General features: G+C 37.4%; 103 protein-coding genes, 4 pseudogenes, 3 riboswitches and 1 other annotated feature (1 of these 111 only partly in view). Of the genes and pseudogenes, 41 read left to right on the top strand and 66 right to left on the bottom strand.

Annotation, left to right across the window (positions count from 1 at the left end):
- Positions 1-111 precede the first annotated feature (111 nt).
- Positions 112-1,098, bottom strand: coding sequence for a copper amine oxidase N-terminal domain-containing protein (locus tag LBYS11_RS11455; protein WP_082148194.1), 987 nt, complete (start codon positions 1,096-1,098; stop codon positions 112-114).
- Between the two features lie 609 nt (positions 1,099-1,707).
- On the opposite strand from LBYS11_RS11455, the gene LBYS11_RS11450 reads away from it, so the two are divergent.
- From LBYS11_RS11450 to LBYS11_RS11400, 11 genes are all read left to right on the top strand, one after another.
- On the top strand, positions 1,708-2,034 hold the full coding sequence (locus tag LBYS11_RS11450) for an ArsR/SmtB family transcription factor (protein ID WP_048395856.1): 327 nt from the start codon (positions 1,708-1,710) through the stop codon (positions 2,032-2,034).
- Positions 2,027-3,085, top strand: coding sequence for an ACR3 family arsenite efflux transporter (gene arsB, locus LBYS11_RS11445; protein ID WP_103118160.1), 1,059 nt, complete (start codon positions 2,027-2,029; stop codon positions 3,083-3,085). The genes LBYS11_RS11450 and arsB overlap by 8 nt, the downstream gene beginning before the upstream one ends.
- 12 nt (positions 3,086-3,097) lie before the next feature.
- A complete protein-coding gene (gene arsC / locus LBYS11_RS11440) occupies positions 3,098-3,517 on the top strand; it encodes an arsenate reductase (thioredoxin) (RefSeq protein WP_103118159.1) in 420 nt (139 codons plus the stop codon).
- Between the two features lies 1 nt (position 3,518).
- The gene (gene arsD, locus LBYS11_RS11435; protein WP_103118158.1) at positions 3,519-3,878 is read left to right on the top strand and encodes an arsenite efflux transporter metallochaperone ArsD; all 360 of its coding nucleotides are present in this window, start codon (positions 3,519-3,521) and stop codon (positions 3,876-3,878) included.
- A gap of 1 nt (position 3,879) precedes the next feature.
- Entirely contained in the window at positions 3,880-5,649 is a 1,770-nt protein-coding gene (arsA, locus tag LBYS11_RS11430; RefSeq protein ID WP_103118157.1) for an arsenical pump-driving ATPase, read from the top strand.
- Positions 5,646-5,927 (top strand): Fe-S cluster assembly protein HesB, encoded by a 282-nt coding sequence (locus tag LBYS11_RS11425; protein WP_103118156.1) that lies wholly within the window; start codon positions 5,646-5,648, stop codon positions 5,925-5,927. The genes arsA and LBYS11_RS11425 overlap by 4 nt, the downstream gene beginning before the upstream one ends.
- 64 nt (positions 5,928-5,991) lie before the next feature.
- A complete protein-coding gene (locus LBYS11_RS11420) occupies positions 5,992-6,216 on the top strand; it encodes a hypothetical protein (RefSeq protein ID WP_103118155.1) in 225 nt (74 codons plus the stop codon).
- Between the two features lie 104 nt (positions 6,217-6,320).
- Complete coding sequence (locus tag LBYS11_RS11415) at positions 6,321-7,676, top strand: FAD-dependent oxidoreductase (RefSeq protein ID WP_103118154.1); 1,356 nt, start codon at positions 6,321-6,323, stop codon at positions 7,674-7,676.
- Positions 7,677-7,733: 57 nt separating this feature from the next.
- Positions 7,734-8,216: a GNAT family N-acetyltransferase gene (locus LBYS11_RS11410; RefSeq protein WP_103118153.1), complete on the top strand. Its 483-nt coding sequence runs from the start codon at positions 7,734-7,736 to the stop codon at positions 8,214-8,216.
- Positions 8,217-8,473: 257 nt separating this feature from the next.
- Positions 8,474-8,947 (top strand): DinB family protein, encoded by a 474-nt coding sequence (locus LBYS11_RS11405; RefSeq protein ID WP_103118152.1) that lies wholly within the window; start codon positions 8,474-8,476, stop codon positions 8,945-8,947.
- A gap of 157 nt (positions 8,948-9,104) precedes the next feature.
- Complete coding sequence (locus LBYS11_RS11400) at positions 9,105-9,308, top strand: hypothetical protein (protein ID WP_103118151.1); 204 nt, start codon at positions 9,105-9,107, stop codon at positions 9,306-9,308.
- A gap of 476 nt (positions 9,309-9,784) precedes the next feature.
- Here the strand turns inward: LBYS11_RS11400 and LBYS11_RS11395 are convergent, their stop codons facing one another.
- The gene (locus LBYS11_RS11395) at positions 9,785-10,654 is read right to left on the bottom strand and encodes a LysR family transcriptional regulator (RefSeq protein WP_066036726.1); all 870 of its coding nucleotides are present in this window, start codon (positions 10,652-10,654) and stop codon (positions 9,785-9,787) included.
- A 91-nt stretch (positions 10,655-10,745) separates the two neighbouring features.
- Between LBYS11_RS11395 and LBYS11_RS11390 the strand changes: the two genes are divergently transcribed.
- The 5 genes from LBYS11_RS11390 to LBYS11_RS11375 all read left to right on the top strand — a co-directional run bounded on the left by LBYS11_RS11390 (position 10,746) and on the right by LBYS11_RS11375 (position 15,425).
- On the top strand, positions 10,746-11,939 hold the full coding sequence (locus LBYS11_RS11390; RefSeq protein WP_103118150.1) for an MFS transporter: 1,194 nt from the start codon (positions 10,746-10,748) through the stop codon (positions 11,937-11,939).
- A gap of 302 nt (positions 11,940-12,241) precedes the next feature.
- A complete protein-coding gene (locus LBYS11_RS24130) occupies positions 12,242-12,379 on the top strand; it encodes an SH3 domain-containing protein (RefSeq protein ID WP_158651977.1) in 138 nt (45 codons plus the stop codon).
- A gap of 588 nt (positions 12,380-12,967) precedes the next feature.
- Positions 12,968-13,186, top strand: a complete 219-nt coding sequence (locus tag LBYS11_RS24125) for a FadR/GntR family transcriptional regulator (RefSeq protein ID WP_369700631.1) — start codon at positions 12,968-12,970, stop codon at positions 13,184-13,186.
- Positions 13,187-13,627: 441 nt separating this feature from the next.
- Positions 13,628-14,476, top strand: coding sequence for an acetyl-CoA carboxylase, carboxyltransferase subunit beta (accD, locus tag LBYS11_RS11380; protein WP_103118149.1), 849 nt, complete (start codon positions 13,628-13,630; stop codon positions 14,474-14,476).
- Positions 14,469-15,425, top strand: a complete 957-nt coding sequence (locus LBYS11_RS11375) for an acetyl-CoA carboxylase carboxyltransferase subunit alpha (RefSeq protein ID WP_103118148.1) — start codon at positions 14,469-14,471, stop codon at positions 15,423-15,425. Before accD ends, LBYS11_RS11375 begins: the two co-directional genes overlap by 8 nt.
- Positions 15,426-16,114: 689 nt before the next feature.
- Here LBYS11_RS11375 and LBYS11_RS23635 read toward each other — a convergent pair.
- Both LBYS11_RS23635 and LBYS11_RS11365 read right to left on the bottom strand, forming a co-directional pair.
- Positions 16,115-16,255, bottom strand: coding sequence for a hypothetical protein (locus tag LBYS11_RS23635; protein ID WP_233731932.1), 141 nt, complete (start codon positions 16,253-16,255; stop codon positions 16,115-16,117).
- Positions 16,256-16,473: 218 nt separating this feature from the next.
- Positions 16,474-17,871 (bottom strand): MFS transporter, encoded by a 1,398-nt coding sequence (locus tag LBYS11_RS11365; RefSeq protein WP_103118147.1) that lies wholly within the window; start codon positions 17,869-17,871, stop codon positions 16,474-16,476.
- 117 nt (positions 17,872-17,988) lie between these two features.
- Between LBYS11_RS11365 and LBYS11_RS11360 the strand changes: the two genes are divergently transcribed.
- The gene (locus LBYS11_RS11360; RefSeq protein ID WP_103118146.1) at positions 17,989-18,876 is read left to right on the top strand and encodes a LysR family transcriptional regulator; all 888 of its coding nucleotides are present in this window, start codon (positions 17,989-17,991) and stop codon (positions 18,874-18,876) included.
- A 660-nt stretch (positions 18,877-19,536) separates the two neighbouring features.
- On the opposite strand, the gene LBYS11_RS11355 is transcribed toward LBYS11_RS11360, so the two are convergent.
- The 6 genes from LBYS11_RS11355 to LBYS11_RS11330 form a co-directional block, all read right to left on the bottom strand.
- Complete coding sequence (locus LBYS11_RS11355) at positions 19,537-21,417, bottom strand: alpha/beta fold hydrolase (protein WP_103118145.1); 1,881 nt, start codon at positions 21,415-21,417, stop codon at positions 19,537-19,539.
- Between the two features lie 57 nt (positions 21,418-21,474).
- Positions 21,475-22,041, bottom strand: a complete 567-nt coding sequence (locus tag LBYS11_RS11350) for a TetR/AcrR family transcriptional regulator (RefSeq protein WP_054550174.1) — start codon at positions 22,039-22,041, stop codon at positions 21,475-21,477.
- A 323-nt stretch (positions 22,042-22,364) separates the two neighbouring features.
- Positions 22,365-23,312 (bottom strand): serine hydrolase domain-containing protein, encoded by a 948-nt coding sequence (locus LBYS11_RS11345; protein ID WP_233731928.1) that lies wholly within the window; start codon positions 23,310-23,312, stop codon positions 22,365-22,367.
- 190 nt (positions 23,313-23,502) lie between these two features.
- Complete coding sequence (locus tag LBYS11_RS11340) at positions 23,503-24,264, bottom strand: glycosyltransferase (protein ID WP_103118142.1); 762 nt, start codon at positions 24,262-24,264, stop codon at positions 23,503-23,505.
- A gap of 14 nt (positions 24,265-24,278) precedes the next feature.
- Positions 24,279-24,833, bottom strand: a complete 555-nt coding sequence (locus tag LBYS11_RS11335; RefSeq protein WP_016991743.1) for a GNAT family N-acetyltransferase — start codon at positions 24,831-24,833, stop codon at positions 24,279-24,281.
- A gap of 47 nt (positions 24,834-24,880) precedes the next feature.
- Positions 24,881-25,375 carry a DinB family protein gene (locus LBYS11_RS11330; protein ID WP_103118141.1) on the bottom strand — a complete coding sequence of 165 codons (495 nt, stop codon included), beginning with the start codon at positions 25,373-25,375 and terminating at the stop codon, positions 24,881-24,883.
- Positions 25,376-25,567: 192 nt separating this feature from the next.
- Between LBYS11_RS11330 and LBYS11_RS11325 the strand changes: the two genes are divergently transcribed.
- Positions 25,568-25,954 (top strand): hypothetical protein, encoded by a 387-nt coding sequence (locus tag LBYS11_RS11325; RefSeq protein ID WP_054550170.1) that lies wholly within the window; start codon positions 25,568-25,570, stop codon positions 25,952-25,954.
- Positions 25,955-26,065: 111 nt separating this feature from the next.
- On the opposite strand, the gene LBYS11_RS11320 is transcribed toward LBYS11_RS11325, so the two are convergent.
- Entirely contained in the window at positions 26,066-26,695 is a 630-nt protein-coding gene (locus LBYS11_RS11320; protein WP_233731926.1) for a hypothetical protein, read from the bottom strand.
- Positions 26,696-26,962: 267 nt separating this feature from the next.
- Between LBYS11_RS11320 and LBYS11_RS11315 the strand changes: the two genes are divergently transcribed.
- A complete protein-coding gene (locus LBYS11_RS11315; protein WP_048392750.1) occupies positions 26,963-27,454 on the top strand; it encodes a PaaI family thioesterase in 492 nt (163 codons plus the stop codon).
- A gap of 83 nt (positions 27,455-27,537) precedes the next feature.
- Here LBYS11_RS11315 and LBYS11_RS11310 read toward each other — a convergent pair whose 3' ends face one another.
- From LBYS11_RS11310 to metE, 15 genes are all read right to left on the bottom strand, one after another.
- The gene (locus LBYS11_RS11310; RefSeq protein WP_103118140.1) at positions 27,538-28,386 is read right to left on the bottom strand and encodes a copper amine oxidase N-terminal domain-containing protein; all 849 of its coding nucleotides are present in this window, start codon (positions 28,384-28,386) and stop codon (positions 27,538-27,540) included.
- 145 nt (positions 28,387-28,531) lie between these two features.
- Positions 28,532-28,969 carry a dUTP diphosphatase gene (gene dut / locus LBYS11_RS11305; protein WP_048392753.1) on the bottom strand — a complete coding sequence of 146 codons (438 nt, stop codon included), beginning with the start codon at positions 28,967-28,969 and terminating at the stop codon, positions 28,532-28,534.
- A gap of 12 nt (positions 28,970-28,981) precedes the next feature.
- A complete protein-coding gene (gene nrdF, locus LBYS11_RS11300) occupies positions 28,982-29,950 on the bottom strand; it encodes a class 1b ribonucleoside-diphosphate reductase subunit beta (RefSeq protein WP_004229921.1) in 969 nt (322 codons plus the stop codon).
- Complete coding sequence (gene nrdE, locus LBYS11_RS11295; RefSeq protein WP_054550167.1) at positions 29,938-32,031, bottom strand: class 1b ribonucleoside-diphosphate reductase subunit alpha; 2,094 nt, start codon at positions 32,029-32,031, stop codon at positions 29,938-29,940. Before nrdE ends, nrdF begins: the two co-directional genes overlap by 13 nt.
- A complete protein-coding gene (gene nrdI, locus LBYS11_RS11290) occupies positions 32,028-32,387 on the bottom strand; it encodes a class Ib ribonucleoside-diphosphate reductase assembly flavoprotein NrdI (RefSeq protein WP_048392755.1) in 360 nt (119 codons plus the stop codon). Before nrdI ends, nrdE begins: the two co-directional genes overlap by 4 nt.
- A complete protein-coding gene (locus tag LBYS11_RS11285; RefSeq protein WP_004229925.1) occupies positions 32,384-32,608 on the bottom strand; it encodes a glutaredoxin family protein in 225 nt (74 codons plus the stop codon). The genes nrdI and LBYS11_RS11285 overlap by 4 nt, the downstream gene beginning before the upstream one ends.
- A gap of 117 nt (positions 32,609-32,725) precedes the next feature.
- A riboswitch (cobalamin riboswitch) is annotated at positions 32,726-32,904 on the bottom strand.
- A gap of 370 nt (positions 32,905-33,274) precedes the next feature.
- A complete protein-coding gene (locus LBYS11_RS11280; RefSeq protein ID WP_048392756.1) occupies positions 33,275-33,556 on the bottom strand; it encodes a hypothetical protein in 282 nt (93 codons plus the stop codon).
- A gap of 9 nt (positions 33,557-33,565) precedes the next feature.
- On the bottom strand, positions 33,566-33,952 hold the full coding sequence (locus tag LBYS11_RS11275; RefSeq protein WP_016991732.1) for an SHOCT-like domain-containing protein: 387 nt from the start codon (positions 33,950-33,952) through the stop codon (positions 33,566-33,568).
- Positions 33,953-33,964: 12 nt separating this feature from the next.
- Positions 33,965-34,330 (bottom strand): DUF2089 domain-containing protein, encoded by a 366-nt coding sequence (locus tag LBYS11_RS11270; RefSeq protein WP_004229931.1) that lies wholly within the window; start codon positions 34,328-34,330, stop codon positions 33,965-33,967.
- Positions 34,331-34,520: 190 nt separating this feature from the next.
- The gene (locus LBYS11_RS11265; protein ID WP_054550166.1) at positions 34,521-35,327 is read right to left on the bottom strand and encodes an ABC transporter ATP-binding protein; all 807 of its coding nucleotides are present in this window, start codon (positions 35,325-35,327) and stop codon (positions 34,521-34,523) included.
- Between the two features lie 9 nt (positions 35,328-35,336).
- Complete coding sequence (locus LBYS11_RS11260) at positions 35,337-36,107, bottom strand: ABC transporter ATP-binding protein (protein WP_054550165.1); 771 nt, start codon at positions 36,105-36,107, stop codon at positions 35,337-35,339.
- 13 nt (positions 36,108-36,120) lie between these two features.
- Complete coding sequence (locus LBYS11_RS11255; RefSeq protein ID WP_054550164.1) at positions 36,121-36,930, bottom strand: ABC transporter permease subunit; 810 nt, start codon at positions 36,928-36,930, stop codon at positions 36,121-36,123.
- Positions 36,931-36,932: 2 nt separating this feature from the next.
- Entirely contained in the window at positions 36,933-37,886 is a 954-nt protein-coding gene (nikB, locus tag LBYS11_RS11250) for a nickel ABC transporter permease (protein WP_081011018.1), read from the bottom strand.
- A 71-nt stretch (positions 37,887-37,957) separates the two neighbouring features.
- Complete coding sequence (gene nikA / locus LBYS11_RS11245; protein WP_233732737.1) at positions 37,958-39,574, bottom strand: nickel ABC transporter substrate-binding protein; 1,617 nt, start codon at positions 39,572-39,574, stop codon at positions 37,958-37,960.
- A 148-nt stretch (positions 39,575-39,722) separates the two neighbouring features.
- Positions 39,723-39,916: riboswitch (cobalamin riboswitch) on the bottom strand.
- A 147-nt stretch (positions 39,917-40,063) separates the two neighbouring features.
- Positions 40,064-42,361: a 5-methyltetrahydropteroyltriglutamate--homocysteine S-methyltransferase gene (metE, locus tag LBYS11_RS11240; protein WP_054550163.1), complete on the bottom strand. Its 2,298-nt coding sequence runs from the start codon at positions 42,359-42,361 to the stop codon at positions 40,064-40,066.
- Between the two features lie 173 nt (positions 42,362-42,534).
- A riboswitch (cobalamin riboswitch) is annotated at positions 42,535-42,715 on the bottom strand.
- Positions 42,716-43,279: 564 nt separating this feature from the next.
- Here metE and LBYS11_RS11235 point away from each other — a divergent pair.
- Entirely contained in the window at positions 43,280-44,761 is a 1,482-nt protein-coding gene (locus tag LBYS11_RS11235) for an Lsa family ABC-F type ribosomal protection protein (protein ID WP_054550161.1), read from the top strand.
- A gap of 31 nt (positions 44,762-44,792) precedes the next feature.
- Here LBYS11_RS11235 and LBYS11_RS11230 read toward each other — a convergent pair whose 3' ends face one another.
- The gene (locus LBYS11_RS11230) at positions 44,793-45,182 is read right to left on the bottom strand and encodes a hypothetical protein (RefSeq protein ID WP_233732734.1); all 390 of its coding nucleotides are present in this window, start codon (positions 45,180-45,182) and stop codon (positions 44,793-44,795) included.
- Between the two features lie 120 nt (positions 45,183-45,302).
- Here LBYS11_RS11230 and LBYS11_RS11225 point away from each other — a divergent pair, with 120 nt between their 5' ends.
- Complete coding sequence (locus tag LBYS11_RS11225; RefSeq protein ID WP_004229938.1) at positions 45,303-46,043, top strand: DUF3888 domain-containing protein; 741 nt, start codon at positions 45,303-45,305, stop codon at positions 46,041-46,043.
- Between the two features lie 27 nt (positions 46,044-46,070).
- Here the strand turns inward: LBYS11_RS11225 and LBYS11_RS11220 are convergent, their stop codons facing one another.
- The 4 genes from LBYS11_RS11220 to LBYS11_RS11205 all read right to left on the bottom strand — a co-directional run bounded on the left by LBYS11_RS11220 (position 46,071) and on the right by LBYS11_RS11205 (position 51,309).
- Positions 46,071-46,538 (bottom strand): DinB family protein, encoded by a 468-nt coding sequence (locus tag LBYS11_RS11220; protein ID WP_103118138.1) that lies wholly within the window; start codon positions 46,536-46,538, stop codon positions 46,071-46,073.
- Between the two features lie 45 nt (positions 46,539-46,583).
- Entirely contained in the window at positions 46,584-47,087 is a 504-nt protein-coding gene (locus LBYS11_RS11215) for a GNAT family N-acetyltransferase (RefSeq protein WP_066036749.1), read from the bottom strand.
- Between the two features lie 71 nt (positions 47,088-47,158).
- The gene (locus tag LBYS11_RS11210) at positions 47,159-48,265 is read right to left on the bottom strand and encodes a response regulator (protein WP_103118137.1); all 1,107 of its coding nucleotides are present in this window, start codon (positions 48,263-48,265) and stop codon (positions 47,159-47,161) included.
- Complete coding sequence (locus LBYS11_RS11205) at positions 48,262-51,309, bottom strand: sensor histidine kinase (protein ID WP_103118136.1); 3,048 nt, start codon at positions 51,307-51,309, stop codon at positions 48,262-48,264. The genes LBYS11_RS11210 and LBYS11_RS11205 overlap by 4 nt, the downstream gene beginning before the upstream one ends.
- 347 nt (positions 51,310-51,656) lie before the next feature.
- Here LBYS11_RS11205 and LBYS11_RS11200 point away from each other — a divergent pair, with 347 nt between their 5' ends.
- Complete coding sequence (locus tag LBYS11_RS11200; RefSeq protein WP_066036752.1) at positions 51,657-52,022, top strand: hypothetical protein; 366 nt, start codon at positions 51,657-51,659, stop codon at positions 52,020-52,022.
- 79 nt (positions 52,023-52,101) lie between these two features.
- Here LBYS11_RS11200 and LBYS11_RS11195 read toward each other — a convergent pair.
- A pseudogene (locus tag LBYS11_RS11195) lies at positions 52,102-52,533 on the bottom strand (DUF2935 domain-containing protein).
- 69 nt (positions 52,534-52,602) lie between these two features.
- On the bottom strand, positions 52,603-54,018 hold the full coding sequence (locus LBYS11_RS11190; protein WP_103118135.1) for a MocR-like pyridoxine biosynthesis transcription factor PdxR: 1,416 nt from the start codon (positions 54,016-54,018) through the stop codon (positions 52,603-52,605).
- Positions 54,019-54,184: 166 nt separating this feature from the next.
- Here LBYS11_RS11190 and LBYS11_RS11185 point away from each other — a divergent pair, with 166 nt between their 5' ends.
- Positions 54,185-54,802, top strand: a complete 618-nt coding sequence (locus tag LBYS11_RS11185; protein WP_103118134.1) for an FMN-binding negative transcriptional regulator — start codon at positions 54,185-54,187, stop codon at positions 54,800-54,802.
- A gap of 45 nt (positions 54,803-54,847) precedes the next feature.
- Here the strand turns inward: LBYS11_RS11185 and LBYS11_RS11180 are convergent, their stop codons facing one another.
- Complete coding sequence (locus LBYS11_RS11180; protein ID WP_066036756.1) at positions 54,848-55,366, bottom strand: spermidine/spermine N(1)-acetyltransferase; 519 nt, start codon at positions 55,364-55,366, stop codon at positions 54,848-54,850.
- 127 nt (positions 55,367-55,493) lie between these two features.
- Between LBYS11_RS11180 and LBYS11_RS11175 the strand changes: the two genes are divergently transcribed.
- Positions 55,494-56,096, top strand: coding sequence for a YczE/YyaS/YitT family protein (locus tag LBYS11_RS11175; RefSeq protein ID WP_048392780.1), 603 nt, complete (start codon positions 55,494-55,496; stop codon positions 56,094-56,096).
- A gap of 47 nt (positions 56,097-56,143) precedes the next feature.
- Here LBYS11_RS11175 and LBYS11_RS11170 read toward each other — a convergent pair whose 3' ends face one another.
- The gene (locus tag LBYS11_RS11170; protein WP_103118133.1) at positions 56,144-56,752 is read right to left on the bottom strand and encodes a DUF4304 domain-containing protein; all 609 of its coding nucleotides are present in this window, start codon (positions 56,750-56,752) and stop codon (positions 56,144-56,146) included.
- Between the two features lie 540 nt (positions 56,753-57,292).
- Here LBYS11_RS11170 and LBYS11_RS11165 point away from each other — a divergent pair.
- Positions 57,293-58,201: a C40 family peptidase gene (locus tag LBYS11_RS11165; protein ID WP_048392783.1), complete on the top strand. Its 909-nt coding sequence runs from the start codon at positions 57,293-57,295 to the stop codon at positions 58,199-58,201.
- Between the two features lie 128 nt (positions 58,202-58,329).
- On the opposite strand, the gene LBYS11_RS11160 is transcribed toward LBYS11_RS11165, so the two are convergent.
- Both LBYS11_RS11160 and LBYS11_RS11155 read right to left on the bottom strand, forming a co-directional pair.
- Entirely contained in the window at positions 58,330-59,859 is a 1,530-nt protein-coding gene (locus LBYS11_RS11160; RefSeq protein WP_048392785.1) for a DHA2 family efflux MFS transporter permease subunit, read from the bottom strand.
- A 1,021-nt stretch (positions 59,860-60,880) separates the two neighbouring features.
- Entirely contained in the window at positions 60,881-62,311 is a 1,431-nt protein-coding gene (locus LBYS11_RS11155) for a MocR-like pyridoxine biosynthesis transcription factor PdxR (RefSeq protein ID WP_103118132.1), read from the bottom strand.
- A 352-nt stretch (positions 62,312-62,663) separates the two neighbouring features.
- On the opposite strand from LBYS11_RS11155, the gene qoxA reads away from it, so the two are divergent.
- The 4 genes from qoxA to qoxD are packed head-to-tail and all read left to right on the top strand — an operon-like array spanning position 62,664 to position 66,403.
- Complete coding sequence (gene qoxA, locus LBYS11_RS11150) at positions 62,664-63,554, top strand: cytochrome aa3 quinol oxidase subunit II (protein ID WP_054550145.1); 891 nt, start codon at positions 62,664-62,666, stop codon at positions 63,552-63,554.
- 20 nt (positions 63,555-63,574) lie between these two features.
- Positions 63,575-65,524: a cytochrome aa3 quinol oxidase subunit I gene (qoxB, locus tag LBYS11_RS11145; RefSeq protein WP_103118131.1), complete on the top strand. Its 1,950-nt coding sequence runs from the start codon at positions 63,575-63,577 to the stop codon at positions 65,522-65,524.
- On the top strand, positions 65,521-66,117 hold the full coding sequence (qoxC, locus tag LBYS11_RS11140) for a cytochrome aa3 quinol oxidase subunit III (RefSeq protein WP_048392792.1): 597 nt from the start codon (positions 65,521-65,523) through the stop codon (positions 66,115-66,117). Before qoxB ends, qoxC begins: the two co-directional genes overlap by 4 nt.
- Position 66,118: 1 nt before the next feature.
- A complete protein-coding gene (qoxD, locus tag LBYS11_RS11135) occupies positions 66,119-66,403 on the top strand; it encodes a cytochrome aa3 quinol oxidase subunit IV (RefSeq protein WP_036079092.1) in 285 nt (94 codons plus the stop codon).
- Between the two features lie 385 nt (positions 66,404-66,788).
- Here qoxD and LBYS11_RS11130 read toward each other — a convergent pair whose 3' ends face one another.
- Positions 66,789-67,343 carry a helix-turn-helix domain-containing protein gene (locus tag LBYS11_RS11130; protein WP_103118130.1) on the bottom strand — a complete coding sequence of 185 codons (555 nt, stop codon included), beginning with the start codon at positions 67,341-67,343 and terminating at the stop codon, positions 66,789-66,791.
- 133 nt (positions 67,344-67,476) lie between these two features.
- Between LBYS11_RS11130 and LBYS11_RS11125 the strand changes: the two genes are divergently transcribed.
- Together LBYS11_RS11125 and LBYS11_RS11120 are read left to right on the top strand one after the other, a co-directional pair.
- Positions 67,477-68,685, top strand: coding sequence for an MFS transporter (locus LBYS11_RS11125; protein WP_103118129.1), 1,209 nt, complete (start codon positions 67,477-67,479; stop codon positions 68,683-68,685).
- Between the two features lie 166 nt (positions 68,686-68,851).
- Positions 68,852-69,704, top strand: a pseudogene (locus LBYS11_RS11120) (PhzF family phenazine biosynthesis protein).
- Between the two features lie 246 nt (positions 69,705-69,950).
- Here LBYS11_RS11120 and argH read toward each other — a convergent pair.
- From argH to LBYS11_RS11100, 4 genes are all read right to left on the bottom strand, one after another.
- Positions 69,951-71,273, bottom strand: coding sequence for an argininosuccinate lyase (gene argH / locus LBYS11_RS11115; RefSeq protein WP_199768317.1), 1,323 nt, complete (start codon positions 71,271-71,273; stop codon positions 69,951-69,953).
- Positions 71,274-71,302: 29 nt separating this feature from the next.
- Positions 71,303-72,874 carry an APC family permease gene (locus LBYS11_RS11110; protein WP_103118127.1) on the bottom strand — a complete coding sequence of 524 codons (1,572 nt, stop codon included), beginning with the start codon at positions 72,872-72,874 and terminating at the stop codon, positions 71,303-71,305.
- Between the two features lie 293 nt (positions 72,875-73,167).
- A complete protein-coding gene (locus tag LBYS11_RS11105; protein WP_048392800.1) occupies positions 73,168-74,463 on the bottom strand; it encodes a helix-turn-helix domain-containing protein in 1,296 nt (431 codons plus the stop codon).
- A 184-nt stretch (positions 74,464-74,647) separates the two neighbouring features.
- Positions 74,648-75,529 carry a GNAT family N-acetyltransferase gene (locus LBYS11_RS11100; RefSeq protein WP_103118126.1) on the bottom strand — a complete coding sequence of 294 codons (882 nt, stop codon included), beginning with the start codon at positions 75,527-75,529 and terminating at the stop codon, positions 74,648-74,650.
- Between the two features lie 416 nt (positions 75,530-75,945).
- On the opposite strand from LBYS11_RS11100, the gene LBYS11_RS11095 reads away from it, so the two are divergent.
- From LBYS11_RS11095 to LBYS11_RS11085, 3 genes and pseudogenes are all read left to right on the top strand, one after another.
- Complete coding sequence (locus LBYS11_RS11095; protein WP_103118125.1) at positions 75,946-77,466, top strand: spore germination protein; 1,521 nt, start codon at positions 75,946-75,948, stop codon at positions 77,464-77,466.
- Positions 77,467-77,482: 16 nt separating this feature from the next.
- Positions 77,483-78,603 (top strand): annotated as a pseudogene (locus LBYS11_RS24120) (GerAB/ArcD/ProY family transporter).
- On the top strand, positions 78,590-79,714 hold the full coding sequence (locus LBYS11_RS11085) for a Ger(x)C family spore germination protein (protein WP_048392808.1): 1,125 nt from the start codon (positions 78,590-78,592) through the stop codon (positions 79,712-79,714). Before LBYS11_RS24120 ends, LBYS11_RS11085 begins: the two are co-directional and overlap by 14 nt.
- Here the strand turns inward: LBYS11_RS11085 and LBYS11_RS11080 are convergent, their stop codons facing one another.
- The 13 genes from LBYS11_RS11080 to LBYS11_RS11020 all read right to left on the bottom strand — a co-directional run bounded on the left by LBYS11_RS11080 (position 79,715) and on the right by LBYS11_RS11020 (position 94,031).
- Positions 79,715-80,665: a nucleoside hydrolase gene (locus LBYS11_RS11080; RefSeq protein WP_048392810.1), complete on the bottom strand. Its 951-nt coding sequence runs from the start codon at positions 80,663-80,665 to the stop codon at positions 79,715-79,717.
- A gap of 143 nt (positions 80,666-80,808) precedes the next feature.
- Positions 80,809-83,979 carry an ATP-binding cassette domain-containing protein gene (locus LBYS11_RS11075; RefSeq protein WP_103118124.1) on the bottom strand — a complete coding sequence of 1,057 codons (3,171 nt, stop codon included), beginning with the start codon at positions 83,977-83,979 and terminating at the stop codon, positions 80,809-80,811.
- A gap of 103 nt (positions 83,980-84,082) precedes the next feature.
- Positions 84,083-84,493 (bottom strand): SRPBCC family protein, encoded by a 411-nt coding sequence (locus LBYS11_RS11070; protein ID WP_048392814.1) that lies wholly within the window; start codon positions 84,491-84,493, stop codon positions 84,083-84,085.
- On the bottom strand, positions 84,490-84,816 hold the full coding sequence (locus tag LBYS11_RS11065) for an ArsR/SmtB family transcription factor (RefSeq protein ID WP_048392816.1): 327 nt from the start codon (positions 84,814-84,816) through the stop codon (positions 84,490-84,492). The genes LBYS11_RS11070 and LBYS11_RS11065 overlap by 4 nt, the downstream gene beginning before the upstream one ends.
- Positions 84,817-85,103: 287 nt before the next feature.
- Positions 85,104-85,790 carry a Dph6-related ATP pyrophosphatase gene (locus tag LBYS11_RS11060; protein ID WP_054550131.1) on the bottom strand — a complete coding sequence of 229 codons (687 nt, stop codon included), beginning with the start codon at positions 85,788-85,790 and terminating at the stop codon, positions 85,104-85,106.
- A gap of 14 nt (positions 85,791-85,804) precedes the next feature.
- Positions 85,805-86,878 (bottom strand): hypothetical protein, encoded by a 1,074-nt coding sequence (locus LBYS11_RS11055; protein ID WP_103118123.1) that lies wholly within the window; start codon positions 86,876-86,878, stop codon positions 85,805-85,807.
- Between the two features lie 301 nt (positions 86,879-87,179).
- Positions 87,180-88,616: a proline--tRNA ligase gene (gene proS / locus LBYS11_RS11050; RefSeq protein ID WP_048392823.1), complete on the bottom strand. Its 1,437-nt coding sequence runs from the start codon at positions 88,614-88,616 to the stop codon at positions 87,180-87,182.
- Between the two features lie 368 nt (positions 88,617-88,984).
- Positions 88,985-90,703, bottom strand: coding sequence for a putative bifunctional diguanylate cyclase/phosphodiesterase (locus LBYS11_RS11045; RefSeq protein ID WP_103118122.1), 1,719 nt, complete (start codon positions 90,701-90,703; stop codon positions 88,985-88,987).
- A 391-nt stretch (positions 90,704-91,094) separates the two neighbouring features.
- The gene (locus tag LBYS11_RS11040; RefSeq protein ID WP_048392829.1) at positions 91,095-91,265 is read right to left on the bottom strand and encodes a hypothetical protein; all 171 of its coding nucleotides are present in this window, start codon (positions 91,263-91,265) and stop codon (positions 91,095-91,097) included.
- A gap of 214 nt (positions 91,266-91,479) precedes the next feature.
- Positions 91,480-91,629 carry a hypothetical protein gene (locus LBYS11_RS11035; protein ID WP_004230023.1) on the bottom strand — a complete coding sequence of 50 codons (150 nt, stop codon included), beginning with the start codon at positions 91,627-91,629 and terminating at the stop codon, positions 91,480-91,482.
- Between the two features lie 161 nt (positions 91,630-91,790).
- A complete protein-coding gene (locus LBYS11_RS11030; RefSeq protein WP_103118121.1) occupies positions 91,791-92,285 on the bottom strand; it encodes a DinB family protein in 495 nt (164 codons plus the stop codon).
- Between the two features lie 57 nt (positions 92,286-92,342).
- A complete protein-coding gene (locus tag LBYS11_RS11025; RefSeq protein ID WP_054550128.1) occupies positions 92,343-93,305 on the bottom strand; it encodes a tyrosine recombinase XerC in 963 nt (320 codons plus the stop codon).
- Positions 93,306-93,617: 312 nt separating this feature from the next.
- Complete coding sequence (locus LBYS11_RS11020; RefSeq protein WP_103118120.1) at positions 93,618-94,031, bottom strand: hypothetical protein; 414 nt, start codon at positions 94,029-94,031, stop codon at positions 93,618-93,620.
- A gap of 76 nt (positions 94,032-94,107) precedes the next feature.
- On the opposite strand from LBYS11_RS11020, the pseudogene LBYS11_RS11015 reads away from it, so the two are divergent.
- The 3 genes and pseudogenes from LBYS11_RS11015 (at position 94,108) to LBYS11_RS11005 (ending at position 97,432) form a co-directional block, all read left to right on the top strand.
- Positions 94,108-95,597, top strand: a pseudogene (locus LBYS11_RS11015) (circularly permuted type 2 ATP-grasp protein).
- Positions 95,551-96,516 carry an alpha-E domain-containing protein gene (locus LBYS11_RS11010; RefSeq protein WP_083225270.1) on the top strand — a complete coding sequence of 322 codons (966 nt, stop codon included), beginning with the start codon at positions 95,551-95,553 and terminating at the stop codon, positions 96,514-96,516. The pseudogene LBYS11_RS11015 and the gene LBYS11_RS11010 overlap by 47 nt, the downstream one beginning before the upstream one ends.
- A gap of 61 nt (positions 96,517-96,577) precedes the next feature.
- On the top strand, positions 96,578-97,432 hold the full coding sequence (locus LBYS11_RS11005; RefSeq protein ID WP_048392841.1) for a transglutaminase family protein: 855 nt from the start codon (positions 96,578-96,580) through the stop codon (positions 97,430-97,432).
- 43 nt (positions 97,433-97,475) lie between these two features.
- On the opposite strand, the gene LBYS11_RS11000 is transcribed toward LBYS11_RS11005, so the two are convergent.
- Positions 97,476-98,351 (bottom strand): tyrosine-type recombinase/integrase, encoded by an 876-nt coding sequence (locus LBYS11_RS11000; protein WP_103118119.1) that lies wholly within the window; start codon positions 98,349-98,351, stop codon positions 97,476-97,478.
- Between the two features lie 367 nt (positions 98,352-98,718).
- On the opposite strand from LBYS11_RS11000, the gene LBYS11_RS10995 reads away from it, so the two are divergent.
- A complete protein-coding gene (locus LBYS11_RS10995; protein WP_048392847.1) occupies positions 98,719-99,513 on the top strand; it encodes an enoyl-CoA hydratase/isomerase family protein in 795 nt (264 codons plus the stop codon).
- 46 nt (positions 99,514-99,559) lie between these two features.
- Here LBYS11_RS10995 and LBYS11_RS10990 read toward each other — a convergent pair whose 3' ends face one another.
- Both LBYS11_RS10990 and LBYS11_RS10985 read right to left on the bottom strand, forming a co-directional pair.
- A complete protein-coding gene (locus tag LBYS11_RS10990; protein WP_103118118.1) occupies positions 99,560-100,375 on the bottom strand; it encodes an ATP-binding protein in 816 nt (271 codons plus the stop codon).
- A 14-nt stretch (positions 100,376-100,389) separates the two neighbouring features.
- Entirely contained in the window at positions 100,390-101,271 is an 882-nt protein-coding gene (locus LBYS11_RS10985; protein ID WP_066036780.1) for an aminoglycoside 6-adenylyltransferase, read from the bottom strand.
- Positions 101,272-101,503: 232 nt separating this feature from the next.
- Here LBYS11_RS10985 and LBYS11_RS10980 point away from each other — a divergent pair, with 232 nt between their 5' ends.
- Entirely contained in the window at positions 101,504-102,679 is a 1,176-nt protein-coding gene (locus LBYS11_RS10980) for an aminotransferase class I/II-fold pyridoxal phosphate-dependent enzyme (protein ID WP_016992684.1), read from the top strand.
- Between the two features lie 55 nt (positions 102,680-102,734).
- Here LBYS11_RS10980 and LBYS11_RS10975 read toward each other — a convergent pair whose 3' ends face one another.
- The 3 genes from LBYS11_RS10975 to LBYS11_RS10965 all read right to left on the bottom strand — a co-directional run bounded on the left by LBYS11_RS10975 (position 102,735) and on the right by LBYS11_RS10965 (position 105,416).
- A complete protein-coding gene (locus LBYS11_RS10975; RefSeq protein WP_103118117.1) occupies positions 102,735-103,100 on the bottom strand; it encodes a cupin domain-containing protein in 366 nt (121 codons plus the stop codon).
- A 101-nt stretch (positions 103,101-103,201) separates the two neighbouring features.
- Positions 103,202-104,401: an AI-2E family transporter gene (locus tag LBYS11_RS10970; protein ID WP_048392857.1), complete on the bottom strand. Its 1,200-nt coding sequence runs from the start codon at positions 104,399-104,401 to the stop codon at positions 103,202-103,204.
- 64 nt (positions 104,402-104,465) lie between these two features.
- Positions 104,466-105,416 carry an LCP family protein gene (locus LBYS11_RS10965; protein ID WP_048392859.1) on the bottom strand — a complete coding sequence of 317 codons (951 nt, stop codon included), beginning with the start codon at positions 105,414-105,416 and terminating at the stop codon, positions 104,466-104,468.
- A 174-nt stretch (positions 105,417-105,590) separates the two neighbouring features.
- Between LBYS11_RS10965 and msrA the strand changes: the two genes are divergently transcribed.
- A complete protein-coding gene (gene msrA / locus LBYS11_RS10960; RefSeq protein ID WP_083225272.1) occupies positions 105,591-106,112 on the top strand; it encodes a peptide-methionine (S)-S-oxide reductase MsrA in 522 nt (173 codons plus the stop codon).
- Between the two features lie 61 nt (positions 106,113-106,173).
- Here the strand turns inward: msrA and recQ are convergent, their stop codons facing one another.
- From recQ to LBYS11_RS10935, 5 genes are all read right to left on the bottom strand, one after another.
- Complete coding sequence (gene recQ, locus LBYS11_RS10955) at positions 106,174-107,946, bottom strand: DNA helicase RecQ (protein WP_066036782.1); 1,773 nt, start codon at positions 107,944-107,946, stop codon at positions 106,174-106,176.
- Between the two features lie 7 nt (positions 107,947-107,953).
- Positions 107,954-109,057, bottom strand: coding sequence for a TcaA NTF2-like domain-containing protein (locus LBYS11_RS10950; RefSeq protein ID WP_199768313.1), 1,104 nt, complete (start codon positions 109,055-109,057; stop codon positions 107,954-107,956).
- Between the two features lie 254 nt (positions 109,058-109,311).
- Positions 109,312-110,487 (bottom strand): MFS transporter, encoded by a 1,176-nt coding sequence (locus LBYS11_RS10945; RefSeq protein WP_103118115.1) that lies wholly within the window; start codon positions 110,485-110,487, stop codon positions 109,312-109,314.
- 131 nt (positions 110,488-110,618) lie between these two features.
- The gene (gene argS / locus LBYS11_RS10940) at positions 110,619-112,292 is read right to left on the bottom strand and encodes an arginine--tRNA ligase (protein WP_103118114.1); all 1,674 of its coding nucleotides are present in this window, start codon (positions 112,290-112,292) and stop codon (positions 110,619-110,621) included.
- A 44-nt stretch (positions 112,293-112,336) separates the two neighbouring features.
- Positions 112,337-112,556, bottom strand: a binding site (T-box leader).
- 80 nt (positions 112,557-112,636) lie between these two features.
- The gene (locus LBYS11_RS10935) at positions 112,637-114,523 is read right to left on the bottom strand and encodes an FAD-dependent oxidoreductase (protein ID WP_103118113.1); all 1,887 of its coding nucleotides are present in this window, start codon (positions 114,521-114,523) and stop codon (positions 112,637-112,639) included.
- A gap of 598 nt (positions 114,524-115,121) precedes the next feature.
- On the opposite strand from LBYS11_RS10935, the gene LBYS11_RS10930 reads away from it, so the two are divergent.
- Positions 115,122-115,343 carry the start of an ABC-F family ATP-binding cassette domain-containing protein gene (locus LBYS11_RS10930; RefSeq protein WP_004230062.1) on the top strand. Its footprint extends 1,383 nt past the window's final position, so the window shows 222 of its 1,605 coding nt (coding positions 1-222); it begins with the start codon at positions 115,122-115,124; its stop codon lies beyond the right edge, outside the window.

The raw sequence follows: 115,343 nt of genomic DNA, 5'->3' as shown, positions 1-115,343 counted from the left end.
ATAAAATACGGAAATATAATATCTAAAATATGGTCATATTATCCAAACTAATTCAATAAAAAAGATGTAGCCTTAGGAGCTACACCTTCCTTCGTTGCAAAAATTTTAATGCTATTTGTAATTCGAAAAAACAACATTATACGTTATTAATGTATTATCTGGCATTTTTAAGATAAGGGTTGCATTTTGATTAGTATCTATTTTATTAGTTGGAAAAAAGGAGGTATGATTCTCATTATATGATGGATCATTTGGCCAACTTGTTGTTCTTTGAACACCCAAAGATATAGTGCTTGATGGATAAATATAGTTATCTCCTTGTTTTAAAACAATATTTATTGGGTTAAATATTACATCAATTGAATTACCATATGTCTCAATTGTAAAATCAATACTTTTTGATTGCTTATATATATCAACCCATTTTTTAGCTTCTGAAAAAGACAAAGTTTCATTTTTATTAGTTTTTAATGCGGCTACAGATAGAACAGTTAAATATGGAGTATTAATATTAACAATAGGTTGATAATACTTTAGTCCAAATCCATCTGATGCTACAGGAACTATATATTTTTTTCTTATATCGTGGAGGTGATATACACCTTTATTCCCTTCTTGAATTGCTTCTTTAATCTCTGCGTCTGTAATGTTCAAAAAATTCCTATTTCCCTCTTGTTTGGGAATTTCTACCTTTACTGAGATAGTCTTATCATTTTGCTCGATTGTAGCGGTTAAAGTTTTATTATCCCATTTAACGTTAGCACCTAGAGCTTCACTAATAAATCTTAAAGGTACTAAAGTTGTGCCATTTCTAATTTGAGCAGGAACATCGATAGAAACTGCTTGTCCGTTTATTACAGCTGTTTTCGTTCCTAGTTTTAATGAAATGTTAGTTGTATCTTTAGTTGCAGAAATGGTTTTTGTATTTTGATTCCATATTACAGTTGCTCCTAATTCTTCAAAGATTGAACGTAATGGGACTAACGTACGATTGTCAATCATTTTCCCACCAGTGATAGTAACGACACTTTGTGCACTAACCGTATTTGTAGAAATTAAAATGAGTGCAAATAAAATATATGAAACTATTTTTTTCATTTAGAATTTTCCCCCTTTAAATATGATTATAAGGGATATTAATGGAGATTTACCATTTTTAAATTATTTTTGAAAATTTTATGTTCGTCTTAACTTTTAATGTTTACTTTTTAATTTTCATAATTAAAAAGATGCAGCAATTATTCTAAAAGCAGTTGGAAAATAAGCGTATTATCATAACTTAATAATATTGGTTTTAAACTTAATTTGGAATTTCAATTGTTCAACCTGGCGTATCGATTCTGGAGATCTCAAATTCAATGAAACAAATTATCCTGGCAACTGATGCTGATTTAAAGGATACGTATGGCTTACGCTTAACATATTATTTTAGCAATTAAGTGGATAGTCTACTCTCTTTGTTCTAATCTATATGAATTTCTATTATTTCTCTCTTTAGCGAATTAAAAAAGGGACTCTCCAATTGTTAATGGAAACTCCCGTTAAGAGCAGCACTTAGCTCAAATTGGGTAAAAATCTGTTGCAATTCAAAACATTAAATCATAATATAAGAATATAGTTATATATGGATTAATTCACCTTTCTTTAACGAGGTGATTTTATTTAAAATAATATATAAGCAAATAATTATATAAGGAGTGCAGATAAATGGAAAATACACTAATTGAAAAACAACTAAAAGCAGCTGCAGATTTAAACCGCATTAAATTACTTGCATGCATGAAGAATGGGGAGGTATGTGTATGTGATTTTGTAGATGTTCTCGGAATATCGCAACCAGCTGTTAGTCAACATTTACGAAAATTAAAGGAGGCAGGCATTATTACGGAACGAAAAGTAGGGACTTGGAAACATTACCGTTTAGTAGAGGATCAAACGCCATTGATGAAGGGCATCTTAGAACAAATTCAGCCTTTAAAGGGTTGCAACTGTGGCACAGATTGTTGCCATGTAGGGGGAAATATAAATGAGTAATGATTCTTTAACCAAGCAGCTATCTTTTCTAGATCGTTACCTTACCTTATGGATATTTGTTGCTATGGGAATAGGTGTTTTATTAAGTTTGACAATGCCTAATATTGGAGAAGCATTAGAGGCCATGTCTATTGGCACAACATCCATACCGATTGCTATCGGGTTAATTGTCATGATGTACCCACCATTAGCGAAAGTAAAGTATGAAGAAATGTGGCGTGTGTTTAAGGATTGGAAAGTGCTTTTACTTTCTCTTTTTCAAAACTGGTTACTCGGACCGTTCTTAATGTTCTTTTTAGCCATCATTTTCCTGCACGATTATCCAGAGTATATGGCTGGACTGATTATGATTGGTTTAGCTCGTTGTATTGCAATGGTCATTGTATGGAACGATTTAGCACGTGGAGACCGTGAATATGTAGCTGGTTTAGTTGCGTTTAACTCCATCTTTCAAATCGTGACTTATTCAATTTTTGCTTACTTTTTCTTAAATGTATTACCTGGTTGGTTTGGTTTAGAGAATTTCCATGTATCCATTTCTATGTGGGAGATTACTAAGAGCGTACTTATATACTTAGGTATCCCGTTTGCTGCAGGGTTCCTCACACGTTGGATAGGGATTAAAACAAAAGGGAAACATTGGTATGAGGAAAAGTTCTTACCGAAGATTTCACCACTGACTCTAATTGCACTGTTGTTCACGATTGTGATGATGTTTGCTTTAAAGGGTGAGCAATTAGTAGAACTGCCACTTGATGTAGTGCGAATTGCTATTCCATTATTTATTTACTTTGTGATTATGTTTGCTGTGTCATTCTTCTCTTCCCGTAAAGTTGGGGCATCTTATCCTGTCACAGCAGCTCTTTCTTTTACAGCTGCAAGTAACAATTTTGAGCTAGCGATTGCGGTTGCAGTGGGTGTGTTTGGCCTGCATAGTGGCGTGGCATTTGCTGCTGTTATTGGTCCACTTGTAGAAGTACCTGTTCTCATAGGACTTGTATGGGTTGCCCTACGTTGGCAGAAAAAATACTTTAAAACCATTAAATTATAAGGAGCAATTACTATGACAAATATACTTTATTTCTTATGTACAGGAAACTCATGTCGAAGTCAGATGGCTGAAGGATGGGCAAAGAAATTACTACCTACCAATTGGACAGTTAAAAGTGCGGGTATTGAAGCACATGGTGTAAACCCGAATGCTATAAAAGCGATGGCCGAGGTAGGGGTTGATATTTCAAATCATACATCCGATTTAATTGATAGGGAGACATTAAACAACGCCAGGTTAGTTGTCACGTTATGTGGGGATGCAGCAGATAAATGCCCGATGACGCCTCCTCACGTTCGTCGTGAGCATTGGGGATTTGAAGATCCTGCGAAAGCGACAGGTACAGATGAAGAAAAATGGATTGTATTCCAAACTGTACGTGATGCAATTGGAAAACGGATTGAGCAATTTGTAGCTGAGGAGCTGAATTAAATTGAAAAAAATTCATATCTATGAGCCAGCAATGTGCTGTTCTACAGGCTTATGTGGACCCTCTATTGACCCAGAATTATTGCGTATGTCATTTATTATGAATAATTTAAAGAAAACAAACATTGAAGCTGAAAGGTTTAATCTTACAAACGAGCCAAATGCTTTTGTAGAAAACGAAGCTATCAATCAACTATTAATGTCAGAAGGAATGGATGCCTTGCCTGCAACGTTTGTGGATGGAGAATTACTTTGTAAAGGGATCTACCCAACAAATGAACAATTTTCACTGTGGTCAGGACTTTCAGAAGACGAATTACTACAAAAGCCAAAAGTACGCTTGTCACTAAAAGGAGAAGCCTAAGATGGAACGCTTTACAAGAAGTCATTTCCCTGACACCCCATTCCTATTTTTCACGGGGAAAGGGGGCGTTGGGAAAACATCGGTTGCTTGTAGCCTATCAATAGCCATTGCAAATGAAGGGAAAAAGGTACTTTTAATTAGTACAGACCCCGCATCCAACTTACAAGATATTTTTGGCCAAACGTTTTCTAATAGTCCAACAAAAATTGAAGGCATAGATAATTTATTTGCGATAAATTTGAATCCTGAACAGGCGGCACAGCATTACAAAGAACAAATGGTTGGTCCGTATCGTGGAAAGCTACCTGAAGTGGTATTAAAAAATATGGAAGAGCAACTTTCTGGTGCTTGCACAGTAGAAATTGCTGCTTTTAATGAATTTGCAACACTATTGACTGATACTTCAGTCATTGGGAATTTTGACACTGTCGTGTTTGATACAGCGCCAACAGGGCATACGTTACGATTATTACAATTGCCTTCTGCATGGTCTACGTTTCTAGATGATAACACGACTGGTACCTCATGTTTAGGTCCTTTAAAAGGGCTAGAGCCACAACGTGAAATCTATAAAGAAGCAGTTGAACGTTTAAAGAATGCCAAACAAACGACGTTAATGTTAGTGACGCGTCCTGAAGAAAACCCTTTAAAAGAAACTGCACGTGCTTCTCACGAATTGTTTGAAATAGGCATTCAAAATCAGACTCTACTAATTAATGGATATATGAGCAATACCGATTCTACTGATGATATCGAAGAGGCTTTCATTGCGTGTCAAGCTAATGCATTAGCAAGAATTCCTGAAGAACTAAATCGATTTGAACATTTCTACTTACCATTTGTACCGTACTCATTATCAAGTATTGAGCGTATGCAAGCATGGATGACTGACCAAGAAGTTATACAAGAAGATGAATCAAATGAAGAAACTAAGATTCCAGAGATAGAAGAAATGATTGCAGATTATTTAGAACGTAAGCCGAAACTCATTTTTACGATGGGTAAAGGTGGGGTTGGCAAAACAACTGTGGCTTCTTATATTGCATTACGATTAGCAGAAGAGGGTACTCATGTACATTTAACTACAACCGATCCTGCCGCACACCTCGATTGGACATTTGGTGATGACAACGTTAAAAATTTAACGATCAGTCGTATTGATCCAAAAGTAGAAGTGGAAAACTATGAAGCAGAAGTGCTTGCAAAGGCAAGTGAAACGATGAATGAGGAAGGTTTAGCATTTGTGAAAGAGGATTTGGCTTCTCCTTGTACAGAGGAAATAGCTGTATTCCGAGCATTTGCTAACGTTGTAGAAAATCATCAAGATGAAGTCATTATTATTGATACTGCACCAACAGGGCATACGCTGCTGTTATTAGATGCAACAGAAGCTTATCATCGTGAAATAAGCCGTTCACAAGGGGATATTCCTCCAGCTGTTTCAAACCTGTTACCAAGGTTGCGTGATGCCTCTTATACGAGTGTCGCCATTGTAACTCTCCCTGAAGCAACACCTGTCTATGAAGCTTCGCGCTTACAAGAAGATTTACATCGTGCTGGATTATCTGTTGATTGGTGGGTTGTTAATCAGGCATTTTCATCTATCTATACAACAAGTCCAACATTAATTCAAAAACAACAAGCAGAATCGAAATGGCTAAAAGAAGTTAGATCCATCAGCAATAATCAATTTGTGGCCATTCCATGGGTAAAAACGCCACTGGTTGGAGCACAAGGCTTACATGAATTAAAAGGAGAGAAAATCAAATGAAAATGAGTCCAGAAGGTAAAAATTATTTAGAACAGGTATTAGCTGATTCCGAGGTTAAAACACTTCGTTTCTTTGGTATTACAGGCTGCTGTGGGGTTAATTTAGGTGTAGGCTTAGAAGCACCAGCAGCAGAAGATGCGATTCAAACAATTGAAGGTATCGAAATCGCAATTCATCCTGATATTGCACCGCAATTAACAGATGTTACGATCCATGCAGAAGAAGAGAATGGTGAACTAGGTTTAGTATTAGTTGGATACTCTCCGACATCTTGCTAAAGAGTAATTCTAAATATACTGTCTGTCTTAGCAATTATTCTATCTGTGAATGGAGGATACAATAATGACAGTAAATCATGCTAGCGTATTAACAAAAGATTATTTTATCGCTTATTTAAAGTTAATTATGAATAGTAGAGAATACACATTGATACAGGCTAAAGAATTTGCTTTTGATTTCTTCTTTAAAGGAGATATGGAGCGATACGGCCCTTCTACATGGTTGCAATTTGAAAAAGCTATAAAAGAAATTGATAAAATCATGTGTGAAATTGAAGTGTGTTCATAACTATTACAAAAGCTTAAATAAATTACGTCTAGCTAACTGCTAGACGTAAAAAAATATATTTTATATAAGAAAATGCTTATATAGAGAAAAGAGGAGAAATTTATATGAAAACACTAAAAGTAATCAACCAAAATCAATCTTGTTGTACTACAACTAAGGATATTGAAGTACAGGAGAGTGTTAATATCCCAAATAAGAATTTACCGATTGTCATAATTGGTGCAGGTCCTATAGGGTTAGCTACTGCTGCTCATCTAGTAGAGCAGAACCAGTCATTTATTTTACTTGAAGCTGGCAATGAAATAGCACACAATATTCGTACTTGGGGTCATGTCACATTATTTTCTCCATGGCGTTATAACATCAATAAAGCTGCTAAATCATTATTAGAGGGGGCTGATTGGATAGAACCTAACTTAGAAACAATACCTACGGGGCATGAATTAATAGATCTTTATTTAAAACCTTTGGCAGAGTTAACACAAATAAAACCAAGTATCCGATTGAACTCAAAAGTAGTAGGTATATCAAGACAATTTAATGATAAAATGAAATCAAAAAATCGATTCAATCAGTCCTTTAATATATATGTTGAAAAAGAGGATGATATCGATATTATTGAGGCAAAAGCAGTTATTGATGCAACAGGAACATGGGGGAATCCAAACCCAGCAAATTCTACAGGTGTTTGGCTAAAAAATGAAAAAGCAATAGCAGATCACATTGAGTATGGTATTCCAGATATAAATACGAACCCTAAGAGATATGCAAATAAGAAGGTTGCTGTCATTGGTGGTGGTCATTCAGCGATCAATACTTTATTAGCTTTGGCTGAATTACAAAAAGATAATCCTGCAACAAAGCTTGTGTGGATTATGCGTAAAAAATCTGTAGAAGAGGCCTATGGCGGGGAGGAAAAAGATGCGTTGGCAGCACGTGGCGCACTGGGTATTCGCATCCATGAGTTAGTAGATACAGGTAAGGTTGAAGTAATAACTCCTTTCTATATCTCACAGGTGAAGAAAGAAGAGAACATCCATATTGTTGGTACTATAAACGGAGAACAAAAAGTATTAACAGGATTTGAAGAGCTTATTGTCAATACAGGAAATCGACCAGACCTATCAATTAACAGCGAATTACGCCTTTCGATTGATTCAGCAACAGAAAGTGTGCAAGCATTAGCGCCCTTAATTGATCCTAATGAGCATAGTTGTGGCACAGTAAGGGCGCATGGAGAAGAAACACTACGACAACCAGAAAAGAACTTCTACATTGTCGGTGCAAAAAGTTATGGACGCGCACCTACATTCTTAATGGCCACAGGCTACGAACAGGTTCGTTCCATAACAGCTTATTTATCAGGAGATGAAGAAGCGTCGAAACGTGTGGAATTAGACTTACCAGAAACAGGCGTATGTAGTATTAATCTTGTTAATCAATCCAATACATGTTGTTAAAAATTTGACTGTTAGCGCAAGCTAGCAGTCCTTTTAAAATACCAAGGGGGAAATGGGATGGACACACTTATTATTCGTAAAATGGAAAATAAGGATTTACAAGAGGTATTAAAGATTTATAAAGAGGGAATCGAAACAGGAATGGCAACTTTTGAAACAATAGTGCCAAGTGAACAGGTATGGGATGAAAGACACCATGCGACCTTGCGTTTTGTTGCAGAAGAACACAATAGAGTGGTTGGTTGGATTGGCATTTCACCCGTCTCTACACGCTCCGTCTATTCTGGAGTTGGAGAAGTTAGTGTTTATATATCGAGTGAAAGTAAAGGGAAAGGTATTGCCTCTAAGCTATTTAAAGTACTAATTGAAGAGAGTGAAAAGGAGGCGTTTTGGACACTCCAATCATCCATCTTTGCGATCAATTCATCAAGTATCCAATTACATAAAAAGATGGGCTTTCGAATTGTTGGTACAAGAGAAAAAATTGCTCAATTAGATGGGATATGGCATGATACAGTTTTAATGGAAAGAAGAATGTAACTTCGAAATAAAGTTACGTGTGCAAGATTCACAAATTAGAATAAAGTAAATTCATGGGTAGCCATTTATAAGCGATCTTAGACATATTTTAGGTATTCCGTTAAAGTGTACGATTGTTCAATAGAACAGTCGCTTTTTACTAACGGAGCAGGTTAGTTTAATAAATTTTCGTAAAATTCAAGGATTCTTACCCAATAAAAAAGAATATATATTTATTAAAATTTTAAAAAGCGTTACTTGAGAAAGGAGATACTGAATTGGAGGATTTAATAAAGGAGTACAGCTTAGGATACACAATGATTTGGGATGCCATCGAAGGATTAACAGAGGAGGAGCTTCGATACAAACCCGCACCAAACAAATGGAGCATTCATCAAATTCTCATACATGTAACGGATTCCGAGATCTCAGCCACACCTAGGCTAAAAAAAGTATTGGCAGAGGATGAGCCAATACTGGTCTCATTTGACCAAGATGCATGGGCGAATACCTTGAGTTATGACTTATTGGACCGTGAACAGTATTTGCATCTTTTCAAATTGTTACGTACTAGTATGCAGCCTATTTTGGACAATCTAACGAGTGAACAAAGCAGGCGAGTGGGGATGTACATAGATCAGGAACGATTCACATTTAAGCAATTACTTGAATTTCGCGTACAACATGTTCGCGACCACCTTGATCAAATTGAACGGATAAAGAATTCATATCGAGAGAAACAACCAAATTAAACCTATTTAAACCACAGCAAAAAGGGAACGACATGTGCTTTTTATAACGGGTTAAATTAAAGAGTATTCCTCGAAGATATGTAATGAACCAACATAGAAAACTGGCTTGAATGGTAATCGCTATGAACTAAGGGGGACGGAAAAAGGGTTTTTAATAATGAAATTTCTTACATGGGGTGTAATTGGAGCTGCTATCTTGGGTAATAACAAGAGGTTGCAAAGTGGAAATCTTCAGCAATTCACAAAAAATATATCGAACAAATTAAATTTACAGAACACACAACAAATGATGCAACCTCTACAACAAATGGCACAACCAATGCAGCAAATGACTCAGCCTTTACAACAGATGAACCAATAACAACAGCAAACAACTCAATCGTCGCAACAGATGAAACAACCTTTACCCTGTCATCTAAGTTCTTCAGAGTCTTGAGTTAGTTCGGAAGATGAATCAGCTGCTGATTGAAAAGAAGTAATAAAAACAAGTGTGAGTACAAAAGTGATTAACATTTTTTATTTTTCTTTAATCCTCCTCTTATACCTTTATCAAAATTTATTGTATTTTTTCCTATACTGAATAAAGTATGTCTTATTGAACAATCGGGCCCTTTTCTGAAAAAAGAAAGCGTCTTTCTTCATGAAAAGGGCCCAATTATTGAAAAACATTTTTTAACGAAAGGCTCCAAAACGGCGCTTGGGGACGTTCCACTACACTTGTTAGGTGTTTTTAATAAATCTAAAAGGCCTATACATAAAAATTCCTTTTTCTTTCCTTTTATCATGAGTTACATGAATAAAGGAAGTTCTATTTTGAAACGAAATCGCTCCAAATGTTCACTTAAAAACATGTTTTGCCACATGGAGAAATTCCTTAACTGCAGGAGAAGCATTTGCAATAGAATGACAGGCAAGTGCTACTTCACGGCTGTTTTCAATATTTAGTTTGCTGATTTTTATGTTTTGCTGTGTCTTTAAGTATAATTCTGGACCTATCGTAACGCCAAGTCCTTCCTGTACCATATTAGCGATGGTTGTACAGTCGTGTACTTCAAAAAGAATAGATGGTTTAATTTGCGCTTCTGCAAATAATTCCTCAACATGTGATTGGTACATCCCTGTTGGCATAATAAAGGATTCATCCATTAAATCATTCATTTCTACAATTTCTTTAGAGCGGAAATGATGAGCAGAGTGATAAGCGACTACCATCTTGTCTTTAATCAAAGGAACCAAATCGAAATTTGGGCTTGATTTTCCTTTTACTACAAATCCAATGTCAATAATGCCTGAATCCAACCATTCCGTAATTTCCTCATAGGTTCCTTCATAAAATTTAAATTCTATTTTAGGATGCTTTTTCCGGAATTTTGCAAGTAATTTAGGCAATAGGCAGGAAGAAGCACTTGCAAAAGTGCCGATACGAATAATACCTGTTTCCAAGCTTGTCATAAGTGCAATTTCTTGATTAATGACTTCCACTCTTTTCAATATTTCTCTGATATGCGGCAGAATTTTTTGTCCCATTTCTGTAAGTGTTATTCCTTTTTTTCGATCACGAATTAATAAAGAAACTCCCCATTCAGATTCTAAACTCGCAACTGCATGGCTCACGGCAGATTGAGTCATATTTAATGTTTCAGCAGTTTCTGTAAAGCTTCCTAGCTCGACTACTTTTGCAATGATTTCGTAGCGCACGATAGTCATGAGTAATTACTCATCTCCCTTATCAAAAACATCAATTTTACTTATGTTAACATGGAACTTAAAATAAAAACAGCAGTTCAAATATAAGGAGATGTACAAATTGAAAAATAATATAAATCAACTAATCATCATACTTTTAGCTTTAGGAGCTTTTGTAACAGGAACAGCAGAGTTTGTTGTTTCTGGAATTTTAGAACTGATTTCTTTTGAATTAAATGTTTCAATTTCAATAGCTGGCCAGTTGATTACGATTTATTCTTTATCTTATGCTATTGGAGCATTGGTATTGGTCATGCTAACGTCTAAATTTGACCGTAAAAAAGTGCTTTTAAGTGCCATCTCTATATTTATTCTAGGAAATCTAGTTGCATTTTTCAGTTATAATTTCGTCATTCTTATGTTATCCCGAGTCATTATGGCAATGAGTGGAGGGCTGTATATTGTTGTTGCCACCAATTATGCCGCTCAAATTGCAGTTCCAGAAAAAAGAGGTAGTGCAATGGCAACAGTCATTACAGGTTTCACTGTTTCATTAGTACTTGGAGTGCCTATTGGAACATTTTTAGCTGGACATTTTGATTGGCACTATATTTTCTTGATCATTGTGCTTGGTACAGTTTTTTTAATGATAGGTCTTTATAAATTATTACCAGCTATAAAAGGAAACCAACCGTTGCCATTTACACAACAGCTACAAATAATGAATGATAAACGAGTCCTAACTGGTTTAATGACAACGATTTTTTGGATTTTAGGTTATACGATGGTGTTTGCCTACATTGCTCCATTATTAAGTCATACTGCTGGTTTTTCTATAGAAATGACAAGTATCGCATTATTTGTTTTAGGCACATTTGCTTTTATTGGCTCACGCTTTGGAGGATATGCGGTAGATAGATGGGGACCTAATCGAACAATAACATTAAGTTTATGTGTTCATATCATCTCTTTGTTTGTACTAGCATTTACACAGTATAGGGCAGTGGGTGTATTTGTCACACTAGCTTTTTGGGGAGTAGCAACTTGGACAACGACACCAGCAAAGCAGTTTTATCTGATTTCACTAAAACCACAATCCTCCGAAACAGTACTCAGTTTTAATACCGCCTTAATGAATGTGGGAATGATGCTGGGCTCTGCATTAGGAGGAATCATTATTCAATATACTAATATAGAAAATTTAAGCTGGATTGGTGGAATATTCGTAATACTCTCACTTATTTTTATCAGATGTTCTTTCTACCTAAATAAAAAAGTTATGAAGCACCATCGACTTAATTTCTAAACTCAACTGCCTTGATATTCAGGGAATATTAGGTATTGTTTATATTGAATGAAATAACTGATTTTACTAAGGAGACTATTTCAGTAATTGGAGATGAAGTTTTGTTAATGGTTTTTTCGATGTTTTTAAACACTTATAGTATTGAGACAATTAATAAGATTCAATCTAGTATAACTGAACATTCAACAGTTCAAGAAATACAAAAATTATCGTAAATCTAAATCAGATTATTTACCTTATGATTTAGGGATATTACGTAATGGAAGTTATATAAGATTTGGGAAAAGCCGACAATCTAGACTATTCAAGAAACAAAAATTCCTAAAAATACAATAGTTGAGGTAATAGAAAGAAAAAATAATTGGGTAAGAGTGCAAATAGAAGAAAATAATAGCTGTTTAAATGGATGGATAGAGGAGTTAAAAATTAAAAATTGTTGATTGATATTAAAAATTTAAATAGAATACTTAAAAATCAGAACTGTCCTTTAAAGTTCCAAACTTTCTAAGGGCAGTTTCTTGTTTCAAAAGCTCTTTTTTAGAATTTAATCATTACTCATTTTTAATAAACAACAAAGCAGCAAGGAACGGTTTCTGTAACCTTATTCCCGCAAGTTTTTCCTCTTGTTCAGGAGCTTTTACTAGAAGCTGAATTGCTTTACATTGAGAGAACGCTTGAAAAGCGCTTTGGTAGACCTCAAGTGAAAATAAAATATGCACAAACGACGAAAAGAATATGAAATTGAAGGGAGTTTTAGAAACTGCATAAATTTTTATGCAGTTTTTTCTTTACTTTCAAATAATTATTTTGTAAGATAAAGCCAACTTCAAAAGTGGCCAGACCACTTTTGAATTCATTCAGTAAGAGACGCCATCATCTGAAGGTGGTGGATTTTGTTTCTTTTTAGTAGGTATCCAAACACCTACTGAATGAAGATGAAGCCTTTGGATGCATTGTTTATCTGCGCGAAAGGAAAGCGACAGCAATAATTATTCCAAGGCGAATAGATTGACCGAGGAGTTGATCGTATGGATAAAAAAACCGAACAAAAGAAAGTGTTTTTAGATATCGTCCAACAATTACGACAACTTATTAAAATAGAAAAAATACAGGCTGGTGAAAAGTCACCTTCCGAAAGAGTCCTTTCAGAACGTCTAGGTGTCGGGCGATCCTCTGTGAGAGAGGCATTGCGAAGTTTAGAGTTATTAGGTCTTATTGAAACGAGACATGGGGAAGGACGTTTCTAGCTTCTACAAAAGCATCAGCTCGTAGAAATATTGTCGATGTTTATATTAGAAGATGAAAAATCAAAAAGGATGCGAATTAACGCGACAAATTCATGATAAGGAAGCCATTCGCTTTATAAAGTTGTACAGAGACTCTGCGAATACTACCAGTGTGGGGCAGTTTTTTTTGTAAAGCTAGAGATAGAAAGTACGATTAATTGTCAGGATGTTTAACGAGAAATAATCATCACGTCAGGAAATCGTCTTTCACTAAAAGTTTGGTTTCAGTTAGCAGTTTATGCTGGTGACCGTTTAAATCGAAACTCAACAGAAGAAGAAAAATTAATCATTCAAACTATGTTGAAATCGATACAGTTTGGCTATGAAAAAGAAGCATTAAAAGCTTACCAACAGTGGATGAATGCTGAACAAGGCATTTAGACAACAAAGGGGGAGTAAAACATGGTAGTACGTAGCTTATTTAGTAAAAAGAAAGAGGACAGACAGGAAATGGGATTTCCAGAAGGACTTATGACAAAATGTCCAGAATGCCGTCACATTCAGTTAACAAAGGAATTAGAAAAAAATCATAAAGTGTGTACAAAATGCGACCATCATTTCAAAATGACTGCACAGGAGCGCGTAGCATATCTCTTAGATGAAGGTTCATTTGTTTCAATGGATGATCATTTACAAACAAGTAATCCACTTAATTTCCCTGATTATGTAGAAAAAATTTCAGTGGCTAAACAACAAACGGGATTAAGCGAAGCTGTACTGACTGGGTTAGGTACTCTTGATGGAGAAGAAATTGTTGTAGCCATTATGGATTCTCATTTCCGTATGGGCTCAATGGGCTCCGTTGTAGGAGAAAAAATCACACGTGCCGTTGAAAAAGCTATTGAATTACGTGTACCGGTTATTATTTTTACTGCTAGTGGTGGAGCGCGCATGCAAGAAGGTATTCTATCATTAATGCAAATGGTAAAAACGAGTGTGGCATTAAAACGTCATAGTGAAGAAGGACTATTATTTATTTCGATCATGACGCACCCTACATACGGTGGCGTTTCAGCAAGCTTTGCTTCTGTTGGAGATATTAATATTGCAGAACCGCAAGCATTGATTGACTTTGCTGGTCGCCGTGTAATCGAAGAAACATTAAGAGAAAAATTACCAAATGATTTCCAAAAGTCGGAGTTTTTACTAGCGCATGGTCAGCTTGATGCAATTTTCCATCGGAAGGATTTACGAAACCAAGTAGCAATACTTGTAAAAATGCATACAAAAGGCGGTGTGCAATATGTCTAAAAATTTAGCTTTTGAAGAACCAGTCGTACAATTACGAGAAAAAATTGATGAATTAAAAACGATTACTACAGAGGCAAATGTAGACATGACAGGCGAAATCGAAAAGCTTGAAACACGTCTAACACAGCTAGAACAATCTATTTATGCCAATATGAAGCCATGGGATCGTGTACAGGTTGCTAGACATCCAGAACGACCAACTACTTTACAATATATAGAAGCGATGTGTGAAAACTTTATTGAGTTACATGGAGATCGTACATTTGGTGACGATGCAGCTATTCTTGGAGGAATTGCTCTCTTTGAAGGACAGCCCGTAACCATTGTTGGACATCAGCGCGGAAAATCAACTAAAGAAAATATTCGACGAAATTTTGGTATGCCACACCCTGAAGGATATCGTAAGGCATTACGCTTAATGAAGCAAGCTGAGAAATTTAAGCGCCCAATTATTTGTTTTATTGATACAAAAGGAGCCTATCCGGGTAAGGCAGCCGAGGAACGCGGCCAAAGTGAAGCCATTGCTAGAACTCTCTCTGAAATGGCGATTCTAACAGTACCAGTTATTAGTATTATTATAGGGGAAGGCGGAAGTGGTGGTGCCATTGCATTAGGGGTAGCTAATCGCGTCTTTATGTTAGAGAACTCAACGTATTCGGTTATCTCGCCTGAAGGGGCTGCATCGATCTTATGGCGAGATGGTAGCCTAGGGAAGCAAGCTGCAGAAGCAATGCGGATAACAGCACCTGACTTAAAAGAGCTTGACGTTATTGATGGAATAATCCCTGAAATAACGGGTGGAGCACACCGCAATGTTGTGAAGCAAGCATCTTATATAAAAGAATGTATAAGCGTCACACTAAAAGCATTGAATTCTCTAAATGGCGAACAATTAATTGAAGATCGCTATGAGAAATTCAGAAAGATTGGACAATATACAGAAGTTTAAATTCATTTTTAGGTTATTGGACATGTGAATTTGTTCATAAAGAGATAAAAAATGTTTCCTAAATAAATTAATATCCTAATGAATTAATATCCTAATGATGGAAGGAAAAAGAATTGTAGTTGGTAAAAAAGATTGAGCATTTATAATAAAGTTCGATTATTCGATTATTTGTAATATAGTTTGATAAAATAACTTCGTATTTAAATAAAACCCACGCATTTTGATCAAATTTTTTTCAAAATGCGTGGGTTTCTTCTATTATAATATATAATATAAAATCAACGATTGCAACAAACTTTTAATCAAACTTTATTCCAGACCAACACTTTTGTGTCTTATTAATTTGCTTTAAGTGACCATTTACACAGAGTAATTTAAACTTTATGAGTTTTCATCTGTCCATAAAAATAAAATGTCTAAAAGTTCTTGTCCAAAGAATCAAAATGCTTTAAAATCCTCGTGCAAAGAAAGAAGGTAGGTTTGTGGCAGTGTCTAAAAGTTCTTGTCCATATACAAGTACAGATATTATGGGTAGTTGATGAATCAAGGACCTCCTCCACGCCAAATAATTTTAGTTTACATAATATAAATTATAGGAAGTTACGTTTCAATGAAAAGTATACTAATAATAGTGAGACAAAATGGATTTAAAATGTAAAACTAAAGCCACCATCATTTCAACTGCTCTTTTAATCCAAGATAGTCATTGATGGCAAATAATAAAGAATCCAGCTCTCTTGGTGCAACGTTAATTCACCTAGCAAATTAACAGTCAATTGGTCTTCTATTATTGCATCTGTATGAACCAATTCTTTTGTCGTAATCCTCATTCTATTGAACCATTGAATAACTTGCTCCATCCGTTTTTGACCTGCATTTCCAAGGGTATTCGCGGCGAAAGTTTGCGCTCTCGCATTCAACTTCTAAATGACTTTCTCATCTTGGGGTTGTTTATCCTTTGCATTTCCTTCCAAGCTTGATCTCATGAGGACCATTCCTTGATACTAACAGTTGTCATAACATTCAACTCCTATTTTTATTTTTTGTTTTAATTGCTTGTACGCGGTTCATCCAATTGCTTCGAATCTCTGAATCGCAGACTTATAAATACTAAGACCAATGCAATAACCGTTAGGAAAACTCCCAGCAATCGGAATCCTGTCAAGTTGAACGCACCTCCCATAATGATACCTGTCAACAGTGAAGATAAAATTGTTCCCAAGTATCTCGATGTATTAAATAGACCAGATGCTACACCAGCAATTTCTTTTGGAGAGCTTTTAAACAAAGCTGCCTGCATACTAACAGCGTTTAGCCCGTTGCTAAAACCGAATGCGGCTAACGCCAGGCACACACTGATGACTGGTGAACTTTGCGTCCATGTCACAATCCACACTGCCCCCACTACCATCAGTAATGAGGATACAATCAATGCAGGTCTTGGTCCCGATTTACCGACCCATTTCCCTGCTATTGGCGAAGCTACAATCGAGCTCAAGCCCAAGGTTAACATAAGAATCCCTGTCTGAAATTCACTGACATGACGCACCATTTGCAGGTATGATGGAATCCCAAAAAAGAGTGAATAATAAAGTAAGTTAACTAGCAAGTATTGTATATTGACCCAAGTCATCCCTGGATATTTGGCGAAGGTGCGTAAAGGAATAAATGGCGACATTGTTTTTAACTCATGTTGTACGAATATTCCCAACGCAATGAGCCCGATTAGCACAACAACGATATTCCACATAGAGAAATGCCCAGATGACTTCGCTGATAGCAAGCCAACTAGAAGGGCAATCAGACCCACCGCAAAGAGCAGAATTCCTGGCACATCAATCACACCCAGTAATTTTCGAAACGACATGTCACGTGAAACCGTTGCTGCCGATCCATCATTAGGAATCATTTTCCAAGCTAATATAAAGCTCGCCACAACAAACGGGATATTGACGATGAAGATCGCTGGCCAGTCCCACCATTGAATAAGTACTCCTCCAGCAAAAGGTCCTATAGCTGCCGCACCGGATAGGAAAATCGATAAACCTGCTAAAGCATCTGCTTGCTTTTCTGTAATATGAATGCGTACGATAGCTGTTCCAACTGCAATCAGCATACTAGTTCCGATTGATTGTACAATTCTGGACACTATAAGCCATCCGAAATTTGGAGAAAATGGTGCCAGAATAGAAGAAATTAAGGATACAACAAGACCAGCCAGAAATATCTTTCTCCGACCGAATAAATCACTAGCCTTCCCCATTACAGGTTGGGCGATAGCACTAGCGATATAAAATGAAAACACAATCCAGGAAACAGCAGTAAAATCAATGCTATACACATGTTGCAACCTAGCAATAGCAACAGAAATCATTGATGAATTTAAAGGGTTTAATAATATTCCTAGTCCAACGGATATCATTAACCACCTGCTACGAGAATTCATAGTTTACCCCCCTTTATATTTGTTACATTGATATCTTACTTGAAATTTTACATTCATTCCAACGCATTTAAAGTTATGATATCATTGACCAAAAGGAATGATTGGAGAGAAAAAGAAATGGAACTTCTTCAACTACAATATTTTCTAGAGGTAGCTCGATTAGAGCATGTAACCGAAGCTGCCCGAAGTCTCCACGTTACGCAATCGTCGCTAAGCAAAACGATTCAGCGTCTGGAAGAAGATTTAGGGGTACCTTTATTTGATCGCACAGGCAGGAAACTGCGATTAAATGAATTTGGCAACAAATTCATTCGTCGCGCGGAAAGGGCTTTGTTTGAGTTGGAACAGGGGAAGCAGGAGATTAGCGATTTGTCCAGAGCGGAATCTGGCACACTTAAGCTTGCAGTAACCACAGCAAGTACTTTACCCCAGATTATGCGAGAGTTTCGTAAAAAACGTCCTAATATCCAATTTCATGTGCAAATGCTGACCACACTGGAAATGGTCACGCTTTTACATCGAGGTGAAGTCGATTTTTGCTTGTCGTCCTCTCCTTTTCAAGGGCAAGACATCGAATGTCAAGTTGTCTTTGTTGATCCCATTCTTGTTGCAGTTCCTAATGGGCATCGGCTGGCAGACCGAAGTAGCGTATGTTTAACAGAACTTAAGGATGAAAGCTTTGTCGGTGTGAAAAGAGGATACGGCACTCGTGATTTAGTAGACGCTGTATGTAAATCGGCTGGAATTGACCTTAAATATGTGTATGAGGGCGATGAACCTACACGTTTGATCACTCTTGTAGAAGCTGAAATTGGACTTGCCTTCATACCAAGCACAGCAAAAATATCATGGGAAAAGATTAAATATTTGCAAGTTGAGGATCATGAACTTGTACGTGATATCGCTTTATTATGGCATAAAAGTCGATACATGACGCAAGCTTCATTGGAATTCCGCAATGTAGTTCTAGACTATTTTGAGGCAATATCAAGCCAGTCCAATTAATCTTATTGCATGACTCGTACCGATTCGATGAGGTTATGGAACAACCTACAATTAAATTGAGTATTATAACTTCTAACGAATAACGTACATAGTATATTTATTAGTTAGAAGTTATGTCCTGTAGTTACTCTACAATCTGGCCCAATTGTTGAATGAAAGTTTAATATATGTTAAAAAACTTAATACATTGGTGCCTAAGATAGTATTACTTTAAAATAGTTTCCCCATTTCATATAATAAAAAAGTTGTTTTCAGCTGCCATATCCAATAAGAGGACAAATGAACATAAGGGATTATTTACGAATGCTCATTGAAAAAGATATTAATCCTCAATCACCTCGATATCTATTAAATCGTTTTATAAAAGATCTTGAATTATCTTCAAATAATTCTTTTAATGTCTCTGTTGGAATATGAATAATTTCGTAGTCCCTTTCGTCTTCCCCATACTCTAAAAAAGAATTTTCTTTAAATAAAACAATATACTGCATCGAGTTTCCTTTTATTAAATCGTTCTTCTTGATTCCTTAATTCTGAAGAATAATACTAAATAACCAGTCGTCAAATAAATTTCGACAACTGGTTAGGTATATACTTTTTCGGCTGTAATATATCAGTAATTTTCACTGCTACCTGTAGAAAGGACACTAAATAGTAGTTTTACCGAAGCAAGATCTCAGCTTCTTTTGCAAATTCATTACTGTTTTTTATGACCAAATTAGCCGTTTCACTCGGATGGCTAAGAGGAAAATGATGACCATATGGAACAAAATCAACCTTACCCAGATGTGAAGGAGCAGAATAGCCTCTGTCAGAATCCCCCCAAATAATGTGAAGATTATACGTTGTTACTTCATTGAAATCACCTTGAACGTTTTTCGTTAGTAAACTGTTAAGCTGAACCGTAGTATTTAAAATTCTAGGAGAAGTAAAACTTTTACTTAGTTTTTCAATATAATGTTCAGGGATGCTCTCTATACTTTCAAATAAACCATTACTTAATAAATATCGCTCTATCAAATTAGTAGTTGCCAATTTCAATGTCCATTTGTTCATAAATTGAGGAACATATATCGATTTAGCATTTTTTTTAGCAATAGGTGGCTGAAGTAAAGTAATTGTATACTTCTTATCTATGTACTTTTGTACTAATGCTTCCAAAAGAATATACGCACCAAATGAATGGCCAATTAGATGGGCGCCGTTAGTAGCTTTCTCCAATAACTTTTTTACTACATTCAAATAGATATTTAAAAGATTTTTCTCGCGTTTAAAAGGAGAACGTCCCAAACCTGGAAGATCCAAGATCCATACAGGTTGACCCGTTTTTTCATGAAGCTCTAGCGCTAAAGGAAATAAATCCTCCCCATCACTCAATAAACCATGTAATAAAATAAACGGTTTTCCCTCTCCGTGTAATTGGTAAAGGGTATTGTTATCGCATAATGTTCGCTCAAATAAATGATGATGCTCCCCATTTTGATACATCAATCGATAATCCAGATCAGCTACTACGGCAGGGAAAAAGTTCATGACACTCATCTTCTTAAACCAATCTCCCCCCCTCATGGTTTTCACCGAACCATTTGAAAATGTTCGTTTTGTGATAAAATTCAGTCCATCAGAAGGAATGTTTGTTATTTTACTTACTCCACTTTTCATTATTGTTTTCATAAGCGGCATTGGAACAGAGATTTTTGGTGCCCTCATATTCATACTTTCCGACATAACACTTAATAATTCAGCAATGTTCGGATCGTTCTCTTTGTCATCAACAAGTGTATATGTTTGAATAGCCGGCTGCTCCAATTTGAAAACCTGCACAATAAACTTCGCAAACTCATCGTTTGAAATCAGTGGCAACCTATATCCCTTACCTCCCGGAATCACTGGCATGAGCCCTCTTCGCATACTTGTCACAAGCAAACCTAATCCTGCTATCTGCTCTGTACTCCCTGTTTTACTACTACCAACCACAGTTGGCGGATTAATGACAGACAGCGGATAACCTACTGCTGATGCCTGTTGACGGATATAAAGATCAGCTAAAAATTTTGTTTTCTCATATGGATTTTTTATTTTTAAAAATTTGTTTCCTTCTTTAAATACATCTATCGCAACCTTGCTATTATTATCATCAAAGGGACTCATGTAACCTACAACATGAATAAATTGCTGTAAGCCCTTCAATTGATGAATACTTTTAGCGAATTCACTAATATGTTTGGCGCCATTCAAAAATACAGAAGTTGCCTCTTTGTTTGTCGCTTGAATATCCATAGAGCCTCCTGCGTGAATAATCACATCCGTTTTCAATACCAACTCCTTATCTTCAGCACTTAGACCTAAGTCTATTTTCGTTAAATCACCTTCAATAAAGTGCATATTTTCCTCTTTTAAGATGCCTCTTTCCTGAAAAATGTGTGTTGCTTTACTTTTCGACCTCACTAAAAGAAGAATGTTCACATCCTCTTTGGCTAATTCCTTCACTAATTGCTTTCCAATAAAACCTGTTCCACCCGTTAAAAATACTGTCCTCATAAAAATCCTCCTAGTAGTACTGCGTAGTACTAATTTGATGTAAAAAAAATGCTTCTTTTACCGAAGCAAGTTAAACAAATGATCTGCTGTTTTCATGATTACAGTTGCATCCTCCAGTGTTTCTGAAATAAATAGCGCTCCTTCAAGATTTGTAATAAAAAGAGATGCAACCTCGTCAATATTTATTGTCTTTCTAAATTCACCATTCTCTACCCCTTGTTTAAGGAATAGAGAAACTTTCGTTTGTAAGCCTTTAAAAAAAAGACCTATTTTTTCTTTTACTTTTGTGGCATTTGTAGGACTTTGAATATAAAGCGTAATAAATGGACAGCTCCCCTTATATTCTCTCGTCTGAACTCCTTGTGTTATTTGCTTTAAAAATAGTTTGATACGATCTTCAACTAATAAATGGTTTTGAGATAGTAAGTCATCTATTGCAGATTGATACATTTCAATCCAATAATCAACGACCCCTTCCAACAATTCTTCCTTATTAGAGAAGTGATAATACACATTAGACTTTGAAACTTTGCTTACACGAACTAATTCATCCATGCTTGTATAAGCAAACCCTTTTTCTAAAAATAATGTTGCAGCTACTTCAATTACACGTTTTTGATTCATTAATTTTACCTTTGTCATAATTAGTACTATACGGTACTACAATGTGTGTTGCAAGTATTTTTGTTAGTTTAAAAAAATTTTGATTAAAAATGCGGAACTTTAATTGATTTTAAAAATGTCATTTTGAACAAAATTGAACGGATCCCCAAAACTGTTTTGGATGGCTTGTAATTATTCACTTGTGTTATTTTGCTTTTATGCCCGTTAAGGATGATTGACAAAATTGATTCATTAATACCCTTCATTCAATATAAAAACTCCATTTTGATTGATGATGATCAAAATGGAGTGTATTTACCATAATTTTTTATTATCCCTAGCTGTTATTCAAACAATGGCATCATATGCTTTCTAATAAATTCAACACGATCCTTGGCACGTGGCATAAAGCGCGAAGCAATCGAAATGACCATCTTCTTTTGAGGATTTATGAATATTACATTTCCCCCATCCCCCAAAGCTGCATAGCAATCATCAAGTATCCACCACAAATAACCATAGGTCAGCTTTCCTGATCGACTTTGTACTTTAGTGCTGTCCTCTATCCATTGAGAAGAAAGAATTTGGCGACCGTTCCATACACCCTCATTTAAATAGAGCTGACCTATTTTGGCCATATCCCGGGTTGTTAACGTAAGTCCCCAACCAGCGGTATTTACTTCCTTAGGATCTACTATCCAGCCAGTGACATATTTATCCTTCAGAAAAGCGAAATAGTCTTCTTTATTTTGTATAGTTGTATTTGTGGGAGCTTTGATTGCAAGAGGTTTAAACAAGTTTTCTGTAGCGAAATCAAGAACAGATTGACCAGTGGCAGTTGTAAGAACACCTGATAAAATATGTGTGCCAACGGTAGAATAGTTAAACACCCCAATACTACCTTTGCCCCCTAGCAAATCCAATGCAGCTTTTACCCAGTCATCACTTGAATATACTTTCGTATAAGGCTCTGACTTGTATTTATAGGGTGCAGTCATTGACAACAAATTTGCTATGGTGATGTTTTGAATGGTTTTTTCGCCACGTTTCACTGTATAATTTGGAAAAAAATCTAACACATGCTGTTCTATATTTTTCATATATCCTTTATCAATTGCCATTCCAATAAGAATGGAGATGATACTTTTAGTGACAGATGCTATATGCAAAGCATCATCTGGGGTGTACCCATCAAAATATTTTTCGTAAATTAAATGATTATCTTTTCTAATAGCGATGCCTGCTATATTGGAATACTCTTTTTCTATTAAATCTTCAAAGTTATTCATCATTCTGATTGTTAGGGTTTGACACATTGACGTCAGCTATATCAATCCCCATCCTTTCGCTAAAATGAATCATCAATATTGATGTAATAAAGAATAATTTATTATAAAAAATTATTCAATTCTTTTCTTTTTTCCAGCTAGTGTGATAACAAAAAAACGTTAATCCTTGTTCGATTAACGTTACGGTTTCTTTTTATCTATCTTCATTTTCATAATATGCTTCATTCGCATGTTTCTGATCTGTACCTTTAAGGTATGCTAGGATCATTTTAGGACGTTTAAGTAAAACCCAGTCTCCATGCTTATCAAATTTTCTGCTTGAAGTGATCATTCCATTTTGAATTGTTCCGTATTTTTTTCCGTTCTTTTTTCCCCAATCTTTTAATCGTTTAGCAAAATCGGCATCTTCTGCCATGAGCATATTTTCATTAAATCCATTAATTGCTTGAAAATCTTTTTTGTAGCACCAAAAGATGCCTACAGAAATTGCACCATATTTTAAAAATATTGGTCCGATTAACAACAAAGCTGAAACAAAAATTCCTAAGGACATTCTTTCAAACTTTCCTGTAACGCCCCCGCCAATGTACTTACCTGTGATTAAGTTCTCCACTGCCTTCGATAACACATGTTCGTTCATCTGTGTATCGGCATCAATTGTGACGATGATTTCCCCTCTTGCTATATCAACGCCAGCGTTCCTAATCTTCGAAAGGTTCTTATCGCTATTTTTTAGTAGGATACAATTATACGATTTTGCAATTTCCTCTGTTCTATCTGTACAGCGATTTAAAACAACAATAATCTCTACTTGATTTTCAAAGGATTTGGAAGCCTTTAAAATAGATTCTAAGCATTTTCCAATGTATTTTTCTTCATTATGGGCTGGTATGACTATTGAAATTTTTATATCCTCTTTCTTTTGCACTTCTAAAGAGTTCTCCATGTCGTACATACAGCTCCTCCCTTTTAAATGTCTTCTGCATTTATAAAATAAACCAGCTGATCAGTCCACTTGTTGTCCTCGTATATGAATCCTTTCCTCGTGCATTCATAAAGCATCCCAACATTTTCTGCTAATTTTATAGATGCCGTATTGTCGAGGTTTATATGAGCTTCTATTCGATGATAATTTAATTTTTCAAATGCTAGATCAATCGCTGCCTTTACAGCCTCTTTACCATAACCTTTTCTCCAAAAATGGTTATGAATGGTATACCCGAACCTAGCCCATTGAAATTCTTCCCTCATAATTGTGGAAAAGTCTACAAAACCAATATGCGTATTATCTGTTTTTCTAAATACTCCAAATACATACACCTTATCATCCTCAGCCATCTGATGATGCTTAGTAACTAAATCACGAAACCATTCTTTCGTACAGATGCTCATATCTAATTTACCTTCATCGTATTTATGCTGGGAAGGTAAACGATTTTCATATTGCGTAAGCCAAGAAGAGTAATCTCCCTCTTCCATTAATCGAATAATTAATCGTTCTGTTTTCGTCATTATCTTAGTCAATCGAACACCTCATACCTTTCTAAATAGCGATTCATGGAAGTAGTTTACTAGGCTTCTTCGTCTGCAGAGGGGCCGTAGATGCCTGGTACTGGAATATCGAGAAGTCGCAAGTATACCCCAAGTTGCGCCCGATGATGGACCATGTGGCTTAATCCGAAGGTGCGGAACGCAATTGCTCGAGGCTCTTGGAGAATAATATGGTCACCATGACGTAGTGTCCATTCCTCTCCGAGCGTTTTCTCATCACATTCAGTAAGCATCATTTCCAGTTTTCTTACGTTTGTATCGAACTCATCCAGAATGTCAGCTCGCTTTTCTAATGCCTCTCGTCGTAACGGAACGGTGGAAAGATCAAAGTCTAAGTACTGTAAAATAGCCATTTGCCAGTTTAGCAGATTGATTAGGTGCGTGGCCAGACCTCCTAGTGTCATTGATTTCTCATGTGGCCTCCATGTCATATGCTCGTCGGGCAAGCGTTCCAGCATGCGACGAGTAGAAGCCAATTCCTGTGTTGTATCCCCAACAATCAATTGTTTAACCATAAAATCCCTCTCCTCCCTTTTAATCAGCATACTATAAATTCCATTCAAGGGGAAAGCTCTCAGATAAGTTTTTATGCTATGGTTAAACCTTTTTTAGACTGTTAGAATATGTAAATACTTCGAGGGTTTTGCAGTTTGAAGAAATGTTCATAAGGGAATATACTAGATTGAACAAAAAGGGGTGAAGACAAGGTGAAAATAAGAACATTTTTGTTGTTAATGATTTGTTCCTTAGCGTTAGTTGCTTGTAACGATCAGAAAGAAGCATCGGAGGTGATAGAAATTCAAGAATTAATTAATTTCGATGAAGTGCAACCCGATACTTTACAACAAATCTCCGATGCGAAAGATATTAAAATTATAGAAAAAACATTTAAAAAAGCTAGAGAATTCGGTGAGGTCGATAACGAAATTGCTCCGCAGTATAAGATCAAACTAAACGATGATGAATACTATCTATGGATTGATAATACAATCACTGGGACAATAGCAAACGTAAACAGTAAAAATATGTTCTACAATATCCTAGCTACCGATGAATTTAAAGAGGCCATTAATTATCGAGAGCAGAATAAATGATTTTTAAATAATTGTAGCAACGATCTGTAAGAAACATAGATTGTTGCTATTTTTTTAGGGTATGTTTCATATTATCTAGCTTCATGTTGCTGGGAATGTTCTCTCACTTTTTCAACGGATATAGAGCCCCTCCGTATTAGCGATCTTTTCTAATAACTCAAGATTATGTTGGCTGAAAATTAAAAAGGCTAAGCCATTCCCACTAAATACAATATTCTCCTCAGGTAAAATAAAATGTAAATGGAGATGGTCCGAAACAGCTAATTTTATTAGTGAAATTAATATTGTGTACTCATCAATGTTTAATAAAATGCCTTCTGTAAGATCTTTAGGTATAATTTTATTCCACTCATTCTCGTAGACTTTATAATACAATTGATCCTTATATAAAGGATCTGGTAAATAATAAAATGCATAAAATTCAGATGATTTTAACCACATCAATTCAAAAAATCTCTCAAATTTTTCTAGGCTTTTCTGGTACGAATGATAATCCTGCGTTTTTTGTTGGAAATCGACCATCTCTAATTTATCGAAGAATACTTCAACTTGACTATATTTTTCATTACTTTTTATCTGATAAGGGTAAATATCAAGTATTTTAGCACTTTCATAATCATACAATTGCTCTAGTAATTCTTCTAATTTTTTACTGTCTTTATTAGTTGCTTCCTTGCAAATACAATCGATTATATTTTCTAATGACATACCTTTTGACTCCTTTAATTCCTTCTTCAGCACAGCAATGCAACGATCATAGTATACCATCTTTCTATTGTTGCACCATGCCAGCGTTTTACAAGCTATGCAGCTTTTCCTACTTTCTGATACCAGCCCTCCCCATCTGTCACTAATAAAATTTGTCCAACTTTATGGTAGTGCTTTTTTACACAGTTTAAATAGATGGAATATTTAGATTTTTATTGATGGAATGGAAATGATTAATTATACTTAAATGATTAACGTTCGATTAGAAACAAATAATACTAGAGTATTGGGGAGAGAAGAATGGAAGAATTAAAAGTAGAAAAAGCAATTCAAGATATTTATCCAGATGATATCGCTTGGTGTTATGGGTGTGGCCGTTTGAATGATGATGGTCATCATCTTCGCACGGGGTGGCATGGTGATAAGACGATTACAATCTATACACCTGAATCAAAATATATGGGTATTCCAGGATTTATCTATGGTGGTTTAATTGCTTCATTAATTGATTGCCATGGAACAGGGTCGGCAGCGCTTGCCTTGCATCGTAAAAATGGACATGAAATTGGTGATGGAGCGGAGCCACCTCGATTTGTAACGGCTAACCTTAATGTAGATTTCCTAAAGCCAACACCCCAACATGTTCCATTAAAGGCAATTGGCACTGTTGAAGAAATTCATCCGAAAAAATGGAAAGTAGAAACTGAAGTTTACGCGCAGGATACGCTCTGTGCTCGTGGAACAGTAGTTCTTGTAGTCATGCCTAGTACTTTTCTAAATAAAAATGATTAGCATTTTTTATCCTCACTAAAATAAAGAAGAGCACATCTTATTCATAGATGTGCTCTTCTATTGCGTTTTTAATGGATTCATAATCAAGGAACTGTATTACTAATAACTGTCACAAAGCCATTTCTCGTGGCAGTTTCCATTAACGAATAAATAGAGTCACTGGCAGTTTTGTTAAACTCATACCATTGGTCAACAGCTGCGTCATAAATCAACACGTCTGGCTGTCCAGTCAAAGGTTTATCTGAAGATTGCACCAACGAATAGAGATCATAACGTGCTATGCTACTACCTTCCTTGTTCAGGAAATCATATTGGCCCATTTTATAATAGCCCCCAATTACGGTGCTATGGACAGACCATGTGTAGTCGTTAGGCTGTTTTATCTTCTTGCCCATATTTTTAGTAAATATACGGTGCATTTCTTGCATATAGGCATTGCCATTGATTTGCTCGACTACTCCCCCCATTGTCATGTGGTATTCATGAAGTAATGCTTTCACTTCAACACCCTTAATCATCAATGGCTCTGTATCGATTGAGATCGTTAAATGATCGTATTGAACTTTACAGCCAAAGGTTTCTGCTAGAAAACGTAATGGTACAATGGTGCGTCCATTCTTTAAGTATGGCTTCGCATCCAATAATACCGTTTTTCCATTTACTGTGGCTTTACTACTGTTCAACTTTAAACTGACTTTCATCTCACTTTGGGTCAGTATTACTTGCCCATCCGACCAATGCACCTTAGCCCCTAAATTTTCACTAATCACGCGTAAAGGTACCATTGTTCGATTGTTTTTTATTTCGGGCTTCACATCCGTTTGTACTGTCATACCGTCCACTTTTAGTTGACTACTAGCTGCTGTAGCAGTTGTGATCGATGTAAGAATGACAATCAACATAAGGAAAATACCTGAACATATTTTTTTCATGATTATTAGCTCCTTTACTTCGCTATCATTACTTCATTCCATATGAACCCTATTATTTCCTTCTGCTATGAGCTACGATAACAAAAAAATCCTGCATTTTCGCAGGATTTTTAAGTAAACTTTATGCGGTTTATATATAGGTACGCTATTTCGTACCACTTGCACCAAATCCAGATTCTCCACGGACCGTTTGAGATAATTCATCTACTTCCACTAATTGAATAGAAGGAACAAATTGTATAACCATTTGAGCAATGCGCATTGATTTTTCTACGATAAACGGTTCTTGACCATGGTTGATTAAAATAACACCGATTTCGCCTCTATAGCCTTCATCTATAGTGCCTGGGCTATTCAGTACGGTTACACTATGCTTTAATGCTAGTCCACTTCTTGGTCGAATTTGGGCTTCCGTTCCCTTAGGTAACTCAATCTGAATACCTGTCTTAATGAGTTTGGCTACGCCTGCTGGGATTTCTACTGCTTCTATGGAATAGAGGTCCATGCCTGCATCACCAGGGTTGGCTTGTATCGGTAGCATGGCATCAGCGTGAACTTTTTTAATTTTTACTTCTAGATTCATTGTTCTTCATCCTTAACGATTAAAATTGAATGTGTCATCTGTGATTGGCGCAACTTTTGCCTTGGCATAGGTAGCACCCTTTTGTGAAAAGAAATCATATGTGGAGCCTTCATTACGAATACCATTCATCACAATTGGATTGACTTCCTCTTCTGGGAACATGGCTTCAAAGCCGACATTCATTAAAGCTTTATTAGCATTATAACGTACATATGCTCGCACTTCAGGTGATAATCCTGTTTCCGCATAAATATCATCTGTATACTTCATTTCATTTTGATATAAATCTAATAATAGCTCATAGCCCCATAAATGTAGCTCTTCTTGCTTTTCCTTTGAAAATTGCTTGAATAAATTTTGAGCAAAAAATCCAACTGCTACCCCATGGATAGATTCATCGCGCAAGATGAGTGAAATAATCTCGGCACTGTTTCGTAGGAAGCCTTGTCCTCCTAAGTATAATGGATAGAAAAAGCCAGAATAAAACAGGAAAGATTCAAGCATAACGGATGAAAACATCGCTTTCCATAAGCTCTCTGGATTGCCTTCTTCAATACTATTATAAATGTCTGCTATTTTATTGGCCTTATATTGTAGAAATTCATTTTTCTTGACCCATTCAAATAGCTCGTCGATTTCTTCGTTTGTACAAAGCGTTGTGAAAATATAAGAATAGGACTTGGCATGTATCGCCTCGAATGCATCAAAAACGGTTAGGACAGCCTTTTCCTGTAAATCGTCTGTATAAGCAGCAACACGATTCATCCCGATATTTGTTTGTACAGTATCCAGTAAGGTTAATCCTGCAAATACTTTTTTATATGTGTCCTGATGCTCAAAGCTTTTCCATTGTTTAATATCTTTACTGACCGCAATTTCTTCTGGAAACCAAATTTGCTTCCATTGCTGGTCCCAAAATATTTGGGCAAGCTCACTTGTTGCCTTATTCCAATTGACTGCCTCATAAATTATATTTGACATGCTACACACTCCTCTAAGCTTTGTAATCGTTGACGAACATAGTAAACAGACTTAATGCCCTTTATCCACGCATAAATGTATACTTTAGCCAATTGTTCGGTTGTCCAATTGTCCGTTACATAAAGCGTCATGGAAATACCTTGGTCAACGTGCTTTTGAGAAGCTGCATATAAATCAATTAAATCATACGGATTTACATCATACGCCTCCACATATAAATGACTATTGTCATTTGTTAAATGAGGCATTGGATAAATGGTTCTACTATCGGCGTAATCACGAACCTCTACGCGCTCTGTACATGGTGCGATTGAAGCCGTACAGCTACGAATATATGAAATACTACCAGTTGGGGCAATAGCCAAACGATAGGAATGGAATAGACCGTACTGCATTACATCCTGCTTTAACGTTTCCCACATCTTGTTTGTGATGATTGGAATATTGCCAAGCGCCTTCAACACAGCAGGCGATAGTTCTTCTTCAGTTTTATTGATATATTGGTCAAAATAGCTACCTGATGCATAATCACTGTCCTCAAATCGGTAGAAGGTTGCAGCTTTTTCTTTCGCCATTTCCATCGAAGATTTCAGAGAATAATAGTTCATCGCTTCCATAAAGTGATCCATGAAATCAATGGAATCTTTTGAGCCGTACAGGATGCCTTCTGTCACGAGATGCCCATGGAGGTTCATACAGCCAAGCCCTACAGAATGCATTAATTGATTGGCTTTTGCAACAGACGGTACATTCTTAATGTGCGTCATTTGCGATACATTCGTTAATAGGTGCATGGCTGTATCGACTAATGCGCCGAAATCATTGACTTTACTTGCTGCATGGATATCGATGGAACCTAAGTTACACGATACATCTAATCCATAGTCATTTGGTTGATCCTGGTCCGTAATGATACTTGTCTCTTGTACTTGTAAGATTTCTGTACATAAATTGGACATTTTGACACGTCCAATATTTTTTAAAGGATGTACCTTATTGACATTATCATCAAAGATTTCAAACGGATAGCCTGATTCAAATTGTGCTTTTTTCACCTCTGTGTAAAGCTTACGTGCATTTAAACGTTTAATTTTACGAATTTTAGGGTTATCAAGTAGCTCGTAGTACATGTCTGAAATGGAAATTTCAGACATACGTTTGCCATATTCTTTAAAAATATCATATGGGCTAAACAAAACGATATCCTTATCACGTTTCATCAGTTCGAAGAAAATACTAGGTATAATAATCCCTGTTGAAAGGGTAGCGAGGCGAATTTTATCATCAGCATTTGGTTTTTTTGATGAAATGAAATTTTCTATGTCTGCATGGAAAATATTTAGATAGACAACACCTGAGCCATTTCGTTGCCCTAGCTGATTAGAATAACTGAAAGAATTTTCTAACAGTTTCGCTACTGGGATGACACCACTTGCACGATTTAATATCTCTTTAATTGGATCACCTAATGGACGTAAATCTGTTAAGTTGACCCCAACTCCACCACCAAGGCGTGATAGCTCTAAACAATAGCCAATATTTTCAGCAATACTATTCATGGAGTCATCCATTGATAATTTAAAGCAGCTGACTAATTCACCACGTGCTTTCTTACCACTATTTAAAGCAGTTGGTGTTGCAGGCTGATAGGCTTCCATCATTGCTTCGACAGAGCGTTCTGCTAGAGCCGTGTTGCCTTGAGCTAAATACAAAGCAATAATGACAATACGATCCTCATACTTTTCTAAGATCTCTTCCCCATCACGACTTTTCATAGCATAGCTATCGTAAAATTTGCTTGCGCTCATAAAGGATGGAAAGCGGAAATTATAATCATAGGCTTTCTTGTACAGCTTCTTAATAAATTCCATTTCGTACATGTCGATAAATGCTTTCTCATAGTAGCCCTCATCAACTAAATAGCGTATTTTTTCCTCAATATCTATAAAATAACGCAAACGTACGTTAACATACTCTAAAAAGTAGCGGCGCGTAGCTTCGCGGTCCTTTTCTAACTCAAGTAATCCAGTTGTACTATAACGATTCAGTACGTCATTATTAAGCTTTAAATAGGTTTTCATCTCATTACCCTCGTTTCATAAAACGTTTGTATTGCTTCGTAATCCGTTTGATTACCTCGTAAATCTAATTTCCTTACTAAGGGTACATGATAGGTAGCAGCGATTTTCTCACCAGCAGCACCAAATACATGATGACCGAAGTTACTATTACCACTGGCAACTACTCCTTTACAAAAATCCCTGTTTTTTTCTAAGAAACGTTGTACCTTTGCTGGAATGTCACCTAAACCATCTGTGTAGGTAATTAAGAGATATGGCTTGTTCAATCGCAATTCTTCCGAGAGCTCGATACATTCTGCCTTTAATTTGGATACAACATTTCGGACATTACCTGTACGACTCGCGTAAACAATCATAGGGCAATCAACTCAATTTGAGAAACAATTTCCTGAACATCTCCTATGAAAGTTTCATTCATCTCTAAAACAGGCACACTTAAAAAACCTGCGTCAATAATCGTTTGCTTTGCTTGTTCATCGTGATCGATGTTAACAATTTCAGCTTCAAGTCCTGCACGTTGTAGTTCAGATTTTACCCATAGGCATTTTGGACAAATTGTTTTCGTATAAAGTTTCATAGAAATCCCTCTTTTCATAAAATAAAAAAGCCTATCTCCTCTAAAGAGATAGGCTAAATGGAAACGTTAACATACCAAAAATACTGACGTTCCCATCTCTTAATCCCCGAAGAAATGATAAATTTGTTTTATAAAGGCAGGTCTCCTGGCTTTGCTTCATTCTCTGATTCCCTTCCCATGCAAATGCACAGTGGTTGCAATCATCGTCAGCTTCACAGTTGCGGGGACAGCGTCGGAATTGTACCGAACTTCCCTTTTAAACTACATGTAGTAGTACCTTTGTAAAACGAACACAATATATAGTTGTTGTTCAATAGTTTTAAGTGTACCATCCTTCAAATGAAAAGTAAATCAAGATTCTAAACTTCTTTATTTTTGGATTATTCAGTATTTTTAATTATGTAGTTCCAAATAGATTACCACTAATCACTTATACCCAAATCAAAAATCTATTTTTAACGATGTACGTGATTTTCTATTAAAATGGATCTAGAATTCTAATTTGAGTTTAAAGAAATTTTCTATTTTATGTACCATTGAAAAATAGTTGTCTCTATCGTAAGTCCTGAAATAATGATCATCTCTTACCCATTTCAAATGATGCTCATTACATTAATAAAGAGCATGCTTTTATCATAACATGCTCTTACCATTCTATCATTGGGATTATAGTCTAACCTTAACCTCAGTCCCGTCCTGAGCTTTGACATCGACTAGCACAAGTCCTTTATAATTTTGTAGTTCCTTGATAATCGGCTTTAGCATTTCTTTGTCGATGAGGGGAAAGGTAAAGTCTATTTTCTTTTTATCGAAGTATGCCTTTGTCCACTTATTGGCTTGTTGCTGAATCCATTTAGAAGTTAAAATGGAGAGGACAATGGTTAGCACAGTATAGGGAACAGGGACGGTAAAGCGAACGTCTTTTGCTTTCACTTTTACATGCATCATTCGTCGCCTCTACTCAATGAAGACTGCAACGGAATCTCCGTTTGCTGATTTTATATCTACAATTTGTCCATCTAGTTCATTTTCAATTGCTTCAAGAAGAAGATTGATGTCGATATCTTTTACGTATTTTTCAGATTGCGGAATACTTGCAGCGATGCTGTGTCCTGCCATCAATACGGCTTTGACAAGTTTAATTGGTAAATTTACCGTGACATTATCATTTTCGGTGGATACAACACGGACCTTTAACGTTTTATCTAAATACTTTGTTTTTTCCACAAATTTATTCTCTGATTCTTCTTTCTGTTGTAGCACTTGAATCAGCTCTGATCCTTTATCCGCATCAATTTTGCCCTCTTGAATCATCGTTAACACTTTTGTAATTTCCTCTTTCATGGTCGTTCCTCCCTATTCGTCTTTTAAGAGCTTTATGGCTTCATCTGTTGTGATTTCGCCATTTTCAAGCATGCTTACAATTTTTTTCTCATCTACTTCATTTTTCTTCTTTTGAGCATAGCCAAGGGATGAAATAATATCATTTAGCTTGCCTCGAACTGTTGGATACGAAACCCCCAGTTCCTTTTCAACCTCCTTAATATTTCCTCGGCAGGTTAAAAATACTTCCACAAAATGAAGCTGATCCTGTGATAAGGATGCTAGCTTCGACAATTCAAACTCATTTTCAATGGTCGTGTGACAATGAGAACACTGTAACTTCGTAATTTTCAATGTTTTACTGCAGACAGGACAATTTGTGATTACTTGATAAGCCATAGTGAACTCCTTCCTTTAAGTTAAGCTGATTATATAACAAAGAAATTAAAGATGTAAATAATAAAATTAATAATTTTGATTAAAAAATCAATAAAGTTAATATCATAATTAATTTCATTGATTTTTGTTTCTGTATTGCTTTAAAAATTAAGAAAACGCCATTTTTAATTTCTCAAAATGGCGTTTCTGTTTAATTGGGTCTATCCTTCTTTTTTCTTTCCCGCGGGTGTGATGGCAAAATTGCATTGTATAACGCTTGTGAAGCGGGGTGCTGATATGTCCCATCCTTGCCTATCTCCTCCACTAGCTGACCATGCTGCATCACAAGGATGCGATCTGACATAAAACGTGTGGCCTGTAAATCATGTGAAATGAATAGATAAGCAAGCTGTAGCTCTTTTTGAAGTCTTTGCAGTAGCTCTATAATCGTCTTTTGCAAAATCATATCAAGACTACTAATGGCCTCATCTAAAACAATCAGTTTCGGCTTTAATGCAAGAGCTCTAGCAATGTTGACTCGTTGCTGCTGTCCCCCACTTAACTGTGAGGGATAGTTTTGAGCCATTGCCCACTCTAACTCTACATAGTCTAGTAATTCTCTTACTTTCTGTTGTCGCTCTGCTTTGCTAAAATGCTCGAAATTCAAAAACGGTTCTTCGAGTATTTCGAAAATCGTCTGTTTTGGATTAAATGAATGATAACTATTTTGAAAAACAGCCTGTAAATTTCTTCGTATCATTTTTTTCTCTTTGCTGGGTGCTTCGTATAAATTGACACCTTGAAAGATCAGCTCTCCGTTTGTTGGTCGTTCAATCCCTAAAATAATGCGCCCTAATGTGCTTTTTCCAGAACCACTTTGACCGACGATGCCAAGACATTCTCCTTCCTGAAGTGAAAATGTCACATTCTCTAATACAGGGGCTTCCTGTCCTCGTTTGAATAGAAATGGTCTTTGCGCATAGTATTTCTCAATATTTTTTACTTCTAGTAGCGTCATTTTATCACCTCATAGCATTCTCGCTTGTAAAAGTTTCTTGGTATAGGGATGCTGAGGCGCATCAAAAAAATCAAAAACATTTGCTTGCTCAACGATTTCTCCTTGATACATCACAGCCACATCGTCCGCAAGCTCAGCAATGACACCTAAATCATGCGTGACAAGGAGTATGGTAGCATCTGTTTCTGAGCGAATTTGATTAAATAGTGTTAATACTTGTTTCTGATTGATGGTATCCAGAGCAGTCGTAGGCTCGTCTGCGATGTAGAGGGAGGCCTGTATCGCCATTGACAGAGCAATCATCACTCGCTGTAGCATGCCTCCACTTAACTGGAAAGGATAGTAGGACAAGAGCTGCTCTGGCTGAGGTAAATGAACTTTTTTCAAAGCATCAAGGGCGATCTGTCTCATTTCTTTTTTTGTAAGCTTAAAGTGTGCTTTTAATGTTTCTCGAAAATGACTTTCAATCGTTTGAATATGATCAAATGCAGCGGATGGGTTTTGCAAAATCATCGAAAGATGTCTGCCACGATAAGCTCTCCATTTAGCAGCTGAAACGTTTAATAAATTTTCTTGCAGATAGAGTACTTCCCCTTGGCTGACATGGGCAAAGGACGGTAATGTTTGCATGATGGCATGGCAAAGCATGGACTTGCCACTGCCACTTTCCCCGATAATTCCTAGGACTCGCCCTTTATAAGCTGTCAGGTTGATATAGGTTAATATATTTTTCTCCCCTATTTTGACTGTGAGGTCTATCACTTCTAAAACTTTCTCCATAACTTCCCCTTTCCTAGTCAAGCCTTTTTAAACGATTTGCTAATTGATTAAACAATAACACAACAAGGATGATGGCAAGTCCTGGATAAAGCATTAATTCAGGATGCTGTCTCATGTATTGCTTTCCTTCATTGATCATCATGCCCCATTCTGGGATCGGTGCCTGCACCCCAAGTCCGATAAACGAAAAGCCTGCAATTTCTAAAATCACCTTCCCGATATCTAATGCGACAATCGTGACAATAGATGGCAATAGATTGGGTATATAATGGCGTCTAATTAATTGGATACCTGTAGTGCCCGTTATCCTAGCAGCTTTAACAAAGTCTTTCTCATTGATGCCAATAAACAAACCTCGGATCATTCTTGCATAATAAATAAGCTGTGTGAAAATGAGCGCTATTAAAACATTTTTTAAGCTAGGACCTAATATACCTAACAGCCCAAATGCAAGTACGAGTGTCGGAAAGGCTAATAAAATATCACATAATCGAATAAAAAGAAAATCAATTAATCCTCTTTTCAACGCTACAAAAGCACCCAGTAGGATAGCTAAAACAATAGCGACTAGCTGAATGATGAGCGCTGCACCTAAAGAATAACGAATACCTAAAAGAAGGCGTGACAAGATACACCTTCCTAAATGATCTGTACCTAATGGATAGTCCCAAGACGGGACTGAAAATTTCTTAGCAATATCGACAGCAAAAGGGTCGTGTGGCATTAAAATTGGCGCAAACAGTCCTAATAAGCCAGTAATGACAAGGAGGAATAGACTGATTAATCCTGTTAAGTTGCCACTTTTTGTTCGTACAAATTTCATTTTTAATCTCTCCTACCCCTCATCATTAGATGAGGGTCCAATAAACGATGCAATATATCTGTACATAAATTGGCAAGCACATAGATAACCGCAATAATTAACACATAGCATTGTACAACTGGATAATCCCTGTTCATAATGGATTCTATTAAGTACCTGCCGAGTCCGGGCCAGCTAAAAACCTGCTCCACAATCACGGCTCCACCTAAAAGATTGCCAAGGGTCATGCCTAGCAAGGAAGTCAAGGGAATAGCGGCATTTCGCAAAACATGACGGATAAGAATCACGGAGCTTTTTAATCCTCTTAGCCGTGCATATTGAACATATTGCTGCTGTAATTCTTCTAGGATGGTTGAACGGATAAGCTGAACGAATAATCCAATTGTTGGTAACGCCAGTGCGAAGGCGGGTAAAACTAAATGAGCAGGTGTGCCCTTCCCGTTTGTCGGAAAGAGTCCTAATTTTAAGCTAAATAAATAGAGTAATAGGAAACCTAACCAAAAGGCTGGAATCGACACACTCAATATGCTAAAGAATCGTATGATTTTATCGATGATGGTGTGCTTATACAATGCGCTTATTACTCCGAATGGAATACTTAGCCCTAAAATGAGGATAAACGCAGCAATAGCTAATTCAATGGTTGCGGGTAATTTCACGAATAGTTCATGTGCCACAGGTAATTTACTAACAAAAGATGTTCCAAAATCTAGCTGGATTACGCCCTTTCCCCATAGCAAATATTGAAGAAAAAACGACTTGTCCGTTCCCAGTTCCTCACGTAATGCCTGAATGGCTTCCTCTGTTGGCGCAACCCTTGCCAAACGTAGTATGACTTCAGCAGGCTCTACAGGAACAAAACGAATAAATACAAAGGTTAGGATGGAAACGCCTAATAAGACAAAGGGCAATGTTAAAATTCTTTTTAAACAAAAGATCCATGTTGATTCATACATGCTGTCACTTCCTACTCAATCCTATGATAAAGAGAGAGCTGTCTCTGCTAGACACACTCTCTCCTCCACTTTTATTTTTCTTTAGCCATTTGTGCATAAGGTATATCATATTCAGATGCACGTGGTGCAAAATCCTTTAGAGATGGTTGATAAATCACATTATTTGTTTCGTAAGAAATAGGGTAAAAGAGTGCCTGGTCATGAAACATCGTTAAAATATTCGTGTAAAGCTGCACGCGTTCCTGTTCATCTGTTCCTACTAATAATTGGTGAATTTTCGTATCGATTTCTTTGGCGTTTGCTAGGCCTAATTTCGCCTCGTACACACCACTAGCATTTGGTGTAGCTGATTCATTTGCAAAGCTATGTGGATCTGTAGGTGGTCCATTGGTACGCCAGAAATTAATATCCACCTGGTCATCCATCAATTTTTGAAGACCGACCATTACATCTGCCCCTTCTAAATTCAACTGAACGCCAATTTTTGCGAGTTCACCTTGCATTAATTCTGCCATTGGTTTTTGAATCGCATCGGATGCAATGTAAATCAAATCTAAAGACAACAGCTGTCCGTTTTTTGAACGAATTTTTTCACCCTTAGGTAATAACCACCCTGCCTCATCTAGCAATTGTTGGGCTTTTTCTGGATTGTATACAATAGGTGCTAAATCTATATTGGCATAAGGAATCGCATCCCAGAACAATGTGTTCGCTACTTTTTCCGTACCATGTGTAATACTGTCGACCATTTGTTCCTTATTAATAGCATATTGAATGGCTTGACGTACCTTTAGCTCAGATAATGGACCAGATTGTGTATTGAATAGCAGTGCTTTCGTAGATAAAGGCTCAGAGGTAGCAGTTTTGTATTTGCCACTGTCTTTTAAATACGTATAGTTATCTAAACTAATAATGCCACGCCCATAAATTAAATCTAATTCTTCGTTTTCAAATGCTAATGAAATAGATTCTGAGTCAGGAATAATTTTTACTTTTATTTGTTCAACTAGTGGTTTTTCTCCCCAATAGTTTTCATTGCGACTAAATAATGCATATTCGTCCTTTTTGTATTCAGTTAATACCCAAGGGCCTGTTCCAATCGGTGCTTTGATAGAATCTTGCGTCATATCATCCTTTGGGAATCCTTTATCCCCTAAAAAACGGAAAGGTCTGACGAAGGCAAGTTCGTTTAAGACTGGATAATAAGGCTCATCCAATTGCAGACGAATTGTAAAATCATCTACTTTTACAACCTCTTTCATGTGGTTAACCATGCCCATCCAAGAATGCATGTCTCGATTCGCTAAAACGGCGTCAAAGTTACGAATGACATTATCTGCATTAAATGCAGTGCCGTCTGAATATTTCACGTCTTTTCTTAGATGGAAAGTATACGAAGTTTTATCCTCAGAGATGTCCCAGCTTTCGGCGAGCTTAGGCGTAACAGTACCATCATCATTGTATTCCACCAAGGATTCATAAACCATTGCTTGGGCAGTCATTTGATTCGGTAAATATGTATGAGGATTCAATGGACCGACATCTAATGGCCAACCAATCGTTATTATTTTTTCATCTGTTTGGTTTGCTGAGGTCTTTTCCTTTTCTTCATCCGTGCCTGTACAGCCAGCAAGTAAACTGAACGTCAGGACAAGCAGGAAAGGAAGTAAATACTTTGTCAATCTCATTTTCTGTCTCCTATCTCTATTCGTAGTACAAATACATCTACTTGTTGAAGAAGAGAAGGCATAAAAAAACCTTATTCTAAAAAAGAATAAGGACAGAAAAACCCACGATGAGCAAGTCTCCATCCATCTCCCTATCTTTCGTAGATCATCAATGAATCTTCTTACAAGCAGGCATTCTGGCTCATGAATCATCATTTTGTTTCACCTTCCCAAGTACTCACTCAGTGGTATTTGAAACAAAACTCCTCATTTACAGCTGCGGGACAGCATGGGATTTTCACCCATTTTCCTTTTAATTGAATGAAAGACGATTTCACTCAAACTTGTAATGATTGCTATGAAATTAGTAATAAACATAACATGCTCGCCTGTTCACGTCAATTTTACTTTCTGAAGATAATATATATATCGACGTAACATAAAAAGACTAGGGATTTACCCTAGTCTTCGTTATTGGAGAGTAGATGTAGTAGATTAAAAATCATTTCGTTAGCTTGATGTAGATTGCTGTACAGCTTGACGCAACGTTTTAGTAGCAGCAACCATATTCGCTAAAGCTGCAACGGTTTCATCTTCTTTTCTCGTTTTTAAGCCACAATCTGGATTCACCCAGAATTGATAACGGTCCAGCACCTGTAGACTATCTTTCATAATAGCGAGCATTTCATCCTCGCTTGGTACACGAGGGCTATGAATATCATAGACGCCTAAGCCAATTCCTTTTTTATAGGGCTGTACTTGTAGTGAGGTAATAAGTTCCCCATGACTTCGTGATGTTTCTATGGAAATCACATCTGCATCTAGTGCGCTAATTGGTTCGATGAAATCATTAAACTCGCAGTAACACATATGTGTATGGATTTGTGTTTCATCTTTGACACTAGATGTCGCAAGCTTAAAGGAATTGACAGCCCACTCTAAGTAAGCCCCCCATTCCTCCTTTCTAAGCGGTAAACCTTCTCTTAACGCTGGCTCGTCCACTTGAATAATTGATATACCTGCGTTTTCTAGTGCTTCCACCTCTTTACGGAGTGCTAATGCAATTTGATAAGCGACATCTTTACGGGACAAATCATCTCGCACAAAGGACCAATTTAATATTGTTACTGGCCCTGTCAGCATGCCTTTTACAAATCGCTTCGTTAGGCTTTGGGCATAGGCGGATTCTTTTACGGTAATTGGTGAAGCCCATGCAACATCTCCATAAATGATCGGAGGCTTCACACAGCGTGATCCATATGAAACAACCCACGCTTTCTCTGTAAAGGCAAAGCCAGTCAGCTTTTCACCGAAATATTCGACCATATCTGTACGCTCAAATTCACCATGAACAAGTACATCGATATCTAATTCCTCTTGTATGGAGATCCAGCGCTTTGTTTCGTCTTCTAAAAATGTTTCATAGGCTTCATTCGATAATTGTTTCTTTCGCCACGCATTACGATTTCTTTTCACTTCATCTGATTGCGGGAAGCTACCGATTGTAGTTGTTGGAAACAGCGGTAATCCTAAGGCTTGTTGTTGGATCATTTGTCGCTTCGTAAAATTACTGTGTCGTTCAAAATCTTGCTTTGTCACAGTTTGAACGGCTTGATGAATTAACTTATTTTGGCGGATTGGATGATTTTTTAGAGCCTCAATCGCCTTCATACTTTCTGAAAAATTATGTTGTAAGGAACCATCTTTATCTCGTCTATATTTAGTCAGCCCCGTGATTTCTACGATTTTCTCATCTGCGAAGGCCAGAGACTGCTTTAAAACAGGGTCAAGTTCATTTTCAAGAGAGGTTGTGATTGGAACGTGCTGTAGGTTACTTGATGGTTGAATCCATAGTTCAGCAGCATGACTTAGCTGTTCAATGGCTTGAATTGTCGCATTGACCTCCGCCAGGTTTGAACGCCAAATATCACGGCCATTCACTACCCCTATTCCTAATACTTTATCCTGCGGGAAACCAAATTGACGAAGTGACGCCATATTTCCTTTATAGCCATGAACAAAGTCCAAACCGAATCCTTGAACAGGCAATGTACTTAATGCTTCATAGGCACTTAAAGCTTCGAAATAAGTCTGTAGCATTATTTTAGCCTCAGGAACGGCAGTGGCTAACTGGTCATACATTTCTTTCACCAGCTTTATCTCTGCTGGATCAAGTGTTAAGACGAGGGATGGCTCTTCTAGCTGAATCCAAGTGGCACCTGCATCCACTAATTCTTTTAATACCTGCGTATAGAGTGGTAATAAAGCTAATAAGTACTCAACCTGTGTTAATTTGTTGTAGCCTTTCGTTAACTTATAAAATGTATAGGGACCAATTAGTGTCGGCTTCGCAATGATACCGAAAGTTTCCTTCGCCTCTAAAAAGTCGGCTAACACTTTATTTTCTGTTAGTTGTAAGGCTTGTCCCTCATACTCTGGAACAATGTAGTGATAATTTGTATTAAACCATTTTGTCATTTCACTAGCTACGGCTGTTTTGTCTCCTCTTGCTACACTGAAGTAGGTATGAAAATCGACTTTACCACCTTGCCAGTTAAAGCGCTTTGGAACTAAACCAAACATCAAAGCTGTATCTAACATTCTATCGTAAAACGTAAAGTCGCCAACTGTCACCATATCGATTCCAAGTTGCAGCTGCTTGTTTATTCTTGATAAACGGATTTTCTTTAATTTTTCCTCAAAGTCCTCCTCAGAAAGTTCATTGCGCCAAAATGCTTCTAGTGCTTTTTTCCATTCGCGTTCCTCTCCTATATAGGGATAACCGATCAATGTACTTGTATAGTTCATGTTTTTAAGCTCCTTTTTTAGAAAAAATAAAAAGCCATTCTCCTATTAGGAAAATGGCTGCATGTTAAAATTAATAATGCTAAAACAATACGAAAAAATATCTACTTTCGCATAAACGTTATCGCACAGTGCCTATTTGGTCACTTTTCACCACCTATTTCCACGTAGGGATTTGGTGTGTACTAGAAATTGGCAGGTCTCCTGGCTTTCCATCAACACGCCTCACAGCCTTCCCAGTTTCCCCAGTGGCATTTGTGATTTGCTCCGAATTACAGTTGCGGGACAGCGTCGGATTTGCACCGACTTCCCTTTTAAGCCAAACTTTCATTTGGCACCAAGTCTTACACAATATTCAATTATGCTCCTACTATAGCACATATTTCAGAATAGTAGAAATTATTTTTCAACTATTATATAAATTATTTCTATAAATATTATAGGAATTATTGTATAGTACTAAATGAAAATAAGGTTACATTGTATTCTGTAAAAAAATTTGTTACTATAAAAAGACAATTATGAGAGGACTGATGAATGGACAATGAAGAACTAAACTATATTTTTATTTGAATTGAATGATTTCAAACACAAAATATAGGGTTAGTCTATCCATTTTTAACTATCAGTTTGCATTTTATTTGTCATGACACAAATGGCAAATCGCATTTATTCAGAGAAAGACTAATCCTTCCAATGTACAATTGGAGGGTTTTTTTCTTGCTTTCATAGTTGATTTTGTACCTTTCATTTACCCATAAAGGAGAGGAAAAATATGAGCGATTCAGAAACTATTGTAACGCATGTAACACTCCGTATAAGTCGTTAATATCCATCTGCTTATACGGAGAAATGAACCATAGATGGATAGACCGACTTTGTATGAAAAGTAAACTGTTGCAATACAAAGGAGGAATTATCATGTCCATGATACAAGTACAAAACCTAACTTTTTCTTATCCAAGCAGCTTTGACAATATTTTTGAGAATGTCAACTTTCAAATCGATACGGATTGGAAACTTGGATTTATCGGTAGAAACGGACGAGGTAAAACAACATTCTTTCAGTTGTTATTAGGAAATTATGAGTATAGCGGAAAAATCATCTCTTCTGTAGACTTCACTTATTTCCCCTATCCAGTTTCTGATCCAAATAAATATACCCATGAAATATTTGAGGAAATTTGTCCTCAGGCAGAAGATTGGGAATGTCTACGTGAAATAGCTTACCTACATGTAGATGCGGAGGTCATGTATCGTCCTTTTAAAACATTATCCAATGGCGAACAAACAAAGGTGCTGCTTGCTGCGTTGTTTTTGACAGAGGGTCAATTTTTATTAATTGATGAACCAACCAATCACCTAGACACGGATGCAAGAAAGACGGTTTCCGATTATCTTCGCAGGAAAAAAGGATTTATTTTAATTTCACATGACAGAAGCTTTTTAGATGGCTGTGTTGACCATATCCTATCGATTAATAGAGCCAATATTGACGTTCAAAGTGGAAATTATTCTTCTTGGAAGTTAAATTTTGATCGTCAGCAGGAACACGAAGAAGTAACCAATCAACGACTGCAAAAAGATATCGACCGATTAAAACAATCCTCAAAGCGTTCGTCAGGTTGGTCTAATCAAGTGGAAGCCTCCAAAAACGGCACAACCAATTCAGGTTCCAAACTGGACAAAGGCTTTGTTGGACATAAAGCAGCCAAGATGATGAAACGAGCGAAGAACCTGGAATCCAGACAACAAAGAGCTATTGAGGAAAAATCAAAACTACTAAAAAATGTTGAAAAAACCGAGTCATTGAAAGTAGAGCCATTGGCATATCCATCAAAAGAAATGGTTGTTGTCACGGATGTATCGATTCGGTACGATGACCATATCGTGAATAAGCCTATTAGCTTCAAAGTGGCACAAGGGGATCGAGTTGTTTTAGATGGCAAAAATGGAAGCGGAAAAAGTAGTATGTTAAAACTTATTCTAGGTAAGCCCATCCAACATACAGGCTCGATAAAGTTAGCTTCAGGTCTAGTCATTTCCTATGTTCAGCAGGATACATCCCATTTAAAGGGATTGCTCTCGGAATTTATTGAAGAGCATGGTATTGATGAGACGTTATTTAAATCAATCCTGCGCAAGATGGATTTTGAGCGTATTCAATTTGAGAAGGATATCTCTCATTATTCTGGTGGGCAAAAGAAAAAGCTGCTGATTGCTAAAAGCTTGTGTGAGAAGGCTCATTTATATATTTGGGATGAACCACTCAATTTTATTGATATCTATTCACGCATGCAGATTGAAGAGCTCATAAAAAGCTCTCATCTCACAATGGTGATTGTTGAGCATGATCAGGCATTTCAACAAACTGTAGCAACGAAAACGATAGCGATGTCATAAAGAGAAGAATCCATTTATGGATTCTTCCTTTTTAATGATATTGAAACCAATGGATCCATTTAGAATTTGTCTCTTTTACGATATATAGCTCACCTAGTGATGCACTTTGCGCTGGCAGTAATCTTGGAAACCTTAATCGAACAAACCAGGAGTGATTAGCCACATTTTCTCCACAGAAGTTCACCGCCATTTTATAGTAATTCTCCTCCATGCCAGTTAATATGGGCATGGGCTTTATCACCTCAATTTGCCACTCCTGATAATCAGGGCTTGAGCCATATACTTTTGGAATGATGTCAGCTAATGCTTGACTAAGCTCGACTTTGTCTTTCACCGTTGTTTTCATCAATACATCTGGATTTGGACATTTTAAGCCTTCAGGTTCTGACCCCGAAGTAGCTGTTGGAAATAACAAAAGCATACATAAAAAGGGCAGTATTATTTTTCCCATTGTTCAATTCCCTTTCTTTAAAAATGCTCGATAATTTGCTGTGATTGGTGCACTCTATAAAGTATCATCCTGCAGAAAGGTCACTATTCCATGAAAAAATTTGCTTATGTTTTAATGTTTATCTTCACTATGTTCATTCTGCCATGTAAGATTTATGCGCAAAGTGAACAAGCTGATGAGCAACTAATCAGGGACACATTCATTACAATCCTTAATCCATTTATTGAAAAGGAAATTGATCATTACTATGGCTATCCTAAGCAGTATGGCTTGTATGATGTGAAAATTTTAAAAATTGTCAAAGAAAGTCAGTTTAGCTTTAAAGTTAGCGTGGAAGTTACGACCTTTGAGCATGCGCATTCCCCACCCTACAGTAAGGAAATCATTACGTTTGAAGTCAGTCCAACTGGTGTCATCACACTTCGCTATATACATGAGGCAGATGATGTAGAAAAGGCAATAAACGCATTCTATAGGGCAACACTGTTAGATATACAGCAGAGTTTTAAGCTGGACTTAGCATCTTATACTTCCTACCGATACGATCAATTGCAATATCAAGCTGAAATTAATAATGATATGAAATCCCTTGCTATGATTGCAGAGGAAATAGTGACCAATATTTTATTTCCTGAGCGAAAGATTCCCTACAAAAATGTCATAGACCCTGTCACTTTTATCAAGGGTAATATAGGTTATATGCTCTTTAAAAGGGCGGATGGTACAAATGTAAGCTATCAGCTGCAAAAGAAAGACGGCACATGGATCGTAACAGATAAAACAAGTAAGCCAGGTAGGAAAATGGAGGATCTGTTACCGTGGTATATATAGAAAAATGAAGCCAACTGATTCCATCAGTTAGGCTTCATTCTTTAAGAGCGTTTGCATCATACTTTTTATAATTCCCATGTGAAAATTTTCATGGTTCATATGAAAGACAACCATATCGCCTAATGTTTTCATACCTAAAAAAGTTTCTTTAAGCGGTTCATGTAGATGTCCTGCACAAGCTTGTTCAATAAGAATTGGTTGTTCCTCTAGGAGCATAATTATTTGATCCATTGTTGGCGGTTGCTCAGTCCAGTCATCTGGTTTACTGCCACTAGGAAACATTACATGATAGGATAGGGGCAAATGCCTTTCTTGTGTGACAGCTTGAAAAACGGTATGATCCCAACCAACTAATAGATGACCAGCATTCCAACGAATATTGTTATGATGTCCAGCGGGTATCTGATCAGCAATATTCTCAGGGATCGTACGTAGAAATTCAACAGTCCAATTACGCCACATTTTCATTTGCATAAATAATTGCGCTTCGTTCATATACTAGCTCCCTTTCTACACGTTTTCAGTATTCTATATCCTAGATTAAATTAATTTATAGTAAATTACGGTTGCTTCTAATTCTCCATCTGGTGAAATAGTATATTGCGGAATTTTCCCTACTTCTTGATAATCTAATGATTTATATAATTTATTAGAAGGATCCCCTTCTCTCGTATCTAAAACTAACAAGGAGCGGTTTTCTTGTTTTGCTCTTTCCTCTGCTTGTTGCATCAGCGCTCGTCCAATACCGTTGCGTCTAAAGTTGGGGTGTGTCATTAACTTGCAAATTTCAGCACGATGAATGCCATTTGGTTTGCTAGTTAAATGCATTTGAATACTACCTGCAATTTCATTATTTATTTTCGCAATGAACAGTAAGACATCTGACGCTAAGACAGATTGCCAATATTTTATCGCTTGTTCTTGTGTGAGTGGAGGTAAAAAACCTACGGATGCTCCTTCATCTACGACCATAATCAATAATTCAGTAAGCTTCTCCAAATCTTGCTCAATATGGTGAAGCTCAATTATTTCAATCTTTTGCATGCCGAAAGCATCTCCTTTTTATAAAATTATTACCTACTATTAAAACAGAAATTACTTTTCCGAAATCGTTTCTAAACGTTGAGTAAGAACTCGTTGTATTTTCTATAAAATTTTTCTGGCACAGCGAGATCAATTTCAGCTAATTTTGCCTCTATAGATTCAAAGAATTTTATACATTCTTGTTTCCTATTTTGTTGAATTAAGAATTCTAACAATTGAAACATATACTGTTCATTGTATTCGTCTAGCTCTAAAAGCTTTTGTAGGCAATTATACTTTAATAAAGTGTGGGCAACGTCTGTACGTGCAATATACTGTTCAAGCACATGTAATACAGATTGCTTTAAGCGGAGCCTGATTTGATTAACCCATAAATACTCCTCATCTATTAAAAAATCACCCTCATAGCAATTCAATAACTGCTGAATGGATTTCTCATCATGTTGATCCTGCTCCAATAGTTGATTCAGCTCATCATAATCAGTTTGAATTTCCGCATTTAATTTATAGTGATTATTGACCAAGAGTATAGGATCTTGAATACCATTGTCCTTTAATATCTTTCTTAAATGATAAATAGTTGTATGTAAATTACTAGCTGCCTTTTCAAAGTTCAAATCTGGCCACAATTCCTCTAAAAGAACTGCATTTAACATAGGCCGTTTTTGGTGAAATAGTAAATATAAAAATAGTTCACGTACTTTTCTTGTTCGCCACTTAATCACATTATGTTGAACATCCAGTAGATAAAAGCTGCCTAATGTATGCGCATATAATGAGTTTTTCTTCTCATCCCTCGGCGCCACCGTCACGACCATTTTTTTCTGTGCTTTTGTTAACGCATTAATCAGTCGTTTTTCCTGTACTGGCTTTAATAAATAATCTGTTGCCTCAACTTCAAAAGCCTCCACGGCAAATTGTGTATGAGCTGTAACAAAAATGATTTGTAAGGATGGTTGCTTGTGTAGGAGATGCTTTGCAAGTTGCATACCGTGTGTGTCAATCATTTCAATATCTAAAAACACTAAATCAATTATTTCTTTTTCAAGAAACTGGAGGGCCTCAGTTGGATTTGTAAATGTTCCCTTAATGTTAATCTGAAATTGGGCAAGTTGTTTAACCATAATAGATAAAACATCAATGGCCAATTTTTCATCATCAACGATCATTATATTCATGTGACACCACCCTCTGGTAATAAAATGACAATTGTTGTTCCCTTTCCTTCTTCGCTGTAAATTCGTAAACTAGCATTTTTTATTAATTTAAATTTTTTTAATGGATTCATAAAGCCAATTCTTGTACTTTCTTCATTTAGCAATTGGTGCAATTTTTCTTCTGAAATTCCTACACCATTATCATAGATTTTAATTCTTACAAATTGTCCCTCTCTCTGTAGGCTTAATTCTATGGTCCCTCCCTCTACTTTCTTAGAGATCCCATGGAACACTGCGTTTTCAATTAAAGGTTGAATGGACAATGCAGGGATTCCTAAATGTATCGATTCGTCAATATCATATTTAATACGTAAACGATCTCCAAAGCGCATTTTTTCAATTGATAAATAGGCTTTTACAAGCTCCATCTCCTCATCAATGGGGACAATGCTATTTCGATAATGAACATTCAGTTTTGCACGGAAATAAGTGGCTAAACAATAAAGAGCTTCACGTGTGTTTTCCATATCTGTATAACTTAAACCAATAATCGTATTAAGTGTGTTATATACAAAATGTGGTGTGACCTGTGAATATAAATAGTTCATTTCTACTTCGATTGCATCGATTGATGATTGTCGAACAGCCAATAAAGATTCAATACGAATAAAAAGTTCATCGGTAGAAATCGGCTTTTGTAGATAATCATTCGCCCCTACTTTTAACGTTTGCAGTAAGTCAGATTGCTTCATAACTGTAGTTAAGATAATTATTGGTAGTTCCAGCATATCATATTGTTTACGTACACGTTTACATAACTCATAACCCGACATGCCATTCATCATTAGGTCGATTAACATACAATCTACATGATTGGTTTTAATATAATCGATCGCATCAAAGCCGTTATCTAAGGCGATCACTGTATATCCCTTTAAACTTAGTGCTTCCGTTAAAGTTTTTATATTGACATGGTTGTCATCTACCACCAGTATTTTTTTATCACTTCCTTTATAAATAAGGGGCAGTCGAAGCTGTATTTCTGTATCTGTATGTGATGTAATGGTAGCTTGTTCATTACTTACGTTTTCTAGTGTTGAGAGGGGCATTGTAAATGTAAATGTTGTCCCTTCCCCTACAGTGCTTGTCACATAAATGTTACCATTTAATTTTTCAACAATATTTTTAGTAATACTTAGTCCCAAACCTAGCCCTTCTTTATTATGATGATTGTTTCCTTGATAAAAGGCGTTAAAAATACGATCTAATTCTTGTGTCGGAATTCCACAGCCTGTATCACTTACTTGGATGACCATCTGCTCCTGTTCAACATGCGCAGTGACTATGATTGTTCCATTTTGTGTGAATTTAATTGCGTTATGCAGCAAGTTATATAAAATTTGTTTAAAGCGTAATTCATCCGTGTAGATCTTTGGCAAATCTAAGTTTATCTCTGCTGTTACCCTTACCTGACTATTTTTGGGCATAAGACTACGAATTTCGGCTACTACCTCATGTATAACAGATAGAGATACACTGCGTAGACTAATCCTTACTTCCCCTGTCATTTGATTAGAAGAAAACAATAAATCTTCTACTAAATGACCTATGCGCTGTGTAACGCTGTGAATTAGAATAACTTGCTCCTGTTGAGATCGTTTTAATGGTCCTTGAGCACCTTCCATTAAGGATCTGGATATATTTAATATTCCGTTTAGGGGGGCACGGAGTTCATGCGAAGTTTTCAGAAGAAATTCATTCTTCATTTGATTATGTTCAAGCAATTCCTCTGACAATGCTGCTATTTTTAAAACAGCTTGATTGGCACGATAATTTAATAATGAGGCAAAGCCAAATAATATTAGTAAAAATAACATGAATTCTGTATAGTCAAAAGGCATCCCAAATAAAAAGTTACAAATGAGTAAAATAGAATAACAACTAATCGCTGTAATAACTATTAGCACATAACGCACAGCCTCTAAACGTTTTAGCATGACCTTTATAAGCAACCATATATTATAGAAAATAACTGGAGCCGTGACACTGATATAGATTATTTTTCTCATAATCATTTCAAATTCTGAGGAGGCCCTTTCATTTTTTGTAAAGGGATTATAGATACCGTACATAACAAACACGATACCAAGTAATATGGCAAGCGTGTATAAAATTTTTCTTTCTAATAATTGTGGATACATCGCATTTATAAAAAATGTTAAAGCAAGCAATGCGAGTGGAATGATTCCTAATTGCAGACGTATTTGATTGACCGTCGATAGATCAGTAAATAACAGAAAAAACACTTTTTGATTGATAAACGACATATAAAATCCTAATGAAATAGTAAAAAGACCAAAGAATAACTCTTCCTTACGCTTGCGATTCTGTAAAAATGTAAAGACATAGATCGCACCAACTATAATATGACCTATACTCACTACTATATCTAAAAAAACTTTCCAGTGATAATGCTTTTGAATAGCCTTCATTGTACCAAATTCAATAGGATAAACAATTCCAGCCTGAGGATAATTGTAATTTGCAACATGGATGACAACGTCTAGTCTTTTATTGACACTAGGAGAAAAAACGGTATATTTATCATCATTTTCAGATGCATATGCGCTTAAAACAGTACTTGGATTTCCTTTAGCCCCCACCTCAACGCCATTAATAAATACACGACTAGCTTGACGAATCGTTCGAATATATAGGCCGTAAACTCCATCTGATGGTACCTCTATGTTGACGTGATAGGTTCCCACCGAAAGCCCCTCTTCATTTGGCTCTACATATGCTTGCCAATTAAAGGGTACATTTAAATTCAGTTTTTTATGTTGATAGCTATCAAAATTTTCCCCCAAAGAAATTAATACATTTGGATAAAAGGCCCATTCTCCTTCTAGCTTTACAAGCTTTAATAATTGCTCTTCCTCTAATTTTCCTACACCTTTATGTATAATTTTTGGCTGATTAGTGGAGAAATAATGCCAATTACCAATAAAAAAAACAATCACAAAAAGCATGATTATACTTACAATAATTATGATATTTTTTTTCATTTTCGTGCCCCCAAAGATCGATCATTTATGATGTATCTTTACATCATATTGCTCACTGTTTTTACAATCAACCCCTTTTGAGATAGTAGCATACTGTGTTTGAACAAAATCTAAACAAGCAATAATAATACCTTTCTTGATGTTTTGTTTGTTGTTATTTTAAAAAAATGATTGTGAGCGGATTAAAAATTTTTATTAGCCTCTGGAAACATGTGAAGTGAATTGTTTTCAATAAATTACTATTGTCTAAATAGACTTTCCACATTATTGAAGGGAAATATTAATCATTAAAATTTTTCTAAAAAAATGTTATTATCAGAAAGGATTTTGATTGATGGAGGATTTTGATGAAGGTTGATTTTGAAGAGTTATTAAATGGTGTTTTTTCATCTTTACAAACTATTGATGGAGTAAAATCCGTGAATTCCATTCTTGAAGTACTAAAGGATCGAATTATTTTCCCTGAGATTACCACTTTAATATTGAACACTAGGTTTGAACTGGTTTATTTATTTAACGAGCAGAAAGTAGTGTTTAAAACATTAAAAGAAGTATTGATTGATTCAAATTATATAGAAGAAATTAATTTAATCAATCAACATTGTCATTCAATTGAAAGTATTCTAAATGACTTTGTTCACACAGATACATTTAAAAATTATTCTTTAAGTCTCCTTTCCTTTAAATATAAAGAGAAAATTCCGAATAGTTAATATTGTGATGGTGAAAACGTCCTAAAAATGGAGCGTGGCAAGTGCTTTTTCTCCAAACTCCATTTTCCAGACGCTAGACCTAGTATTTCTGTTGATATAAAATGGTTTGGGCAATTCCGATAAAATATTCGGATTCTACAATGATATGATTTAATACAACTTTAGCTGTAGGATTTGCGTTTATCGGTTGACTTTCTTGCATAAGCGTTCGGCAAAACTGGATAAATTGATCACTCTGTTGCAAACAGAAGGAAGTAAGCTGTAAAATATCCTGAAACAGAGCTGGAGAAACTTGTCCCTAGGAACGATTGACGGTTTCTATATATCTCACAACTTGCTGATGTGTTTGAGCGAAAGCTTTTTCCCATTCCTTTAACGCATCGACATATTGCTGCTCCAAATCTTTCACAAGCTCTCTTATTACTACTGTATGCTCCTCTTCTTGATGTTTCCAAAATTCAGCTTCATCTAATACACGTAATGGCATTTGATGGCCATAGTAAAATTGCATAAAAATCCCCTCCCACTTATCTCTATTATGTATATACAAGAAATGTGGAAATAGAACTTTGAAAGAGATTCACGTCATAGTAGAACTGTTAAACCAAGCATTGTTTAATAGCTTAATGCCTGTGTCAATCTCATCTTCCGCTAGATTAGCAAATCCAAGTAATACCTTTGCAGGCTGAACAACCAATGGATTTTCATAAAAAATAGATGTTGGGTAGACCTTAACACCAGCCATTTTTGCTGTATCAATCAATTCCTCTTCAGTCATCTTATTTTTTGGTTCAAGTAAAATATGTAAGCCACTGCTGGCTCCATAAATTTTCCCATTTTCCCCGAACTTTTGTTGAATGGACTTTAGTAATGCCTCATATCTTCGCTTATAACTATTTCGTGTTTTATTCAAGTGTCTCTCCCAATACCCACTCTCTATAAATAGCTGTAACGTATGCTGATGGAGTCTAGACACAGTTTGAACATAGTAATTGTTTTGATGAAATAAATCCATTAATTTTCTAGGTAATACCATATAGCTTAGCTTAATGGCTGGAATCAAAGATTTTGAAAAGGTGCCCATATAGATGACGCGATCACTTGAATCTAATCCCTGTAGTGCAGGAATCGGTTTTCCAGCATATCGAAATTCCCCATCATAATCATCCTCGATGATATAAGCATCTTCTTCCTTAGCCCACTCTAGTAATGCTAATCTTCTTGAGATAGGCATAACCGTTCCAAGGGGAAATTGATGGGAGGGTGTGACATAAACAGCCTTGATGTTATTGTTTCTTAACGGATCGATATGAATACCATGCTCGTCAAGTGGGATTGGTTTCACCTTTATACCATTATCTTTAAACAAGTAACGAACGCGATAATAACCTGGATCTTCCATAGCAAAAAGTTCATTCCGTCCAATTAGGTTACATACGATACCAAGAAGAAACTGCAAGCCTGCTCCTATAACGATTTGCTCTGCACTGCATTGCACCCCTCTTGATTCATAAAGATAGCTTGCCATATAATTTCTTAATTCCAGCTCTCCCTGTGGATCTCCATATAAAAGGAGTTGAGCCTGTTCTTCATCAAGGCTCTGCATTGATAATTTACGCCATATTTTAAACGGAAAATCTTTTAAATTAATATCTCCATAATTAAAATCGTACTTAATTGCTGGTCGTTCTTGTTTCTGCTGAGTCGCTAATTGTGGTTCAAAATGATGAGGGCCTCCTTGAAAATAACCTTTTTCAAGATCAACCACATATAGTCCATCTCGCTCTTTACTTATCACATAGCCCTCTGCAAGGAGCTGCTGATAAGCTGCATCTACAGTGTTGCGACTAATCTGTAAATGTTTAGCTAGACTACGCTGAGACGGCAATTTGCTTTGAGCCCTTATCTTTCCATTTTGAATTTCTGCTTTTATATAGTTATATAATTGAAGGTAAAGTGGTTCCTCATTATTCAGGTTTGGTGTCATTTCGAGCATGATTCTTGGCTCCTTTAGAAATAGCGTTGTTGGCACTTTTATGAGGTGCCAGTGATTGATTATAATAAAATCTACATTGTTGAGTAGAAAATGTAAAGACGTGCCTACGCAATTATTTGTTTATTCGAAAAACTCACGATGATTTTATGTATAAGGAGAGGTTTCCATGTATGTTCCTAAGTATTACAAAGTATCGGATTTAGAAGAAATCAAAGAATTTATTCAACATAATTCCTTTGCAACAATCGTTTCAATTCGAAAAGGTAAGCCTTTTGCAGCCCATATACCTGTGTTGCTGAAAAAAATCGAGGATGACTATTATCTGACAGGTCACTTAGCCTATGGTAACCCTTTATGGAAGACCTTTGAGGAAGTACAAGACATTCTCGTGATATTTAATGGTCCACATGCCTATATCTCTTCCTCTTGGTATGAGCATGAAAATGTGCCCACCTGGAATTATCAAGCTGTCCATGTATATGGAAAGGCAAGTCTGATTGAAGGAATAGCTTTAGAACAAGATTTGACTAGCTTACTTGAAAAATATGAGTCATTCCGTGAAAACCCTGTGTTGTGGGATAAACTATCTCCTGAGCTTTTGCAGCAAGAAATGAAAGGAATAAAAGGGTTTAAAATAAAGGTGGAAGAAGTGCAGGCAGCCTATAAATTAAGTCAAAATCGAAATGCTAGTGATTACGCCAATATAATAAAGGAACTTTATAAAGAGGAAAATCCACATGCTGATGCGTTAGCTGAGGCGATGAAGAAAAATAGAAGCCATTAAAATAGCAGGCAGAAATGTTGTGAATCAACGTTTCTGCCATAAAATTTAGGCAAGTGTTTTCGTCATGATAAGATCAATTTGTTCTTCATCACCCATATAAAATGAATGGGCGCCTGTTTGGACAAAGCCTATTTTCTGATAAAAACCGATGGCACTGTCATTTTTCTCCCAAACCCCTAGCCAAATGCTTTTTTTGTTTTGAGCCACAGCCTCCTCTATTGCTTTATTCATAAGGTATTTGCCAAGCCCTTTTCCTTGATATTGATGTCGAACATAAATTCTCTCCACCTCTAATGACTCATTCCCCATTAGTTCGGATTGTGCTTCGTTGACATTTACTTTTAAATAACCAGCTATTTCTTCCTCATAATAGATAAAATAGAATGCTGAATCCAAATTGGCCAATTCCTTCTCTAGCTGTTGCTTATGAAAGGCACGCTCTAAATAAGCCTTCATATTTTCAGGGGAGTTCTGGTCTTTAAATGTATCATTAAATGTTTCAATACTTATTGCTTGAAGCTGTTTTAAATCTGCGTGCTCACACTTCTCTAATTTAACTGACATTGATTCCACTCCTTTGTTGTAAACTCTTTCTGGATTTTATATTGCAAATGCAATAAAAAGAGTATATAGTCAATTTAACGCAATTTTGTTGTATTTGCAATAAAAATAGTAGGAGGAGGTCTTTTAGTTGAAATATGTCTTTTATGTAGTGGGCATTTTAATTTTAACGCTAGGTATTTCGCTCACGATTCAATCTAAACTCGGCACATCACCTTTCGATGCGCTTCTAGTAGGATTATCTAAAAATGTGGGGCTAACTGTAGGTAGTTGGGAAATCATCTTAGCTCTCCTATTAATAGGTAGTAATTCCCTATTAGCTAGACAAAGACCTGAAATTTTAGGGTTGGTTACTGCATTCATCACTGGCATAGGGATTGATATGTGGTTATTTTTATTACATGATATAGTATCCCCAGATCTTTGGTTTAGCCAAGCTGTCTGTTTTACCACTGGATTAGTTGTGGTTGGGTTAGGAACGGCAACTTATTTACATACAAATTTTGCACCAATTCCTGTAGATCGACTTACTTTGATCATCAAAGAATTAACAAGAAAAACGGTTTTCTTCTCAAGAACCCTTATTTATATTTTATTTTTAATGTTAGCTATCATTTTTAATGGCCCTATCGGTGTCGGGACATTATTAACAGTTTGCTTAGGTGGCTATATCCTCCATTTTTTTATGCCGATAACTGGAAGAATACTAGATAATATACTGAACAACTCCTAAAATATAAAACCAGATTCTCGTTCAAGAATGAGCTCTGGTTTTGATGACTAATTTTCCCCAAATTCCACAGCGTATTGATTGAAAATGGCTTGGTATTTATTTTGAAAAATGGACCACCTCTGCTCGGTTCCATGCTTCTTCTGCAATGCATTATAATAGAGCTTTGCTGTTGTTACATCATTGGCGTGTAATAACAAATGAAAACTTTCTTCGCCCAAGTGCAAAAATGGCCCTGCTATATAATAATCAACAATGGATCTTGCAGAAGTCATCGTTTCATAGAAATTATGAACCTCCTCTAACCCCAGCAGCAATATTTTTGTTAGTTCGTCCAAATTTGTAGTGGCTGTGATGGAAAATCGATCAGGTGCATTTTCGACAATGGAGTTAATCCTTGCTCGGAAGTGACATTCTGCTTCTTTGGGTGCTGTCACCATTTCTCTTGATTGTAGCTGTGCTATCTCTGCTGCATATATCCCACAGTTCACATAAAACATCATAGTGTCGGCTGTATTACCAGAAGATTTTTGGAAATTGATCAGATAGATAAGGTTTTCGGTTGTTCGATAGAAATTCAATCCTTTCTTTTTAAAGCCTAGCTTGATTAGAAATGGCTTGATGTCCTGTTTTATTAATTCATTAAAAATTTGCTGCAATGGAGTGCCTCCTTCTCCTTTAGTATTCATTCGATTTATGTTTCCTTATTATTTCATTAGCTCTCAGCTGTATTTCTTCATGTTAAACCTACTTATTTTATTATAGTTTAACGTATCCATTGCTCAAAAACATAAATTAAGGCTAACTTTTTCTATCTAACAAAATACGACTTTGCAGTTACGGGAACTACATAAAAGCAGAATTTTCTACCACTATCCTTAGTGTCATAACGTGAGTATCACACATAAATAATAATGTTTAAATAACCGTTATGTTGGAAAGCCACTATTACAATAACGATTTTTCGATTGGATAAAACGTTTAAATTAACCCTTATGTCCCTATAAATCCATTAATTTCATATATTTTTAGTAAAATTGCCCATTATTATTGCAAAAGTTTTACACAATTAAAATTAAGGTTTCAATTTTGGTGATGAGGGGTAATTGGTAATATTATTGAAAAATAACTCTGCCCTATTTCATGCTATTCTTACTTTAGTTCAAAGGCGAAAGCTTTTTGAGAGGAGTAAGATTGATTTGAAGAAAAAATGGTTACTACCCATTTTCGCATCGTTTATGTTCTTTACAGGTATGGGTATTCATGATGCGAAAGCGGCAACAATAGCAGATATAACAAATACAGCCAAAGCATATATAGGAGCTCCTTATAAATATGGAGGAACGGATATTAAGACAGGTGTGGATTGCTCAGCATATACACAGTTAGTTTTTTCTAAGCTAGGCATTTCATTAGAGCGTACATCTAAAGCTCAATACCAACAAGGTACTTCGATCGCAAAAGACAATTTAAAAACGGGTGATCTCGTATTTTTTAATACATCTGGAAGCGGTGTTTCACACGTTGGTATATACATAGGTGACAATAATTTTATCTCAGCTACTACAAGTTCTGGGGTTAAGGTAGATACAGTGAATGACCCATACTATTGGGGTTCACGTTATGTAGGAGCAAAACGTATTGCCAACTTCTCTGATTATGGAGAAGTAAAAGATGCGGAAATTGACTTTAGCATATATGCATCGCGTGGAGAGGTAGCTCTTCGATTAGCTAATAAATTACATTTAGATACGAGTAATACGAATTCAAGTTTCCCAGATATTAAGCCTTCGTCTAAATATGCAGGTGCTGCAGAGGCACTTAAAAAAATTGGCGTTTTTACGGGTGATGATAATGGAAAGTTCAATCCTGGTTCTCCAATGACACGTGGACAACTATCTAAAGTCTTAGTGGAAGCATTTCATTTAACACAGCAAGGAACAGCTGAACAATTTATTGATGTTCCAGGCTCACATTGGGCAAATAATTATGTAGGGATCCTTGCTTCGAATAAAGTAACCGTAGGTAAAGGTGACGGCACATTCGGTGTGAACGACAATGTCACATTGGTCCAATTAGAAGCCTTTATCCAACGATTAGCTCAATAACTACTAGAAAAGGTATTTCATCTATGGATGGAATGCCTTTTTTTATTCTTACTAGGTTTCCCCACCTCTATATAAAATGTCTTAAGAAAAAACGGGCGTTGCTAAACTGAAGCAACACCCGTCTACTATTATTCCTCTACCTGTTTTCCAGCAACTTCCCCACCTGAGTGATTATCATAGTTAGGCTTAACTCGCTTTATAAAGAAGGCAAGTATGAGTGCGATGGCCGCAATCAATGTGGAAAGGAAGAACGTATAATTGATGCCATGCAGCATGGCTTCGTTTAAGATTTGCTGTTTTACTTCGCTGGCAGACTGTGTCGTAGCCTGTGCTGCATTGGCACTCATATTGTTCATCGCACCTGCAGCCAGTTCCTCTGCCTTGGCAGTTGTTTTATTGTTCATAATCGTAATCAGCACCGCAGAACCAATCGCACCAGAAACCTGTTGTAATGTGTTGTTCATAGCTGTACCGTGTGGATTATTGTGTGCTGGTAGCTGATTTAAACCATTTGTCATCACGGGCATCATTACCATAGACATCCCAAACATACGTAATGTATACAGCAGCACCAATGTAGAATAAGCTGTATCCATGCTAATTTTACTGAAGTAATATGTCGTAACAATGGTAATGATCAAGCCAAATACAGCCAAGCTTCTTGCCCCGTATTTATCAAAGAGCTTCCCTGTAATCGGAGACATAATGCCCATCACAATGGCACCAGGCAGCATGAGTAGACCTGAATCCATTGGGGAAATACCACGAATGGTTTGTACGTAAATAGGCATTAAAATCATAGCCGAGAACATCGCCACCGAAATAACGATGGAGATGGCTGAGGATAAGGCAAACATTGGATATTTGAAAATCCGAAACTCAAGCATGGGCTCATCCATTCGTAGCTGACGAAGGGTAAACGTAATTAAAGCAATCGTCCCAATAATAATAGTTCCATATACAAGGATATGATCCCATCCTTTTTCACCTGCGGAACTAAAGCCATAAAGCAAGCCGCCAAATCCAATGCTTGATAGAATAAGAGAAATTACATCGAGCTTAATGGCACGTTGTGGTGTCACATCCTTTAATTTAAAGGCTGCAAAAATTAAAGTTAAAATGGCAATTGGTAGCACAAGATCAAATAACATTCTCCAACTATAATGCTCGATTATCCAACCAGAAAGCGTCGGCCCGATCGCTGGAGCTGTAATCATGACAAGACCGAACATCCCCATTGCAGCTCCTCGCTTTTCAACTGGAAATGCAGTTAGCATCACATTCATTAATAAAGGCATCATGATTGCTGAGCCTGCAGCTTGGATCATACGTGCTGCTAATAACACACCAAATGCAGGTGCAATACTAGCTAGAAATGTACCTAATGTAAACAGAGCCATCGCTGTAATAAATAATTTTTTATCTGTAAATCGTTGAATGAAGAATGCACTGGCAGGAATTAAAATACCGTTAATTAGCATATAGCCTGTTGAAAGCCATTGTACTGCAGTGGCTTTCACATCGAATTCGTCCATAATGGCTGGTAGTGCAATGTTGAGTAAGGTCTCATTTAAAATAGCAACAAAGGCCCCGATAAATAAAATGGCAATCATGCCATAAGGCGCTTTTGTCTCAACTGAAATGGTTTTCTCTGACATATAGTATCAGTCCTACTTTCTTTATCTTTTTCAATTTCATTCACATCTTTAGGAAGCCATTTGATTGTCTCAAACAATGGAGCTTCTTCGTGTGTTTGTTCCCCCAATCTGCTGTTTTGCCCCTGCTGATTTCATCGCAACCACCCCTCAAAAAATTTAAATTAAAATTGTTGACGACACAATAGATTGTATTGTATAATTAAAATAGGGATAATGCGCGGTATAATAATTATACAGTGTCTATCTCTATAAATTTATCACAAGACTATACATATTTCAATGTATTTCTCATAAATTTTTTCCCAAAAAGTCGATCCCTGAACTACAGGAATGCGGCTTTTTTTGTTGTCGTTATTTTTTAAATAATCCTTCCCTAGTGTTAATTCATAATGTAGTGGCGGCTTCTTGTAAGTGTAGCGGCGATTATGCAAAACACTAATGATAGCTCCACCAAATTGTCTTCTTGTACTACTCAACTACTTTTAATGAAAAAAAGCAGCCACCTAGCATCGATTGAATATCGAGACTAAGTGGCTGGATGGTGTTTTTTTAACTAAGATTTAAGTGTCCGTATAGAAGGGGTGCCTATTTCCCCACTATACCTTTGTGGGAATTAAAATATAATAAGGTGTGACTGCCTTGATGTTTTCTCATCAGCAGCCTAAAGCTAACGATTGAGACTGTTTGAACAGGTAAAACTGAGAAAACCAACGATACTTGTTGTGAATTTTTTAAATCTCTTGATTAAAGTGTTTGCCTATTTTTATAGCGAATCAAGTGAACTACCTCTTCACTGATATCTTTCTCTTGCTACTAATAGGTTTGTCCTATCACCTTCCAGATCATAAAAAATTTCATTACTTGTGTGAATAATTGTGAATCAATCCACACTGCCATGATAGTAGTTAGCCTTGATGGATAGTTGTTATCCATGACTCTATCTTAAATACTTTCTAGCGAATTTAAACCATCCACTTAAGCACTTTCTCAGCCATCCACTTGGCTATAATTTACAAAATTACTAGAAGCTATTTAGAGCTTGTGCAAACCTTTTAATCCCCTCATTGATTGAATGAACATCCTCCCTCGCATAAGTGAAGCGTACAAAACCCTTTTTGGAGCCCATCGTAGATCCAGGAACATAAATGACGCCTCGCTTAATGGATTCCTCAAGTAATTGCGTTTCGTTATATTCCTTGAGAACATGACACCATAAATGTATCCCACCTTGAGGAATGGAAAACGTCACTTCGTCCTTTAAATACATATCGAGGCTCTGTACAATGGTATCTCGTCGTGTTTCTAATTCCTTCACTAAATGCTTAATATGCAAATTAAAATTAGGGGATTCTAAAAAATCATTGGCAATCCATTGCGTGAAACTAGAATGCCCAAAGTCAATTTGTTGCTTGGCATCGGATAGTCGTTCGATTACAGATGTAGGACCAACAATCCATCCTATTCGTAAGCCTGAGGCTACAATTTTGGACAAAGAGCTAATATATAAAACATTCCCGTTCTTATCGAGCGATTTAAGCGTAGGCATTTTATCCCCCGAAAAAGCTGTTAGGCTATAGGGGTCATCTTCTACTACTGGTATACCTAGTTTAGAGGATATGTCTAGAATAGCTTTTCTTTTCTTTAAATCTAAGGAAGATCCCGTAGGATTATGAAAATCAGGATTTAGAAAAATCATTTTAATTCGATGTTTTTTATATAATACTTGCAAATCATCCGGGTTAATGCCATCCTTATTGACAGGAAGATAATGGATTTGTAAGCCTGCTGTTTTAAATATAGGCAGATTAAAGTTGTAACAAGGATCTTCTATGGCGACTGCATCTCCAGGCTTTAACAGGCATTGGACAATCAAATGTAGGGCTTGCTGTGCTCCTGAAGTAATCAGTATGGAGGAAGGCTTTGTCTCAATTCCTCTGCTTTTTTTAATATGCCGTGAAAGAGTTGTCCGTAATATGTCACTCCCTAAAGGATGGTCATACCCAAGGCTACCGATAAATGAACGCGTTGCGGTAATTTCTCTCAAGGCGCTTTTGGGAAAAAGATCCTCGGATAATTCGCCAGTAGCTAGATTAATTAATTTATGTTCAATAGCCTCTTTTCTAATTTTTTGGGTAACAGGAAGGTTCGGTAAAAAGGAACCTGCCTCAATATAGCGATTCCAGCTAGGAATTCGTTTCCTCGTAATGCCCCAGATGTCTTTGCTAATGGTTGTGCCACTTCCACGATTTCGTTCAATCAGCCCCATTGCTTCCAATTCATCGTATGCATTAACTACCGTACTTCTGTTTACACTCAAAGCGTTTGCTAAATAGCGCTCAGATGGTAAGGGTTTATCGGGCGGGAATGTCCCATCTGCAATCCCCTTTTCAATGTATTCTGCGAGCTGCTTATAAATCGCTTTTTTTACTGTTCGATCAGGTTTCCAATCCATGTTTACTCACCTCAGTTATGCCTTATCCTTTCTTAGCTCTAGTAAATAAGCTAAAAAGACAATCATACTATAACAATATTTGAAACTAACCATCCATTTCCTTATTAATTTCACCATCCACTTTCAATTTCAATCCATTTTTTTTGATAAAAGCCCTTATTTGATGCGCATTTCCCTCTATAAAATTATACTGAAATTATTTTTCTCGTTTGAGAACATTCTGTGTTATCTTGGAAAACGCCTTGTCTTTCAAAAGAAGTCCCCCTATTATAAAAATCAATTGTGAATCGAATTCCATACAAACCCGTAGTAGCCTATAGCACTTCAATGAAACAGTTAAAGGGGTTTGTTTATGAAAAAAAGTTGGCTCAGATTAATTGGTCTTTCCACTATTGTCACTATGCTAACAGGCTGTGACCCATTGTTAGTATTAGATCCAAAAGGACCTCAAGCTCAAGTGCAAGCCAAAGATATTATGCTTTCGATAGGGATTATGTCCTTTATCGTACTCATTGTTTTTGTGTTGTTAGCTTATATGTTAGTGAAATTTCGTGCATCTAAGCAAAGCCCTGACTATAAGCCTCCCCACATTAAAGGGAGTACAAAGGTGGAAATCATTTGTGTAGGTATACCCGTTTTAATTGTAGCGTACCTATCCTTTATTTCTGTTGAAAGTAACTATAAGGTGGAATCTACACCAGAGAAATACAAACAGGAAGAACCGTTAATCATTTATGCTTCAACATCGAACTGGAAATGGCATTTTAGCTATCCAGAGGAAGATATTGAAACGGTGAATTATTTGTATATTCCTGCAGAGCGTCCTATCGAATTTAAACTTTATTCTTACGGACCAATTACAAGTTTCTGGATTCCTCAACTGGGTGGTCAAAAATATGCAATGGCCGATATGGTGAATACATTGCATCTGGCTGCGGATCTACCTGGGGAGTATATGGGGAGAAATGCAAACTTTAATGGTAAAGGGTTCGCTGAAAATACGTTTAACGTAACAGCAGTGACTCAGGATGAGTTTGATGATTGGGTGAAGGAAGTAAAAGCAACAGCTGAACCATTAACAGAAGAAAAATTTAATACGTTGCTAGAACCAGGACACGTTGGCCAATCAACCTACACTGGTACACATTTAACATTCCTGCCAGCCCCTGAGGGTGAGAATGGTGGACATCAGCATGGCACATCACACATTAAAGATCATGCTTCTCAACAAAACGATCATTAATTAAAAGGAGACATAGTCATATGGAGTACTTCGAACGATTTGCAATACCCCATCCAAGCCCAGCTATCTATGCATCGATGGTTGCGATTGGACTGACGGTGATAGCAATTATAGTTGGCTTAACCTACTTTAAAAAATGGGGCTACCTTTGGCGTGAATGGTTAACAACCGTTGATCATAAACGTATTGGTATTATGTATTTAATTTCTGCCCTTCTGATGCTTTTCCGTGGTGGAGCAGATGCGATTATGATGCGCGCCCAAATGGCTGTACCTGACAATACATTACTTGATGCGCAGCATTATAATGAAATCTTCACAACACATGGAACAGTCATGATTATTTTTATGGCCATGCCTTTTATTATGGCCTTTATGAATTATATTGTGCCCTTACAAATCGGTGCAAGAGACGTTGCTTTCCCGCGATTGAATGCATTAAGCTTTTGGCTATTTTTCATGGGGGCCATGCTACTAAATATATCCTTTGTTATAGGTGGCTCCCCTGATGCTGGCTGGACGAATTATTTCCCTCTAGCAAATAATGAATTTAGTCAATCTGTAGGAACAAACTATTATTTATTCGCCTTACAGATTTCAGGTCTTGGCACATTAATTACTGGTATTAATATGATTGTGACGATACTTAAAATGAGAGCACCAGGCATGACACTTATGAAAATGCCGATGTTTACGTGGTCTTCATTAGTAGCAAACGTGATTATCGTTTTTGCTTTTCCAGTTTTAACGGTAGCTTTAACGATGGGAACTTTTGACCGACTATTTGCTACTAATTTTTTCACAACATCCGATGGTGGTATGGATATGCTGTGGGCAAACTTTTTCTGGGTCTGGGGGCATCCCGAGGTTTATATCCTGATTTTACCTGCGTTTGGGATCTACAGTGAGATTATTTCTACTTTTTCAGGACGCAATCTCTATGGCTATAAATCAATGGTCGGCTCCATGGTAATCATTTCCTTCCTTTCGTTTTTAGTATGGACACATCATTTCTTTACGATGGGACAAGGTGCTTTAACAAATAGTATTTTCTCGATTACAACGATGGCCATTGCCGTCCCAACTGGGGTTAAAATTTTTAACTGGTTATTCACCCTTTGGAAAGGAAAAATTGTTTTTACAACGCCAATGCTTTACTCCATGTTATTTATTCCTACCTTTACAATAGGTGGCGTAACGGGTGTAATGCTTGGCATGTCAGCCGCTGACTATCAATACCATAACACAATGTTCTTGGTTGCCCACTTCCATATGGTGATTATTCCTGGTGTTGTCTTTGCTATGCTAGCTGGCTTACATTACTATTGGCCAAAAATGTTTGGCTTTATATTGAATGAAAAAATCGGCAAGTGGACGGCTTGGATTATTGCCGTCAGTACGCTGCTAGCCTTTATGCCAATGTTTGTCTCTGGCTTAGATGGACAAGCACGCCGTATGTACACTTATTCTGCCTCTACTGGTTTTGGGCTGTGGAATATGATTTCATTTATCGGTGCAATTGGCTTAACAATTGGTTTTATCTTAATTGTTTACAATGTTATTTACAGTATTCGTTATTCACCAAGGAATGTTGGGTCGGATCCATGGGACGCTCGCACATTAGAGTGGGCTACACCAAGCCCTGTGCCTTATTATAATTTTGCCAAGGTTCCACACGTGATTTCAACAGAAGCGTTATGGGATGCAAAATATCATCAGCATGAACTGTTCCCAGAGCCATATGAAAAGATTCATATGCCGAATAATAGCGGTGTACCTTTCATATTAGGCTGTATTTTCTTTGCATGGGGCTTCTCCTTTGTTTTTGGTATGTGGATACCAACAATTCTCACAACCATTGGTATTTTTATCTGCATGGCTCACCGTTCATTGGAAAAAGATCCAGGACACTATGTACCTGTCGAAAAAGTGAAAGCAACGGAATCGAAATTGCGAGGTAGTCAATTATGAAAATCGATCAATCACTTCCTTTAGAATATAGTACTCAGCAAAATCAATTGAATATATTAGGCTTCTGGGTGTTTATTGGTGCTGAAATTATGCTTTTCGGCACATTATTCGCAGGTTATTTTGTTTTAGTAGACCGTACTGGGAATGGTCCAACAGGAGCGGAGATTTTTGAAATTACACCTGTTTTATTTGAAACGTTTATTCTTTTAACAAGTAGCTTTACCATTGGCTTAGGTATACATGCTATGCGTAAGGGCTATACGAAAGCAATGATATGGTTTTATGTTTTGACATTAGTACTCGGTGTCGTATTTATTGGTTTTGAAGTTTACGAGTTTATGCACTATATTCATGTTGGTGCGAGCTTACAGACGAGTGCCTTTACGGCTGCCCTTTTAACAACATTAGGAACACATGGTGCACACGTTACCTTTGGGGTATTTTGGGGAATGTTCATCGTCTATCAGCTCATCCAACGTGGTTTAACACCAGAAACAGCCAATAAATCGTTTATCTTCTCTTTATACTGGCACTTTTTAGATGTGGTCTGGATTTTTATTTTCAGCTTCATTTACTTGAAAGGAATGGTGTAACATGAGTGATTTATTCCCGATGAAACAAGTCATGGGGTTTGGTGTGTCCATAATCCTTACGATCATTGCGGCATGTGTATATTTTTTCAATCTATCTTTTCCAATTACCATGACTATTTTATTAGTCACAGCATTTATTCAGGCAGGCTTGCAGTTAGTTGTCTTTATGCATGCTGGTGAAACAAATGATAAACCAGCCATCTATACCAATATTTATTATGGCTTAATCATTGCGCTTGTGACCATTTTCGGAACATTATTATGTATGATTTGGGGTTATATCTAAATAGAAAAAAATCGTCCTTACTTAACTTAGTAAGGACGATTTTTGTATGGAAATGCATGATATATAGTCAAAAGACAATGAGGGTAAACAATTCTTTGAAATTTTCACCATCAAAGTAAGAGTCCACAATTTCATTCATTGTGATATCAAGTAATCATTGTTGAGATTGATTGAATGGGATAAATATAGGATTGCCTTTATCAATGTTTATTTTTATAACGCCAATTTTAACGATTTCCTCGTTTAAATGATTGGCGTGTAGCACATCCTTTACAAGCTTTTATTGATATTCATGAAAATAATAAACAATGATGAAATCGATAATCAGAATTATTTTTTTCCTCCCCAAAATAGGATCATCTTCTGCTTGATTATTGTAGAACAATCATGGGGTTGTATATGTTAATGACAGCATTAAATGTACTTTTTCATCCGAGTGATTGATATACGTGTGAAGTTCTTCACCCTTGAATTTAATGACATCCCATTGGTTTAGCTGATGGGTTTTCTCTCCGACCTTTAGCTCCAATTGCCCATTTAATACAAGCACAATTTCCTCGGAACCTGCTAGGTGACACTCGCTGTATTCACTATTCGGTTCAAGACGACCTCTAAACCACTCAGTTCCATTTGCTTTGAATAATGGATCAACAAACCAGTCGTTATTATGACCTGCGAATTGGTAGTCTGAGCCAAAACGATGAACCTCTATATTTTCTTCAAAAGATAGTAAAGCGACAAGCGGAATATTAAGCCCTCTACAAATTTTCCAAAGAATATTGACAGTCGGATTCGTTTCCCCTCGTTCAATTTTCCCTAACGTCAATTTACTAACATTGCTGACATTCGCCAGCTCCTCTAAACTCATCCTTTTGCTTTTTCGAATTTCCCGTAAATTTCCTCCAACTTGTCCAGATAAGTCGATATTTTCCTCCTGCATTCTGCGCACCCCTCCCATTGACTTTGTATAAATAGTATATTATAGTATACAAGTCGATTAATTATAGTTTATTTTTAAATTTAAAAGTTAACTATAGTATATCAAATAATAACTAAAAGAGGTGTTTTCAGTGATGGCGAAATCAAAAAACTTTCCGATTATTTGGAGCGTTTTTTCTTTGTTTATACTATCTATGAATTTACGAGCTTCGATCACATCTATCTCGCCGGTATTGAAAAATATTCAAATGGATTTGCAGATGACAAGTGTTGTTGTAAGTTTATTAACAGCACTTCCCGTATTTTGTATGGGGATTTTTGCACCATTGGCTGGCAAGCTAAGTGAACGATGGGGTATCGAATGGACGATTGGGCTATCCGTTTTATTAATTGGTGTATCAACAGCTTTACGGTTAGTGGCAACTTTTCCTTTATTTTTATTAGTAACAGCTATTCTTAGTGGGATAGGTATTGCTATTACAGGTCCACTGATTTCAGGCTATATCAAAAAGGAATTTCCTAAATATTCTTCTACGATGATCGGTGTATATTCTGCGGGTATGGGAATTGGAGCGTCATTAAGTGCTGGGTTAGTTGTGCCTGCTATGCATGCTTTTCATCAATCATGGAACGCAGCTTTAGCAATATGGTCGGTATTTGCTTTTATGGGTATTATTGTTTGGATTCCAATTATCAAAAAATCCAAGCATTCTCAAGAGTCATTAGAGAAATCTACAGGTCAAAAAAGTCGACTACCTTGGGGAAACCGATATGTTTGGCTCCTTATGGTCATGTTCGGTTTACAATCTGGCGTTTATTATTCCCTCGCGACATGGCTCGCTCCAAAAGTACAGGATATGGGATATAGTGACGCCTACGCCGCAACAACGGTCACTATTTTTTCTGTCATGCAAATGATTTGTAGCTTTATCATCCCCATCTTAATAAATAATAGTTTCAAGAGAAAGCCTTGGATGCTACTTTGCGCTTCAAGCTCCTTTATTGGCATTTTGATGTTAATTATGGGCGGCATCTCGCCAATTTTCTGTGCGACGTTGACAGGGATCGGTGCTGGTGGTTTATTCCCGTTAGCAATGATTTTACCTTTAGATGCTACGACTACACCAAAAGAGGCAAGTGAATGGACAGCGATGATTCAATTCGGTGGCTATATCATTAGTGGTATCATTCCTATGCTTGTTGGTGTCATCAAAGATATGACGAATACATTTGACGTTGCCCTTTTCACTTTATTATTTATCATCATCATTATCATGGGTCTGACGTTAAAGGTTAAAACAAAGACGGAATCAGCTACTATTCGCGTTCTTCCTAGTAGATGAAGTAAGGCGTCTTTAAACCGTGTTTCAAACAGTAGACATTCTATTTTTGAAGATGTCAGATGCTAAAATAGTTTGTCTCTTGCTTTTTGGCAAATTTACCCAACAACATTTTTACGTAGTTCTTTTTATGCTACAATTCACTATAAATGAGGAAGGAAGATGTTTTATGAAAATATCTGTTTATGTTGCAAGTGCATTTAGCAAGGATCATCAAGGTGGGAATAAAGCAGGAGTGGTATTTAATGAGGATACATTGACCACTACTCAAAAAATGGCAATAGCCAAAGAATTGGGCTATGCGGAAACCGCATTTATATCAGCATCTGAAATGGCTGATTATTTGAGTATTTTACACCTAAGGAAGAAGTAGATTTATGTGGACATGCCACAATTGGCGCTTTCACGATACTGATGCATTTAAATAAACTTTTCAAAGATCGCTATACGATTGAAACAAACAGCGGTGTTCTTACTATTACGATAAAAGATGACATCATTTTCATGGAACAAAACAAACCGATATTCTATGATGTTATATCTCCAAACGAGTTTATCGACTGTTTTGACATTAAAGATATAGATAATAAATACCCAATTCAAATTGTTTCCACGGGCTTAAAAGATATTTTAATTCCGATAACAAGCGAAACACAATTACATGCACTGCAACCTAATTTTGAAAAATAAAAGAAATCAGCGAGTATTATCATGTTGTCGGGACGCATCTGTATACGTTTAATGACAATCGAATAATATGTAGAAATTTTGCTCCACTATACGATATTAATGAAGAAGCAGCAACTGGAACTTCTAACGGTGCATTAGCTTGCTACCTTTATGAACAGCACCACTTGCAAAAAGAAGTCTATGTATTTGAACAAGGTTATTCTTTACACTCTCCTTCCGAAATATTAGTGAAATTAGCAACCAATAGCAAGAATGAAATAGAAAAAGTTTATGTTGGCGGCAAAGGCTATTACTGTGAAACAAAATATTTAAATGTAGAAGATATGGTGTGAACAATTAATTTCTCAACCTCAGACTGTAGATTTTTTGAATTTTAATTTAAAAATAGATAAAAAGACAAACACATTTTTATAATTGAACAATGTGTTTGTCTTCAATTTCTGCTACCTTTTATGAGCTTGTGGGACATAACCGATTCGTTTCCATTGCTTAAGTGGCACATCCTCAATGAATGCCTTGCCTTTTTTCCACCCTAGAAGCCCGTCATGCATTTCAACAAAGTCGTTTTCCCTGCTTCATTATAATAATAAGCCTACTTTAATCCCCTTATTTAAAATATTTTGATAGTCAATATAGTCATAGATATCGTCATCGATGAACGAACTTAATTCTTTCAATTCATCCATTGTTAAATCTTCAATGGCTTTGTCATGATCTTCACAATAAATAACGATGGAACCCACGATGCTGTGTGCATCTCTGAACGCAACGCCTTTGCTCACTAAATAATCAGCGACCTCTGTTGCATTCAGAAAACCTCCTTTGACTGCTTTTTTCATGTTTTCACTGTTCACCTTCATCGTAGCAATCATTTTTGACATAATTTGTAGACAAGATAATACGGTGTCCAATGCATCGAAAAATGGCTCCTTATCTTCTTGCATATCTTTATTGTAAGCAAGTGGTAAGCCCTTCATTGTTGTTAAGAGTGAAGTCAGTGAACCATATACACGTCCTGTTTTGCCTCGTATCAGCTCAGCGGCATCAGGGTTTTTCTTTTGTGGCATAATACTGCTGCCAGTAGAATAGGCATCATCAATCGTAATAAATCTAAACTCTTGACTACTCCACAAAATAAGCTCTTCACTTAATCTACTTAAATGCATCATAATGATTGAAAAATCTGACATTAACTCTAATAAATAGTCGCGATCACTTACTCCATCTAAGAAATTATCTACAGGCTTAGAGAAGCCTAGCTCAATAGCTGTCATCTCACGGTTAATCGCATGAGTAGTTCCTGCTAATGCGCCACATCCAAGCGGGCTTTCGTTCATAATTTCTATCGCTTTCACAATTCTTTTTTTATCGCGGTTTAACATATGATAATAAGCCATCAAATGATGTTGAAACGTTACAACCTGCGCACGTTGAAGATGTGTGTATCCTGGCATCATAACGTTATTGTCTTTTGCTTTTTGTTCTAAGCTCTGTTGTAACGCTTCAATTGAGGCAATCACCTCAAACGCCTTGTTTTTTGCATAAAGTCTAATATCTGTTGCTACTTGGTCATTACGACTTCTCGCTGTATGAAGTTTTTTCCCTGTGTCACCGATCCGTTGAGTCAAATTAGACTCTACGAAACTATGAATATCTTCATAATTTCCTTCAATTTGTAATGTGCCATTATCAATATCCTCTAAAATGGAAAGAAGTGCATTCTCAATATCTTGTCCTTCCCTCTCAGTCAATAAATTGCATTGTACTAGCATATGGACATGGGCAATACTGCCTTTAATATCTTCTTTGTAAAGTCTTTGATCCACCTTTAATGAACTATTGAAATCTTCCATTAATTTGTTTTCTTCTTTTCTAAAGCGACCGCCCCAAAGCTTCATCATTCATTCTCCTTCAATCAATCTATTAAACGTTATGATATTTCAGAAATGCTTTCCTGTAATTCATCAATATTTCCTCTTTTACGCATATACCAGACACCATTGTAAACAGCAAAATAGTAAAAGGCTAAGCCAAATATAGCGACAATTACGGACATATAAGGGTCAGGAATGATACCTTTCCCACCGAAATTCCCTAAGAAAGACATCAATACAAGCATTAAAATATAAATAATAATGTAGATACCACCAAAAAATTCAACTGATTGGTGTTTTTGAATAAAGAAAATTACTAAATAACAAACAATACCTATTATTAATCCAGTAATGGCTAGCTGTACCTTACTCCAATTTGTCCAATAAATAAGCAGTGTGGCAAAAACGAATGCCATTGGTGCAATGAATTGCATACCAGGTAGCCCATTATTTTTTGTTAGACCTACTCTACGGAAAACCATAACCGTTACACATGCTGAAGCATATTTAAAAATACCGATAGCTCCTACAATCGCAACGATAGCTGTCCAGCTTTTCAGTGGGAATAAAAATAATAATCCTACTAGGAAATTGAGTGCAAGTGCACGTGTTGGAACACCGAATTTTTTATTAATTGTTCCAAAATAAGATGGTAGGAATCCACTTTTCGCCATACCAAATACATGTCTTGACGTACCAGCTGTATAAGTAAGAGCTGAACCTGTTGGCGAAACCATCGCATCAGCTGTAATAATCCAAGATAGCCAAACCATATTAGCCATCATTGCTAAATTAGCAAATGGTGAATCAAATTTAATGCCACTCCAACCATTCGCTAACATTTCTGTTGGAACTGCGCCGATAAATGTAATTTGAAGTAACACATATAATACTGCCGCAACACCTAATGATGTAATGAGGGCAAGTGGAATATTTCTTCTAGGGTTGACGACTTCCCCACTCATCATGATGACGTTTCCAAACCCAGTATAAGCAAAAAATATTCCGGTTGTTAAAATGGCACTTAAACCAGCGCTATAGCCATTTGGTGCAAATCCTTGGCTTGAAAAATTCTCTGGATGAAAGCCTGTCATAAAAAATGCAATGATTGTTAGTACAGGGACTATAAACTTAATTGTTGTAATGATATTGTTCGTGACTGCGAATAATTTCACCCCAAAATAATTGAAAACAACAAAGAATATCATTAAAACCATCGCTGCAAGAATACCTGATGTTGTTAGTTGTTCTTTTGCTACATCATATAACCCTGGCCAAAACTGATTGGCATATTGAATAACACCGGATGATTCTACGGGAGCTGTAGCACAATAGCCAAACCAGATTGAATAACTAGTAACGGTAGCAAGCATTTTACCGTGAGAATAAAGCGGATATCTTGCTAGGCCTCCTGTTTCAGGTTTTACTCTTCCTAATTCAGCATAAACAAGCGCTATGAGTGTGATAACAAACGCACCAATAATCCAAGAAAGTATGGCTGCCGGGCCTGCTAATTTAGCAGCTACCCATGGTCCAAAGAGCCAACTAGATCCTATTATTCCCCCTAGAGATAATGTTGTAAGTGACCAAAACCCCATTTTCTTTTTCAAATATTGTTCTTGACTCATGAATGTTCCCCTCTCTGAAAAGAGAATATTGGTATGACCCTTTTAATTTGGACGCTTCAATAAAATGACGTTTTGACAGAAAAAATTTACATATTTTACTCTGCAGTGCAATGTAGTGTAGGTGACTAATATAGATTGTGCTCCTTTCTAGATGATGAAACATTGCACACATTTTTTAAGTACCATTAATTAAAGGTTATTAAAAGGTGTTTACCTTAAAATGATTTTATTTTAATCGTTTGAATTTTTCAATACTTTTTTCGCAAAAAAAATAACCATCTCACTTAAGATGGTTATTTCAAACGATAAATTTTACTTGGTCGTCCTCTGGATATTTGTGCGTCTTTCCCTGTGTATTCGACGAGATCAACCTCACATAAACTGGCTAAAATGCGTCTAGCATTACTTTCATCCCAATAGAGATGTGCTGCTAAATCTTTAATGGTGAATTCCTGCCAATTCATTTTTTTAATAAGTGTGTATAATTTACTGTAATTTTTTAAACTAATTTTTGCTTTTTTTAATTTCTCCAATAAAATGTCATCATTAATACGGTATGAAAAGCTCACTTCATCTTCTTCACCAGCCGATTCAGTAATCGTTCCATTTTCTTGGACAATCACAATTGGTTGCTCCGATTTCTCCTTGGAGAGCTGGATGGCTCGCTGCGCATTGATTTCCGCAGAGTGAACAGTTACCCCATAGCCAATTCCGACAGTGACTGTTGTATGGGATTCATGTGATAGCTGATAGATGGTATCCTGTAAATCCTTGATTTTACGTTCAATGGCTCCTCTCGAACTAAAAATGATATAGCGACCATTTCCTTTTTCTAACAAGGAGCCATCTAGTTGCTCACAAAATCGCAATAACGTTTCCTTTAATTTTAATTCCAAATACTGTAAGTGATAGGAGCTCTTCGCTTTTTCAGAGATTTTATCAAAATGTTCGATTTCGATAATTTGCACACCGATCTGTGTATCCTTAAAATAGAAGGCTCTGAGTTTTTCTTCCAGTATTCGTAATGTTTGGCGGATTTCCATATCTGTAGTGGAAATGTGATAAGCAGGGACACCTGCCTCTTTCAGCCCGCGATAAACAGCTTCAAAGCAAGTCAAAGCACCTGCTGTTTTTTGTTGATTCCATAAGTCGATATGAAAATCCATTAATTCTTTTGTACTGGTATTTACATCAAAGGTTTTCACATAGATTTCTTTAGGCGCAAAATCTAGCTGTTTGACGGCTTGCTCCAAGTGTGAAGTCGTGATTTCATCAATGCTTACCTTGTTCAAAAATTCTCCCTGATAAAAGCCCATATGCAATAGACATTTATAAATGCCGGATTCAGTATGTTGAATATAAACTAAGTTTTCACCTGATTGTAACGTATTTTTCGCAACCATATACGAAATTTGGCCAGAAAAAAACCATGCATCAACAGCGTGATGATTATCCTTTACGATATTTACGGTTTCATGAAAATCATGATAGGGAAATGCTACGAAATTCATAGTCATTTCGTATTCTTTGCCTAATTGAATGATGCGCTCTACAGATGAATTAGGGCCAATGACTCCAACTGTATACATTATTTCCTCCTAGTAAAATTACTTTATATATACCATTCTATAGAGAATTGCCCAATATTTATAGTGTCAATTAAAAAAGTCTGTTTTGGTAAAGGACAAAGGGACAGGAGTCGCTCATATTTTATTCAAAAGCGCGCTCATTCTTTAATTCACAAAGCTCCGAGATAGCCTTCGGAAACCCAACCTAGCAATGGGATGTTAAAGGAAACATAAAGTGCCCTTGTAAGAAGGGCTTTTTCGAGAGAATGAATAAGGCATCGTCATCATTTGTGGTGATGGTGGCTGTCATGCCTTTGATTGTAAAGTCAGGTGTAAAATAGAATACTACTTTTTTTGTTGTATCCTTAATAATGCTTGCTAATACAGTCTCTGCATTGGTTGCCTGTAAAGAGATGATATCATAAATATTTAATACCCCTTCCTCCTCCTCCATTAATACTATTGTGTCAAATTCTTCTAAATAGTAAATAGCATGAGGGAAAACTAACGTAAAATAAAACATTAATAAACTTTCATTTTCCTCAACAGCAATCATACTAGAGTGGATATAACGATTTTTTGCATACTCTTCAAGAAGTGCTAGATCCTGCTCAATTGTTAGCTGTTGGACGCTAGTCTGCTTTGGTTGAATAGGTCTTGTGGTAAGATCTAAGCTGTATTCACTTTCATGGATTCGCGTAAAGCCAAACTTCGGATAAAAATCTAGTACTGTTTCATTGGCAAAGAGATACATGACATCACAGGCATCTTCGTACTCTTTCATGAGATGCAACATCAACTGCTTTGCCAAGCCTTGATGACGATAATGTTCATCCGTCATCACTGTACCAATCTGAATTCCCTTTAATCGCTCACCATTTACGCGAATCGACATCTTATAAATAGAAGCATTCGCAATTACTTTTCCTGCTTGTACAAATGAGTAAGGAATATATTGGTCATTCCAATAGCCTTTGTTATACCAGCCTCGAAAGTCCAAACCAAATGTTTTCATTGCTAAATCATTAAAACTTGCCTTTAATTTTTCATTGTGACGATAATCACTAACTAATTCATATTTTGCCACGTCTATTCCCTCCTATTTTATGTTTTAATCGCTAATTTTTGTGGGAATCATCACCTCCTAAAAACAGAAAAAGACCCTATGAGAACTAGCTCATAAAGTCCTTTGTTATACAAAATATAACTGTGGATTAGACATCATTATGCTTCTCTTTTATCGCAAAAGGGCATTACCAAATAAACCCTATAATTTTCAAGAAATTATAGAATAGCCCATTTATTAAATTCATTGGAATTTAATTTGCGATAATTAGTTTTAGCATAAAAAAGCTAATCTCCCTTCTGATTTTAAGAATACTATTATATTACCGTTATTTGTTAGATATGTCTACATGATGAAATAAATGAAATAAGTATAGAATACCCCTTTAAAGCCTATTCTATAAACGAGTTAGCAATGAAGGGAGCTTACCATTTACTATGAAATTTAAACTACCTTTCACCAAACAACAACAACAACCAGTTCAAGAGGCGCCTAAAGAAAATCTTGTGAGAGTTGCACATGCCACAGATCATTTTATTCAATCCATTAAAAATGCAACGAATCATCCAGCCGATTTAATCATTAAATCTCTTCCACCAAACGTCACCCTTATTTACATCGATAATCTGATTGATGATCAGACTTTAAATAATGATATTATTGCTAATTTACAGAGCAAGCCTCACGATACACCCGAGGCAATTGTGATGGCCCTTTCTATTGCAGAAGTCAGTCAATCCAGTCTATTAAGGGAAACAGTAGAATTGATGGTCAATGGTCATGTTGTGATTCACATAGGTGGCTTCCCGCAGACTATTTTAGCCAATATCGCTAGCAGAGAGTCTAGAGCATTGTCAGCGCCTGAAAATGAATCGCAGGTAATTGGTACACAGGTTGGATTTAATGAGAGTCTATCTACCAACATTTCCTTGATTCGTCGCTACATAGTGAGTCCTAATCTTTGTAATGAAAAAGTAAAAATTGGTACACGGACAAGTACCTCTGTTTCTCTTTTATATATGCGTGGCATTGCCAATGATCAAATGGTTCAAACAATGCGTCAACGAATCACAGATCTTTATATCGATGAGCTTATCGATAGTGCCGTATTAGCTGAAATGATTGATGATAATTCACTATCTGTCTTTCCACAAATGCTTTTGACGGAAAGACCTGACAGATTTTGTGATGGCATTTTAGATGGGAAAATTGGGGTTCTCGTAGATGGTAGTTCAATGGCAATAGTTTCCCCTCAAGGATTTACTGAGTTTTTTCAAAGTCAAGAAGATCAAAATCTAAGGTGGCAAATTGCTACTTTTCTTCGTTTATTACGACTGGCTGCCTTCTTTTTATCTGTTTATTTAACACCATTTTATGTGGCAGCTCTTACCTTTCATTATGAAGTGATTCCACAAGCCTTTCTCGTACCATTAAGTGAATCAAGGGCTTTAGTTCCTTTCCCGCCCATATTTGAGGCTTTGCTGCTGGAATTTATTATTGAACTACTGAGAGAAGCAGGAGCCAGATTACCAACTAAAATTGGACAAACAATCGGTATCGTTGGTGGTATCGTTATTGGAACAGCAGCTGTACAGGCAGGGATTACCAGTAATATATTGCTGATTATCATTGCGTTAAGTGCTCTAGCCTCTTTTACGTCGCCAAGTTATATGATGGGCAATGTGATTCGTCTTATTCGCTTCCCTATTATTATACTTGCAGGATTTTGGGGTTTTTATGGTATCATGTTGGCTTTTTGTTTTATTCTGATTCATTTGTTACGTCAGTCAAGCTTGGGTGCTCCGTATATGTCTCCCTTCTATCCACCGAGGTTGAAGGAAATGCGGGATAGTATTATTAGAATGCCTGTCCCATTAACATCAAAAAGACCTGCTTTGACAAGACCAAAGGATGAACATAAATTTGTGCCAGAGCCAGTGAAACCTGATAAAAGTTGAACTGAAGGTGAAATAAATGGCAAAACCTATACAACTTAGCCCTAAAGATATGATTAATGCTTATTTGCTTTTTTTTGTGGTACACGGTGCTCAAATTGGGGTTGGTATACAGGGATTTCAACGCATTATCTATCAGGATGCTAGACAGGATGCATGGATTTCTGTTCTACTGGCTGGGATTGCCACACATCTTGTTACGTTTTGTATGATTAAAACGTTAGAAATTTACGGCTCTGATGATCTTTACGGAATTCAAATTGATATTTTTGGCAAATGGATTGGCAATTTTTTAAATGCAATTTATGTCATCTATTGCTCCGTAGCGTTCTTTTCTGTTTTACGAAATTATATTGAAGTTATACAAGCATGGATTTTTCCTAGCATCGAGGCCTGGTTCCTGTCCGCAACTTTATTAATTATTATTATTTATGCCTTAACGGGAGGGCTTCGTGTCATTGTAGGCGTGTCTTTTTTTAGTATCATTCTCTCCTTATGGATTTTCCCAATGCTAGCATTTCCGATGAAATACGCTACAGTAGAAAGTCTTCTCCCTATTTTAGAAAATGATATTCGCTCCATTTTAAAAGGGGCACAATCAATGACCTTTACGATTATCGGCTTTGAAATTCTAAACGTGATTTACCCCTTTGTAAAAGACAAGAAAAAATCAGAAAACCTGTTCATTTAGGACTATTAGCTACAACCATCATCTATTTAGCCGTGATGCTGGTGTCCATTGCTTATTACAGTGAGGGCAAGCTATTGAAAACGATATGGGCAACCTTGACATTATTTAGTTTTATTAGCTTCCCCTTTATGGAACGCTTTGAATTTGTAGCTGTTTGTTTTTGGATGCTAATCATTTTACCGAATCTATGTCTATACTTATGGGCTGCGTACCGCGGAGCAATTCGTTTATTCCCGATAAGTGAAAAGACATTTGTTTGGCTCTTTTCATTCATCGTTTTAATTGGAACATTATTGGTTCAAACACGGACACAGATTAATACAATTAACACGGTGTTTGGACAGATTGCTTTTTACGTAATCTTTGTCTACCCTATTTTACTTTGGCCAATAGCACGACTAAAGAAGAACTTCACATCAAAGAAGGTGAAAAAGAATGAACAAACTTAGAGGAAGATGGATGATTCTTCTATCCTTTGTTTTTTTATATGGATGTGCACAAACCAATATTTTGGATAAAGTTGGATTAACTACTTTAGTCGGCTATGATGTAGGAACAGAGGATAAAATAAAGACAACAGCTGTTATTCGTGAAGTAAATCCCGAATTTCAAAGCAATGTGGAAGTTCTGTCTACAGAAAACGATACGAGTAAAGGAAATCGGATGGAAGCCAATCGTAAGCTTTCGAAAAAAATCATGGTTGGTCAAATGAGAGTCATCCTATTTGGAGAGGAATTGGCAAAAAAAGACCTTCGCTATTATATTGATACAAACCTAGAAAATGCTAGTGTCAGCAATGGAATCTTTATGGCTATTGTGGAAGGTGAAACAGAAACATTACTGAAATACGAATATCAAAATATTGAGGATATTGGGCAGCATATTTTTAGGTTAATTGAACAAAATGTCAAGCAGGAATACATGATTTCCTCTACACTTCATCAAATTGCCCATGATTTCTATTCATCTGGAAAAGAATTTGCCATGCCTATTATTAAAAGAGATGACGAGCTGGTGGAATTAAGTGGGATAGCTCTTTTTAAAGGCAGCAAAATGGTCAGCACCCTTCCAGCAAAAGATAGCTTTTACGTAAAGATTGTCAGAGATACCTTTAAAGTAGGTTTATATGAAACCGTTCTGGAAAACGAAGATGTACCTTCCGAAATTCTTCAAAAGCCTGCCAATAAAATAACGGTAGCCTTTGATGCAATCCAGTCGAAACGAGAAATGAAGTTAGTTGATGCGGATACGCCAACATTTGACCTGAACGTCAAAATCAAATCAAGAGTATTAGAGGTGTACCCTGACATCAATCAAGGGGACCCCAAAAGTGTGGCGGCACTGGAAAAAGCAATCGAGAAAAAATTATCAAAGGAAATACGTAGAGTGATTGCTCATAGTCAGGAAGTTGAGTCTGATATCTTTGGCTTTGGTGAGAAATATCGAAGCGAAGTAAGACATTCTAAGCTAACAAAGGATAAATGGCAAAAAATATATAAAGACATGAAGGTAAATGTCCATGTTGATTTTACAATTTTAAGGGATGGTGTTTTTGAATAACTAGTGAAATGGTTGCCCTGTCATAACCGATAAAAAGTTTTGGAAAAAATGTTCATAATGAATATCAAAGGCAATACGATGCTTTTTTTCGCCATTATTATTTTCATAAGGTCTTGTCTCGGCAATACTTTGCCCCCTTGCAGGTCCTTCTAACTTGTCGACAACGGTTACAGGATAGGACTCATAAATAAACATGTCAGGATAAATGACTGCCATTAGTGTTAACGCATCATGCACGGGACTTCCTAGAAGTGAGGGGTCCCGTTCTTTATAAAAACGTGTATAGTATTCCATTAAGGGCTTTAGAATTTTTGTTTTGCCAAAGGAGTCAATATAGTCCACCATCCCAGGTGTGACAATGGCCTTTTGTGTCGCATTTAAAGGGATGATTGTCACATTCGTTGCATAGGTAAGCACAATATTAACGGCAAAGGGATCACCATGGAAATTCGCTTCAGCCACTGTCGTTACATTACCTGGCACCCAAAATGCTCCACCCATAATATAAAATTCCTTGATATTTTTCATAAGCTCTTTATAAAGGATAAGCATCGTGGCTAGTGAGGTTAATCGCCCAATATTAACAATAATTAGCTCATCATGCTTATACCTTTCAATAATGTTGACGATTTCAAAAAAGTTCTCAATTTTTAATTCGTGATTATCATTTGGGATGATGGGTCCAAGACCTCGTTCACCATGAATTTCTGGGTAATAGGTCGGCTGCTCTCCTGTTAAGGGTACTTCTGCTCCTAAGATCACAGGAATACCTTGAGGGAAGTCGAACAATTTCATGACATAATAAATATTGGATACCGCATCCTCTCGCGATACATTGCCATAATCTGCAACGAGTCCCACAATTTCTATTTCTTGATTAAGCCGTGCATAGATCAATGCCACCGTATCATCAATACCAATATCCCCGAATAACAGCACTTTTTTTACCAAACCATGTCCTCCCTTTTACTACCATTACTGTTATCTTTATAGTAATCAAAGATGACACGAATTATGAATTTTTGTGGAAAAATGATGAGTAATTCTAGTCCAACGAAAGAAACCCATATGCCGAAGCACATGGGTTTGATGATTTAGTGATTTGATTGAAGGAACTGATAGACTGCCATCATTTCCTGCTTATTCAATTGGCGTATACGATTAAAAATAGGAATATTGGCAACGGCCTCAAGATGGGAGCCCTCTGTAACAACATCGCTTACAGTACCAGTTAGCCATGTTTCCACATCAATGCCATCAACGATTTGCTGGCGTCCCTCCTCATTAATGCCACTTGCGCCACAGCTTACACAGGGCACGGTTAATTTATGGACTCCATCATGCAGTCCATCTTCAGAGAGCACCTTTTTCCCTTTACAGAATGGACAGGAATGACTGGCTTTGACTTTATTGATTTGGGTTACGATTTTCTTGTAGCCAAATGCTTCATATACATATGTTAGTTTTTTATATTTACCATTCGTAAAATATTGATCGATGATGGTTTCTCTTGTCTCCTGTATATTGGCAAAATCACAGATGGTCACTTGATTTTTATGGCTGATGCGCTCTAGATTATCTTTGATTTTGGCCCAAAAAGGAAAAGCATTTTGTAGTACGATTTCATAGCCGACAAAGCTTGCTAGCTCTAATTCCAGCATTTTTAGGGATACCTGTGTTTCCCTTGGCAATAAGGAAACATCCTGTAGCAGTGACATGTCTCCGCCCACGATGGCTTTGATTTTTTCTAGTTGTGGTAAGTTGCCTACAATGTTGATGACTTCATCAAGCGGCTGGCGAATTAAGTCACGAATATCTGTGTCCCCAAATCGTAATTTCTTTTGGTGGTTGAGCACAGTCCCATGACAAATTGGGCATGGTACCATTTCTCTTGTTTCCTTCATTTGCTCTTTAATAATGGATTTTGAAATCACGATATAACGACCAATGATAAAATTAAAGCCCTCCCACTTTTTCGAGGATTTCGTTGCCTTATCATAAAAGGACTTGTCCCAATAACCATATAAAAATGTATGCTTTTCTTCCTCAGTCATATCATGATAGCTTTTACTAATGTCCTGACCCAGCTCAATTTTAATCTGCTCAAAGAGAAATTCTAATTTAGAATGTTGATAGTATTTTAAAACCTCCATTATATCGGGATGTAATAGGCCGTCCCAAAATGGCACGTTTTTGTCTTGTACCACAAGATCAAAATCGAATTTTTCAATTTCCAATCGACCAGAGCAGCTAGGGCAATGATTTTCTTGGCTATAAAAATCGAAGCTTCTCGTATCCTTATTTGTTGGATGAGCAGCCACAATATGATTGATTAGGCCACCTATTTCATACAGGAAGCTATATTGGCTATATAAATGTCTTTCCAAATCAATGGCAACAACTGGGGCAATTTTGTTCGATTCATATTCACCGTAAATCAGACGAGCCATGGAAGATAAGCTTTTTAAGATGCCACCCTTATATATATTTTCCGCATTTTTGAAATAGCTAATATGGTTGTCTTCTAAGTATTGAATGCCCTGCCTTAATGCGAGTGTAGATGTGATTTGTAATGGAGTTGAACCCATGGAATGATTATCCTGATTAAAATAATCTTCATGGCTAACTACATTTAGATGTGTTACAGGCTCCTGCTGTCTTTTACCGAAGTCAACAACAAAATCAGAGCTTTCCAGCATATAGGCATTATGCTCAATCATGATGATGGAGATAGATTCATCCTCTAGGATGTCCCTGACACTATCGATGAATTGGTTTAAAATGTTCTGAGATAGCCCTTTAGAAGGCTCATCAAAAATAAATAATGTATGGGGATTACGAGCGTTGGCAAATAACTCTGAAACTAGATGCACACATTGGAATTCACCAGTCGATAGAGATTGCGTTTTTCTCTCAAGCGTTAAGTAGCCTAGTCCAAGCTTAATCAATAAGCTTAAGCGTTTATGTGCGATATCCTCATTAGGTAGTTCGTTGATTATATCTTCAATCGAGCGCTGGAAAATATCATCAATGTCCTCACTATATTTTGTTAGTTTCTTTTTAATATCAAGGAATGTCGCGACAGTGGAACGACTCGTAATGGATTGGTTACGATCTTGCCCAACCATCACAAGTTTATTCTTGGGATAGCGTTTGATAAAATCTTTAGCAATACACTCATTAACAAGCGTTGATTTCCCACAACCAGACTCTCCTGTAAAGGTAACAAGTCGATTTTGTGGAATGTCTATCGCATCCATTTGGATATTACGGCAATATAAATCGCGGAATTGATAATAGGATGTTGGTGCTGCTGGATTTCGTTCCCAATAGATAGGCTTTGGTCGTGGAGATTCTTCAACGATTTTTCCTCCGTATTTTCCACTACCTGGTCCAAAGAATAGATGCTCGTCTGCCGTGTCTAACACAGTATCAGAATGATCAATCAACCAAATTTGGTTTTTAGCGCCTAGCTGTTGTATTTGCTCTAAAATTTTTAGTAAGGTGTTATGGTCCAGACCCACAGAAATTTCATCAACAATAATCACGGTGTTTTCGCTTGTTGCCATGAATTCTGCTAAGTACAGCCTTGTTAATTCTCCACCTGATAAAGTCCCCATAATACGATTTAAGGTTAAGTAGCCAATATTCATTTGCATAATATTATGCAGAATATGCTGTTTTTCTTCACTGATATTTAATTCTTTTGATAAGGAATAGATGGCCTCTATACTTAAATGATGAATATCAGAAATACTATAGAGTTCATTCCATAAAGTGATTTTATACTGCTCCACTTCTGGACTATAGCGCTTACCCAAACATTTTTTACATTCTACATTTTTTGTCGTGCCTCGCCCCTTACATGCAGGACACCAGCCTAACGCATTGTTAAAGGAAAACATCTCTGGCGATAGCTGAAACTCATCTGCCAGTCGATTACGAATTTCTTTAAAAACACCTGTATGTGTACCAATTGTGGAACGTGGATTGCTAGAGATTGAGGATTTTCCTAGAAAAAGTACAAGGGGCATGTCCTCCATTTTGATGGCACTGAAGTTCGTTTCCATAATGTTTGGAAACAAATATTGATATTCAGCCTTTGGCAATAAAGAAACAAGACGTTTTTTGGATTCTTCTCCAATCGTTTGACAAAATGTCGTCTTCCCTGAACCAGACAAACCTGCTATGGCTAAAGATTGATCGTCGGATAAAACGACATCTAGACGGTTAATATTATTGGCAATTAGTTCATTAATTTTCATTTAGTTATCCTTCCATTTAAGAAAATTAAAAGATGAGACTGAACATGAAAGAACACAATTCTTGCTACGGAATTGCGCTCTTCTTGCTGTTATTTAATTTATACTACGCTAATACTTTTTCAAGCTGTGCACTCATATTTGTCCAAGCATATTTTGCTCCCTCGATTGCACCTTGACGTGCCTTTGTTTCTTCGCTGAAGCCACCTTGATCAAGATGAAGCTGAGTCGTACCATCTGCTACCTGTGTTAATGTCCATGTAACTGTTGTTGTTTCGCCAGCACTTGTCCAAGTATAAGATAATTTGTGAGGCTCTTCCACTTCCAGTACCTCACAGTCTACAATACCGTCCCACCATTCATTTGGTTCAGCACGGAATTGGAATTTATGTCCTACGATTGGTTGGAAGTCATTGTTCCAGATCCATTTTGCTAGTGTATCTGAGTCTGTTAAAGCATGCCATACTTGTTCGATGGAACTTGTAAATTTAAAATCTAATGATACATCTGGTTTCATTTTTTTTCCTCCAATAATAGATGTAATTTCGCGATTCTTTCTTTCCAAAAACCTTCATAAAACGATACCCAATCTTGTATTTCTTTCAATGGAGCTGCATTCAATCGATATCTCGTCTCCCTACCTTCCTTGCGTGCAAGAACAAGGCCTGCATCTTTTAGAATGGCTAAATGTTTCGAGACAGCAGTACGCCCCATATCAAATTGAGCGGTTAATTCGTGAAGCGGTAACTCATCTACCTCTGCCAATAAACGGATCAACTTTCGTCTTGTTGGGTCAGCAATGGCTACATAAACGTCACGCTCTTGATGATTGTTATTCAAAACCACCACCCTTTCTAATAGGACACTGATTGGTGTCTTAATTATATGACACCAAATAGTGTCTAGTCAAATACTATTTTGGTCAAAGTGGTAGGAGTTCTATACCTACAAGGAAAACTAGCTGAAATACAAAAAGTACAGAGGAGGAGCCTATGTACTTTCGGGTAATTATTCATTTGTTAACTTCAGTTGTTATGGAGTCACGTAACAGAATAACAATACGCCTTAAAAGAAAAACCTTTATTGACATGAATTGCGCATCCCAATAAAGGTTTTCTGATGTGAATTTATGCTAGCTCTAAGGGTAAAAAGGCGTAGTCTCCATCTCTTATAACGGAACCTTTACGCACCGCAATTGACTGCTTGAATAGAGGGCCATCAATGACGGTCGTATGGAATTCGCCGCCTTCTCCGCATGGGTCAATGCTACGGGCTTCAAGCTCCTTAACATATTCAGGGGTAAGCACTCGCCCTAAATCGTCCTCCGTCATGCCCAAGGATAGGTTGACCGTGACAATCATTGTAATAAATCCTAAGTGAATAAATTCATCGACAGCCTCACGATGGTTCATCTCCCACAATGGCATGCCTAGCTTTAAACCTACCTTTTTAGTGACTTTATCGTGCCAGCAGCCATGTGCAGGCATATCTAAGTCTCCTGTTACTAATACTTCAGCTCCCTGTTGCTTTGCATTTACTAATAAATCTACAAATACTTCTTCATAATCCGCCCAGCTTGCTGCAGCAGTATAGACTGGCAGCCCAATAGAGTCAGCTTGTGCCTGGATAAGCGCAGGTGGCATCCCGTGGGACCTTGAACGTTTCCCTTCTTCCTCTAGCATCACTATGAGACCCATTGCTTGGCCCACCTGTGATGCTTTATATAAAGCTAAAACACTATCCTTGCCACCACTAAATGAAGCAATAAATGTGCGATTTTGTGCATTCTGTTTCCAGCCTGTTGTGTTGGTCATTTCCTTGTCTCCTTTTACTGTTCATCAAGATATATGCTTCTAGCATCCTCGTCAAAAAACTCTATAATCATTGGATAATTATTAAGGTTAATATTGGCCTCTTTCAATATCTTTTGCATAAAGATGGTATCGACAAAAATTTTATTGATAATCCTCCTACATATTGATGGTAAGTCATGGAAATACGCTATTAACTGAATAAGGTCATCAAAGTGAAAAGTCAAAATATAAGTGACATAATTCTGTAATAGCATACTAAAGCAATGCTCACGATAAGGATTCGATTGATGATCGAATAGAAAGCTATGAAGCAATTGATAGAATGCCTTATTATTTTGATTAAACATATGTAAAAAATCATCTACATTATTAATTAGATGTAGGTACTCTATGCCATCTTCAAAAGGCATAACGAGTCTTTTTGATTTTCCTTCGATGCTTCTCAAAAGTTCGATTGTCAGCTTCTTGCAAGCATTTATCTCATGTGGTGTTAATAATGCTCTGTCATGCTTATGCTGACAAATATAATCATGATAATGAGAAAAATATTGCTCCATATTGATATTCGTTTTAGCATGAATTAAAGTTCCTTCTTTGAACGAAAAAGCATAAAGTGTTTCCTCGTTCACTGGATGGCTATACAGATAGAAAAAGTATAAAAAGTCCTTTAACTGTTGTTTCTGCTCTTTGCTGAGTATCGTGACATGCTCTAATTGAGCAAGTTGAAAGAAGCAATAGTTTTTCATAAAATCATTCATTTTGTTATACGGGTTCCGTGGAATTATTCTAGTCGTTGCATTTATTGTGTAGAGCAAATAATAGCAAACTTGCTCATCATAAACATCTAGCTGCTTGAAGCAAGATGTAAGCATAGGCTGCCAGTCTGGCTTTTGAACATAATGAGGGTTTTGCGGTTGAAATGCCTCTGCCCATTCCAAAAATGTCCCCTGTTCGTGATCAATAAAAAAGAGCTCTGCGCTAGTATCTTCTAATAAAACATATTCAAAGTCATTCATTTGAACAGCTGGTAAACCCCGATTAAACTTGATATTTAGGTAGTGATCAAATACTTCTTGTAATACTGTCATTCATATCCCCATTTCTTTAGGATTTTTCAGAAGCGAACGTCCCTTTATTTTATCACAATCATGATGAGAACTTGGCGATAGATGCTAAGGTGGAACACCATTATGAGTGATTAAGACAGCTCGTTGGATCAATGCCTATTTGGAGGTTATCTGGAGGAGCCATGGAGAAACAAGAGTGAGAATTTTGACTATCTAAATGGAAATAAAGTCTTTTTAGCAGAACATCAAAAGCCCGAACTAAATTATAAAACAACCTAGTGTGCTTCATAATTGTTCGGGCGTTCTGTTCATGCTTTGTTAATTAATACGCTTGTGCAAACCAAACTGTATGTTTGGCTTCGTTTCCACAGCCAATACATGTGGTTTTCGTTGTTGGTGGATTAAAAGGAATATTGCGAGATGTGTATTTCGTTTCTTCCTTTACTTTTTCCTCACATGCATCCTCGCCACACCAGCCAGCAAGCACCCAGCCTGGAATTGTGCCATTGTCTTTTGCTGTGTCAATGTGCTGCTGTAATTGTGGAAGTGTGTCAATTGTTGTGTGAGCATTTGCTTCACGGAATTGACGAGCTTTTTCTAATAAGCGCGTTTGCATGGTTGTTAATTCTTCTTCAATAGCTGTAATGATTGTAGCTAAATCAACAGTTCGTTTTTCTTCTTCATCACGCGCTTTCAGTAAAGCTTGCTTGTTTTCTAGGTCACGTGGCCCTAATTCAACACGCACAGGCACGCCCTTTAGCTCCCATTCATTGAACTTATAGCCTGGCGATTGGTCTGAATCATCCAAACGTACTCGAATACCCTTCGCTTTTAAGGCTGCAAAAATCTCATCTAAATGCTCCATGATTTGAGGGTTCTTTTTCCATGGTCCTACTGGAATTAAAACGACTTGCGTTGGTGCGATGCGTGGAGGTAAAACAAGTCCCTGCTCATCACCATGCACCATAATAACTGAACCAATTAAGCGTGTAGATGTACCCCAAGATGTTGTGTGTACGTATTCGTGCTGGTTCGCTTTATTTAAATACTTGATATTAAAGGCTTCAGCAAATTTTGTTCCTAAATAATGCGATGTTCCTGCTTGCACAGCCTTGCCATTTTTCATCATTGCCTCAATAGAGTACGTATCGACAGCCCCTGCGAAACGTTCAGAAGGTGTTTTTTGTCCATCATAGACAGGAATTGCTAGCACCTGTTCTACTACTTCTTTATAAATGTCTAGCATTTGCATTGTTTCCTGCCGAGCATCTGCTTCATCCACGTGCGCTGTATGCCCTTCTTGCCATAAAAATTCTGATGTCCGGATAAAAGGCAGTGTTTTCTTTTCCCAACGGAAGACATTTGCCCATTGGTTGATTAGCACTGGTAGGTCACGGTAGCTTTTAATCCAATTAGAGTAAAGATGACCAATCATCGTCTCAGATGTTGGACGAAGGGCTAGCCGTTCTTCTAATTGTTCCCCTGCTGCCTCGGTTACCCAAGGAAGCTCAGGTGAGAAACCTTCGATATGATCCTTTTCCTTTTGAAAGAAGGATTCAGGGATAAGCATTGGGAAATAGGCATTACGATGTCCTGTCTCTTTAAAGCGACGATCCATTTCCTCCTGAATATGCTCCCAAATTTCATAGCCGTCTGGCTTAAAGGCGATACAGCCTCGAACAGGTGTATAATCCATTAAATCGGCTTTTTGGATGGTCTCGATATACCATTTCGAAAAATCTTCTAGTTGTTTTGACATGTTTTCTCCTCCAATTTTGTTAAATGAATACTTGTTCAACCCGTATAAAGATTTAGCTGAAGCAAGAAAAAAAGCACAAAGCTGTCCTCTGAATAAGGACGTCTTTGTGCTGGAATGACGTGGTACCACCTTGATTTAGCTTTACGTAGATTATAAAGCCCTCTCACGTTTGGTAACGAAAACGACTCGGTTATGTTTGCATAACATCTCCGTGGTAGGTGTTCAGTCAAGAAGCGGTGATATAGCTCTCAGCAGGTGCTATATTTTCTGTTTCACAATTCTTACTTACTTGGCCACATCATCAAATGGTTTATCATGTTAACAGTTTTACTTTATCCCACTTTAGCAAAATCATTCAGGAATAGCAATTAATAACTGGATTTATTTGTGACAGTATTAACAATGAGATTCGTAAAATCTTCTACAGATAAAGGCTTACTAAAATAATAGCCCTGCACATACTCACATCCATGCTCACGCAGAACATTTAATTCAGCTTCCTCCTCTACACCTTCAGCTACTACTTGGAGATTTAAGGCATGTGCTAATGAAATCATGGCTGAAATCATAGCGATTCCAGACTTCTCAGGTACGATATCACGGACAAAGGCACGATCAATTTTAAGTACATCCACTGGGAATTTTTTTAAATAATTTAACGATGAATAGCCTGTCCCGAAATCATCTAATGAAATAGTTATACCTAGTTCTCGTAATTGCTTGATAGTATCAATTAAATCTTCCGTATAATCAAGCATACTCATCTCGGTAATTTCAATTTCTAATAAATTAGGGTCAATGCCTGTTTCTGCAATGACACTACGCACCATATCTACAAAGCCACCTGTACTAATATGAATTGGTGAAATATTTACAGCTACCCGCAATGATAAATCATGTAATTCATTCCACTGACGAGCTTGAGCACAGGCTTTACGTAAAACCCATACACCAATATCATTAATCAATCCACAATCCTCTGCAAATGGAATAAAACGATCTGGCGGAATATGACCTAATTCAGGGTCATACCAGCGTAGCAATGCCTCCATACCAATAACAGAATCCGTTTTTAAGTCGATCTTAGGCTGATAATGTAATTTTAGACGATCTTGCTTTAATGCTTGATGTAATTTCGTTTCCAGCAAAAGCCATTTATCATTGGCCTCGTCCATATTATCACGATATAGTCGATATTGATTACCTCGTGTAGATTTTGCAGCATACATAGCAATATCCGCATTTTTCAATAATTCTTCCACAGAGTTTGCATGATCTGGGAATACACTGATGCCGATACTAATACTCGCATAAAATTCATAGGTATCGACAATAAAGCTTTCATTGAAGACGCCAATAATTTCCTTAGCCATTTCCTCAATGCGATTGACATCATTTAGAATCATGACAAATTCATCGCTATTGTGGCGATAAAAAGAATTCGAAGTATGATCAATATTGCGCAGACGATTGGACATTTCCACTAAAAACATATCGCCAATAATATGACCAAGTCCGTCGTTAATGTGTTTGAAACGATTCACATCAATGAAAAATAACGCAAACTTCTCTCCTGTACGTCGAGATTGATGAAATTCATTTTCTAAACGCTGTTCTAATTTGCGACGATTTGGTAGCCCTGTTAGTTCATCGTGATAGGCAATATGAGTAATTTTTTTAATGTCCTTTTGCGCTGTAATATCTACGCGAATGGCAATATATTGATAAGGCTTTCCTCGTTCATCTAGGAACGGAAAAATCGTTGTTTTCACCCAATATAAACTGCCATCCTTTGCACGATTGCACACCTCGCCATTCCACATATCGCCATTACCGATTGTTTTCCACATCTCTCTAAAGAAAGATTTGGGATGAAAGCCTGAATTTAGTAAACGGTGATCTTGACCAACTAATTCTTCACGCGTATACTTCGAAATTTTACAAAAATGATCATTAACAAAAGTAATTTTTCCGGTACGATCTGTAATCGCTACAATGATGGAACTATTCATGGCGGAAAAGATATCTTGTAATTCTTTTAGACTGTAGTTCATTTGATTAACACTACTAGGCGTGATATTCATCATTTTCATTCTCCATTCATTAAAATATGAAGGGTTTGGTACTTTTGCTTTATCTTACAGCGAGGTATAAAGTTGTGGTATATCGCCCTTTTTTATGTAATTATATTATAGTCTTAGAAAAGCAGTTAATTCAACCCAAATCTCAAAAACATTCAAAGCTGCATTTGATAGTTTTTAATAAAATAGACAAAAATTAGTGGATATAACCTCCTTGTAATTGTCTAAATATATTGTTATTCAATACTTTTGAACTATATTAAATAGTTTATTTAGGCTATTTATCTTTTTAATACAAAATATAAAAGTTTTATATAATATGTTTGAATGTCTTGTAAAATTTTTGTTAAAGTAAAATGCCTTACTGTCCCACATAGGAAGTAAGGCATTTTAAATGTTAAGAGACCTCATATTCTATTGAACCCCCTATCGATTTCGCCTGCATGTTGTAGGCATCTAATTGCTCTTGGGATAAACTTGAAATGTAATAGTGAAAATTAATAGGCTCTAGCCCATGCTCCTCACATACTTGACGATAAAATTCATAACCTTCTCGATAATCTGTCATCCTCATAACTTCCTTTCACATACCCTATTTTACGTCTAGTTTTTTGTTATATAACAGAAATATTATTTGTTTAAAAATATATAACAGACTACTGTACTTGTCAATGAATTATCTGAAATTTCTTGCTGAAATCACGAAAGCCCAGACCATTTTATTTAGTATGGCTGGGCTTTTCATAAAATATTCACGGCGGCTTCCGTCATAATCACTCCTTTTAAATTCCTAATTGTTTTGCTTGCATATTGTAAGCCGAAAGTTGTTGCTGTGATAATTGTAATACATAGTAACGGAAAGAAATTGGCTCCAATCCATAGCGCTCACACATTTCACAATAAAATTCATAACCATCACGATACTTTGACATTTAAATTTCCTCCTCTAACTAAATCTGTTTTATAACAGTTGTTATTATTTTTATTTAATATATAACAGATTATGTAGCACGTCAAGAGATTATAACAGAAAAATTGAATAACAATAAAAGGAATTTAGCTCCTCTCCTGTGCCAAATTCCTTTCATACATGTTATTCTCTAACGATTTCTTGTAATTGCTTGATATGACGCTGCTCGTGCATATAGACCATTTCAATCCATTGGTCGAGTGGTAATTCTCCTAAGGCTGGGTGCTTCACAGCGCGCTTAGCTAATGCTTCAGGTTCCTCGATTGTTTGCAAAAAGGCGAGGAGGTTCTTTCTTGTTGTAGCTAGTAAATCCAGCATCGCTTGAACAGTGAAAGGCTCTTCTGCTGGCTCTACAATAGGCGGTGCTTGGAACTTTCTTGATCGATCTAAGATGAGATGAACATTTTTTCGAGCGGGTGTTGACTGTTCCTCTGCCTTTAATCCCCATGTAATGGCTTTCTTTGTTGCTTCCTCTACTAATACGAGATGATGACAGATTTGTGCCACACTCCAGCTTTGTTCATCTGGTTTCTTATTAAAGGTTGTATCGTCCAATAAGTGAATTTCCTGAAGCAATTGTGTTCTTGTGGTATCGAGATGTTCTTTGACGTTTGACATCCTTGGCTCCCCTTTCATTAGGTCTTCTACTATATATTCGATATGGAGAGGGGAAAATCATCTTTCACGAACAATATTAAATGGATTATTCTCTAAAACATGCTGTAGCTGCTCATCTTCAATATGTGTATAAATTTGCGTGGTTGCGACGCTAGAATGCCCTAAAATGTGCTGCAAACTACGGATATCTGCCCCTGCTTTATACATCATCGTTGCGGATGTATGGCGTAGCTTGTGTGGTGTAAGTCGTTCTTTTTGAAGACCTGACTGCTGATTAATGCGTTTAACGATTTTGGCAACGGTTTGACGTGTAAAGCGTGTTCCCTTCTGAGACACAAATAGGGGCTCCTCGCCTTCGCCTTTATAGGGTGTCTTCCCACTGTTTTCATAGTCAGCAAGTGCCTGCATACAGCTATCATTTAAATAGACTGTGCGCTCTTTGTTGCCCTTCCCAATTACGGTTAAATAACGTCCTTGAATGGATGTCTTATTAAGCTGACATAGCTCGGTGACACGTATTCCTAAATTTAAGAAAAACATCATCATACAATAATTTCTCGGGGATGCCTGATTGCTTTTAATCCCATCTATAAATTGTGTAGCTTCTTGTAGGTTCATATAAATAGGTCGTTTTCTGCCTATCTTTGGTGTCTCTAATTCATCTGCAGGATTTTCCTCGATAAGTCGACGTTTGCCTTTTAAATATTTAAAAAAGGATTTTAATGTGGCCACTTTTCGTGCTCGTGCAGCAGCTGAATTGCCTCGCTGTACTTCGCAATATTCCATGAATAAATAAAGATCCTCTAATGTCATTTCGCGTATTTCTTCTATTGTAATAGTGCCAATATCAATGGCGGATAAATTCTCTATATCCAAATCCTCCTGGACAGCTTTGTGGAAGCGGAAAAATAAGGTCAGGTCATATTCATATTCTTTTCTTGTGCGCTGAGACTTTCCTTTGATGGTTGTTAAATAGACAAGAAAATCCTTCATGAATTTTGGTTGTTTTGTTTTTTGCATGCTCATCACCTCTATTTGCTCTATTTTACCATGAAAAAACGTTCCCAAATATAAATTTGGGAACTTTATTGAAAAAAAATGCCCTTTTTCGCACGTCAGAACAAATGTTCTGTTCGAAGGTAATAAAAAAAACCCTTTTTAAAAAGAGGATTTTTGTTACAACTATTTTGTGACAGTTATAGGATTTTAGGCATAAAGTTCTCGGTAAATGAATATTAAAATCTAGTAGACTTTATTTGCTGTGTGAGACGCTTCGAAAAAACAATAGATGGGTAACTGTCCATGTCGATTCGTCTCACAACGCGCATGGGATTATTTTACAAAAACTGAATAATTCCCATCCTCTTGTTTTGTTAGTGACCAGTTTGTCGATAACATTTGCTGAAGTCTTGTGACTGTTTCCTCATCACACGTTAAATGCTGGATACCTGTTTCTAATAGTTGGTAATCCTTCCCTTCTTCTAATTGAAAGCGTAGCTGCAATAAACGTTGGATGCCTGGTAATGTTACATACTTGATTCGATAATGGCCATGGTATGCATTTAAGAACTGTTGTTCCCCTTCCTGATATAGAGCCATTGTCTCGCTAAATTCATAGTTTGGCACTTGTTCTTGCCAAGCTGACACATCCCCCGAACGCAAAGCTCGTAAAATTTCCTCGTCTGATAAATTTAATTTGGATAGTTTATCTAATTCATACGCTTGCATTAAATTAATGATGGTCATGGTTGTTAGCTCCTTTTATGTATTTATTCACAGTGTAACATGTTTTCACTACTACTTGAATTCGGAGGCGATCCATATGATGAATTTATATGATTCTAGTCTGTTTTTCGATGAAATGTTTGATGGCAATAAGCCAAAGCCTCATTATCGATCTTTTCATCATAAGCTAACCTTTTTTCGCGGGAGCAACTTGAAGAAAAATACCGACAAGCGCAAGCGAGCTTTCTCAGACAAGGGATTACTTTTACGGTATATGGTGCACAAGATGGAACAGAACGTACCATGCCTTTTGATTGTGTCCCAATTATTATTCCTCAAAGCAAATGGGCCATGATTGAAGCAGGTGTCAAGCAGCGCGTGGAGGCACTCAACAAATTTTTACAGGATGTTTATGGACAGCAAAAGATCTTTCAGGACGGTCTTATTCCGAGGCAGCTTGTTGAAAATAATCCTTATTTCAAACCAACCATGAGAGGACTTCAAGTACCAATTGCGAATCATATATTTTTAGCAGGGATTGATTTAATTCGGGATGAAAAAGGTGATTATCATGTACTCGAAGATAATTTACGCAACCCTTCCGGCATTTCCTATGTCTTTGAAAATCGGGATGTGATGAAGGAAGTATACCCTGAATTTTTCTCCAAGCATACGATTCGACCTCTTGATAAACAAATGGCTTATATGAAAAAAGCACTTCTTGCCCATCGTCCACCTTCCATGCAAGCAGAAAGAGAGCCTAAAGCTGTACTTCTGACAGCAGGCATGTACAATTCTGCTTATTACGATCATGTTTTTTTAGCCCAGCATTTAAACATCCAGCTCGTCGAGGGCCGTGATTTAGTTGTACAGGATTTGAAGGTCTATATGAAAACCATTTATGGCCTACAGCAAATCGATATTATTTATCGGCGGATTGATGATGACTTTCTAGATCCTACTGTCTTTCGTGAGGATTCTTTATTAGGTGTTCCACATTTAATGGCTGCTTATCAAGCAGGTCATGTATCCATCTTGAATGCTGTTGGGAATGGAGTGGCAGATGATAAAGCAATGTATGCCTATGTGCCTGAGATGATTCGCTATTATTTACAGGAAGAACCTATTCTACCGAATGTGAAAACCTATCATCTAGGAGATGACAGTCAGCGTGAATGGGTGCTAGAGCATATACACGAGCTCGTTATTAAAAATGTAGGAGCCTCTGGTGGCTATGACATGTTAATTGGTCCACATGCGAGTAAGGAAGAGATTGCTTTATTTAAGCAAAAAATTGTTGAACAGCCCTATCAATACATTGCCCAACCAACGATTAAATTGTCCAGAGCACCTGCCTTCCAGAATGGGCGATTTTATCCTTGCCATGTTGATTTACGTGTCTATGTCATGAAAGGTGAGGAATGCTATGTGTTGCCTGGTGGTTTATCCAGAGTGGCACTACAAGAAGGGTCTCTTGTGGTGAATTCCTCTCAAGGGGGCGGTGCAAAGGATACGTGGATTTTAAAGGAGGAATTGCAGCATGCTAAGTCGAGTAGCCGACGCGTTGTACTGGATGGCACGTTATAGTGAACGTACACAAACAAATGCACATATATTACAGGTACAGCTGTTGAATATGTTGGAGCAATCTGGGCAAGAACATGATTATATTGATCATTGGGAGGCTGTTTTAAATATTTGTGCCTCTAAGGAGGAGTATTTAGCAAATTACACAACGATTCGTGTTAACCCTTTGATTGATTATCTTCTGTTTTCTGAGAAAAATGGCAATGCCCTTCATGCCACATTGCGTGCTATTCGGGAAAATGCACGAGTTACACGTGATAGTATGCCAACGGAACTTTGGGAAATTCAAAATTCCTTTTATTTAACAAAGCAACAGTCCATACTAAAAAGAGAACGACCGATTCCACTCATTGCCCTTCAAGATTTTTTACAGGATGTACGAAAGACTTTATGGATGGAGACAGGGTTAATTGAGGGCTCGATGGATCGCGATCTTCCCTTCTATTTTATGCAGGTCGGCAAATGGCTTGAACGAGCAGAAAAAACCATTCGGATGATCGTGATAATCGTAGAACAACAGAAGCGAACAGGTACGTCACTGTTAGAGGATGATGGTACCTTTTTATTGGATCTTTCCGCAGCAAGAGAATCTTTCATGCGGAAGCATCGCCAGACCAATTTACTAACGATCATTCGGTATTTAGTCCAAGATGCGCATTTCCCATGTTCTGTGATGTTCTGTGTAAAGAAAATAGAAGAAGCCATAACGGCTATTGAACATGATTCTTTATCCCCACGATTTTTAACGCTTCAGTCGGATATTAGTAGCCTTGTTCTTGCAATCGATCATATCGATTTTTGGCAAATGACTATTGAGGAAACCCTAAAAATGATGGAGGAAAGATTGTCTCAATGTATGGCTTTTAGTGATGCCTTTTCGACAATCTATCATTTATATGAACCCAGCGTACAACCTTGAAAGGAATTCACCACAGCTCCCTTTCAACAGGCAAGTCAGTAAGCAGAAGGAAGCGGACACGATGAAATTTGAAATTCAGCATACAAATATTTTTCAATATGAGTCTGAAGTCGATCAAAGCTTGAATACTATTCGTTTAAAGCCGCGTAGCGATGAGCGTCAGCGATTATTATCTTATCGAATTGCCATAACGCCATCCTCCCTAACCCGTGAGCATACGGATATTTGGGGCAATACTGTTGGTTCCTTTTATATACCAGAGCAACATCAAATACTAGAAATTCATACATCTTCAATTGTAAGTATTCAGCGTGCACCATTTATTCATCGTATTCAATATTCGCCCGAAATGCAGACCATCTTTCACTCACAGCTATTCTATGAGCATTATTTACCGTATTTAAAAGCAACACATTTTACATTTATGACAGAGCAGCAGCTAGAGGAAGTTTATCATGCGATCGGTCATGCTGAAAATCCTGTGCTCTTTTCGCTTAATTTAATGCAGTATTTATATTCTAGCTTTGAGTATGACCCGACAGCGACCAATGTAACTACAATAGCAAGTGAGGCATTTGCATTAAAACGGGGTGTTTGTCAGGATTTCACCCATGTCATGCTTGCTGTTTTACGGGCGAAAGGAATACCAGCTCGCTATGTCAGTGGCTATCTATATGTCGATGAAAACTCAGCCCTCATCGGAGATATCGCTACACATGCCTGGGTAGAAGTCATGATTCCAGGTATTGGCTGGATCGGTCTTGATCCCACAAATAATGTGGAAGTATTAGAAAACCATATTATTTTATGTATTGGACGCGATTATAGTGACATTAGCCCTGTGGAAGGGGTATATACAGGAGGCAAGCATGATTTAACAGTCAAAGTAAATGTCAAAGCATTGAATCATTTATAAAAGGCGTGCAGTAATGGTGATAAATCGCGATTACTGCACGCTTTTATTCTAGGCGCTGCTGTCTTTCTGTTAGCACCCATTTCCGTACATAGCCCATTTCTTGTTGAATGTGCTCCAGCGTTTTTTCCTGTTGAAACGCCCGTTGCATCACAGTATAACGCAAGTCAGTGGCTCTTACATTCTTCCCTATATCTTGTGACATCGTTTGAAAAATGCGTTCAACTGTTTTCGTAGTAATCGGCTTCGCTAAACTTGCCTCGCTTACCCAAACCCATTCCCCTATCTCTTGCTCATGTAAATTGGTCGTCTCTTTTTTATACTGTGCGAGCATGTCCATGAGGATCGTTGAACACTTTATTTCTCGACGTCCATTTCGGTTGGCTATAAAAAGAGTCGCTTTTTCTTCATTAAAGTGTGTCCATTTCATGCGAACGAGCTCGGCAGGCTTACAACCTGTTTCCATCAACACTTGAACGATACAGCCATTGCGTCTTGCCAGCCATGCATGCTCCTTTGTTTTAGCATATTGAAAATAGGTGGGCCATACGTTTGCAATTTGCATGATCTGCTTATTTGTCAGTGCTTGCAGTGTCTCTTTTTGTCTTTTTTTCGGCTGTAAAAGATGCTGATAATCAAAAGGCTCCACCCATTCTCGTAAAAAAATAAAGTCTACAAAGCCTCGTAATGTCGCTATTTTATGGTTAAAAGTATTGATATTACTGTAGGTTTCCTTTAAATAGTCGCAGTAGAGCTGTAATAAATTTTTCAATTGATGATCTACATACAAGTAGTTTTGCTTATGGGCGAAAGTTAAAAATTGCTGTCCATCCATATTGTATTGTTTTTTTGTGGCAGGACTTTTTTTCAAAGATTGTAGCAATAAATAGTAGCTATTCCATGCGTCCCTGAGTGTAATCAAATCGTCCCTCCTTGTCTACTTTGCGTGAGTTATTTATATTTTACTATATTTTGGGTGCGTAGGTTCAACTGCATTTTATCATATTGTAATGTCGGATAATCTGTATTTCTATAACAGGAACCCGCTTCTACCATTCAAATGCCCTTTACGTAATAAAGAAACATATGTTCCTAAAGTAGTTTCTCATAATTTTTGCTTTCTTACAATAGTAAATTCCGCTCCCCTGTTGTAGTACAATAATTGCTTACTATTCCCTACATTCTTGTATAACAATGCAATTTTATGTGAAAATTCGTATCATTTCGTGTTTATGGTTAATTGTGTTATATAATAAAGATAGACACTAACATGTAGGAGGCTTTCCGATATGCAAGTAAAAACGACTCGACTGGAAGCAGAAGATGCAAAAATTATTTATCAAGAAACAGCTGGACTAGCGATTATTACGATTCATCGACCACAAGCAAAAAATGCATTAACCGCAAACATGTGGGATCAATTAGCCAAAATTGCCCTACAAGTATTAGATAATCCGAAAAATAAAGTACTAATTTTACGAGGCTCTGGCCAAAACTTTACAGCGGGCTCCGATATTAAAGAGTTCAATGCCATTTCTCTTGAACAAGCTGAAGAAGCCTTTGTACATATGGAAAAAACCATTTCTACCATTGAGCGCCTCCCGATTCCAACGATTGGCGTCATCAATGGGCCTGCGATGGGCGCTGGCTTGGAATTAGCCTTAGCCTGCGATATCCGCATTGGCTCTGAAAAGGCCAAGCTCGGCATTCCTGTCGGTAAATTAGGAATCACCTTAAATAACAAATTTGCACAGCGTTTAGTTCAGCTTGTTGGCCCTGCCACAACCAAGGATTTAGTCTTTACAGGACGAATGTTTAAAGCAGAGGAAGCCTTCAAGCTTGGAATGCTTAACTACCTAGTAGCTGAAAAAGATTTAAATAAATACATGATTCGAATGGGTAAGCTGGTTGCAGGAATGTCGCCTGAATCCTTACTTGCCGTGAAGCAATCTGTTCAAGAATGTCTCGATAGTGCGCCGACCTTATGGCAAGGCTCTTCACCATTTGTAGGCAGTGATTTCGCAGAGGGTTGTCGTGCCTTTGTGGAAAAACGCCAGCCACAGTTCACTCGCCAGCCTAAATAAAAAACAGGTACTCTTAACGCCAACGTGCGAGCGGAGTACCTGTTTTTTACGCTTTTTTCTTTTGCAAAGCCGTTTTTACATGTACATGAATAGCATCTAATTCATAGCCAAAATGTAGATAAAAATCTTGTTGCACAGCTTGTTGTAATTCCACTAAACGCGCTGCTAATGGATAATCGATCGGCAGCTTTACTTGAATAGTGAGGATAGCTTGAACCTGATCCCCTAGCACAAATTGTGCTTGCTCGACCTTTTGTACAATTGCCTGTTGGCTACAGCAGTATGTCAGTAGCTGTACATAAACATGCTTGCTGATTTCTATATATTCCCGCTGAAAATCAGGACGTACAATCGTCGTTTCCCCGATTTTTTCTCGTTTCGAAGAAAAAATCTCCATGCCCTTTTGCACCAATCGTTTAAAGAAATTTTGCTCCACTTGTCTATATGGAATCGGCATAACATGCTTGCCCTGTGTTTGACGGATAAAGCGTGCTTTTTGAATTTCTTTCAATGAACGGACATCTTCTACATTATAATAGTGTTCAATCGGACCCAGCTCTAGCTGCTTGGCAATACTATTCGTCATTTTAGTCGATGTACCTATCAGTAAAATAGATTGTACCTGATGATGAGCTAGCGCCTTTTGGACAGCCTCACGATGAGCTGGATCTGTAAAAATGGCACGTCGTACAGCAGTAATTGTATTCTTTTCGAATTTAGCAGAAAGACCTGCCACTCTGACGCCATTCACAATGAGTAATCCATCATCAACAATGGCCTCCACCCCTAATTTATGGGCAAAGGCCAGCGCACTTGTACTTTTGCCTGTGCCGCTTGGTCCACTTAATGAATAAACCTTCAATGCCCTCTTCCCCCTTACAAAATCGTTTTCGCATCTGGTGGTAATGTACGTACATGCTTCAAATAGGCTGACATACGAGCATCATCCTCGTGAGGGTACGAGAACTGGAAGTGATGGGCAACCTCCTTTGCGATGCTTCGAAAGAGTGTACATGCCGCAAACAGGGCATTCCACATGTTAGCATAATCAGCGTCGGCATAGGTTTTTACGTACAATGCCCAATAATTAGCTGGCACATAGTTTTTTAAATACTTTCCCATTTTGCCTGTAGATATCTGAAAATGATGATGCTGACCAATCCACCAATTAAGCATTTGATGTAAGGACTGCCTTGTCGTTTCCTCAAACATTTGCTTGGCATATGGGAGTTCGTCTCGCCAAATGCCCTTGGCTATATTTTGTAAGCACCACCAAAAATCATTGGTACAGCTGGCAAATTGCCCCACAGTCGGTGGACTAATATGATAGCCACAATCTGAAGATGGAGAGATAGATGGCAAAAGCTGATCCTTATCGAGTAAAGGGACTGTCAGCTTGTCTTGTCCATATTCATCCAGCATAGCTTGTGTCGATAATAAGCGAAGGTCAATGCGATGCCCATCCTTTAATAACATTAAATATGTATAGCTATAAGAAAAGTCTTTGTCCAAGCCAAGCCCCTTATCCAATCGATCAGGCTCCTGCACCATCAGCTGCTCACCAAATACTTGAATCCATTTATCATCTTGTAAGAAAGAGGCTATATCTGTTACGACATACACAACATCAAAATCCTGAAACATATCCCTTGGTACATTCGGATTTGCTCTTGAGCCATTTAGGTAAACAGCACGAATTCTAGTGTCCTGTTGTGCAGTGGCTAGGATTAAATCATACATTTCTTGCTCTGTTCTCATAAGACTCACCCCACCTGAAAAGCTTTATACTCAGTATAATACACTTTCCTCTTTGAAGGAATTTATAGTAGCATCTCCCAATGGCAGAAAATCTTTTTTCGCTAGTCTATGCACACATCCTCTCCATTATATAAATATTTTCTTTTTTCAGAATATCTGTCCCTTTCTGCGCTTCAGTATGATAAAATGTGAACTACTATTCTGTTATACAACTACAAGGAGTGTACTAGTTTTGAAAATCGTACCATCTAAAAAAATGTCATTATTTACACCAGCAATTTTCGGAGATTTGAAAAATTTTGCTCGAGAGCAGCAAGCAAAGGGCATGACCTTAATTGACTTAAGCTTAGGCAGCCCTGATCTTCCTCCGCATGCCAAAATACGTGAGCATCTTTCCTATCGTGCAGGTTTAGCCGAGTCTTATGGCTATACACTGACTGGCACACAGCGTTTTTATGACGCGGTGAGTCGCTACTATAAGCGTCGTAGTAATGTTGATCTAGATCCCGCGACAGAAATTATTCAAACAATTGGTTCGCAAGAAGGCTTAGTGCATTTACCAATTGCCTTTTGTGATCCAGGAGACATCGTCTTATCCACAAACCCAGCTTATGTAGCGTATGACGCAGGGATTCACTTAGCTGGCGCAACACCTTATTACATGCCTCAAACAGCCGACAACGATTATTTACCTGATTTAGACGCTGTACCAGAAGAAATTGCACAGAAAGCAAAGTTATTGATTTTAAACTTACCAGGAAATCCTGTACCAGCGATGCCGTCATTAGCATACTTTGAAAAAGTCATCGCCTTTGCTAAAAAGTATAATATCATCGTCCTCCATGATGCTGCCTATTCAGAGTTCTATTTTACGGGAGATGGCCCTATTAGCTTCCTAGCTGCACCAGGAGCAAAAGAGGTCGGTATGGAGATTAACTCCCTCTCTAAAAGCTTTAGCCTTGCTGGAACGCGTATTGCCTATATCGCAGGAAATGCAGAAATGATCGCTGTTATTAAGCAATTAAAATCAAATTTAGATTTCGGTATTTTCGAGCCTATCCAGGATGCGGCTGTCGTAGCACTGGATAACGCAGAGGAAATTACGGAAAGCTTACGTGCCACTTTCTCAGAGCGCCATAAAACGCTGATGAATGGCTTACAAGCTTTAGGCTGGGAAGCAGCACCCTCTGATGGTGGAATGTTCGTATGGGCTAAATATCCCTATGCTATCGATTGCACAGAATTAGCCTTTCAATTGATTGAACAAGTAGGCGTTGTCACAGTTCCAGGAACCGTATTTGGTACAGCAGGACAAGGCTATTTACGTTTAGCATTAGTTCAACCAAAGGAACTTCTACAAGAAGCCGTGGATCGCTTAGCAAAAGTACAATTATTAGCAAAGCAATAATTAGTCAATGTAAAAACCCTTCTAACATTTTGTTGGAAGGGTTTTTCTATGATGGTTAAATCCACACATCATTTTCAGCGGTAAGCTCTGATTGCTCCTCACCTGTATTCACGACACCCATTGGCTCTACAATCAGAATTTTACACTCCGAAGCTGCAAAGGGTTTATGTTCCACATTGCGTGGGACAACAAACATCTCTCCTGCACGCAAGCTTACCTGGCCATCTCGGAATTCGATGATTAATTGCCCCTCAAGGACGATAAATACCTCATCCGTATCCTCATGCTTATGCCAAACAAAATCCCCCTGAACTTTGACGAGTTTGAATTGATAATCATTCATTTCAGCAATAACCTTTGGAGACCAATGCTCTTGAAATTTAGCCAGTTTCTCTTGAAAATTAATCGGTATGTATGCCATTTCCTTTTCCCCCTTGCTTTGACTCTACTACTAGAATAGCATAATGCCGTTTTCTACAGCAAAAACCAGCTACTGCGTTGCTAGCAGTAGCTGGTCGTTTATTAGATATCATATTTTTGATGAACGTCATCTTCGTAGCGATTATAGCGCTGCTTAAAGAGCTTGAATAAATGCGTGACAAGTACCTTAAAGATTGCATAGCCCGGAATCCCTAAAATAACGCCTGGGACACCAAATAACGAGCCTGCCGTTAATAGTACAAAGATAATCGTAATCGGGTGAATACTGAGTGATTTCCCCATAATTTGCGGTGAAATGAACTTTCCTTCGATTAATTGAACGATTGTCCATACAATTGCCAGCTTAATCAGCATCAATGGGGATGTAACAAGAGCGATAATGACTGCTGGTGTGATCGCAATAACGGGTCCTAAATAGGGCACCACACTTGTAATCATGGCAAGGAAGCCGAGCAATAAAGCATACTTCATGCCAATAATTAAGAAGCCAATCGTTACCATTGCCCCAATACACATGGATACTAAAATCTGTCCCTGTATGTACGAACTAATTTGCTTGTCCATGTCATGGAAAATGTCAGTTACCTCTTTACGCATACGTGGTGGGCACACTTTCAGCATAAATTTCGGTAATTTTTCGCCCTCTTTTAGTAAATAAAACAGGATGAATGGCACCGTTACAAGTGATAGCACAATACCTGTTAACGTTGAAAGGAAGCCGGTAATACCAGATGCCACACCCTGTGCTACATTGGTCGCCATATCCTTCACTGTTTTTACCATATCCGTTGTGAAGTTATTCAAAACTTCATCAAAATTAAAACTAATTTTATCTAAGTACTCATTAAAACGTGAATGATTTAGGAATTCTACAATGTTTTGTGTAAATGCCATGAAGTACTCTGGGAATTCCTGTGCTAAATTCGTGAACTGATCGCGTAAAAACGGATAGACTAGCACCACAAGTAACGTAATGACACCAATGACCGCAATATAGAGGATTAAAATACCCCATATTCTTGGTATGCGCCATCGTACTAGAATCGCCAGCAATGGGCGTAATAAATAGTAACCAATGACGGCTAGTACCCCTGGTAAAATTACTACTTCAAATAAAACTTGTAGCGGGGTAAAGATAAAGGAAACTTGATTAAACATAAAAATAACACATGCCACCAGTAATAAAATTACCAGTGTAAATAATAGGTTTCTACCACCTAAAAAACGAATAAACTTGGTTGCTAACAGGCTTGAACGCTCTTTTGGTCTCTCTTTTTCCATATATCCACCCCAATCCAAATGCTCTCCCTTTATATTACAGGATAATGCTGGTTTTTGCGAAACATCACTCTAGTGAAATACCTAAAAAATCACTTAAAAAGGCTTTGTTTTGCTCCACATCGATGACAATAGAATCGCCCGCATGGCTAAAGTTTTGGAATTGATAGCTACCCTCGATAGGAATGGTTGCTTTCTCAATGTTTACCTTGCCCTTTGATAGCAATTTAAGTACTTGCTGCATTTCCTCAGTAGATGAATAATCTGTTGTGATATAGCCCTGTGCAGCACCAACAAATTTTGGTAAATGCAACATATTCGTAGGCGTTAATAACTCTGTTTTTAATGCCTCAATCACTTTTTGCTGACGTGCAACACGCCCAAAATCTCCTTCTGCATCATGACGGAAACGCGCATAACCTAGTAACTCCTGTCCATTTAAACGATGAACACCTTGCTTTAACTCTACCCCAATATTTTCAGACATGTCCTTTTCAACATCCATTTCCACACCATTTGGCGCTAAAATATCCACTAAGGATTCAAAGTTTTTAAAATCAATTAGTGCATAATGATGAATCGGTAGGCCAAACATATTTGTTAATGTATCCTTTAATAGCTGAACACCGTCTAGGTAGTAAGCTGTATTAAGCTTATAGGATTGATAGCCTGGAATATCCGCGTAAATATCGCGCATAAAGGATACGAGTTTAATGTCGTTGTTTGCTTTATTCCAGGATAATACCATCATTGTATCAGTCCGTGATTTTTCCTCTCCACGTGTATCGACCCCTAAAATCAAATAGTTTTCGATATCCCCTTTGATGCTATCACCCGTAAAATCCTCCTGTGCAACTTTGGTGTCGTTGGCTAATTCAAGTCCGCTGCGATATTGCATGACAGAATAGCCCACAATCACAATAATACACAATAGTAATAGTGTAAAAAATGCTCTCCCTTTACGTAATCGACGCTTTTTAGGACGTTGGGAGCGTCTCGTATAATCTTGCTCTTCCATAACAACTAACTCCTCTATTTTGATATAGTTAATGTAACGATTGATTAGCTAGAAAGTTTCATTATAAAAAGGATCTATTCCATGTTTTTCTATCTAAACGTTATTTTACACCCATTTGCACAGTTTGGCGTAAAACAATGCTATAATATTTTCACAAAAGAAAGGATGATTCAAATGATAGAAAAAGCGACATTTGCTGGCGGCTGTTTTTGGTGTATGGTCAAGCCATTTGTCGAGTGGGACGGTATACATAAAGTCACTTCAGGCTATATGGGTGGCCACTTAGAAAACCCAACCTATGAAGATGTCAAAAAAGGAACGTCAGGTCATTTAGAAGTAGTCGAAATCGAATTCGACCCTGCTATTTTTAGTTATGAGCAGCTCCTTGATATTTATTGGATGCAAATTGACCCGACGGATGCGTATGGACAGTTCCATGACCGTGGCGAATCCTATACTACAGCAATCTTTACCTATACAGATGAGCAAAAGCAAATCGCAGAGGCATCGAAAGAAAAGCTTGCCAATAGTGGACGCTTTGATAAACCTATTGTAACCCAAATTCGCGATGCTGAACGCTTTTATCCAGCAGAGGATTATCACCAGGATTATTATAAAAAAGAGACAGCACACTATCAGCAAGACCGTGCCGTTTCTGGGCGTGATACGTTCATTGCGAAGCATTGGGAAAAATAATATAAAAGAGGTGTCTCCAGCTTGTGGGACACCTCTCTTTTATACAATAGCAACAAATTTATTAAACAGAGGCTTCTAAAAACGATTGTAGTGCGTCAAAGAAGCGTTGACCATACTTCTCAAATTTTACTTCGCCTATACCACTCACCTGTCGTAAATCCTCCAGTACAGTTGGTCTCTTATCACATAATTCACGTAACGTTTTATCAGAAAATACAACAAATGGTGGGACCTTTTCCTCGTCAGCAATCTCTTTGCGTAATACCCGTAAGTGTTCAAATAATGGATCATTATCCACCAGCTTCTTCACTGTGACAGCTTCCTTACGCATGACCTGTCGATTGCCAAGCAGCACTTCCTTGCCTTCAGCAGATACATAAATTGTAGGGAATGTACCGTGCTTCACGGCCAGCAAGCCCTCTGCAATTAAAAATTCGATAAAGTTGGAGACATCCTTTGAGGTATATTGTCCTTTTAAAATGCCATAGGTCGATAAACGGGCAAAGCCAAATTCAGCGATCTTTTGATTTTTAGAGCCAATTAGCACCTGTGCCACCATGGTCTTCCCGAATTTTTGTCCCATACGCACAACACAGGCCAGCACCTTTTGCGCATCCTCTGTCACATCTGTCACTGCTCGCCCGTCAATACAGTTACTACAACGCCCACATGGCTCCTCCTCAACTTCTCCAAAATACGCTAAAATCGCATTCTGTAGGCAACCCTCAGTATGGCAATAATCGACCATTGTTTGTAGTTTAGCTAGCTCCTGTGTAATACGAGCCTCATCCTGTGACTGTTCGATAAGAAAACGCTGTGTTTGAACGTCCCCTGAAGCATACAATAAAATACAAGCACTTGGCAGACCATCTCGGCCAGCACGGCCCGCTTCCTGGTAATAGCTCTCCATATTACGAGGCATTTGATAATGCAACACAAAGCGCACATTACTTTTATCAATACCCATACCAAAAGCATTCGTTGCCACCATGATACGTGCCTCATCTTTTAAAAACCGCTCCTGCTCAGCCATTCGTAAATTCTCTGATAGACCTGCATGATATTTCGCAACGTCTTCACCAGAGCGACTCAGCACATCATAAATGGCATCCACAGCTTTTCGAGTAGCTGCATAAATGATGCCCACTTCCTGTTTATTTTGTTGAACATAATTTTTTACATAGCGTTCTTTATTTTCACCAATTAACACCGAAAGTGCCAAATTCTCACGTGAAAAGCCTGTCATGACCGTTGCCTGCTCATCAATCGCTAACAATTGACGAATATCATCACAAACCGTTGGCGTTGCAGTAGCTGTCAGCGCTAAAACAGTGGGTTTTTGGGGCCATAGCGTAAAAAGCTTGTGGATCGAACGATAGCTTGGTCTAAAATCATGCCCCCATTGCGATATACAATGAGCCTCGTCAATCGCAAGTAATGGGACAGATAAATACGACAATGCTTGAAGAAACGTAGTACTTTCCAGTCGTTCAGGTGCAATATAGAGGAGCTTTAAATAACCCGCACTAGCAAGCTGCATGGTTTCATCCACTTCCTGTGCCGTCAGCGTACTATTAATATAGGCTGCTGGAATATTTGCTGTACGTAAAGCCTCCACCTGATCTTGCATCAGTGAAATCAGTGGCGAAATCACGATGGTTAACCCCTCAAGCATTAGCGCTGGAATTTGATAGCAAATGGATTTCCCTCCACCTGTTGGCATGACACAAAGACTTGACTGCCCTCGTAATGTTTGTTCAATAATCTGGGCTTGTCCTTGGCGAAAGGTATCATAGCCAAAATGATGCTGTAGCATTTGTCTAGCTTGCTCCATGCAAAATTCACTCCTTGTTTGTGAGACCAAGTAGCTTGTACTCGCCCTGTTCATTTTTTTCTAACTCATACAACATGTTGGAGTAGGCAAGTGCCTCCTGTCCAGCAGCATTCGTCAGGATATATTCCGTTTTAGCCTGTACGATAAGACGCTGTCCCTCTACACGAATTGCCTGAATATCCGTGTCTGAGAAATGAATTTTGGCTTGCTTGGAAGCATAATAGGCAACCATACTAGCCAAGGTTTCCTGTATAGCCTCTGTCCCGACAATCGGTTTCAAAACACTTGCATCCTGGGTTGTCACAGCCCCCTTTAAATACTTGTGAAACATATCTAAAAATAGCATAATTTCATCGGTATTATACGCAAATATATTTTCTCCATATTGTTCGATTGCTTGCTGTACAGCTTCTTTATCCCCTTGCTCAATATAGGGGTATAAATTTTTCGATTGGGAAAGTCGTACACTGGCTGTCATGCCCTCCTCAATCCATTCATCGATGGATGCTTGGAATTCCTTTATAGGCAATATGTATGGCTGCGATGCTCCTTGCTGTTGTCGATTAACATATAATCCGACAATGGCTCCGTTTTCAGCCTCCATGACAGGGCTTCCTAAAGGTATCGATTGTTCCGCTTTTATATAATAAGCCGCTACTTTATCTTGGTATTTTTGAATCGTATAGGGTAAGCCATTCACATAAACAGCTAGTTGATTTAGCTCACCTTCATATAAATTAGGCACTTGCACATCCGCTTGATAGGTTACTCGTAGCAGGGCCATATTATAGGCTGTTGACATGACATGAATAGTCGCTGCTACCAGCTTGTCCTGACCAAATTGAACGAGGGCAGTTGGTTTGGAAGCCACTAGTGCGCCATTCGTTAAAATATACAGTTGATCATCCTGCTGCCTGATAATAATGCCTGCTCCAACACCATACTCTCCAATCACTTTGACCTCTGGGACAATTTTTTCCTGTTGCTTCGTCACAGCTCCCTCTGTTTCCACCTCTGCCTTTTTATTTTGAAACCATCCTGTCCCTATTTGACTGTCACAGCCTGCTACCAGAAAAGCTGCCGCTCCTAAAATGAGCACTTTTTTATACATACCTTCACCAAAACTTTCTATTCTACATTCTCTCTTCTCTATCATAATCAAGGACTAGTAATGTTTCAAGTTTACATAATATTATTATTGGAAAATTAATATTAGAAAAATGCAGCAACTTCCCTAAAGTCATTTCTTTCTACCCATTAATATTGATGGAAGACAAAATTTGCTGTGAGGATGGAAGGATATTATACCCTCAAAATAATTTTCACATAAAAAGACATGTGCAACCTCACACATGTCTCTTACAATCATTTTTTTCTTAATAGTCCTGTCGTTACTAGAATGCCGAGCATTAATAATACAAAGATCAGATACGTCCATGTATGGTTGCCCGTTAGGTCATAGCAAACGCCTATTAGAATGGGGATAATGGCACTTACCATAAAGCCACCTGCCAGCACCATAGATGACCAACTAGTGGCCTCCTGATCATTTTTGGCTTCATCAAGAGGCAGCAATAGTCCGATTGGAAATAGCCCGCTTAGCACAATGCCAATTAATAAAACAGCCAGCCATAGGTAAATACCCGCTGTCAGCCAAAGTAGCATAAATCCAATCACGCCGACAAAGCTAAACACTAGTAGCCAGGCCATTCGACTTGGCCATTTTTCCATAAGAATTGGTACCGCCATATTCCCTATCATTTGTACAATAGACATAATTGTTAGCATAGCACTGGATGCCTCTAATGACAGGCCTTTATCCTGCAATAGTGGCGTAAGCCATGACATGATTGAGAAAAAGAGTGATGTTTGTAAACCAAAGTACAGTAAAATTACCCAGGCACGTCTAGATGTCCACGGATTACGGACTTCTTCTGACGTAGTTACTTGTTGGAGCTGCTCGTTGTGTTCGGATGGAATTGCCGCTAGCCAGATAACGAGAGCAACTATAGCAAGGATTGACCACATACCAAGGGCCATTGTCCAGCTATTACTGAAACTCTGATAAAAAGTCACGGTTAAGGCTGCACTTAAAGTAGCCCCTACGCCTATACCGAATGAATAGATACCGACTACTGTCGTAAAGCGTTCTGGAAACTTTTTCTTAATATAAGCATTTAGAATAGGACCAATCATTGCAATTGCTAAGCCTGCCGCAAAGCTTGTCACGATAAGCAAGAGATAGCTTGCTTGGAAAAAGCGTAGCCCATTCGCAACGACAAGGATGGCCACTAAAAGGGTGATAGCTGATTTCGTGCCCATTTTTCGCTGAAGCGGGACAGCCAAAGGTGCGAATAATCCCATACAAAAAACGGGGATAGCTGTGAGAAAGCTCATGCTTGTATTCGAGACTTGTAAGGATGTCATGAGGACATTAAAAAGCGGTCCTATTCCCGTGACAGCTGGCCTCATATTAAGAGCGACAAAAAATATACTAATGACCACGAAGGTGAGTGATAATGTCCAATGTTTTTTAACCAATTGTTTGATCCCCTCTATTATTACGCAGCCTTCATTTATGAAAAGCTTGCATGGATTCCTCTATCCTTTTATCATGTTTTCGATGGTTGGTCAATGATTGGACAGTTTACCCTTTACATGGCTAAGGCTTCTTACATATTTTCAGGTGATTCAATACCTAATAAGGCTAATGACTCTTTTAAAACAATAGCAACACTCTGACATAATGCAAGACGGGATGCTTGCTGTTCATCTTCTACTAATATTTTGTACTGTGCATAATATTTATTAAATAAACGTGCCAGTTGTAAGGCATATTTCGCTATTTGGGACGGATCAGCCTGCTCAAAAGCCATAGCTACCGTTTTAGGAAACTGTTCTAGTAATAAAATAATCGGCCAAGCCTGCTCTCCTAAAGATTTGAATAGCATATCTTGAGTCGGAGCTTTCTTTTTATCTAAAATAGAGCAAATACGTGCATATGTATACTGTACATATGGCCCTGTTTCGCCTTCAAAATTCATCATTTGCTCGATTGAAAATTCAATATCGTTGAGACGATGGGATTTTAAATCATTAAAAATTACCGCTCCAACCCCCACTTGCTTTGCGACTTGCTCTTTGTTAGGTAGAGAAGGGTTTTTCTGCTCCATATTACGCTGTGCCGTCGTTATAGCTTCTGCTAGTACATCAGCTAATAACACCACTTTACCTTTACGAGTCGACATTTTTTTGCCATCCTTCAGCATCATGCCAAATGACACATGTTGCAGATTCTTTGCCCAAGGATAGCCCATTTTTTCGATGACCTGAAAAAGTTGTTTAAAGTGGAGGGACTGCTCATTGCCAACAACGTAGAACATCTTTTGGGGCTGGTAGTGCTGTTGGCGATACAGGGCTGCTGCTAAATCACGCGTCGCATAAAGCGTGGCTCCATCCGTTTTCGTTATTAAACATGGAGGCATCTCCTCCATCTCCACAACATACGCACCTTCTGATTCCACAAGGAGCCCTTTTTCTTTTAATTCTGTTACAACGGACGGCATTTTGTCATTGTAAAAGGCTTCACCTATAAAGGCATCAAAATGAATTCCTAATAGCTCATATATTGTTTGAAATTCTATGAATGACACATCTCGGAACCATTGCCATAATGCCTGCGCCTCTTCATTACCGTCCTCCAATGCTTTAAAGGCGGCACGAGCCTGTTCATTGAGCGTTGGGTCTTGCTCGGCCTCTTCATGAAACTTCACATAAATCTTTAATAACTCCTCTATCGGGGAAGCCGAAATAGCTTGTTTATCACCCCAAAGCTGATAAGCAACAATAAGCTTGCCAAATTGTGTACCCCAGTCCCCTAAATGATTGATACGAATGGCTTGATAGCCATTTTTTTCTGCAATATTTGCTAAGGCATTACCGATGACCGTTGAACGTAAATGTCCCATCGAGAAAGGCTTGGCGATATTAGGAGAGGAAAAATCCAAGACGACCGTTCCCATCTTTGTTGGCGTAGTACCATATTGTTGCTTGTCGCGCAGAATCTTGCGTAACACCTGTTGCGTCACCTTTTGTTGATCAAGAAAAATATTGACATAGCCACCAACAGCTTGCACACGCTCGATACTGTCATGATTTAATTGACTTGCTATCTGTGCTGCGATACTTTGCGGTGATTTTTTCAACACTTTTGCTAGAGTAAAGCATGGAAAGGCTACGTCCCCTAGCTCCAAGCTTTTGGGTTTTTCTAATAATGACAATATGTCCTCTCCTATTATTTGCTGCTTTAATGCGACTGCTATACTGTCGGCGATTTGTTGATTCATTTTGCTCCTCCTCCTGTTCAAATAAAAAAGCCCTCGCCTCTATAATTAGAGACGAGAGCATGATAATCCCGTGGTACCACTCTAGTTGCCATGTCACATGACCACTTTCCGTTGTTAACGAGGTGACGCCCCGCTATTCTCTACTATTTGTTCGAGAATCTTCTCCAAAGTGCGCTTCATTCATGGTTCCTGCATTAGGCTCCCACCATCCCTAACTCGCTTGCCAGTCATTCCATCAATTACTCTCTTTTTCATCGAATTTTTTATGATTTTGACATATATTACAGGACTTTCTAATTGACGTCAACCCTTTTTTACGTTGCCGTTTCAGCAAAAAACGCTCCTCACAAGGAGGAACGTTTTTTTTCTACATAATGAATCACATCAGCCATAATCGCATACATCTCTTTTAATTTTAATTTCTTATTATCAGAGACTTTCTTCGCTACTTTCTCCGTGACAATTCCTTTTTCTACTAATGTATCCCAGCTAGTCGCATTGGATTCACCCATGAGGACGTCAGCCAAATATTGAGCTAGCTCATCTCGCTCAATAGCTTCATCGCCTTGATTATAAACTTTATTGATGACAATTTCGAGCTGGTCCTTCACTCCTGCTGCACTTTCTCCACCAGCACGTAGCATGCTCTCTTTTAACATTTTAGCAAACTTTATTTTCGTCGCCTTACTGTCTACTTTTAGGTCATTATCATAGCCGCCCACAACAAGGCCGTAATTAATGAGGGTTTGAATGGCTTCATCATACCATTCTCCTTGATATGGATACTCAATTGAAAATGAATCAACATAGGCACCTTGCTTAGCCAATTGCTTTCGTAATGTAGCGATTAATGGTTTATCCTTACTCATGTCTCTAAAGGTTACATCGTGCTTCTGTGCAAGAGCAGCCGCAGTCCCAGCCGCTTCACCTGTCACCATCCCTGTTGGAACAATACGTGCACTACCAGCTGCAAGTGAGGAATAACCAGCAGAGCGTCCGACAACCAATAAGCCATCAATATCCTTCGGTACTAACGACCGGAAAGGAATAGCATATTGCTTGGGTGAAGCGATCACATAGCCGTAATCATGAGGCGTTTGCGCTTGCACATCGACTGGATAAGAGGCAATGCCAATACTATCCCACTGATCACTATTTTTCCACAGGTCTGCCATTGGTAATTGATACTCTGCCCAAATATGTCTCGTTTCTCGGACATAGAGCTCTTCTGGATAGCTGACAATTTCAGCTTTTTCAAACCCTGGGAAGTTTGTTTGTAAATATTTTAGAATGTGTAACGTTTCTTTCTTCCCAGCGACAATCGCCGCTTGTTTTGAGGATTCATTCAAACCATCAATACCAAAAATCTGTAAGGCATTGATGAAATATTCATCATCTACACGAGCTAAGTTTAACCCTCGTAATCTAGTACCCTCTTGTAATGGCTTGTATTCATCATGTAGCTTTGTAAAGCCCCACATCACCGTATGATTTAAATTAGCACCGCCAAATACACCGGAATTAGCCGCTTTTTTGACTTCATCCCAATTGACATTTTTTAAATGTAGCATTAAAGTCACAGCCATACGCTTATCCTTTATGCCAATATCTTCTCCGCCCACAAAGAAAGGAACGCCCGACAAGGCTGCAAAATCAGCATCCTGTGTAGCATCTATGAATGATTTCCCCGTCACAACATATGTACCGTACTCATTTTTTAATTCCACAGACGTTAATTGTTGTTGTTTGACATTTGCTTTCACAACCTCGGTTTGCACGGATAACGTTAAGTTGGGCTCTTCATCGATCAGCTTTTTAAAGGCTGCCTTAGCACCTACAATACCAAAAGCGTCATTCCCTCTAACAAGTTCATGCCATTCCTTAAATATTCCCTCACTAATCGAGTTGTTATGGCCATCACGAGGAATGTCGAGGAAATTCAGCATACCATATGTAAATAATCCACCTAACTCTTGTCGTTTTTCGACCAGCAATGTTTTCGCACCATTTCGAGCCGCAGCTACAGCCGCAGCCACTCCCTCTGGTTCACCACCGATGACAATAACATCATATTCTTCCTCTATATGTTCAATTGGTTCTGGCTTTTTATACTCATCTACTAATTTATCGTATGCCATAGAGTTTGTTATTTCTTTAATAAAATAGTAGCTACCAAACCCAACTAAAACTACTATTACACAAGTGGCTGTCCATAATAAGCCCTTACCCATAATATACCTCCAATTGTTAAAATTTCCATCGATATGTTTATTTAATCATCATTCCCGCCACAAGGGCTGAATGTCCTAGTTGAACGCAGGCATAGCATATCATTACCACAAACGAATAATTCTTTAGCTTACAGCATTCTCTATGAAATTATCATCAAGATAAATGAATGAAATCATTTATGAGGATTGTGATGTTTTTCGTCTAACTTTAGCAACATCTATCTAGTATAAATGAAAGAGCCACGAATAGCTGGCATTCAAAACGGGGATGGGCTTGTGGGCACCAGTGATGATTTACTTGATATATAAACAGTCAGAATCATTTTAGACGAAACCTTTGTGAATAAGCAACTAAAATCCCCGTGGAAAATGATGTCATTTTTCTATTCTTTTTCAAAAATAGTTAATCACACTACAATAGACGCTCCACTCTCAAAGAAAGTTACACCAAATTTAATTTTTTTATTGTATCTTTATTCAGTTTATGTTTAACAAAAAATGTGGAAAGAACGCCAAACCTTGATTTAATAATGTTTATAGACTATGGAACATATTTCATGCTATACTAGAGCCATTGTGAAAAAAAGGAGGAACTTGCATGATTCAAGTTAGTAATGTAGGTCTTCGCTATGGCGATCGTAAACTATTTGAAGACGTAAATATAAAATTCACACCAGGCAATTGCTACGGTTTAATTGGGGCAAATGGTGCTGGTAAATCAACATTTTTAAAAATCCTTTCTGGTGAAATTGAAGCGCAGGAAGGAAATGTATCGATGGGTAAGGACGAACGTTTATCTGTCCTGAAACAAAACCACTTC

Origin of the sequence: Lysinibacillus sp. YS11, assembly GCF_002896375.1 — a bacterium.
In the GTDB taxonomy this organism is placed as follows: Bacteria; Bacillota; Bacilli; order Bacillales_A; family Planococcaceae; genus Lysinibacillus; species Lysinibacillus capsici.
Note: the sequence above shows the minus strand (reverse complement) of the source record. Positions and strands in the feature narration are given on the sequence as shown.

Excerpts from the sequence above, each read along its gene's own strand:
- LBYS11_RS11455 (WP_082148194.1), bottom strand. The coding sequence starts at position 1,098 with ATGAAAAAAATAGTTTCATATATTTTATTTGCACTCATTTTAATTTCT.
- LBYS11_RS11450 (WP_048395856.1), top strand. The coding sequence starts at position 1,708 with ATGGAAAATACACTAATTGAAAAACAACTAAAAGCAGCTGCAGATTTA.
- arsB (WP_103118160.1), top strand. The coding sequence starts at position 2,027 with ATGAGTAATGATTCTTTAACCAAGCAGCTATCTTTTCTAGATCGTTAC.
- arsC (WP_103118159.1), top strand. The coding sequence starts at position 3,098 with ATGACAAATATACTTTATTTCTTATGTACAGGAAACTCATGTCGAAGT.
- arsA (WP_103118157.1), top strand. The coding sequence starts at position 3,880 with ATGGAACGCTTTACAAGAAGTCATTTCCCTGACACCCCATTCCTATTT.
- LBYS11_RS11425 (WP_103118156.1), top strand. The coding sequence starts at position 5,646 with ATGAAAATGAGTCCAGAAGGTAAAAATTATTTAGAACAGGTATTAGCT.
- LBYS11_RS11420 (WP_103118155.1), top strand. The coding sequence starts at position 5,992 with ATGACAGTAAATCATGCTAGCGTATTAACAAAAGATTATTTTATCGCT.
- LBYS11_RS11415 (WP_103118154.1), top strand. The coding sequence starts at position 6,321 with ATGAAAACACTAAAAGTAATCAACCAAAATCAATCTTGTTGTACTACA.
- LBYS11_RS11410 (WP_103118153.1), top strand. The coding sequence starts at position 7,734 with ATGGACACACTTATTATTCGTAAAATGGAAAATAAGGATTTACAAGAG.
- LBYS11_RS11400 (WP_103118151.1), top strand. The coding sequence starts at position 9,105 with ATGAAATTTCTTACATGGGGTGTAATTGGAGCTGCTATCTTGGGTAAT.
- LBYS11_RS11395 (WP_066036726.1), bottom strand. The coding sequence starts at position 10,654 with ATGACTATCGTGCGCTACGAAATCATTGCAAAAGTAGTCGAGCTAGGA.
- LBYS11_RS11390 (WP_103118150.1), top strand. The coding sequence starts at position 10,746 with ATGTACAAATTGAAAAATAATATAAATCAACTAATCATCATACTTTTA.
- LBYS11_RS24125 (WP_369700631.1), top strand. The coding sequence starts at position 12,968 with ATGGATAAAAAAACCGAACAAAAGAAAGTGTTTTTAGATATCGTCCAA.
- accD (WP_103118149.1), top strand. The coding sequence starts at position 13,628 with ATGGTAGTACGTAGCTTATTTAGTAAAAAGAAAGAGGACAGACAGGAA.
- LBYS11_RS11375 (WP_103118148.1), top strand. The coding sequence starts at position 14,469 with ATGTCTAAAAATTTAGCTTTTGAAGAACCAGTCGTACAATTACGAGAA.
- LBYS11_RS23635 (WP_233731932.1), bottom strand. The coding sequence starts at position 16,255 with ATGAGGATTACGACAAAAGAATTGGTTCATACAGATGCAATAATAGAA.
- LBYS11_RS11365 (WP_103118147.1), bottom strand. The coding sequence starts at position 17,871 with ATGAATTCTCGTAGCAGGTGGTTAATGATATCCGTTGGACTAGGAATA.
- LBYS11_RS11360 (WP_103118146.1), top strand. The coding sequence starts at position 17,989 with ATGGAACTTCTTCAACTACAATATTTTCTAGAGGTAGCTCGATTAGAG.
- LBYS11_RS11355 (WP_103118145.1), bottom strand. The coding sequence starts at position 21,417 with ATGAGGACAGTATTTTTAACGGGTGGAACAGGTTTTATTGGAAAGCAA.
- LBYS11_RS11350 (WP_054550174.1), bottom strand. The coding sequence starts at position 22,041 with ATGAATCAAAAACGTGTAATTGAAGTAGCTGCAACATTATTTTTAGAA.
- LBYS11_RS11345 (WP_233731928.1), bottom strand. The coding sequence starts at position 23,312 with ATGATGAATAACTTTGAAGATTTAATAGAAAAAGAGTATTCCAATATA.
- LBYS11_RS11340 (WP_103118142.1), bottom strand. The coding sequence starts at position 24,264 with ATGTACGACATGGAGAACTCTTTAGAAGTGCAAAAGAAAGAGGATATA.
- LBYS11_RS11330 (WP_103118141.1), bottom strand. The coding sequence starts at position 25,375 with ATGGTTAAACAATTGATTGTTGGGGATACAACACAGGAATTGGCTTCT.
- LBYS11_RS11315 (WP_048392750.1), top strand. The coding sequence starts at position 26,963 with ATGGAAGAATTAAAAGTAGAAAAAGCAATTCAAGATATTTATCCAGAT.
- LBYS11_RS11310 (WP_103118140.1), bottom strand. The coding sequence starts at position 28,386 with ATGAAAAAAATATGTTCAGGTATTTTCCTTATGTTGATTGTCATTCTT.
- dut (WP_048392753.1), bottom strand. The coding sequence starts at position 28,969 with ATGAATCTAGAAGTAAAAATTAAAAAAGTTCACGCTGATGCCATGCTA.
- nrdF (WP_004229921.1), bottom strand. The coding sequence starts at position 29,950 with ATGTCAAATATAATTTATGAGGCAGTCAATTGGAATAAGGCAACAAGT.
- nrdE (WP_054550167.1), bottom strand. The coding sequence starts at position 32,031 with ATGAAAACCTATTTAAAGCTTAATAATGACGTACTGAATCGTTATAGT.
- nrdI (WP_048392755.1), bottom strand. The coding sequence starts at position 32,387 with ATGATTGTTTACGCGAGTCGTACAGGTAATGTCCGAAATGTTGTATCC.
- LBYS11_RS11285 (WP_004229925.1), bottom strand. The coding sequence starts at position 32,608 with ATGAAACTTTATACGAAAACAATTTGTCCAAAATGCCTATGGGTAAAA.
- LBYS11_RS11280 (WP_048392756.1), bottom strand. The coding sequence starts at position 33,556 with ATGATGCATGTAAAAGTGAAAGCAAAAGACGTTCGCTTTACCGTCCCT.
- LBYS11_RS11275 (WP_016991732.1), bottom strand. The coding sequence starts at position 33,952 with ATGAAAGAGGAAATTACAAAAGTGTTAACGATGATTCAAGAGGGCAAA.
- LBYS11_RS11270 (WP_004229931.1), bottom strand. The coding sequence starts at position 34,330 with ATGGCTTATCAAGTAATCACAAATTGTCCTGTCTGCAGTAAAACATTG.
- LBYS11_RS11265 (WP_054550166.1), bottom strand. The coding sequence starts at position 35,327 with ATGACGCTACTAGAAGTAAAAAATATTGAGAAATACTATGCGCAAAGA.
- LBYS11_RS11260 (WP_054550165.1), bottom strand. The coding sequence starts at position 36,107 with ATGGAGAAAGTTTTAGAAGTGATAGACCTCACAGTCAAAATAGGGGAG.
- LBYS11_RS11255 (WP_054550164.1), bottom strand. The coding sequence starts at position 36,930 with ATGAAATTTGTACGAACAAAAAGTGGCAACTTAACAGGATTAATCAGT.
- nikB (WP_081011018.1), bottom strand. The coding sequence starts at position 37,886 with ATGTATGAATCAACATGGATCTTTTGTTTAAAAAGAATTTTAACATTG.
- nikA (WP_233732737.1), bottom strand. The coding sequence starts at position 39,574 with ATGAGATTGACAAAGTATTTACTTCCTTTCCTGCTTGTCCTGACGTTC.
- metE (WP_054550163.1), bottom strand. The coding sequence starts at position 42,361 with ATGAACTATACAAGTACATTGATCGGTTATCCCTATATAGGAGAGGAA.
- LBYS11_RS11235 (WP_054550161.1), top strand. The coding sequence starts at position 43,280 with ATGTCCATGATACAAGTACAAAACCTAACTTTTTCTTATCCAAGCAGC.
- LBYS11_RS11230 (WP_233732734.1), bottom strand. The coding sequence starts at position 45,182 with ATGCTTTTGTTATTTCCAACAGCTACTTCGGGGTCAGAACCTGAAGGC.
- LBYS11_RS11225 (WP_004229938.1), top strand. The coding sequence starts at position 45,303 with ATGAAAAAATTTGCTTATGTTTTAATGTTTATCTTCACTATGTTCATT.
- LBYS11_RS11220 (WP_103118138.1), bottom strand. The coding sequence starts at position 46,538 with ATGAACGAAGCGCAATTATTTATGCAAATGAAAATGTGGCGTAATTGG.
- LBYS11_RS11215 (WP_066036749.1), bottom strand. The coding sequence starts at position 47,087 with ATGCAAAAGATTGAAATAATTGAGCTTCACCATATTGAGCAAGATTTG.
- LBYS11_RS11210 (WP_103118137.1), bottom strand. The coding sequence starts at position 48,265 with ATGAATATAATGATCGTTGATGATGAAAAATTGGCCATTGATGTTTTA.
- LBYS11_RS11205 (WP_103118136.1), bottom strand. The coding sequence starts at position 51,309 with ATGAAAAAAAATATCATAATTATTGTAAGTATAATCATGCTTTTTGTG.
- LBYS11_RS11200 (WP_066036752.1), top strand. The coding sequence starts at position 51,657 with ATGAAGGTTGATTTTGAAGAGTTATTAAATGGTGTTTTTTCATCTTTA.
- LBYS11_RS11190 (WP_103118135.1), bottom strand. The coding sequence starts at position 54,018 with ATGCTCGAAATGACACCAAACCTGAATAATGAGGAACCACTTTACCTT.
- LBYS11_RS11185 (WP_103118134.1), top strand. The coding sequence starts at position 54,185 with ATGTATGTTCCTAAGTATTACAAAGTATCGGATTTAGAAGAAATCAAA.
- LBYS11_RS11180 (WP_066036756.1), bottom strand. The coding sequence starts at position 55,366 with ATGTCAGTTAAATTAGAGAAGTGTGAGCACGCAGATTTAAAACAGCTT.
- LBYS11_RS11160 (WP_048392785.1), bottom strand. The coding sequence starts at position 59,859 with ATGTCAGAGAAAACCATTTCAGTTGAGACAAAAGCGCCTTATGGCATG.
- LBYS11_RS11155 (WP_103118132.1), bottom strand. The coding sequence starts at position 62,311 with ATGGATTGGAAACCTGATCGAACAGTAAAAAAAGCGATTTATAAGCAG.
- qoxA (WP_054550145.1), top strand. The coding sequence starts at position 62,664 with ATGAAAAAAAGTTGGCTCAGATTAATTGGTCTTTCCACTATTGTCACT.
- qoxB (WP_103118131.1), top strand. The coding sequence starts at position 63,575 with ATGGAGTACTTCGAACGATTTGCAATACCCCATCCAAGCCCAGCTATC.
- qoxC (WP_048392792.1), top strand. The coding sequence starts at position 65,521 with ATGAAAATCGATCAATCACTTCCTTTAGAATATAGTACTCAGCAAAAT.
- qoxD (WP_036079092.1), top strand. The coding sequence starts at position 66,119 with ATGAGTGATTTATTCCCGATGAAACAAGTCATGGGGTTTGGTGTGTCC.
- LBYS11_RS11130 (WP_103118130.1), bottom strand. The coding sequence starts at position 67,343 with ATGCAGGAGGAAAATATCGACTTATCTGGACAAGTTGGAGGAAATTTA.
- LBYS11_RS11125 (WP_103118129.1), top strand. The coding sequence starts at position 67,477 with ATGGCGAAATCAAAAAACTTTCCGATTATTTGGAGCGTTTTTTCTTTG.
- argH (WP_199768317.1), bottom strand. The coding sequence starts at position 71,273 with ATGATGAAGCTTTGGGGCGGTCGCTTTAGAAAAGAAGAAAACAAATTA.
- LBYS11_RS11110 (WP_103118127.1), bottom strand. The coding sequence starts at position 72,874 with ATGAGTCAAGAACAATATTTGAAAAAGAAAATGGGGTTTTGGTCACTT.
- LBYS11_RS11105 (WP_048392800.1), bottom strand. The coding sequence starts at position 74,463 with ATGTATACAGTTGGAGTCATTGGCCCTAATTCATCTGTAGAGCGCATC.
- LBYS11_RS11095 (WP_103118125.1), top strand. The coding sequence starts at position 75,946 with ATGAAATTTAAACTACCTTTCACCAAACAACAACAACAACCAGTTCAA.
- LBYS11_RS11085 (WP_048392808.1), top strand. The coding sequence starts at position 78,590 with ATGAACAAACTTAGAGGAAGATGGATGATTCTTCTATCCTTTGTTTTT.
- LBYS11_RS11075 (WP_103118124.1), bottom strand. The coding sequence starts at position 83,979 with ATGAAAATTAATGAACTAATTGCCAATAATATTAACCGTCTAGATGTC.
- LBYS11_RS11070 (WP_048392814.1), bottom strand. The coding sequence starts at position 84,493 with ATGAAACCAGATGTATCATTAGATTTTAAATTTACAAGTTCCATCGAA.
- LBYS11_RS11060 (WP_054550131.1), bottom strand. The coding sequence starts at position 85,790 with ATGACCAACACAACAGGCTGGAAACAGAATGCACAAAATCGCACATTT.
- LBYS11_RS11055 (WP_103118123.1), bottom strand. The coding sequence starts at position 86,878 with ATGACAGTATTACAAGAAGTATTTGATCACTACCTAAATATCAAGTTT.
- proS (WP_048392823.1), bottom strand. The coding sequence starts at position 88,616 with ATGTCAAAACAACTAGAAGATTTTTCGAAATGGTATATCGAGACCATC.
- LBYS11_RS11045 (WP_103118122.1), bottom strand. The coding sequence starts at position 90,703 with ATGATGAATATCACGCCTAGTAGTGTTAATCAAATGAACTACAGTCTA.
- LBYS11_RS11040 (WP_048392829.1), bottom strand. The coding sequence starts at position 91,265 with ATGACAGATTATCGAGAAGGTTATGAATTTTATCGTCAAGTATGTGAG.
- LBYS11_RS11035 (WP_004230023.1), bottom strand. The coding sequence starts at position 91,629 with ATGTCAAAGTATCGTGATGGTTATGAATTTTATTGTGAAATGTGTGAG.
- LBYS11_RS11030 (WP_103118121.1), bottom strand. The coding sequence starts at position 92,285 with ATGTCAAACGTCAAAGAACATCTCGATACCACAAGAACACAATTGCTT.
- LBYS11_RS11025 (WP_054550128.1), bottom strand. The coding sequence starts at position 93,305 with ATGCAAAAAACAAAACAACCAAAATTCATGAAGGATTTTCTTGTCTAT.
- LBYS11_RS11020 (WP_103118120.1), bottom strand. The coding sequence starts at position 94,031 with ATGACCATCATTAATTTAATGCAAGCGTATGAATTAGATAAACTATCC.
- LBYS11_RS11010 (WP_083225270.1), top strand. The coding sequence starts at position 95,551 with ATGCTAAGTCGAGTAGCCGACGCGTTGTACTGGATGGCACGTTATAGT.
- LBYS11_RS11005 (WP_048392841.1), top strand. The coding sequence starts at position 96,578 with ATGAAATTTGAAATTCAGCATACAAATATTTTTCAATATGAGTCTGAA.
- LBYS11_RS10995 (WP_048392847.1), top strand. The coding sequence starts at position 98,719 with ATGCAAGTAAAAACGACTCGACTGGAAGCAGAAGATGCAAAAATTATT.
- LBYS11_RS10985 (WP_066036780.1), bottom strand. The coding sequence starts at position 101,271 with ATGAGAACAGAGCAAGAAATGTATGATTTAATCCTAGCCACTGCACAA.
- LBYS11_RS10975 (WP_103118117.1), bottom strand. The coding sequence starts at position 103,100 with ATGGCATACATACCGATTAATTTTCAAGAGAAACTGGCTAAATTTCAA.
- LBYS11_RS10970 (WP_048392857.1), bottom strand. The coding sequence starts at position 104,401 with ATGGAAAAAGAGAGACCAAAAGAGCGTTCAAGCCTGTTAGCAACCAAG.
- LBYS11_RS10965 (WP_048392859.1), bottom strand. The coding sequence starts at position 105,416 with ATGGAAGAGCAAGATTATACGAGACGCTCCCAACGTCCTAAAAAGCGT.
- msrA (WP_083225272.1), top strand. The coding sequence starts at position 105,591 with ATGATAGAAAAAGCGACATTTGCTGGCGGCTGTTTTTGGTGTATGGTC.
- recQ (WP_066036782.1), bottom strand. The coding sequence starts at position 107,946 with ATGGAGCAAGCTAGACAAATGCTACAGCATCATTTTGGCTATGATACC.
- LBYS11_RS10950 (WP_199768313.1), bottom strand. The coding sequence starts at position 109,057 with ATGTATAAAAAAGTGCTCATTTTAGGAGCGGCAGCTTTTCTGGTAGCA.
- argS (WP_103118114.1), bottom strand. The coding sequence starts at position 112,292 with ATGAATCAACAAATCGCCGACAGTATAGCAGTCGCATTAAAGCAGCAA.
- LBYS11_RS10935 (WP_103118113.1), bottom strand. The coding sequence starts at position 114,523 with ATGGGTAAGGGCTTATTATGGACAGCCACTTGTGTAATAGTAGTTTTA.